The sequence below is a fragment of the Cobetia sp. 14N.309.X.WAT.E.A4 genome (genome assembly GCF_030397495.1).
Classification (GTDB): domain Bacteria; phylum Pseudomonadota; class Gammaproteobacteria; order Pseudomonadales; family Halomonadaceae; genus Cobetia; species Cobetia marina.
On record NZ_JAPNXT010000007.1, the window covers coordinates 1 to 114,595 of the forward strand.

The 114,595-nt window shown below is 61.0% G+C and carries 106 protein-coding genes and 1 pseudogene (1 of these 107 cut by a window edge); 62 read left to right on the forward strand and 45 right to left on the reverse strand.

Features of this window, described 5'->3' with window-relative positions:
- The 6 genes from OW493_RS10730 to OW493_RS10755 form a co-directional block, all read left to right on the forward strand.
- Positions 1–998: type VI secretion system Vgr family protein (locus tag OW493_RS10730; RefSeq protein ID WP_289864114.1), on the forward strand; the 998-nt coding region annotated here is incomplete at its 5' end.
- A 10-nt stretch (positions 999–1,008) separates the two neighbouring features.
- On the forward strand, positions 1,009–1,929 hold the full coding sequence (locus OW493_RS10735; protein WP_289864116.1) for a DUF4123 domain-containing protein: 921 nt from the start codon (positions 1,009–1,011) through the stop codon (positions 1,927–1,929).
- Complete coding sequence (locus OW493_RS10740; RefSeq protein WP_289864117.1) at positions 1,926–4,673, forward strand: T6SS effector BTH_I2691 family protein; 2,748 nt, start codon at positions 1,926–1,928, stop codon at positions 4,671–4,673. The genes OW493_RS10735 and OW493_RS10740 overlap by 4 nt, the downstream gene beginning before the upstream one ends.
- A gap of 2 nt (positions 4,674–4,675) precedes the next feature.
- Positions 4,676–5,713, forward strand: a complete 1,038-nt coding sequence (locus OW493_RS10745; RefSeq protein WP_289864119.1) for a DUF6708 domain-containing protein — start codon at positions 4,676–4,678, stop codon at positions 5,711–5,713.
- A gap of 3 nt (positions 5,714–5,716) precedes the next feature.
- Positions 5,717–5,995: a PAAR domain-containing protein gene (locus OW493_RS10750; protein ID WP_077377206.1), complete on the forward strand. Its 279-nt coding sequence runs from the start codon at positions 5,717–5,719 to the stop codon at positions 5,993–5,995.
- Between the two features lie 297 nt (positions 5,996–6,292).
- Positions 6,293–6,925, forward strand: a complete 633-nt coding sequence (locus OW493_RS10755) for an antibiotic biosynthesis monooxygenase (RefSeq protein WP_289864122.1) — start codon at positions 6,293–6,295, stop codon at positions 6,923–6,925.
- Positions 6,926–7,031: 106 nt separating this feature from the next.
- On the opposite strand, the gene OW493_RS10760 is transcribed toward OW493_RS10755, so the two are convergent.
- A complete protein-coding gene (locus tag OW493_RS10760) occupies positions 7,032–7,796 on the reverse strand; it encodes an SDR family NAD(P)-dependent oxidoreductase (RefSeq protein ID WP_289864123.1) in 765 nt (254 codons plus the stop codon).
- Between the two features lie 493 nt (positions 7,797–8,289).
- Between OW493_RS10760 and OW493_RS10765 the strand changes: the two genes are divergently transcribed.
- The gene (locus OW493_RS10765) at positions 8,290–9,186 is read left to right on the forward strand and encodes a drug/metabolite transporter (RefSeq protein ID WP_289864125.1); all 897 of its coding nucleotides are present in this window, start codon (positions 8,290–8,292) and stop codon (positions 9,184–9,186) included.
- Between the two features lie 132 nt (positions 9,187–9,318).
- On the opposite strand, the gene OW493_RS10770 is transcribed toward OW493_RS10765, so the two are convergent.
- On the reverse strand, positions 9,319–10,800 hold the full coding sequence (locus tag OW493_RS10770) for a mannitol dehydrogenase family protein (protein WP_289864126.1): 1,482 nt from the start codon (positions 10,798–10,800) through the stop codon (positions 9,319–9,321).
- 147 nt (positions 10,801–10,947) lie between these two features.
- A complete protein-coding gene (locus tag OW493_RS10775; RefSeq protein ID WP_084208867.1) occupies positions 10,948–12,708 on the reverse strand; it encodes a hypothetical protein in 1,761 nt (586 codons plus the stop codon).
- Positions 12,709–13,463: 755 nt separating this feature from the next.
- Between OW493_RS10775 and OW493_RS10780 the strand changes: the two genes are divergently transcribed.
- Positions 13,464–13,832: an RcnB family protein gene (locus OW493_RS10780; protein ID WP_191236867.1), complete on the forward strand. Its 369-nt coding sequence runs from the start codon at positions 13,464–13,466 to the stop codon at positions 13,830–13,832.
- A gap of 95 nt (positions 13,833–13,927) precedes the next feature.
- Here OW493_RS10780 and OW493_RS10785 read toward each other — a convergent pair whose 3' ends face one another.
- Complete coding sequence (locus OW493_RS10785; protein ID WP_289864131.1) at positions 13,928–14,536, reverse strand: XRE family transcriptional regulator; 609 nt, start codon at positions 14,534–14,536, stop codon at positions 13,928–13,930.
- Between the two features lie 402 nt (positions 14,537–14,938).
- Between OW493_RS10785 and OW493_RS10790 the strand changes: the two genes are divergently transcribed.
- The 10 genes from OW493_RS10790 (at position 14,939) to OW493_RS10835 (ending at position 23,213) form a co-directional block, all read left to right on the forward strand.
- Positions 14,939–15,997 carry a C4-dicarboxylate ABC transporter substrate-binding protein gene (locus OW493_RS10790; RefSeq protein ID WP_191236868.1) on the forward strand — a complete coding sequence of 353 codons (1,059 nt, stop codon included), beginning with the start codon at positions 14,939–14,941 and terminating at the stop codon, positions 15,995–15,997.
- A 79-nt stretch (positions 15,998–16,076) separates the two neighbouring features.
- Complete coding sequence (locus tag OW493_RS10795; protein ID WP_084208863.1) at positions 16,077–16,592, forward strand: TRAP transporter small permease subunit; 516 nt, start codon at positions 16,077–16,079, stop codon at positions 16,590–16,592.
- On the forward strand, positions 16,589–17,917 hold the full coding sequence (locus OW493_RS10800; protein WP_084208862.1) for a TRAP transporter large permease subunit: 1,329 nt from the start codon (positions 16,589–16,591) through the stop codon (positions 17,915–17,917). Before OW493_RS10795 ends, OW493_RS10800 begins: the two co-directional genes overlap by 4 nt.
- Before the next feature lie 31 nt (positions 17,918–17,948).
- Positions 17,949–18,989, forward strand: coding sequence for an Ldh family oxidoreductase (locus OW493_RS10805; RefSeq protein ID WP_289864134.1), 1,041 nt, complete (start codon positions 17,949–17,951; stop codon positions 18,987–18,989).
- Positions 18,990–19,294: 305 nt separating this feature from the next.
- Positions 19,295–20,389, forward strand: a complete 1,095-nt coding sequence (locus tag OW493_RS10810) for an ADP-ribosylglycohydrolase family protein (protein WP_289864135.1) — start codon at positions 19,295–19,297, stop codon at positions 20,387–20,389.
- Positions 20,390–21,225: 836 nt separating this feature from the next.
- A complete protein-coding gene (locus OW493_RS10815; protein ID WP_191236871.1) occupies positions 21,226–21,570 on the forward strand; it encodes a hypothetical protein in 345 nt (114 codons plus the stop codon).
- Positions 21,571–21,637: 67 nt separating this feature from the next.
- Positions 21,638–21,976, forward strand: a complete 339-nt coding sequence (locus OW493_RS10820) for a hypothetical protein (protein WP_289864136.1) — start codon at positions 21,638–21,640, stop codon at positions 21,974–21,976.
- 67 nt (positions 21,977–22,043) lie between these two features.
- Positions 22,044–22,382: a hypothetical protein gene (locus tag OW493_RS10825; protein WP_289864138.1), complete on the forward strand. Its 339-nt coding sequence runs from the start codon at positions 22,044–22,046 to the stop codon at positions 22,380–22,382.
- Positions 22,383–22,449: 67 nt separating this feature from the next.
- Entirely contained in the window at positions 22,450–22,788 is a 339-nt protein-coding gene (locus OW493_RS10830) for a hypothetical protein (protein ID WP_077377126.1), read from the forward strand.
- 77 nt (positions 22,789–22,865) lie between these two features.
- The gene (locus OW493_RS10835) at positions 22,866–23,213 is read left to right on the forward strand and encodes a hypothetical protein (protein WP_077377123.1); all 348 of its coding nucleotides are present in this window, start codon (positions 22,866–22,868) and stop codon (positions 23,211–23,213) included.
- Between the two features lie 485 nt (positions 23,214–23,698).
- On the opposite strand, the gene OW493_RS10840 is transcribed toward OW493_RS10835, so the two are convergent.
- The 7 genes from OW493_RS10840 to OW493_RS10870 all read right to left on the reverse strand — a co-directional run bounded on the left by OW493_RS10840 (position 23,699) and on the right by OW493_RS10870 (position 31,084).
- Positions 23,699–24,112: a DUF6691 family protein gene (locus tag OW493_RS10840; protein ID WP_289864141.1), complete on the reverse strand. Its 414-nt coding sequence runs from the start codon at positions 24,110–24,112 to the stop codon at positions 23,699–23,701.
- Complete coding sequence (locus OW493_RS10845; RefSeq protein ID WP_289864142.1) at positions 24,109–24,567, reverse strand: YeeE/YedE family protein; 459 nt, start codon at positions 24,565–24,567, stop codon at positions 24,109–24,111. The genes OW493_RS10840 and OW493_RS10845 overlap by 4 nt, the downstream gene beginning before the upstream one ends.
- Before the next feature lie 221 nt (positions 24,568–24,788).
- A complete protein-coding gene (locus tag OW493_RS10850) occupies positions 24,789–24,917 on the reverse strand; it encodes a putative transporter small subunit (RefSeq protein WP_218015038.1) in 129 nt (42 codons plus the stop codon).
- Positions 24,918–25,000: 83 nt separating this feature from the next.
- Complete coding sequence (locus tag OW493_RS10855; RefSeq protein ID WP_084209745.1) at positions 25,001–26,644, reverse strand: sodium:solute symporter family protein; 1,644 nt, start codon at positions 26,642–26,644, stop codon at positions 25,001–25,003.
- Between the two features lie 963 nt (positions 26,645–27,607).
- A complete protein-coding gene (locus tag OW493_RS10860; protein WP_043332154.1) occupies positions 27,608–27,919 on the reverse strand; it encodes a putative quinol monooxygenase in 312 nt (103 codons plus the stop codon).
- Positions 27,920–28,124: 205 nt separating this feature from the next.
- Positions 28,125–29,615 (reverse strand): CoA-acylating methylmalonate-semialdehyde dehydrogenase, encoded by a 1,491-nt coding sequence (locus OW493_RS10865; RefSeq protein ID WP_289864143.1) that lies wholly within the window; start codon positions 29,613–29,615, stop codon positions 28,125–28,127.
- A 119-nt stretch (positions 29,616–29,734) separates the two neighbouring features.
- Complete coding sequence (locus OW493_RS10870; RefSeq protein ID WP_077377099.1) at positions 29,735–31,084, reverse strand: aspartate aminotransferase family protein; 1,350 nt, start codon at positions 31,082–31,084, stop codon at positions 29,735–29,737.
- A gap of 150 nt (positions 31,085–31,234) precedes the next feature.
- Here OW493_RS10870 and OW493_RS10875 point away from each other — a divergent pair, with 150 nt between their 5' ends.
- Positions 31,235–32,221: a LysR family transcriptional regulator gene (locus OW493_RS10875; protein ID WP_077377096.1), complete on the forward strand. Its 987-nt coding sequence runs from the start codon at positions 31,235–31,237 to the stop codon at positions 32,219–32,221.
- 75 nt (positions 32,222–32,296) lie between these two features.
- On the opposite strand, the gene OW493_RS10880 is transcribed toward OW493_RS10875, so the two are convergent.
- Together OW493_RS10880 and OW493_RS10885 are read right to left on the reverse strand one after the other, a co-directional pair.
- On the reverse strand, positions 32,297–33,007 hold the full coding sequence (locus OW493_RS10880) for an XRE family transcriptional regulator (RefSeq protein ID WP_279875709.1): 711 nt from the start codon (positions 33,005–33,007) through the stop codon (positions 32,297–32,299).
- Between the two features lie 329 nt (positions 33,008–33,336).
- Positions 33,337–34,482 carry an aminomethyltransferase family protein gene (locus OW493_RS10885; RefSeq protein WP_176503742.1) on the reverse strand — a complete coding sequence of 382 codons (1,146 nt, stop codon included), beginning with the start codon at positions 34,480–34,482 and terminating at the stop codon, positions 33,337–33,339.
- A 686-nt stretch (positions 34,483–35,168) separates the two neighbouring features.
- Between OW493_RS10885 and glnT the strand changes: the two genes are divergently transcribed.
- From glnT to amt, 8 genes are all read left to right on the forward strand, one after another.
- Positions 35,169–36,503 carry a type III glutamate--ammonia ligase gene (glnT, locus tag OW493_RS10890; RefSeq protein WP_289864144.1) on the forward strand — a complete coding sequence of 445 codons (1,335 nt, stop codon included), beginning with the start codon at positions 35,169–35,171 and terminating at the stop codon, positions 36,501–36,503.
- Between the two features lie 118 nt (positions 36,504–36,621).
- Positions 36,622–37,539: a glutamine amidotransferase family protein gene (locus OW493_RS10895; RefSeq protein ID WP_289864145.1), complete on the forward strand. Its 918-nt coding sequence runs from the start codon at positions 36,622–36,624 to the stop codon at positions 37,537–37,539.
- On the forward strand, positions 37,539–38,225 hold the full coding sequence (locus OW493_RS10900) for a protein glxC (protein ID WP_289864146.1): 687 nt from the start codon (positions 37,539–37,541) through the stop codon (positions 38,223–38,225). The genes OW493_RS10895 and OW493_RS10900 overlap by 1 nt, the downstream gene beginning before the upstream one ends.
- 14 nt (positions 38,226–38,239) lie before the next feature.
- Complete coding sequence (locus OW493_RS10905; protein ID WP_077377081.1) at positions 38,240–39,580, forward strand: FMN-binding glutamate synthase family protein; 1,341 nt, start codon at positions 38,240–38,242, stop codon at positions 39,578–39,580.
- A gap of 669 nt (positions 39,581–40,249) precedes the next feature.
- Positions 40,250–40,936, forward strand: a complete 687-nt coding sequence (locus OW493_RS10910; RefSeq protein ID WP_289864148.1) for a dimethylamine monooxygenase subunit DmmA family protein — start codon at positions 40,250–40,252, stop codon at positions 40,934–40,936.
- Positions 40,921–41,865, forward strand: a complete 945-nt coding sequence (locus OW493_RS10915; RefSeq protein WP_289864150.1) for a PDR/VanB family oxidoreductase — start codon at positions 40,921–40,923, stop codon at positions 41,863–41,865. The genes OW493_RS10910 and OW493_RS10915 overlap by 16 nt, the downstream gene beginning before the upstream one ends.
- A gap of 39 nt (positions 41,866–41,904) precedes the next feature.
- Positions 41,905–42,960 carry a DUF3445 domain-containing protein gene (locus OW493_RS10920; RefSeq protein ID WP_191236886.1) on the forward strand — a complete coding sequence of 352 codons (1,056 nt, stop codon included), beginning with the start codon at positions 41,905–41,907 and terminating at the stop codon, positions 42,958–42,960.
- A gap of 145 nt (positions 42,961–43,105) precedes the next feature.
- The gene (amt, locus tag OW493_RS10925; protein ID WP_169477139.1) at positions 43,106–44,452 is read left to right on the forward strand and encodes an ammonium transporter; all 1,347 of its coding nucleotides are present in this window, start codon (positions 43,106–43,108) and stop codon (positions 44,450–44,452) included.
- Positions 44,453–44,658: 206 nt separating this feature from the next.
- On the opposite strand, the gene OW493_RS10930 is transcribed toward amt, so the two are convergent.
- The 7 genes from OW493_RS10930 to purU form a co-directional block, all read right to left on the reverse strand.
- A complete protein-coding gene (locus OW493_RS10930) occupies positions 44,659–45,501 on the reverse strand; it encodes an IclR family transcriptional regulator (protein ID WP_084208839.1) in 843 nt (280 codons plus the stop codon).
- 141 nt (positions 45,502–45,642) lie between these two features.
- Positions 45,643–46,344, reverse strand: coding sequence for a hypothetical protein (locus OW493_RS10935; RefSeq protein WP_289864154.1), 702 nt, complete (start codon positions 46,342–46,344; stop codon positions 45,643–45,645).
- A 1-nt stretch (position 46,345) separates the two neighbouring features.
- Positions 46,346–49,354 carry a 2Fe-2S iron-sulfur cluster-binding protein gene (locus tag OW493_RS10940; protein ID WP_289864157.1) on the reverse strand — a complete coding sequence of 1,003 codons (3,009 nt, stop codon included), beginning with the start codon at positions 49,352–49,354 and terminating at the stop codon, positions 46,346–46,348.
- The gene (locus OW493_RS10945; RefSeq protein WP_054555966.1) at positions 49,351–49,662 is read right to left on the reverse strand and encodes a sarcosine oxidase subunit delta; all 312 of its coding nucleotides are present in this window, start codon (positions 49,660–49,662) and stop codon (positions 49,351–49,353) included. The genes OW493_RS10940 and OW493_RS10945 overlap by 4 nt, the downstream gene beginning before the upstream one ends.
- 96 nt (positions 49,663–49,758) lie before the next feature.
- Positions 49,759–51,000: an FAD-dependent oxidoreductase gene (locus OW493_RS10950; RefSeq protein ID WP_192838123.1), complete on the reverse strand. Its 1,242-nt coding sequence runs from the start codon at positions 50,998–51,000 to the stop codon at positions 49,759–49,761.
- Between the two features lie 38 nt (positions 51,001–51,038).
- Positions 51,039–51,986, reverse strand: a complete 948-nt coding sequence (gene folD / locus OW493_RS10955) for a bifunctional methylenetetrahydrofolate dehydrogenase/methenyltetrahydrofolate cyclohydrolase FolD (RefSeq protein ID WP_191236890.1) — start codon at positions 51,984–51,986, stop codon at positions 51,039–51,041.
- A gap of 107 nt (positions 51,987–52,093) precedes the next feature.
- Positions 52,094–52,972: a formyltetrahydrofolate deformylase gene (gene purU / locus OW493_RS10960; protein ID WP_077377058.1), complete on the reverse strand. Its 879-nt coding sequence runs from the start codon at positions 52,970–52,972 to the stop codon at positions 52,094–52,096.
- A gap of 451 nt (positions 52,973–53,423) precedes the next feature.
- Here purU and OW493_RS10965 point away from each other — a divergent pair, with 451 nt between their 5' ends.
- Positions 53,424–53,762: a hypothetical protein gene (locus tag OW493_RS10965; RefSeq protein WP_289864165.1), complete on the forward strand. Its 339-nt coding sequence runs from the start codon at positions 53,424–53,426 to the stop codon at positions 53,760–53,762.
- 383 nt (positions 53,763–54,145) lie between these two features.
- A complete protein-coding gene (locus OW493_RS10970; RefSeq protein ID WP_136937961.1) occupies positions 54,146–54,430 on the forward strand; it encodes a hypothetical protein in 285 nt (94 codons plus the stop codon).
- Between the two features lie 177 nt (positions 54,431–54,607).
- On the opposite strand, the gene OW493_RS10975 is transcribed toward OW493_RS10970, so the two are convergent.
- Positions 54,608–55,495, reverse strand: coding sequence for a LysR family transcriptional regulator (locus OW493_RS10975; protein WP_136937960.1), 888 nt, complete (start codon positions 55,493–55,495; stop codon positions 54,608–54,610).
- 122 nt (positions 55,496–55,617) lie between these two features.
- Between OW493_RS10975 and OW493_RS10980 the strand changes: the two genes are divergently transcribed.
- The 7 genes and pseudogenes from OW493_RS10980 to OW493_RS17225 all read left to right on the forward strand — a co-directional run.
- Positions 55,618–55,908, forward strand: a complete 291-nt coding sequence (locus OW493_RS10980; RefSeq protein ID WP_024952318.1) for a putative quinol monooxygenase — start codon at positions 55,618–55,620, stop codon at positions 55,906–55,908.
- An 83-nt stretch (positions 55,909–55,991) separates the two neighbouring features.
- Positions 55,992–56,720 (forward strand): glycine betaine ABC transporter substrate-binding protein, encoded by a 729-nt coding sequence (locus OW493_RS10985; RefSeq protein ID WP_136937959.1) that lies wholly within the window; start codon positions 55,992–55,994, stop codon positions 56,718–56,720.
- Between the two features lie 138 nt (positions 56,721–56,858).
- Positions 56,859–58,043: an L-dopachrome tautomerase-related protein gene (locus OW493_RS10990; protein WP_169477138.1), complete on the forward strand. Its 1,185-nt coding sequence runs from the start codon at positions 56,859–56,861 to the stop codon at positions 58,041–58,043.
- Between the two features lie 385 nt (positions 58,044–58,428).
- Positions 58,429–59,442 (forward strand): zinc-binding alcohol dehydrogenase family protein, encoded by a 1,014-nt coding sequence (locus tag OW493_RS10995; RefSeq protein ID WP_289864171.1) that lies wholly within the window; start codon positions 58,429–58,431, stop codon positions 59,440–59,442.
- 465 nt (positions 59,443–59,907) lie between these two features.
- Positions 59,908–60,411: an RcnB family protein gene (locus OW493_RS11000; protein WP_289864173.1), complete on the forward strand. Its 504-nt coding sequence runs from the start codon at positions 59,908–59,910 to the stop codon at positions 60,409–60,411.
- A gap of 231 nt (positions 60,412–60,642) precedes the next feature.
- On the forward strand, positions 60,643–60,801 hold the full coding sequence (locus tag OW493_RS11005; protein WP_289864175.1) for a hypothetical protein: 159 nt from the start codon (positions 60,643–60,645) through the stop codon (positions 60,799–60,801).
- A 93-nt stretch (positions 60,802–60,894) separates the two neighbouring features.
- Positions 60,895–61,056: pseudogene (locus OW493_RS17225) on the forward strand (RcnB family protein); the annotation flags it as partial.
- A 138-nt stretch (positions 61,057–61,194) separates the two neighbouring features.
- On the opposite strand, the gene OW493_RS11010 reads toward OW493_RS17225, so the two are convergent.
- The 6 genes from OW493_RS11010 to OW493_RS11035 all read right to left on the reverse strand — a co-directional run bounded on the left by OW493_RS11010 (position 61,195) and on the right by OW493_RS11035 (position 67,381).
- The gene (locus OW493_RS11010) at positions 61,195–62,598 is read right to left on the reverse strand and encodes an amidase (protein ID WP_289864176.1); all 1,404 of its coding nucleotides are present in this window, start codon (positions 62,596–62,598) and stop codon (positions 61,195–61,197) included.
- Positions 62,595–63,278 carry a DUF2848 domain-containing protein gene (locus tag OW493_RS11015; protein ID WP_077377034.1) on the reverse strand — a complete coding sequence of 228 codons (684 nt, stop codon included), beginning with the start codon at positions 63,276–63,278 and terminating at the stop codon, positions 62,595–62,597. Before OW493_RS11015 ends, OW493_RS11010 begins: the two co-directional genes overlap by 4 nt.
- A gap of 113 nt (positions 63,279–63,391) precedes the next feature.
- Positions 63,392–64,672 carry a TRAP transporter large permease gene (locus tag OW493_RS11020; protein WP_077377031.1) on the reverse strand — a complete coding sequence of 427 codons (1,281 nt, stop codon included), beginning with the start codon at positions 64,670–64,672 and terminating at the stop codon, positions 63,392–63,394.
- The gene (locus OW493_RS11025; protein ID WP_054555982.1) at positions 64,672–65,277 is read right to left on the reverse strand and encodes a TRAP transporter small permease; all 606 of its coding nucleotides are present in this window, start codon (positions 65,275–65,277) and stop codon (positions 64,672–64,674) included. Before OW493_RS11025 ends, OW493_RS11020 begins: the two co-directional genes overlap by 1 nt.
- Positions 65,278–65,441: 164 nt before the next feature.
- A complete protein-coding gene (locus OW493_RS11030; protein ID WP_289864182.1) occupies positions 65,442–66,488 on the reverse strand; it encodes a TRAP transporter substrate-binding protein in 1,047 nt (348 codons plus the stop codon).
- A gap of 92 nt (positions 66,489–66,580) precedes the next feature.
- Complete coding sequence (locus OW493_RS11035) at positions 66,581–67,381, reverse strand: putative hydro-lyase (RefSeq protein WP_289864184.1); 801 nt, start codon at positions 67,379–67,381, stop codon at positions 66,581–66,583.
- Positions 67,382–67,749: 368 nt separating this feature from the next.
- Here OW493_RS11035 and OW493_RS11040 point away from each other — a divergent pair, with 368 nt between their 5' ends.
- Positions 67,750–68,262 carry a hypothetical protein gene (locus OW493_RS11040; RefSeq protein WP_289864186.1) on the forward strand — a complete coding sequence of 171 codons (513 nt, stop codon included), beginning with the start codon at positions 67,750–67,752 and terminating at the stop codon, positions 68,260–68,262.
- 181 nt (positions 68,263–68,443) lie between these two features.
- Here the strand turns inward: OW493_RS11040 and OW493_RS11045 are convergent, their stop codons facing one another.
- Positions 68,444–69,346 (reverse strand): LysR family transcriptional regulator, encoded by a 903-nt coding sequence (locus OW493_RS11045; protein WP_289864188.1) that lies wholly within the window; start codon positions 69,344–69,346, stop codon positions 68,444–68,446.
- Between the two features lie 438 nt (positions 69,347–69,784).
- Between OW493_RS11045 and OW493_RS11050 the strand changes: the two genes are divergently transcribed.
- From OW493_RS11050 to OW493_RS11075, 6 genes are all read left to right on the forward strand, one after another.
- On the forward strand, positions 69,785–70,753 hold the full coding sequence (locus tag OW493_RS11050) for a LysR family transcriptional regulator (RefSeq protein WP_289864190.1): 969 nt from the start codon (positions 69,785–69,787) through the stop codon (positions 70,751–70,753).
- Positions 70,754–70,878: 125 nt separating this feature from the next.
- Positions 70,879–71,754 (forward strand): MBL fold metallo-hydrolase, encoded by an 876-nt coding sequence (locus OW493_RS11055; protein WP_289864191.1) that lies wholly within the window; start codon positions 70,879–70,881, stop codon positions 71,752–71,754.
- Positions 71,755–72,130: 376 nt separating this feature from the next.
- Positions 72,131–73,159, forward strand: coding sequence for a TRAP transporter substrate-binding protein DctP (gene dctP / locus OW493_RS11060; RefSeq protein ID WP_289864192.1), 1,029 nt, complete (start codon positions 72,131–72,133; stop codon positions 73,157–73,159).
- 200 nt (positions 73,160–73,359) lie between these two features.
- Complete coding sequence (locus tag OW493_RS11065) at positions 73,360–73,935, forward strand: TRAP transporter small permease (RefSeq protein ID WP_289864194.1); 576 nt, start codon at positions 73,360–73,362, stop codon at positions 73,933–73,935.
- Positions 73,932–75,209, forward strand: a complete 1,278-nt coding sequence (locus OW493_RS11070) for a TRAP transporter large permease (RefSeq protein WP_077377007.1) — start codon at positions 73,932–73,934, stop codon at positions 75,207–75,209. Before OW493_RS11065 ends, OW493_RS11070 begins: the two co-directional genes overlap by 4 nt.
- A gap of 6 nt (positions 75,210–75,215) precedes the next feature.
- Complete coding sequence (locus tag OW493_RS11075) at positions 75,216–75,977, forward strand: M15 family metallopeptidase (protein WP_191236900.1); 762 nt, start codon at positions 75,216–75,218, stop codon at positions 75,975–75,977.
- 113 nt (positions 75,978–76,090) lie between these two features.
- Here the strand turns inward: OW493_RS11075 and OW493_RS11080 are convergent, their stop codons facing one another.
- Both OW493_RS11080 and OW493_RS11085 read right to left on the reverse strand, forming a co-directional pair.
- Positions 76,091–77,368, reverse strand: coding sequence for a Zn-dependent hydrolase (locus tag OW493_RS11080; protein WP_289864195.1), 1,278 nt, complete (start codon positions 77,366–77,368; stop codon positions 76,091–76,093).
- Positions 77,369–77,417: 49 nt separating this feature from the next.
- Positions 77,418–78,239, reverse strand: a complete 822-nt coding sequence (locus OW493_RS11085; protein ID WP_077377000.1) for an FCD domain-containing protein — start codon at positions 78,237–78,239, stop codon at positions 77,418–77,420.
- Between the two features lie 230 nt (positions 78,240–78,469).
- On the opposite strand from OW493_RS11085, the gene OW493_RS11090 reads away from it, so the two are divergent.
- Positions 78,470–79,891 (forward strand): FAD-dependent oxidoreductase, encoded by a 1,422-nt coding sequence (locus OW493_RS11090; RefSeq protein ID WP_289864196.1) that lies wholly within the window; start codon positions 78,470–78,472, stop codon positions 79,889–79,891.
- A 122-nt stretch (positions 79,892–80,013) separates the two neighbouring features.
- Here the strand turns inward: OW493_RS11090 and OW493_RS11095 are convergent, their stop codons facing one another.
- On the reverse strand, positions 80,014–81,186 hold the full coding sequence (locus OW493_RS11095; protein ID WP_077376993.1) for an alpha-hydroxy acid oxidase: 1,173 nt from the start codon (positions 81,184–81,186) through the stop codon (positions 80,014–80,016).
- Positions 81,187–81,434: 248 nt separating this feature from the next.
- Between OW493_RS11095 and bla the strand changes: the two genes are divergently transcribed.
- From bla to OW493_RS11125, 6 genes are all read left to right on the forward strand, one after another.
- Positions 81,435–82,484, forward strand: coding sequence for a class A beta-lactamase (gene bla, locus OW493_RS11100; RefSeq protein WP_289864197.1), 1,050 nt, complete (start codon positions 81,435–81,437; stop codon positions 82,482–82,484).
- A 254-nt stretch (positions 82,485–82,738) separates the two neighbouring features.
- A complete protein-coding gene (locus tag OW493_RS11105; protein ID WP_175090268.1) occupies positions 82,739–83,845 on the forward strand; it encodes an NADH:flavin oxidoreductase/NADH oxidase in 1,107 nt (368 codons plus the stop codon).
- Between the two features lie 303 nt (positions 83,846–84,148).
- Entirely contained in the window at positions 84,149–85,105 is a 957-nt protein-coding gene (locus OW493_RS11110) for an NAD(P)-dependent oxidoreductase (RefSeq protein WP_289864198.1), read from the forward strand.
- A gap of 141 nt (positions 85,106–85,246) precedes the next feature.
- Positions 85,247–85,996 carry a class II aldolase/adducin family protein gene (locus tag OW493_RS11115; protein WP_205632697.1) on the forward strand — a complete coding sequence of 250 codons (750 nt, stop codon included), beginning with the start codon at positions 85,247–85,249 and terminating at the stop codon, positions 85,994–85,996.
- A 93-nt stretch (positions 85,997–86,089) separates the two neighbouring features.
- Positions 86,090–86,764, forward strand: a complete 675-nt coding sequence (locus tag OW493_RS11120) for a TetR family transcriptional regulator C-terminal domain-containing protein (protein WP_289864199.1) — start codon at positions 86,090–86,092, stop codon at positions 86,762–86,764.
- 2 nt (positions 86,765–86,766) lie between these two features.
- A complete protein-coding gene (locus OW493_RS11125) occupies positions 86,767–87,951 on the forward strand; it encodes a pyridoxal phosphate-dependent aminotransferase (RefSeq protein ID WP_289864200.1) in 1,185 nt (394 codons plus the stop codon).
- A gap of 108 nt (positions 87,952–88,059) precedes the next feature.
- Here the strand turns inward: OW493_RS11125 and OW493_RS11130 are convergent, their stop codons facing one another.
- Both OW493_RS11130 and OW493_RS11135 read right to left on the reverse strand, forming a co-directional pair.
- A complete protein-coding gene (locus OW493_RS11130; protein WP_077376973.1) occupies positions 88,060–88,278 on the reverse strand; it encodes a TIGR02450 family Trp-rich protein in 219 nt (72 codons plus the stop codon).
- A gap of 88 nt (positions 88,279–88,366) precedes the next feature.
- The gene (locus OW493_RS11135) at positions 88,367–89,284 is read right to left on the reverse strand and encodes a helix-turn-helix transcriptional regulator (RefSeq protein WP_176503712.1); all 918 of its coding nucleotides are present in this window, start codon (positions 89,282–89,284) and stop codon (positions 88,367–88,369) included.
- Between the two features lie 156 nt (positions 89,285–89,440).
- On the opposite strand from OW493_RS11135, the gene OW493_RS11140 reads away from it, so the two are divergent.
- Entirely contained in the window at positions 89,441–90,685 is a 1,245-nt protein-coding gene (locus OW493_RS11140; RefSeq protein WP_289864201.1) for an MFS transporter, read from the forward strand.
- A gap of 140 nt (positions 90,686–90,825) precedes the next feature.
- Entirely contained in the window at positions 90,826–92,790 is a 1,965-nt protein-coding gene (locus tag OW493_RS11145; RefSeq protein WP_289864202.1) for a bifunctional 2',3'-cyclic-nucleotide 2'-phosphodiesterase/3'-nucleotidase, read from the forward strand.
- Between the two features lie 165 nt (positions 92,791–92,955).
- On the opposite strand, the gene OW493_RS11150 is transcribed toward OW493_RS11145, so the two are convergent.
- The gene (locus tag OW493_RS11150; RefSeq protein WP_084208808.1) at positions 92,956–93,261 is read right to left on the reverse strand and encodes a hypothetical protein; all 306 of its coding nucleotides are present in this window, start codon (positions 93,259–93,261) and stop codon (positions 92,956–92,958) included.
- Positions 93,262–93,438: 177 nt separating this feature from the next.
- On the opposite strand from OW493_RS11150, the gene OW493_RS11155 reads away from it, so the two are divergent.
- On the forward strand, positions 93,439–94,281 hold the full coding sequence (locus OW493_RS11155) for an alpha/beta hydrolase (protein ID WP_289864203.1): 843 nt from the start codon (positions 93,439–93,441) through the stop codon (positions 94,279–94,281).
- Between the two features lie 93 nt (positions 94,282–94,374).
- On the opposite strand, the gene OW493_RS11160 is transcribed toward OW493_RS11155, so the two are convergent.
- Entirely contained in the window at positions 94,375–94,938 is a 564-nt protein-coding gene (locus OW493_RS11160; RefSeq protein ID WP_289864204.1) for a GNAT family N-acetyltransferase, read from the reverse strand.
- A gap of 392 nt (positions 94,939–95,330) precedes the next feature.
- On the opposite strand from OW493_RS11160, the gene OW493_RS11165 reads away from it, so the two are divergent.
- The 4 genes from OW493_RS11165 to OW493_RS11180 are packed head-to-tail and all read left to right on the forward strand — an operon-like array spanning position 95,331 to position 100,262.
- The gene (locus tag OW493_RS11165; protein ID WP_289864205.1) at positions 95,331–96,911 is read left to right on the forward strand and encodes an ABC transporter substrate-binding protein; all 1,581 of its coding nucleotides are present in this window, start codon (positions 95,331–95,333) and stop codon (positions 96,909–96,911) included.
- On the forward strand, positions 96,908–97,834 hold the full coding sequence (locus tag OW493_RS11170) for an ABC transporter permease (RefSeq protein ID WP_289864206.1): 927 nt from the start codon (positions 96,908–96,910) through the stop codon (positions 97,832–97,834). Before OW493_RS11165 ends, OW493_RS11170 begins: the two co-directional genes overlap by 4 nt.
- A complete protein-coding gene (locus OW493_RS11175) occupies positions 97,831–98,748 on the forward strand; it encodes an ABC transporter permease subunit (RefSeq protein ID WP_289864207.1) in 918 nt (305 codons plus the stop codon). The genes OW493_RS11170 and OW493_RS11175 overlap by 4 nt, the downstream gene beginning before the upstream one ends.
- Positions 98,745–100,262, forward strand: a complete 1,518-nt coding sequence (locus OW493_RS11180; RefSeq protein ID WP_289864208.1) for an ATP-binding cassette domain-containing protein — start codon at positions 98,745–98,747, stop codon at positions 100,260–100,262. Before OW493_RS11175 ends, OW493_RS11180 begins: the two co-directional genes overlap by 4 nt.
- A gap of 163 nt (positions 100,263–100,425) precedes the next feature.
- Here OW493_RS11180 and OW493_RS11185 read toward each other — a convergent pair whose 3' ends face one another.
- Both OW493_RS11185 and rhtA read right to left on the reverse strand, forming a co-directional pair.
- Positions 100,426–100,965, reverse strand: coding sequence for a TspO/MBR family protein (locus tag OW493_RS11185; protein WP_254696469.1), 540 nt, complete (start codon positions 100,963–100,965; stop codon positions 100,426–100,428).
- Between the two features lie 89 nt (positions 100,966–101,054).
- Positions 101,055–101,948, reverse strand: coding sequence for a threonine/homoserine exporter RhtA (rhtA, locus tag OW493_RS11190; protein WP_289864209.1), 894 nt, complete (start codon positions 101,946–101,948; stop codon positions 101,055–101,057).
- Positions 101,949–102,092: 144 nt separating this feature from the next.
- On the opposite strand from rhtA, the gene OW493_RS11195 reads away from it, so the two are divergent.
- The gene (locus tag OW493_RS11195; protein WP_077376906.1) at positions 102,093–102,665 is read left to right on the forward strand and encodes an XRE family transcriptional regulator; all 573 of its coding nucleotides are present in this window, start codon (positions 102,093–102,095) and stop codon (positions 102,663–102,665) included.
- A 534-nt stretch (positions 102,666–103,199) separates the two neighbouring features.
- On the opposite strand, the gene OW493_RS17230 is transcribed toward OW493_RS11195, so the two are convergent.
- The 4 genes from OW493_RS17230 to OW493_RS11215 all read right to left on the reverse strand — a co-directional run bounded on the left by OW493_RS17230 (position 103,200) and on the right by OW493_RS11215 (position 106,278).
- Positions 103,200–103,766 (reverse strand): Clp protease N-terminal domain-containing protein, encoded by a 567-nt coding sequence (locus tag OW493_RS17230; RefSeq protein WP_354670158.1) that lies wholly within the window; start codon positions 103,764–103,766, stop codon positions 103,200–103,202.
- Positions 103,767–104,089: 323 nt separating this feature from the next.
- Positions 104,090–104,539, reverse strand: coding sequence for a DUF3455 domain-containing protein (locus OW493_RS11205; protein WP_289864212.1), 450 nt, complete (start codon positions 104,537–104,539; stop codon positions 104,090–104,092).
- Between the two features lie 446 nt (positions 104,540–104,985).
- Complete coding sequence (locus OW493_RS11210) at positions 104,986–105,525, reverse strand: redoxin domain-containing protein (RefSeq protein ID WP_077376894.1); 540 nt, start codon at positions 105,523–105,525, stop codon at positions 104,986–104,988.
- A gap of 183 nt (positions 105,526–105,708) precedes the next feature.
- Positions 105,709–106,278 carry a manganese efflux pump MntP family protein gene (locus tag OW493_RS11215; protein ID WP_077376891.1) on the reverse strand — a complete coding sequence of 190 codons (570 nt, stop codon included), beginning with the start codon at positions 106,276–106,278 and terminating at the stop codon, positions 105,709–105,711.
- Between the two features lie 371 nt (positions 106,279–106,649).
- Here OW493_RS11215 and yghU point away from each other — a divergent pair, with 371 nt between their 5' ends.
- The gene (gene yghU, locus OW493_RS11220; RefSeq protein ID WP_289864213.1) at positions 106,650–107,513 is read left to right on the forward strand and encodes a glutathione-dependent disulfide-bond oxidoreductase; all 864 of its coding nucleotides are present in this window, start codon (positions 106,650–106,652) and stop codon (positions 107,511–107,513) included.
- A gap of 50 nt (positions 107,514–107,563) precedes the next feature.
- On the opposite strand, the gene OW493_RS11225 is transcribed toward yghU, so the two are convergent.
- Complete coding sequence (locus OW493_RS11225) at positions 107,564–108,064, reverse strand: hypothetical protein (RefSeq protein ID WP_289864215.1); 501 nt, start codon at positions 108,062–108,064, stop codon at positions 107,564–107,566.
- Positions 108,065–108,138: 74 nt separating this feature from the next.
- On the reverse strand, positions 108,139–108,660 hold the full coding sequence (locus OW493_RS11230) for a TetR/AcrR family transcriptional regulator (RefSeq protein WP_289864216.1): 522 nt from the start codon (positions 108,658–108,660) through the stop codon (positions 108,139–108,141).
- A 385-nt stretch (positions 108,661–109,045) separates the two neighbouring features.
- Here OW493_RS11230 and OW493_RS11235 point away from each other — a divergent pair, with 385 nt between their 5' ends.
- From OW493_RS11235 to OW493_RS11245, 3 genes are all read left to right on the forward strand, one after another.
- Positions 109,046–111,241, forward strand: coding sequence for a TonB-dependent siderophore receptor (locus tag OW493_RS11235; protein ID WP_289864218.1), 2,196 nt, complete (start codon positions 109,046–109,048; stop codon positions 111,239–111,241).
- 226 nt (positions 111,242–111,467) lie between these two features.
- Positions 111,468–112,370 carry a LysR family transcriptional regulator gene (locus OW493_RS11240; protein ID WP_077376882.1) on the forward strand — a complete coding sequence of 301 codons (903 nt, stop codon included), beginning with the start codon at positions 111,468–111,470 and terminating at the stop codon, positions 112,368–112,370.
- 221 nt (positions 112,371–112,591) lie between these two features.
- Entirely contained in the window at positions 112,592–113,242 is a 651-nt protein-coding gene (locus OW493_RS11245) for an HD domain-containing phosphohydrolase (protein ID WP_289864221.1), read from the forward strand.
- Between the two features lie 92 nt (positions 113,243–113,334).
- Here OW493_RS11245 and OW493_RS11250 read toward each other — a convergent pair whose 3' ends face one another.
- Complete coding sequence (locus OW493_RS11250) at positions 113,335–114,204, reverse strand: DUF1989 domain-containing protein (RefSeq protein WP_289864223.1); 870 nt, start codon at positions 114,202–114,204, stop codon at positions 113,335–113,337.
- A 96-nt stretch (positions 114,205–114,300) separates the two neighbouring features.
- Positions 114,301–114,595: the end of a sodium/proline symporter PutP gene (gene putP, locus OW493_RS11255; protein WP_289864225.1), read on the reverse strand. The gene runs 1,190 nt beyond the window's last position; only the last 295 of its 1,485 coding nucleotides appear in the window; its start codon lies off the right edge, out of view — the gene reads right to left on this strand; its stop codon occupies positions 114,301–114,303.

Genomic DNA, 114,595 nt, shown 5'->3' on the forward strand with positions numbered 1-114,595 from the left:
ACCGCGGCAACAAGTACAACGAGCTGGTCTTCGATGATGCGACGGATCAGGAGCGCGTGCGCCTGAACTCGGAGCACGAGAAATCCCAGCTCAATCTGGGCTATCTGATCCATCAGCAGGGCAACACGCGTGGCAGCTTCCGTGGCACCGGTTTCGAGCTGCGCTCGGACGCTTACGGCGCCATCCGTGCGCATAAGGGGCTGCTGCTGACCAGCTGGGGGCAGATCGCCGCCAGTGGCGAACAGCTCGATCTCACCCCCGCTCAGCAGCAGTTGGCCAGCGCCTATCAGCTCTCCAATACGCTCAGCGAGAGTGCTACCAGCCATGAGGCGGAAGCACTCGCGACCCTCGATAACCTCAAGCTGGCCAGTGAAGATGCCCAGGGCCGCTATGGCGCGGAAGACAGTGGCAGTGATTTTGATGGCAGCTCCGCCTCAAGTGCCGCTGCGGGGGGCCGTGGTGAGGCTGCTCGTCTCGATGCCCCCTGGCTGCATGTCAGCTCACCGGCAGGCATCGCGCTGAGCACGCCGGAATCCACCCATCTGGCACAGGGCAAGTCACTCAGCATCACCAGCGGCGAAGACATCAATCTGGCCACCGGCCGCAGCCTGATCGCCTCGCTCTCCGAAAAGTTCTCGCTGTTCGTGCAACGTGCCGGCATCAAGCTGTTTGCTGCACGTGGCAAGGTGGAAATGCAGGCGCAGAGTGATGCGATGGAACTGACCTCCGAGAAGGACATGACCATCACCTCCACCGAAGGCACCGTCACCATCCAGGCCAAGAACGAGATTCTGCTCACCAGCGGCGGCGGCTATATCCGCCTGAGTGGCGGCAATATCGAAGTACACGGGCCGGGCAAGGTCGATGTCAAAGGTGCGCAACATAGTTTTGGCGGGCCTGCGAGTCTGGAGGGCACCATGCCTGAGTTACCCGAAGGTGGCTGCGAGACACAGATGACAGGGGCCGATGACTACAACGCCGGCGCTGTCGCGTTATGAGGAAGTTGTCATGACGCAAGTGATGAGAGACGGCACTCTCGCCGAACCTGCGACCGAGACGGTCAGCGAGCCGTTGGCAGATTTGCTGACCCGGCAGCGATTCGCCTTGCTCAATCCGCTGACGGTGGAAGAGGTGGACTGGAGCGATCTGCCATCTCAGCCATTGGAGAATCCCGCTGCCAAGATACGCTCGCATCTGATGCCGCGCCTGGTTCGGCTCCATGAACTCAACAAGGCACAACGCCTCGCGCTGATAGCGCGCATCGAGCGTTATCAAAAGCGCGGTAGTGCGTTCTTCTGTGCGCTTCTCGAGACCCAAGCCTCGGCTGAACGTGTGGCGGGGCATCTTCAAGAGCAGCTTGTCCAGCGTCGTAAAGGAGACTCCCGGCGCTGGTGGCTGCGCTTCTATGACCCACTCGTGTTTCGCCACCTGTGCTGGCAATGGCAAGACGAGCACCTGGATCGCCTTCTAGGGCCAATCTCTGCATGGTGCTGGCAGGGCGAGGGCGGTCAATGGCAGCGACGGCGCTATCAAGCAGAGACGCCTCCACGGTTCAGTTATCTGTTCCTGGAGCCGCAGCACTGGGCAAAGATTGACCGTATCACCCTGTTGAATGCCTGCCTGATGAATCTGCAAGTCTTCGCGCCACAGCAACCTCAGACGCCCGGATTGTGGCGCTGGGTCGATGAGCTGATCGTCCGCGCCAGAAACATTCCGCTGGCCAGTGATCGAGACTGCCAGCGCTACGTGGAACAGGCTGTCTGCCACCATCCCGATATTCACGCCCATCCAGAACTGCGCGCCCGTCTTGACCGCATTCGTGAGCAAGGCGGCAGCTACATCACAGCCTGCAAAGATCTCGACGCTGCCACGTTGGAACGTCTGGCAGCCGACATGAATTCCCGCATTACCTGCAAGGAGGCCCCATGAGCGCCGACGACACGACATCCATCGCCAATTGTTCATTCTGCCGTGGAGAAGGCCTGCCCATCTTGCCAGTGCGCTACGCCATCGCACGCACTGACAGCAAGATCCCTGCGCCACGCGCACCAGTCGTCAATGGCCCCTTTGGTGAAGGAGTGACAGATGTCGCGACGTTGCCCGATGGGCAGGACTACACGCTACGCTTGATGCGTGCTGGCTTCCTTTACGTTTACAACGAAGCGGCGGGGACATGGTCGGGTTATGTGGTCACAGAGAAGGGATATCTCTATGCCTACGTCAAAGAGATAGAGCATTCATTGCTGGTGGCAATGGATCCTGCAAATCCGACACAAGGTGTCAGCAATAAGCTCAAGACTCCGTCTAGTAAAGTGGAATTTTCTTGTGCTGCCAATAACTCCGCACATCAATATCCAGGGCGCTGTATTACCATACCGGATGCTGCCAACGCCGATAATATCTATCTTGCTTTTTCTGATACTGCCTGGACAAACCGGGTCTGGCATGAACATGCAACCAATGAAGTGGTAGAGGGTACTACGGTAAAACGCCGTGACCAGATGCGAAAATTATCGCTTGCGGAATGGCGCAGCGGACAAGCCAGTCATGCTTCTTCCATTAGTACAATATCCCAATATGTTGCTGAGGCATCGATTGAGGAACTAACAAATAAACAAGAACAAGACTCAACTGACGAGACTGGTCTTGAATTCAGCTTGGATCCGGTAAACGGAATGGCTGATGACGTCGATAATTTAGTGAGCTGGGCCGACAGTAAGTCTGTAGATGATGTATCTGCTGTGATGATTGCTTTAGATGACCCTGTAGGAATCACCTCAGATGTCGCAATGTTGTTGAATAATAAATTAAAAGAATTTATTAATAATCCCTCTTGGCAGTGGCCGCTGACTACTGCGGCGCAAATCAATGATATTGAAAAAGCAGTTAGAGAGCAAGCTGCAGGCCAATACATAAAGAAAATCACAGATGATAATGTAAGTAAACATTTGAATATGCTTGAAGCCCGCGCTCCTAATTACTGGAGTTATTTGGGTGAGGATGCAAAGTTACAATATATTGAAGATAAGAAAAACGAGGCCCAAGTTGAAATAACAGATGAAAAGCTTATGGAGGTAAGTAGTGAAGCATGGAATGATTATAGTAAGATGATTGGTAATGTCACCACAAAAAACGGTAATAATATATATAAGAATAAAAAATGGGAGGAAGAAGTTTATAAGGTAAAGTTAGATAAACACAACAATGATGTTATGGATCCACTTGCTGATGCATATTTAAACTGGGTTGCTTCAAGTTCTTTTCTGGAAAAGTTGAATTCAAGTCATGATGACTCAAGTATAGAGTGTGGAGTAGCTTTCTCTACTACTGTCATGAAATGTCTACTTGATACCCAGCAGTATTCAAAAATACATGATAAATTTACGTATTTACTAAGCCAAAAGGAGATAACCAGTGATAATTGGCTGCTTAGAGCTTTAGTTTTAAATAATAAGGATTTGAAAGAAATAGTACATAGTGCGCTTAAAGAAGGTATGGATGCTGAAGATACAGTAAGTCTTCCATGGTCAGGGCTTATATCAGCTTATCAAGCATTAATGGAGAGTAATCCAGGCTATAAAGATTCATTAGGTTATCTTTTGGCTATGGTCGCTTCTCCTTATGTGAAGGCGCTGAGGAATGTTAGTGATAAAAAAAGACTTCCTAGTTTCGCAGTATTAGGAATGTTAGCTGAACGGCAAATAGTTAAGGTTACTGTCAACGGTACATTGAAAGATTTATTGCCTGCTATTAGAAATGGTATGGAACAGGCTAACCCTCAATTCAAAAATGTAAATCCCGATATTTTTGATAGATATATTGAAGTGGCAACAAGGCAATCAAAGAGAGCTAGTGTTGCAAAGGGAAAGGGGTTATTTGAGCATACAGTAATATATGATCATTTGATGCTGGTTGAAAATGTTTCCGATGCAACTACTAGCAAGTCATTGCTAAAGCTAGCAGATAATGCTATTTATACTCAGTCACAAATAAGTAAAATGAGTGCCTCGCAACTTAGTGGCACCCTTTGGTCAAAATTAAGTGATCGTAGTAATAGTTTAGGTGTCGTTTCGCTTATTATCGGTTCTTTAACATTTCTTGCTCAAAACAAGACACTAAAAGATTCTGCAAGTGATAAAGAATCCTATCTATTGAACGCTAAATTGGGTGCAATAGCATCAGGTACTCTCGGTGGTGCTGCGGATATTCTTCATAGTAGCATGCAAAAGAAAGCGATAACACTAAACAGAATGCAACAGTGGAGTGCTAGTTCGTTTAATAAGGTGCTTAGTTTCTTTGGGAAGCTATTTGGCTGGACGGCCGCTATAGTATTTAGTGCTTTGGATTTCATTTCTGCCATTGATGCATATAAACAAGGTAAATATTGGACTACTGCAGCCTTTTTGTTATCAGGCGTGCTGGGAATGTCATCCTATGTTTTGGTGGTCAGTACGTCAACAGCAACTTCAACATTATTAGGTGTTACATTAACTCTAACTGGTTGGGGGTTGATTCTAGCTGCGGGTGCTATTTTTATAAATATACTTATTTCAATGTTTTCAACAAATAAATTGCAGGATTGGCTGGGCGATAGTTATTTTGGTGATAATGCCGACGGGTTTAATAGTCTAGAGTCACAAAATTCAGTATTAAATACTATTTTCTCGGAGTAAATATGGATTTCAAAGGTTTGACTGAAGGTAAATTGCTAAAATATCCTGTTAATAGAAAACTAACTGAGGATGAAAAACTTAAACAATTAAATCCTAAGTGTAAAATGCAATGTCTGCCGAAAGATCTTTTTTCGGTTGTCAAAATGAATAATAGATATTTGGAAGTAGTGGATCGTTGGTATTCTCATAAAGGACATTCGTTAATATATGCTTTCGGGATGTTGGTTCTATTTTTTTTTACATCAATTGCATTGTTATTAGCTACTATTAATAAAGAAGAATCTGGGGCATGGATCGTTCTTATGGGTATGTTGGTGATTCTATCGCCGCTCGGTTATATTGGATATAAATACTTAAGGTTGGAATCTTTTCAAAAAACGTACTATCCAGTCAGGTTTGACCGAGTGGAGCATAAAGTGTATGCAATTTTACCTAGAGGTAAATTCGTAAGCGAAAACTGGGATGACTTGTTTATTTATATCGAGGCTAACAACATACCCTTTTCTAGCGAAGATTATTATGAAATAAAAGCACATGTGTTGGGTGAAGATAAAGAGACTGTTCTAGAAACATTCTCTTTAGGTTATCCCGCCTGGGGTGATGAAAATGATGCATATGCAATTTGGGAGTTTATCAGGAAATACATGGAGGAGCCTGCAGGGTATAAGGAGAATTCGAAACTTATAGATATATGCATGCCGATAGATAATAAAAGAGAGGGTTTTTTATTTTGTATCTTCAGAGCAATGCTTTTGACATCCATTAACCCTGTGCTGCAATTTATAACTTCTCCTTTCATGGCAGTTCTGGCTTGGTGTCGTCTCTTCGCGGTGTATACAAGTAAAACACCCGAATGGCCCTCATATGTTAAAGAGAAATACGAAAATGTGAGTTTAGATAAGTTTAGTAGAGGTTATGAAAATAATGTCCAATTGAGTTTTTTTGAGGGTACTTGGCCTATCATATGTTTTGTTGTAGGCAGCATTATATCAAGCGCCTTGATTTATATTGGGTGCTATAGTTTAGTGGGGTTGTTATAAGCTATGTTCAGTTCCGGTGATGGCGTTATCGTGCTCGGTGATAGCACGACTCATGGCGGTAAGGTGGTGTCTGCCCAGTCCAACTATCTGCTGGAGGGCAAGCCGGTGGCAGTGGTGGGGGACATGGTGACGTGCCCCAAGGATGGCCACAGCACCTGCAGCATCATCGAGGGGCATCCCACTATCAGCTTGAATGGCAAGCCGGTAGCGTTTCATGGCTGCCATACGGCATGTGGGGCGGCGCTGATTTCTGCCGCGAGTGGCAAGCACGGCTTGGGGTGAGGGCGTGAGCTTGCCCATGTGGTATCCGTATTCGATGATCCCGTAGCCTTGGCTGCGGGATTTTTCGTTCTGGATCTGCATAAGTGCCGCGGTCTCATGTTTCAGGCGGCGCATTGCTGTGGCGGGGGCTGCATTCACGTTCAAGGTTTCATTGAAAGTCTTTCTCTGCGCCGCGGGTTTTTCAGCCAGGCAGCGAAAGATAGTGTCAGTCACTTCCCGAGACAGACCTGCTGCCACGTGACGCAGCGGGTCTTGCCGTTGGGCCGATGACAACCACTGACTATAAGGGGCATCTCCATGCTCACCTTGATCGTGAAATTTGACGTCAAGCCCGAACAACTCGATACCTTCAAGCAGGCCTTGGCTGACAACAAGCTGGGCTCAGCGGCTGAACCGGGGATGCTGGAAATGCGTTTCTTCGCGGCCAAGGATTCTCCCACCACCATTTTCGCCTATGAGCGCTGGGCAAGCACCGAAGCGCATCAGGCACATGTGAACCAGCCCTACGCGCAAGCCCTGCTGAAACTGGCTGACACGGCGTTGGCATCGCCATTCGAGGTGATGCCCTTGAATGATACTGACCCGGCGCCATTGCATGAGGCGCACCCCAGGCACGTGCAGCCGGAAGATGAGGTATTCAGTATCTTCTTCATCTTCAAGATCAAGGAAGAATATCGCGCTCGGTTGCTGCAACAATTCACCACGCATGTGGCAAAGACGCGCAGTGAGGAGCCGGGCAATCTCGTGTTTGATCTGTATACCATCGAAGGCCAGGACGACACGCTGGTGATATACGAGCATTGGCGTACGGAACCAGACCTGTGGGACATTCATTTCCAGCAGCCCTATGCCATCGAGACAGGCAAGCTGTTGGAGCAGGCCATGGTTGGTGATATGCAGCAGTACCTGAACATCGTCAGCGAGTTCTGAGCTGACTGGCAGGACCTGCGCTCTCTACATCTCCATCTTGAAGACAAGGCGCAGCCATCTCAGGCTGCGCCTTGTCTGTTTTAGTAGTTTCCAGTCGACATGAGCGTCAGCGTGCCATCCAGCCGCCATCGACCGTCAGAACGGTGCCATGCACATAGTTCGAAGCAGATGATGCGAGGAATACTACCGGGCCCTTGAAGTCGTCTGGTGATCCCCAGCGCCCGGCGGGGATGCGCGCGAGGATATCGCGGGAGCGCTGTGCATCCTGTCGCAGGGCTTCGGTATTGTCGGTAGCGATATAGCCCGGTGCGATGGCGTTGACGTTGACGCCATGAGCGGCCCACTCATTGGCGAAAGCCTTGGTGAGCTGAGCGATGCCGCCTTTGCTGGCCGCGTAGCCCGGCACGGTGATGCCGCCCTGGAAGGAGAGCAGTGAGGCGGTGAAGATGATCTTGCCGCTGCCGCGCGCGACCATCTGTTTGCCGATCTCGCGGGTCAGGATGAACGGGGCGGAGAGGTTGGTATCAATGACGCGATCCCATTGCGCGTCCGTGTGCTCGGTGGCCGGGGCGCGCTCGATGGTGCCGGCGTTGTTGATCAGGATATCCACCCGAGTCGAACTCAACTGCGCAGCCAGCTGCTGGATGGCGCTGCGGTCGGAAACGTCGCATGCGATGCCCTGGAAGGTGCGCCCCAGGGCGCGGATACGTTCACCTACATCACCACCATCGGCGGTCATGCTGGCACTGATGGCAATGATATCGGTGCCGGCCTCGGCGAGGGCGATCGCCATGGCGGCCCCGATACCGCGACTGGCACCGGTCACCACGGCGGTCTGATGACTGAGGTCGAAGGGTTTGACGTCATGCATGTCGCGGCTCCCATATCAGTAAAGTCTCACGCAAGCCTACTGCAGAAAGAGGGCGACCACGAATGCCCGCGGGGGAGCGCTTGCTAGGCGAGCCAGAAAGCCGTGAGGCCAAGCTATGCCCGATCAGTGCGAGCCTTGCGAATGTGATAGCGTCTTGGCAAATCCAACTCCTCGGCGGCCCGATGCCCCCAGTACGCCGCAGCTGAAGCCTGGTAACGCACTCTGGCTGGTGACCTTGCCTGATGATGGCTCGCGCTGGTGTCTTCCGCGATCACCTGTCCGCTGCCTGGGGACGAGCTGTGCTGACGGCATTCCGTCAGAAAGCGCCTCATCCTTGCCGTCACGTGGGAGCCAGTCTCTGCGAGCTGATGGCGTTTTTCTCGTACAAGGAAGAAGACATGCGTAATCATAATCGCCGCCTGGCTAGCCGCTCACGTCACAGTGTTCAGGCGATGACCCTTGCCTGGGGAATCCTGAACGCAATGCGTGTCTCATGAGCTCATTGGCTTTGGGACTCATCCTGATCTCGGTCTGTCTGCATGCCGGCTGGAATCTGCTGGGCAAGGGCCGAGCGCCGTCGCTGGCTTTCTTCATGCTGGCCATGGGCAGTGGGGCGTTGATCTTTGCACCGTTGCTGGCACTGGGGCCGGCGTTCAACGAGCTGCCGGATGAGTTCTGGGGTTGGCTGGTGGCCACGGGGCTGTGTCAGGCGCTCTACATGGGCGGGCTCGCCTGGGCGTATGCGCGCGGCGAGGTCAGTGTGCTATATCCCATCGCGCGTGCCTTGCCCGTAGTGCTGGTGCCGCTGGTCTCCTTGAGCCTGCTGGATAGCCAGGCGCTGACAGTGTCGGATTTCACCGGCATGGGGCTGATCGTGCTCGGTGCGCTCATGTTGCCCTTGAGCAATCCGCAGGGCTTGCGAGCGAGAACCTATCTGACCCCCGCGCTGGGGTTCGCGTTGCTGGCAGCGCTGGGGACCACTGGCTATTCGCTGATCGACAAGCAGGCGCTCGACATCATGCTGAGTGTCGGCTATTCGCCGACGTCTGCAGGCGCTGTCTTTCTGGTGTTGCAGGCCATGATGACGGTCGCCTGGGGCGCACCTCTGGTGATGCTGTTACCGACTGAGCGTCGTCGCCTGCCGATGCTGTGGCAGGGCGAGCGGGGCAGCATGTTGCTGACCGGCGTGATGGTGATGGCGACCTATGGGCTGGTATTGATCGCCATGACGCTGACGGAAGAGGTCAGCCTTGTGGTCGCCATGCGTCAGTTGTCGATCCCGCTTGGGGTGGTGCTCGGCGTGGTCTGGTTGCGCGAGCGTTCGGCCATGGTCAAGTGGGTCGGCATCGGCGTCATGCTGGCAGGGTTGTGGACCGTCGCGCTGGTGTGAGGAAAGGCGTGGCATGAGGCACAAAAAAAGCGAGACAGGCGGTGGCCTGTCTCGCTTTTTGTCTTTCTGCTGACGCCTGTGGGGGATGGCAGTCTTGCCTTCCCCCACAGGCCTGTTCACTTCGCGTGAAGCTTACTTGGCGTCTGCCACCAGCATTTCCAGCGTGGCGCGGGCACCGTTGTCGTGCAGGCTCTTCAGGGCCTTGAGGTAGGCATCGCGGAAGCGCGGCTGATCGACCAGATCACCGAACAGTTCACGGTTGTCCAGGAAGGCGGTCGGCTCTTCGCGCTGACGGCTGGCGCGTTCCATCAGCTCGTCCTTCAGCGGGTCGACCACGTCGATGGTCTCGCCTTGCTCGTCGACGCCTTCGGCATAACGTGCCCAGCTGGCCACGACAGCCGCGGTACGACGCAGTTCACCGTCGTTTTTGAGCTGTGCGTGGGCCACCGGGATCAGGAACTTCGGAATGCGGTCGGAGGTCTCGGCGCACAGGCGCGCGAGGGTGTCTTTCACTTCCGGGTTGGCGAAACGCTCGATCAGCGTCTGGCAGTGGGCATCGAGATCGATACCCGGCAGCTGGGCCAGCGTCGGGCGAGCTTCCTCGTTCATGTAGCCGAGCAGGAAGTCGACGATCAGCGGGTCGTTGCAGGCTTCGTGGGCGTAGCGATAGCCGGCCAGATAGCCGAAGTAGCACAGTGCCTGGTGACCGGCGTTGAGCAGACGCAGCTTCATCAGCTCATAGGGCTCGACGTCTTCCACCGGCTGCACGCCGGCATCTTCAAAGGCCGGGCGGCCATTGGCGAAGTGGTCTTCCAGCACCCACTGGGTGAAGGGCTCGCAGACCACCGGCCAGGCGTCTTCCACGCCGAAGCGTGAGGACAGCTCTTCGATGTCATCCGGGGTGGTCACCGGCGTGATGCGGTCGACCATGGAGTTGGGGAAGGGCACTTCGGCTTCGATCCAGGCGGCCAGTTCGGCATCGCGTGCACGCGCGTAGGCGGTGAACATCTTGTGGGCGACGTTGCCGTTGCCTTCGATGTTGTCACAGGACATCACGGTGAACGGGGCGACGCCGCGCTCGCGACGACGTGCCAGGGCTTCGGTGATCAGGCCAAAGCTGGTCTTGGCCTCACCCGGGTTGGCCAGGTCGTGCTGGACGTCGGCGTTCTCGAGATTGAATTCGCCGCTGACCGGGTGGAAGTTGTAGCCACCTTCGGTGACGGTCAGCGAGACGATGCGGATCGCCGGGTCGGCCATCAGCTCGATCACGGCATCCGGGGAGTCCGGTGCAAAGCGATAATCGATGATGGAGCCCACCACGCGCGGCTCGTAGTTGCCGTCCGGGTGCTTGAGCACGACGGTGTAGAGGTGGTCCTGAGAGGACAGGGCTTCCTGCATGCGGCGATCGCCCGGCATCACGCCGACACCGACGATGCCCCAGTCCAGTGCCTTGCCCTGGTTCATCAGCTCGTCGAGGTACATGGCCTGGTGTGCACGATGGAAGCCGCCCACGCCGAAGTGGACGATGCCGGCGCTGACCGCAGCACGATCGTAGTTCGGGGTGGCAACCTTGGCGTCCAGCTGAGTCAGACTGGCATTGGAGAGACGAGTCATGGGGGGAGGTCTCCTGCCGCATATCGCGGTCGGGTCAAGATGGGTAAAGAAAGGGTAGGTCGTAACGGCCAGCGGCGAAGGTTGCCCTCGTGAGTCAGGCTACCTTCGCCGCGGACCAGGCAGGGGACTTGCGTGTCCCCTGCCGACTCAGCCAGCGGTGGCCGCTTGCTTCGGGGACTGCTTGTTGAACAGCGCCTTGCTGCGCTGCAGTTCCCAGTACGCGAAGATGAAGTAGATGATCGTCGACCAGATGGTCACGTCATAGAACAGCTCGCGGTTCGCTTCGTAGCTTGCCAGGTCCGGGCTGCCGAACAGCACGCGCAGCGCCAGCACCAGAGGAATGACGAGACCGATCACCATCCAGATGGCTCGGATGACCTTGGTCAGACCTGATGTGTCCTTGACCGGGGCATGATTGGTCGTGTCGGCCTGCTTGGCGTGGAAGGCATCGACTCGCTCCTGGAAGTGCTTTTCGGTGGCTTCCGCTTCCGGATAGGACTCAGCGGCGCCGGCGGACTTGGCCATCAGGGTGTAGAGAATGATGGAGACGAACCAGGTCGGCAGGAACAGATAATAGAACGGGATCACGTCGACCATCTCGAGACCGAAGCCGAAGATCAGAGACAGCGCCCAGGTCGCCAGCGCCGGCGTGTTGTGCTTCACCCCCTTGTAGCGCGCCCAGTAACGGCTGAAGCCGAGTTTCGGGAACAGGTGATGCTCAGCGAAGATGATCCCGCCGACCGGCACCAGTACCAGACCGGCGTAGGTCAGCAGCGGCAGCATGCTGCGATAGACGAACGGGAAGCAGCTGAGTACCGCAACGCAGATACCCACGGCCAGCGTCGCCTTGTTGCGCGACAGGTTCGGCATGGCCGACTGTGCGGCAAGGCCCGCGCGATACAGGTTGGCGTTGGCGGTGGTCCAGCCAGCGACGACCACGATCACGAAGCCGGCGGCGCCAAGGGCGTGCAGTGCCACTTCACCCGGCTCCAGCACATCGATGCTGATACCCGCGACGGCAGCGGTAGCGGCGCCCATCAGGCCGGCGGAGATCCAGGCGACGTAGTGGCCGAACATCATGCCGGTGCTGGTCGCAAGGCCGGAGCGCATGCGCTTGGCATAACGCAGCAGCGCCATGTCGATCAGACCGAAGTGGGAGAAGGTGTTGGCCGCCCAGGAGAAGCCGATGACTTCCCAGATACCGATGCCTGCCTCGCCCTGGGAATTGATCCCGGTGAAGACGGTACTGCCAGCGACATCAATGAAACTCGAGAAACTGTCCAGGCTGGTGTTGCCGGTGACGGACTCGGCCAGTTCCGGCAGCAGCACCAGGCCGCCGACGGTGAACATCAGCATCAGCCAGGGAGCGCAGATGCTGGCAAATTCCGTCAGGGCATTGAAGCCATAGACGGCAACCAGTACTACGATGGCGGCAACGGCCAGCGCCAGCAGGATGAACTCGAAGCTGGTGGGGTAGGCCTGGGTCTGGGCGGGTATGTCGAACAACAGCCTGACCGCCGTGGCGGAAACGGTGATCATGGCCGCCGAGATGGCGGTGAATATGATCACGTTGGCCCAGTTGTACAGCCGAGACATCGAATCACCGGCGATGCGGTGGAGATAGGTGAAGAGGCTGAGGCGAGTCTCGATGGCGATCGGTGTGGTGATCAACCAGAAACTGAGTACCGCCAGACCATTACCGATCAGCAGGCCCAGCAGGATATCCCAGATACCGGCACCGAGTGCCACGAAGGTGGCACCGATGACGAACTCGGTCGCGGCAACGTGCTCGGCGGCATAGAGACCGGCAAAGTGCGGCCACCGGTGCAGTTTGTGACGTGGTACCGGCAGTAGCTCGTCGTCCATATGGGCGATCTGCCGATCCAAATCTGGCGCAGTACTGGCCATGATTGGCTCCTGTTTTTTTACGGCTTGTCTTGCTGCTCCTACCCGAGGTGTCACGCAGCCGCCTTGGCGTTCCTATCGGCGATGACAGGGGTAGATCGTCTTTTATCGATCAAATGACTCAGGTGTGGTGCAAATGATCGATGAATGGTCATCAAAACGCAAAGCCCGCGTGCTTGAACTTTGGGCTATGTCCTCGGGTGATCTCGGAGATTATGGTCTCGATGAGGCTGAAGGCCGCATGAAACGTGGGGTTACGGGGAAATGTCGGCGTTCAATGACACGATTCAGCAAAGTGGATTTTTCCGTTCTTACGCTCTGTCCGGCGATGGAAACCTGGTGTCCTGGCGAAACCTGCCTATAGAGAAGGTGATGAAAGACCGAGTCGAGCATGGTTTGGGTGAACCAATGTGGTGCATGACTCGCTACCGATTTCCTGACAGGTACTCGCGCACTGAGGAGGCAATGGGGGAGGCAATGGAGGAGCGAGCGAAGTGCGCAAGGCAGGCATGGCGGTACCGTGACCGCTCAACGAGAGAGATGGTGCAAGGCAGCAGGGTGTTGGGTAGAAGCGACATCAACTTCGGCGCCAGGCGACGGAATATGCACGAAATAACGACAAAGATCGCGAAAATTGAGACATCTTGCGGCCTCCTCGGGATGTCGATAAGGTTATGCAACACTGTTTCCTAATCAGGAAATGCCCTTATTGACACCCGGCGCCGACAGGGCGGCGGGGCATTGCGAGGAGGCCAGCCATGCGAACACGCACACTGACCATTCTGATGATGATCGTTTCCCTGATGGGCGCTCCCCTGGCGCAGGCCGGGCCGCATGACCGTGGCCATGGTCATGGTCATCACGACAAGCACCATCACAAGAAGCACTACAAGAAACACCACAAGCATCAAGAACGCCGCCACGAGGCGCGCCGTGATCATCATTGGCGTCGTGGCGACCACCTGCCGCGTCACTATTATTCCGATCAGCGTTATTGGGTAAAGGACTGGCATCACCGTCACCTGTCCAAGCCGCCGCGCGGACATCGGTGGTTGAACATCGATGGGCGTTATGTGCTGGCAGCTGTGGCGGGTGGCGCGATCACTGCGATCATCCTCAATCGCTGATCACTTGGATCGTTGTTCTCGGCTGCTCAAGCCAGCTTCAAGAAAAGGGCCTCTCATGAGGCCCTTTTTGCATGCGCCGTTTGCCGGCAGTGGCTTCAGGCGTAGGCGCTGCATACCCAGGTCATGGTCGCCGGGGTGTCGCCGTTGTAGGTGATGGCGTGTCCGAGGGTGCTGTCGAAGGCCAGGCTATCGCCGACCTTGAGATGGATGGGGTCGTAAAGCTCGGTCCAGACGGTCACCTCGCCGCTGGTCACGATGATCTGTTCCTGGCCGGAATGTTTTTGCAGGCCGCCGAACTCCTCGAGACTGCGATTGAGCACGGTGGTTTCCAATACCATGTATTCCTTGGACGCCACGTTGTTGCAAAGCGGTCGATAGCGGTAGTTGGGCGTCTCGATGACTTCTCCCTCCTGCGCTCGCGTCAAGGCGAGCCAACCCCGAAATGACGTGTCCTCCGTGTGATAGAACAGCTCGCTGACATCCACGTTCAGGCCCTTGGCGAGATTCACGATCGCCTCGAAGGTCGGTGAGATGCGTCCATTCTCGATTCTCGACACGCTGGCCGCCGAGATGCCCGACGCGCTGGCCACGGCCGCGATGGTCAGCCCCTTCTCCTTGCGTAGTGCCTTGAGATTGTCACCAATGGCGCCTGCCTTGCGTTCTCGGTGCTTCAGGGCGATCGGCGTTTCCTGGTGAGATGTCATGTCAGCGTGCTCCATCGTGATCGTCTGCAATTGTCGGGTCCCTGAGCGTTGTCAGTGCGCAGCGCCTGTCGGCTGAAAAGCGCTTGCCACCGCGTGCCGAGTCATGGGGAAGCGGCGTGCTCGTAGGTCTTGATAGGGTTCATTTAGAGCTTCCTCGTGCAAAATGTCGAGCCAATATTCACATTTGACGCAATGTTGCGTATATGCAACTCTGGTTCCTGAAGTGAAATTGCTGGTGGTGGATCTGCTCGCCTTCGTGGACGTCATGTCGCGCCCGGTGGAGGTCTTCCAGCGCGAGAATGTGTGATCGCGGGCATCGTGAGATGGGGGATGCCCGTACTGCGGTGCAAGACGCTCAGAGACGGAATCACCTTCGACTGGAACAATACGAGGAAAACAAGAATGCATAGCCTCACGAAAAATGTGCTCGGCATGGGCATCGCAGCCGGTCTGCTGGTCACCTCGACCACCCAGGCCGCTGATATCGAGTGGAAGATGGCAACCCCCTGGGGGGGCGGCCCCTGGCTTGAGCGAGATGCCAAGACGTTTGCCGATTATGCCAATGAGCTGACCAATGGTGACGTGAGCATTCAGGTGTTCCCGGGCGGTACGCTGGGTGGCGCGCTGCGCGTGACCAATACCGTGAAGTCCGGTGTCGCGCAGGTCAGCCACAATTACATCAACTATGACTACGGGACTGACCCGACGGCGGCGCTGTTGGCTGGGCACTCCAGTGGCCTGACGCCGGAAGAGTTCATGTTGTGGATGTACGAGGGTGGCGGTGTCGAGCTCTATGAAGCGTTCCGTCGTGAAGTCTTCGGAGTCGTGGCCTTCCCGTGCTCCACCCTGGGCACCGAGATATTCCTGCACTCAAGCAAGAAGGTACAGACGCTGGAAGACTTCCAGGGACTGAGACTGAGAACATCCGGTGCTTGGGCGGAAATCGCCTCGCGCCTGGGGGCCTCTACCGTGGTGATGGCGGGCAGTGACATCTACACGGCGCTGGATCGTGGCGTCATCGATGCCGCGGAGTGGGGCAGCCCGGAGCTCAACAAGCCGACCGGCTTCCAGGACGTGGCGCAGTACGTCATCCTGCCCGGCGTCCACCAGTCCGGTGGCATCCTCGAGTGCGAAGTGAATGTCGATGCATGGGATGGCCTGAGCGAAGCCCAGCAGAGTCAGTTGCGTCTTGCCGGCAAGTTGAGCGTGTTCGAATCCTGGCTCGACAGCTCCTATGCCGACCTCAAGGCCTTCAAGGAGCTGGAAGAGGGGCCCAATGAGATCGTGCAGCTGGATCAATCCTTCATCGATGCCATCTACGAAGAGACACGTGCCTGGGAAGATGAGAAGGCGGGTGAGAACGAGTGGTTCGCGCGCGTGCTCGAGTCACAACGCGCCTTCAAGGACAGCATGACCACCTGGCAGGATTACCGTCTGCCGATCGGGGAAATGGGGCGCTGACCCCCGCAGGAACTGACGTTTCCGGCACAGGCAAGGCCCTTGCCTGTGCTTCCCCCTGACTGTCATTCGGTAGGTTGTCATGAAAATAGTCGATGCCATTGAGCGTCAAACCCGTTGGGCGGGGTATCTGGGGGCTGTCCTGATACTGCCGCTGGTGCTTGCGCTGGTCTATGAGGTCTTCAGTCGCTATGTGCTGGGAAGGCCCACCCTGTGGGCGTTCGAGGTCAGCTACATGGTGATGGGCGCCATCTTCATGTTTGGCATGGCGAATGCACTTCGCGTGGGCCAGCACGTCAGTGTGGATGTGTTGAGTCAGAACTTTTCGCCACGTCTGAAAGCCGGGGTGCATCTGGCCTGTTATGGCGTATTGCTCCCCGTACTGGGCTGGCTGGTCTGGGAGCTTTCGTTCTATGCGATCGAGGCCTTCTCCAGCAATGAGCGCTCTGGTCGCTCGGCCTGGAATCCGGTGATCTGGCCAGTCTTCGGGGTGTGGTGGCTGGGCTTTGTCTATCTGACGCTGCAGGTGATCGCGGAGATGTTCAAACTCTGGAGCACGTTGCTGGGTCATGATCATGGCGCGGAGGTGTCCTCATGAGCGATTTCCTTGCCCTGATCATGTTCCCGGCCCTCATCGCGCTGATCGTGCTCGGCTTCCCGATCGCCTTCTCGATGATCGTCGTCGCGACGGTCTTCGGCGTCGCCCAGTTCGGTGATGCCGCTGCCTATCAGTTGTTGACCAAGATCGAAGACACGGCGTCCAACTCCATTCTGGCGGCCGTGCCGCTGTTCATCTTCATGGGCGCGATGCTCGAGAATTCCGGCATCGCCGAGCGGCTGTTCGGTGCCATCCATCTGTGGACGCGCCGGTTGCCGGGTGGCCTGGGGGTCGGCGCGGTCATCATGGGGACCATCTTCGCGGCTGCCAGCGGCGTGGTGGGTGCGACCGAGGCAGTGATCGGTATGCTGGCAGTGCCGGTCATGCTCAAGCATCAGTATGACAAGTCACTCATCTCCGGCACCATCTGCGCCAGTGGCTCATTGGGCACGGCAATTCCGCCTTCCATCACCGTCGTCATTCTCGGGCCTGTCGCGGGTGTCTCCGTCGGGTCACTGTTCAGTGGTCTGTTGATTCCGGGGCTTCTGATGGCGCTGTTGTTCCTCGTCTACATCGTCGTGGTCTGTGCGCTGAAGCCTGCGCTTGCGCCGCGACTCAAAGAAGATGAGCAACATCCGGGCTGGGGCAAGCTGCTCACCATCACCCTGAGTGCGTTGCTGCCGACCATGAGTCTGATCATGGTGGTGTTGGGCACGATTCTGATGGGCATCGCCACGCCGACGGAAGCGGCAGCCTGTGGTGCGCTAGGCTCCGTCTTGCTGGCGCTGGGCTATCGCAACCTCACGCTGTCCATCCTGTGGAATGCCGCGATACGCACGCTCAACATCACCGCCATGATTCTGCTCATCGTGCTGGGTGGCAACATGTTCGCCGGTGTCTTCTTCGCCTCCGGTGGCATGGCGACCGTTCAGTCGCTGCTGCTGGATACCGGCATGAGCCCGTGGTTCATTCTCGGTGCCATCCTGCTGATCGCCTTCCTGGCCGGTTTCGTGCTCGACATGATTTCGGTGGTGCTGATCGTCATCCCCGTGGCCATGCCGGTCATCGGTCTGCTCGGGTTTGATGAGATCTGGTTCTGCGTGGCCTTCCTCATCGTGATGCAGACGAGCTATCTGACCCCGCCGCTTGCCCCCTCCATCTTCTATCTACGCGCCATCACGCCTGCCGAAGTGACGCTCAAGCACATGTACAAGGGGGTCGTGCCTTTCATCGTCCTGCAGCTGGTGGTACTGGCGTTGATTCTCACATTCCCGGGGCTTGCGCTGTGGTTGCCTGATGCCATCAGCGGGCCGTCCTGGAAATGATGGTCGCCTTATTGAAAAGGAACGCGTACGCATGAGTGATGCAAAGCACGAAGATACTGAAATGGACATCAATCTCGATCGAGAGGCGCTCACCTCGCTATGCCACAAGGTGCTGACACGCCATGGCTTCAGCGAGTCGAATGTCGAGGCCATGAGTGATGCGCTGGTCGCAGCCGAGATGGATGGCTGTCGCTCCCATGGGCTCTATCGCCTGATGGGGTTCGTGGCCACGCTGAACAATGGAGGAGTGGTGCCGGACGCCGTGCCGGTGGTCGAGGATACGGCGCCCTCCATCGTCAAGGTGGATGCCAAGGGTGGCTTCTCGTCGCTGGCCTTCCAGCAGGGCGTGCCTGAGCTGCTCAGCAAGGCGAGAGCCAATGGGATTGCCATTCTGGCCATCAACCATTGCGTGCATGGCACGGCATTGTGGGTCGAGATCGAGCGCCTGACCCGTGAAGGGCTGGTAGCCATCGCCTGCAACCCGACCCAGTCGTACATGGCGCCGTATGGAGGCAGCCAGCCCCTGCTGGGCACCAACCCCATTGCCTTCGGCTGGCCGCGCGGGGATGGCAATCCCTACGTGTTCGACTTCGCGACCAGCGCCATCGCACGTGGCGATATCGAGCTGCATCGTCGTCAGGGGGATGAGATTCCGCTGGGCTGGGGGGTTGATCGAGAGGGCGCGCTGTCACAGGACCCTGCCGAGGTGCTGGATCATGGCGCGATGCTGCCGTTCGGTGAGCACAAGGGCTCTGCGCTGGCGATCATGATCGAGTTGATCGCAGGGCCGCTGATCGGTGACATGCTCAGTATCGAATCCAGCGAGCATGATCAAGGCAAGGGCAGCCTGCCGTATCATGGGGAGATGATCATCGCGATGGACCCGGCGCGTCTCACGGGGGGCAGCCCCCAGCAGCACATGCTGCGCTCTGAACGGCTGTTCGACCTGGTCAAGCAGCAGGGCGCGCGTCTTTCCTCCGAGCGTCGCTATCAGGCTCGCCAGAAGCATCTGGAGGAGGGCGTCACACTCTCCCGGGCGCTGTATGACGACATTCTCGAGCTTGCCTCCTGAGAAGTTGCCTGCGCCGAGCAGCCGAGTCATCGCTGACAGGCGCGCGGCAGGACGTCATGAGGGCATGAGGTCATGACTGCAGCAAGAAGAACGGCCGCCCCTGGGCGGCCGTTCTTCTATATGAGGTGTCCATCGTCGTCGCTGTCATCCTCAGTGCTCACCGATACTGGGCGCCCATCCAGTTCTGCCTGATTATGTGCACCACCGGATGTGGGCGTTTTTCCGCAAAGGTGCCGTTGCTGCTAGCGTAAGCCGTGTTGAGGGTCGTTGATGCCATCTTGATGGCCATTGAAGGGGAAAGGGACATGACGCTTGAGACGACATCGCGGTTTCGGGGTTGCTTGTTGGGTGGTGCGGTGGGAGATGCGCTGGGGGCGGCAGTGGAGTTCCTGTCGCACGAGGAGATCCAGGCGCGCTTCGGAAGTGAAGGAATACGCGATTACGCACCGGCCTATGGCGGGCTGGGGCGGATTACCGATGATACGCAGATGACACTGTTTACCGCCGAGGGTCTGTTGCGTAGCCACGTGCGCGGCTGTCTGAGAGGCATCACGACGCAAGGTAGCCTGGTCAACAGTGCCTATGAACGTTGGCTGTACACCCAAGGGGAACGCACGCAAAAGGCAACGGAACAGGAATGGCTGGACAGTGGCTGGTTGATCAAGCAGCCGGCACTGCATTCGCGCCGCGCCCCGGGCATGACGTGTCTGTCCGCGCTCAAACAGGTGCGCACCTACAGTGACACCGCGCAGAACGACAGCAAGGGCTGTGGGGGTGTGATGCGCGTGGCCCCCGTCGGCTTGTTCGCGCATGTGATGGGGGCCTCCTATGAGATGTGCTTCGCACTCGGGGAAGAGGTCTGCGCGCTGACCCATGGCCACGTGACCGGTCAGCTGACGGGCGGGGTGCTGGCGGTGATGACCCAATGCCTGGTGGCGGGTGACTCGATGGCACAGGCACTTGCGCACGCCATGCGCATTCTCGAGCGCAAATCAGGCTGCGAAGAGACCATGCAGGCCCTGAAGCAAGCCTGCGAGCTTGCCGAGTCCGACACTGCGCCGCAGGTGGCTGTCGTGATGCTGGGGTTGGGATGGATCGCGGAAGAGGCCCTGGCGATGTCCGTGTATTGCGCACTCACCGCGCGGGATTTCCGCTCCGCGATCCAGATCGCGGTCAATCATGATGGGGATTCGGATTCCACGGGGGCCATCACGGGCAACCTGCTCGGGGCGCAATGGGGAGAAGAGGCGATACCCGCTGATTGGCTGGAGCCGCTTGAACTGCGAGAGGTCATCGGCGAGGTGGCCCAGGACCTGCACGATTGCGCTCGCTGGGAGCTCTATACCGACGGGGGTGGCAAGGACGAGCGGTGGGTCTGGGAGAAATACCCGGGCTATTGATACGCGCAACGCTAGCTGACTGAACGCGGGGCAATCCTTGGATTGCCCCGCGTTTTCGTGTCTGACGATGCCTTTTTGGCGGCTGTCACGAAACGTCGGTAGCGCAAAGGTGAGGGCATGCCTCAAGTGGGCGATCCGAGGACAACATCAGAGGGTTTCGTAAGCGATTGATAACGCTGCGGTTATTACCAAAGTCGTAGACTGCTGCCTGACCAGACGTTCAATACAGGCTTTTATTGGTTCGCTAGTGGAATCAATGCTGTTCCAGTGGGGGGATATGTGCCGATGCGGGATTCGTCCACAATGCGCTCACTCCACATTGCACGAAACGGCAGTCTGGATCTGGTCGATGGCAGGCACCTGTCAAGACGCCTGCGACTTTTTTGAAGATGGCATGCATCCAACCCGTTTGCTCAAGCGTAATACTCATCAAGCACAACGGTGAGGGTTTCAGCAGGGTAAGAGGACAAGTTGCTGATGAATGCCTTTCTGATGATTGCGACCAAAGTTTAAACGTCATACGGCAGTGTCCTGGACAGTGCCAAGCATCTGATCCGCTCTCGATCATGGGATGTCCGCACCTTCAAGGTTATACAGAAGTGATGCAGAAGAGGGTTGAAGGTTGTACCTCTTGAGGTTCACCAACAATCCTCAGGAGCAGGGCAATGCCCAGGCAACGCAATCTGGTTCTTTGATGGAAACAGTGAGCTGCCAGCAGCACGGCTAGTGTGATAGCGCAATAATCATTAGTCTGTTAACAAGCTAGACGGATGCAGCCAAGACTGCATACGACATCACAAGGGCAATATTGCCCAGGACATAGAAAGGAAAACCCAATGAAAACTCTGAATCTCAAGACTCTGATCGCCGCCGCCGCTCTTGCCACCGTCAGCACCGCCACCTTCGCGGCTGATGACAGCCCGGCCGCCCAGCGTGTTCAGCAGTCCGTCAGCCAGGACGTCGTCGTCGGCACCGCCCAGCAGGCCCCGACGACTCAGGCCACCTTCGCGGAAACCGGCAAGAGCGTTGCGGCAGGTCGTGTCGAGACCGCGCTGACCCAGTCGTCCATTGAAGGGCACGGCAGCGCTACCGCCAGCCGTGAACAGGCCTTCGACAATGACGCTGGCAAGAGTGTCGCCGCGACCCGCGTTCAGCACGCCCTGAGCGACAGCAACGTCTGATTGACCATCATCCCTGACCTGCATTTCCAGGTCTGATCATCACTTCATCTTCATCGAGGAAATCATCATGAACACCATCAAGACCCTGATCGCCGCCGCCGCTCTCGCCACCGTCAGCACCGCCACCTTCGCGGCGGATGACAGCCCGGCCGCCCAGCGTGTCCAGCATTCCGTCAGCCAGGACGTCGTCGTCGGCACCGCCCAGCAGGCCCCGACGGCTCAGGCCACCTTCGCGGAGACCGGCAAGAGCGTCGCGGCAGGTCGTGTCGAGACCGCCCTGACCCAGTCCTCCATTGAAGGGCACGGCAGCGCTACCGCCAGCCGTGAACAGGCCTTCGACAATGACGCTGGCAAGAGTGTCGCCGCTACCCGCGTTCAGCACGCCCTGAGCGACAGCAACGTCTGATTGACCGTCATCCCTGACCTGCATTTCCAGGTCTGATCATCACTTCATCTTCATCGAGGAAATCATCATGAACACTCTCAAGACCCTGATCGCCGCTGCCGCTCTCGCCACCGTCAGCACCGCCACCTTCGCGGCTGATGACAGCCCGGCCGCCCAGCGTGTCCAGCAGTCCGTCAGCCAGGACGTCGTCGTCGGCATCGCCCAGCAGGCCCCGACGGCTCAGGCCACCTTCGCGGAAACCGGCAAGAGCGTCGCGGCAGGTCGTGTCGAGTCTGCTCTGACCCAGTCCTCCATTGAAGGGCAAGGCAGCGCTACCGCCAGCCGTGAACAGGCCTTCGACAATGACGCTGGCAAGAGTGTCGCCGCTACCCGCGTTCAGCACGCCCTGAGCGACAGCAACGTCTGATTGACCGTCATCCCTGACCTGCATTTCCAGGTCTGATCATCACTTCATCTTCATCGAGGAAATCATCATGAACACTCTCAAGACCCTGATCGCCGCCGCCGCTCTCGCCACCGTGAGCACCGCCACCTTCGCGGCTGATGACAGCCCGGCTGCCCAGCGTGTCCAGCACAACGTCAGTGAAAGTGTAATCCACGGTGCCGCTCAGCAGGCACCGACAGGCCAGGCGACCTTCGCGGAAACCGGCATGAGCACTTCGGCAGGCCGTTTCCAGATTGCCTCCGGTGACGACGAGATCCGTGGCCATGACCGCTCCATCCACCTGCAGGAATTCGATGTCGCCAATGATTCAGGCGATAGCGTTGCCGGCACCCGTGTTCGTCACGCCGTGAGCGACGTCAACGTCTGAGACGCCCGATGTCTGCGTCAGGCGCTTGCAGGCCAGGTGTCTGCACTGACATGACCTTTTTCAATAGGAGAACCCCCATGCAATCTCTCAAGTCTCTATTCGCCATTGCCGCATTGTCCGTTGCCGCCACTGGCGTGGCCTCTGCCAATGACAGCGAAGCCGATGCCCGCGTACGTGCCACCCTCAGTGATCGCGTGATCATGGGTCAGGCACAGCCGGTCACTCAGCAAGCCACACTGCACCATGATGATGTCGTGAAAACCGGCATGAGTGTCGCTGCCAGCCGCGTCCAGACATCCATCAGCAACGCCGGCATCCAGGGCACCACCCGTGCACTGGCAAGCGATTCGGCGGATTACGTCAACGATGCCGGCAAGAGTGTCTCTGCCACACGCGTCGAACATGCCTTGAACGAGAGCGCGTAACCGCTCGCGGCAACGCAATAGTCCCCGACTCTGCAAGACAGCCAAGGACGCCGATATGCCATCGACCTACCTCTGTCAGTTGCTGAATGGACCCACTGACCATCACGTTGTCTCCTGATGGTCAGTGCTCCAGAGAACAACTCGTGAGAGAGAAGAACGCTTGAGCAAGTGTTTTGACCCGAACGCAAGACCGCACTCGTCGTCAATGGCAGAACCCTTGCTCAAACGCTTTCCTGTCCTGAATGTCCTGTCCCGACATTCCCTGCCCGCCATTGGCGGGCTTTTTTTTGGCTTTTCGACGCTTCATGTGGATGTGACTTCATCCAGCACACGAACCACGGGGCTGTTGATCAGCGAGATCATCGCAATGAGGTCCCGTGAGAGAAAGGGCGCCGTGTGGTCGTGGTGACTCGCCTTGCATGAGAAACGCCCGCCATTCGGCGGGCGTTTCTCATGCAAGGATTTTCGCTTGCGTGGCGCTCGGATCAGTGAGCGCGAGTCAGGCGCGTGGCCAGCCACCAGCCCAGTAGCATCGTCAGTAGAAAACCCGCCAAAGGCAGACTCATGGCGCTGCTGGAGACGATGGCAGGCCCGGGGCAGTATCCGCTCAGGCCCCAGCCGGTACCGAACAGGGCCGTGCCGAGCAGCAGGCGACCATCGATATCGCGGCGTGTCGGCAGTTGGAATCGCTCACCCAACAGGGGAGTGCTGCGTCGCCAGGCGAGGCGATAACCGATGAAGGTGGTGATGACCGCCCCGCCAAGCACGAAGATCAGCGTGGGGTCCCAGTCTCCGGCCACGTCGAGAAAGCCGACGACACGCGCGGGGTCGGTCATGCCGCTGAGTGTCAGGCCGAGGCTGAAGACCAGCCCGGTAATGAAGCCGGTGACAGCTTTCATGGTGACTCTCCCAGCAGATGTCGGGTCACGAAGACCGTCAGCATGGCGATGGCCACGAACACCCCCGTGGCCTCCAGCGAGCGCGGGGAGAGACGCGCGATGCCGCAGACGCCGTGGCCACTGGTGCAGCCGCCGCCGATGCCTGTTCCCAGGCCCACCAGCAGGCCGGCGAACATCATGCTCAGCACCCCGCTGGCGGGATCGCCGATCAGCGCATCCGTGCCCTCGGCCACATTGCCCCAGTCAAGATTGAACAGCACAAGGAGCAGCGGGCCGCTGATCAACCCGAGCACGAAGGCGATACGCCAGCGGCGGTCCGGGCCTGATTCCAGCAGCGCGCCCTGCGTGATGCCACTGATACCGGCGATACGTCCCAGAAAGGCCATCAGCATCACTGCCGAAAGACCGATCAGAACGCCGCCGGCGAGTCCTTTCATGCTGCTCATCATGTCCATGTGGTTCGTCCTCGTGTCGCGGTCATCCTGCGTTGCGACGATGATATGCTCGTGCTTGGCAAGCGCCAACCGTCATCGCCCACCGACTGCTGAGTCTGCTGGTCATGACATCTGCCCATCGGGTGGCCTGAGTGGATCAGTTTGACCCGACAGCCACGGAAAGGCCCGCCTCGAGCATCTCGGGGCGGGCCTTTCCGTGGCTGTTCTACGTGTGGGCAAGGTCAGACCAGCTCGCGGTGCTCCTTGCGAGCGCGACGGCTGTCACGTACCACGGCGCCGCAGATCACGGCGAGTACGCCAAGGGTCAGCAATGGCCAGATGAGGACATAGGTGGCAAACAGGAATGTCATGGGCGTGTGTCTCCTGAAATGTGCAGTAGGAAAGTCCCCGGCGACGCCAAGGGCCGCCGGGGCTCTTGTGGCAAGCATCCCGATCAGGTCAGGGACTCGTCGTAATGGCCGACCTTGTCGGTGATGGTGGTGAAGTCAAAGCGCGGCTGGCGGCTGGCGAGACTCATGATCACACAGACCAGGGTGCTGGTGCCGTAGGCCGTGAGCGAGGCCAGCAGCACGGTGTAGTCACGCAGTTCGCCGGTCGCGAAGATGACCATGGCCAGCATGGCCAGCACGCCGGCGACCAGTCCGGCGATGCGACCGAGGAAGCCGAAGACCATCAGGCCGATGATGACGCCGCCACCGATGCTGGCGAGCAGCTCGAAGATCAGCCCACTGATACCCTCCAGCGGCACCCACTCGAAGCGCGCCATGCAGAACACCACCATGGCGACCAGGACGGAACTGGTGAAGGCCAGGTTGGTGATGCGATCCCAGAAGCAGCTGGCGATCACCGGGAAGACGATGGCGCCCCAGAGTGCGCCGACGAAGACCAGCATCACCAGAATATCCAGGGAGAAGCTGGCGAAGACGATCCCCAGCACGGTGGCGATGATCATCGTCAGACGCCCGACCAGCAACATGCGTCGAGGGTCGGCCTTGCCGCGGGCGATGTTCTTGCCGTAGACGTCCGCCATCATGATCGCCGAGAGTGCCGAGAGATCGGAGTCAGCGGTGGAGGACAGCGAGCCGATCACCAGGATGAAGAACAGGGCGATGAAGAAGGGCGGCAGGTACTCCGACACCATCTGCGGAATCAGGTTGTTCATGTCGCCATTGAGCGGCTCGACCCCGAGGGTCAGCGCCATCAGACCGATCATCCCCAGACCGATCACGATGGCACCGTAGCCGACGGTAGCCGTGATGAAGGTCGGCTTGATGTGATCTTCATTGACCGCGAACAGGCGCTGGGAAATCGTCTGATTGCCGATGGCATACGCCAGCACGGCCACGAAGAAGGGCGCCCCCTGATTGAGGATGGCATCCGTCGAGAAGAAGTCGGCCTGTTGCGGCGTGACATGCTTGAGCCCTTCCACCAGCTCCGAAGGGCCACCCATGGCAAAGAACACGGCCGGAATGATGACGATGGCGATGGCCATCAGTGCCACCAGCTGGGCGAAATCCGTCAATACCGAGGCGCGGAAGCCCGACCAGAGCGTATAGCAGAGCACCCCGACCCCCGCCAGGATGACGCCTGTCTGGAAGGACAGCGGCGACAGCACCGAGACAAGCGCACCGGCGGCCGTGAAGTTGACCATCAGGCTGATGATGCTGCCCAGCACGTTGGAGAAGGCCAGAATCAGCTGGCTGCTCGAACCGTGGCGTGCATGGATCAGCTCGCCCAGCGTATGGGCGTTGGGGGCCAGCTTGCGGAAGCGGCGGCCGAAGGGATAGATGAACAGGATCATCAGCGCGCCCCAGAATCCATAGTGGATCGGGCCTGACACGCCATAGGTATAGCCGGAGGTGGCAGCGGCATAGAAGGAGGCGGCCCAGATCCAGGTGGCGGTCATGCTGGCGGCGCCCATGCCGAAGCCGACACGGTGGTTGGACACCATGAACTCGTCAGCATCTTCCTTTTTCTTGCGAATGGTGAGAGTGATCAGGTAGGTACCGCCATAGAAGGCGATCAGCAGGAGAAGAACGGTAATGGTCGAGAATTGATAGAGAGAGTCGTTGTTCAAGTACGGAGCCTCCAATGGATGACAGAACACCTGTTGACCTGAGCAGCGAGCTGTTCAGGAGTGCGGTGATGAGAGTCATGAAAGGAAGGTTCTGAGCCGTCTTGCCTTGAGATGGTTGTCGTGTCCAAGGCGTCTTCGTCTGGTGAACAGGCAGACCCTGTCACACTTGCGAGCTACGAGGTGTCAGCACTTTCCAGGGAAGAAAGTGCGGGGTGGCGGGCGTCGTGGCATGCACTTGCCCTCATCAGCGTAATGCTGCGTCATGGATTCCCTCTCTTATCGATAATGTCGAGGTTTCGACAGTCTTTCGAAAATACTGGTGATCCAGTGGGTCGCGAGTCCTGGTGCTTTCGGTGAGCGTTAAGATTGAGTTAATGAAGGCTGCATACCTTAGTGTCTGGTTTGCGACATGTCCACCCTTGACAGATTCCAGCAGATCGCTATCAAGTATTATCTAAACTCCAGGTCCATAAAGATGGCGTCATGCCCAGAGATATCTGGCGGTTTATTGAATCTTCGTTCAATATAAATCAAGTGTAATTCTTGGTGTTTCAGGACGTCAAAGTCTGTCATTTAATGTCATTTAACTGTGTGAATTCCTCTTCTTTTTCTCGTGTTGCCTCTCGGATCATTGAAGGATTTTCTCTGCCTCATCGTGGGGTTTCATGTTGCTGGACCTTCGATAATTTCACGCAAGTGACTGTTTTAAAAGTTGTTTGTCTATTATTGCTCAGCGTTCGACCAGTTCTCATGAATACCGTGGTGACGAGGAGGACGCGAGAGGAGTACGAAGAGAGGGCGAGAAGAGTGAGAGGAGAGGGCGAGAGGAAAACAAGGAAAAAAGGGAAGGCTGTCTCGACGGTTGTACGCCACCTTGCTGGCCGATGAGTCAAAAAAACCGCCCCCTGAACGGGAGCGGCAAGATGATGTTCTCAGTGCAGAGCACGTCACTGAGGGGCGTCTTCAGCCCGCCGGGCTCAGGATGCGGATATCGCCATCGGCGATCCAGTCACCGGCGTTGTCGCGGAAGCGCTGCATATGTTCGGTCTCACGGTGGGCCTGCAGCGCATCGTGGGATTCCCAGGCTTCTACCACGGTGATGGTGTCGGGGCGTGGGTCGTTGTCCTTGTCGGCGGCGCGCTCGGAGTCCAGGCACGGGTGGTAGGCGTGGCAGCCATCTTCCTCGCGCACGGTGGGCGCGACGGCGCAGAGTTCATTGAAGACATCCTGAACGTGACCTTCCTTGGCGGTAACGGTGGCGATTACCCAGATCATCCTGGCTCCTTGTGACGGTGTTGACCGCAGTTGTGGCAGGGATTCTCGTGATGAGATGTCCTGACTATGTGGAGTCGTTTCTGGCCACTGCAAGGGGCGGCGGCTGACTGCCGGCATGATCTCGCGTGATGCGCACACCAAAGCGCCGGACAGCAGGGCTGTCCGGCGCAGTTGTCACCAGGCAATGATCCGTGATCGTGAGGGATCAGGACGGGAAGGCGAACTGGGCGCCTTCACGCAGACCGGCGGAAGGCCAGCGCTGGGTGATGGTCTTGCGGCGAGTATAGAAGCGCACCGCGTCCGGGCCGTAGGCGGACAGATCGCCGAACAGCGAGCGCTTCCAGCCACCGAAGCTGTGATAGGCGACCGGCACCGGCAGCGGCACGTTGATGCCGACCATGCCGACCTGGATGTGATCACTGAAGTAGCGGGCGGCTTCGCCATCTCGGGTATAGATGCAGGTGCCGTTGCCGTATTCGTGATCATTGATCAGCTGCATGGCGGCTTCCATCGAATCGGCGCGCACGACCAGCAGCACCGGGCCGAAGATCTCTTCCTGATAGCAGGTCATCTCCGGGGTGACGCCATCGATCAGGGTGCCGCCGACGAAGAAGCCGTTCTCGCCGCCTTCGACCTGCGGATTGCGGCCATCGACCACCACCGTCGCGCCTTGCTGCTCGGCGCTGTCGATGTAGCCCACCACCTTGTCGCGATGCGCCGCGGTGATCAGCGGGCCGAAATCATTGCCCTTGTCGCTGTAGATACCGACCTTGAGGCCTTCCATCTGCTGCTTCATCTGCGCGATCAGCTTGTCGGCGGCGTCATCGCCCACGGCCACCGCGACGGACAGCGCCATGCAGCGCTCACCCGAGGAGCCGAAGGCGGCGCCATTCAGTGAGTTGGCCACGTATTCCATGTCGGCGTCCGGCATCACGATGGCGTGGTTCTTGGCGCCACCGAGGGCCTGACAGCGCTTGCCGTTGGCGGCGGCGCGGCTGTAGATGTACTCGGCGATCGGCGTGGAGCCCACGAAGCTGACCGCCTGGATGCGCGGGTCATCCAGCAGCGTATCGACGGCTTCCTTGTCGCCATTGACGACATTCATGACGCCGGCCGGCAGGCCAGCCTCCATCAGCAGCTCGGCGATGAACAGCGTGGAGGTCGGGTCGCGCTCGGAGGGCTTGAGGACGAAGGTGTTGCCGCAGGCGATCGCCATCGGGTACATCCACAGCGGCACCATGGCCGGGAAGTTGAACGGCGTGATGCCGGCAACGACGCCCAGTGGCTGGAATTCGCTCCAGGAGTCGATGCCCGGGCCGGTATTGCGGCTGTGCTCACCCTTGAGCAGTTCCGGGGCGCTGCAGGCATATTCGACATTCTCGATGCCGCGCTGGAGTTCCCCCAGCGCATCGTGACAGATCTTGCCGTGTTCCTGGCCGATCAGGCGAGCGATCTCGTCGGAGTGCTCTTCCAGCAGCTGCTTGAAGCGGAACATCACTCGGGCGCGCTTGATCGGCGGCGTGTTGCGCCATTCCGGGAAGGCGGCGGCGGCGGCCGCGATGGCTTCCTCGACGGTCGCCTTGCTGGCCAGGCGCACCTGACCGCCGACCTCACCGGTGGAGGGATTGAAGATGTCCTGGGTACGGCCTTCGCTGTGATCGAGGTTGCCGTTGATGAGGTGACCGAGCGTTTTCATTGTTGTGGGCTCCATGAAATGACTTGCAAGAAAAAGGGCAGTGATGGGGCTGGCGTCGATCGCCAGTCCGAACGTGATTGTCAGTCCTGAACGTGATTGTCAGTCTTAAGCGTCGATCATCAGTCCTGTGCGGCGAAGGCATCGCCCAGGGCATTGATCAGACGATCCAGTTCATCGTGCTCGGTGATGAACGGCAGACCCAGCTGGATGGTGTCGCCGCCGTAACGCACATAGAAGCCGGCCTTCCAGCAATGCATGGCGATCTCGTAGGGACGCCGCGCCGGCTCGCCGGGATAGGCCTCGACCTGCAGAGCACCGGCCAGGCCGTAGTTGCGGATGTCACTGATATAGCGAGTGCCCTTGAGCTCGTGCAGCTTCTTCTCGAAGACCGGGCTCAGTTCACGGACACGGGGGATGAGCTGGTCATTCTCGAGCACGTCGAGGGCCGCCAGCGCCGCGGCACACGCCACCGGGTGACCGGAGTAGGTGTAGCCGTGGGGAATCTCCATCATGTAATCGGCGCCGCCGTTGTCCATGAAGGTCTGGTAGATATCGCCCTTGACGACCACGGCACCCATCGGCACCGCGCCATTGGTAAGCTGCTTGGCGACATTGAGGATGTCCGGTGTGACACCGAATTCCTCGGCGCCGCTCATGGCGCCCATGCGCCCGAAGCCGGTGATGACCTCATCGAAGATCAACAGGATATCGTGCTGGTCACACAGCTCGCGCAGTCGCTTGAGATAGCCCACAGGTGGCGGCAGCACGCCGGCGGAGCCTGCCATCGGCTCGACGATGACGGCCGCGATGTTGGAGGCATCATGCAGCGCGATCAGCTCCAGCAGCTCATCGGCGCGCTCGGCACCGGTCTGGGGCATGCCGGGGGTGAAGACATTTTCCTTGAGCAGGGTATGCGGCAGATGGTCGGCATCGACCCCCTGGCCATAGAGCGTGCGGTTGGCGCCGATGCCGCCGACGCTGAAGCCCCCGAAGTTGACGCCGTGATAACCCTTGCTGCGACCGATCAGCTTGGTCTTGGTCGGCTTGCCTTTCTTGCGCCAGTAGGCGCGCGCGATCTTCAGTGAGGTATCGGCGCTTTCGGAACCCGATCCGGTGAAGAAGACGTGATCCAGCCCCTCGGGCATCAGTCCCGTGATGCGATGTGCCAGCTCGAAGGCCTTGGGGTGGCCGTACTGGAAGGATGGCGCGTAATCCAGCTCGCGCAGCTGTGCGCTGACCGCTTCGGCGATCTCCGGGCGGCAATGGCCGGCACCGCAGGTCCAGAGACCCGACAGGCCATCGAAGATCTGGCGTCCCCGGGAATCCGTGAAGTAGGCACCCTGCGCCTTGGTGATGATGCGTGGGTCCTGCTTGAACTGCCGATTGGCCGTGTAGGGCATCCAGTAGGCGTCAAGTTGTTCCTTGCTCAATCCTGCCTGGGCGGAAGGGGATGTGTCGAAGGCGGTCATGATGTCTCCCGAAGAGTGCTGTTGTTGTTGGATCTCGGCTCCTGTCTGGCTAGATTAGAAAGCCCTTTTGATAAGATAAATGCCGTTGTCTTTATCTTCAGGAAAGCATTTACTTAACTTTCCATGTCGTGGAACTCAGGAGGGCAGACCATGCGCAAGGACGGCATGAGAGGACAGCTTGGCGATGCCGATCTGCGCTTGCTGCGCATCTTTCGCAAGGTGGTGGAATGCGGCGGCTTCTCGGCGGCCGAGATCGAGCTCAACATCAGTCGCTCCGCCATCAGCATGGCGATGAGTGACCTGGAGACGCGGCTTGGCCTCAAGCTCTGCCAGCGGGGTCGCAGTGGTTTCGCGCTCACCAATGAGGGAAGAGACGTCCATGAAGCCGCGATGCAGATGCTGGCAGCGGCGGAAGGCTTTCGCACGCGCATCAACGGACTGCACGCCTGGCTCAAGGGCGAGCTGAACATCGGCATCACCGACAACCTGGTCACCATGCCGGAGATGCACATCACTCACGCCCTGAGCGCGCTCAAGAAGCACGGTCCGGAAGTGAAGATCAACATCCGCATGATCCCGCCCAATGAGATCGAGCGCGCCGTACTGGATGGGCGATTGCATACCGGGGTGATCCCGACGCTCAAGACGCTGCCAGGACTCGAGTATCGCTCGCTCTACGAGGAAACCTCCTGCCTTTACTGCGCGCGGGGCCATGTGCTGTTTCGCGAACCCCGGGAAGGCGACACTCGCGCGCGCGGACGCCCGGTGGGGCAGGAGGAAATACGCCAGCATGATGCCGTGCTGCCTGCCTACGCGCAGACGCCCACGATCAAGGCGCTGCATGAGCCACTCAGGGCATCCGCCTCGGCGACCGACCGCGAGGGCATCGCCTTTCTGGTGCTCTCCGGGCGTTATCTCGGCTATCTGCCCACCCACTATGCCGAGCGCTGGGTGCGCGATGGCCAGATGCAGGCGCTCAGCCCGGTGGCCAACTCCTATGTCACCTATTACAGCGCCATCACGCGCAAGAGCCGCGCGCCCAATCTGGTGCTGGAGCGTTATCTGACCGAGCTGGACGCCCTGCGCCAGGCGACACCGACACGGAAAGCGCCATCTACCCAGGAGGGCCGGTCATGAATCAGCACCAGAGGAAGTGGGCCATCCAGGGGCGGGGAGACTGTCGGGATCATCAGGCGCGGTGAAGCGGATGACCTATTCGTTGTCGTCGTAGTGAATGATCGACAGCAGCTGAATCGGGACCTCGTTCAACTTCTCGGGGCCATGCGGAACGCCGGCATCGAAGGCCAGGCTGTCGCCGGGGCCCATCTCATAGAACTTGTCACCGTGGCGATAGGTGAGATGTCCTGACAGCAGATAGATGAATTCATGTCCGGCATGGCAGAAGTTGGGGAAGACTTCGCTGGCATCATCCATGGTGATCAGGAAGGGTTCGTAGCGCTTCTTGGGGCCCTGCTTGTAGCTCAACAGTTGATAGGCATGGCCGACTTCCGTGCCGGTGCGTACCACCTGCATGCCTTGCCCGGCCTTGATGTGCTGGGCACCACGCCCATTGACATCGTAATCGCTGAACAGCTTCGAGATCGGCAGACTCAAGGCATTGCACAGCTTGTTGAGGGTATCGAGACTGGTGGACACCTGGGCGTTCTCCACCTTGCTGATCATGCCCTGGCTGACACCGGCGATACGCGAGACGTCGGAAATCTTGTAGCCCTGCGAGACACGCTGCTGCTTGAGCGCGCGCGCGATGTGCTGCTCAAGTCCGAGACGCGTCTCGTCAGCTGCCGCCGTGATGGTGTCTTTCCTCTCTGACTGCGCAGCGGGGTCGGTCGCTGGTTCACGGGGCAGAGTGTCGGAGCTGTCCTGTTCCGACTTCTCGGAGGGAGCGGGGGATTTTCGCGGCATGATGACTCCTGTAGCGGAGAGGGTGGCAATGGGAAGGGGATGGCCGGCGAGGACACTGCATGTCCTTGTGAGGCATGCGGCGCATCGGCTCGCGGGCGGGGTATGGCGTGACATTACCAACTTTGCCGTCAACCCTCATCCTTGATGTCTGCCAAGGGGGCGGGAGTACCTTTCGAGAGTCCTTCTCAATCACCTGGACTGGGTGTGAGGCAAGAGGCCTCCTCGACGTCACGTCGAGGAGGCCTCTTGCGTCTTGCGTTCGCAATGCGTCCTGCCACTTCACCCGGTTATCACTGCAGGTCTTGCAGTGCCCGACATGGTGCGTGTGCTCAGCCGCGAGCCAGTCGCTTGGCCTTTTCCGGGTCATCGAAGGGCAGGGAATGACTGATGGCCGAGAGGCTGGTCTCTCCGTCAGTGCCGGTCTTGAGGGTCAGCGGGGTGCCATGCTCGGCATAGCCGGGTTCGAGACGTGCCAGCGCCATGGAGCGATCGCTCAGGCGCGAGTACATGCCTTGGGTGATGACACCGACACACTTGCCGTCGGCGTAGATCTTGTCACCGATCTGGGCGACGTCTTTCGAGTCCAGCAGCACGCCATAGACCTTGACGCGCTCCTTGCCCTGCAGCGCGAAGTGTTCGCTGGCGCCACGGAATTCGGTCTTGCCCGGGGAGACGGTGAAGTCCAGGCCCAGCTCCCACAGGGTGTCGCCCACCGGCTGGTCGGGGTACGGGTAGGTTTCGGAATTGTCCGCCGGGTAGAACAGCAGGTGGCTCTCGACCCGCAGCCAGTCAAGGGTGCCAAAGCTGCACGGCTTGATGCCCATGTCGGTGCCATCTTCGAGAATCTGTTCCCACAGAGAGGGAGCGTCCTTGGCCTTGCAGAAGATCTCGTAGCCCCGCTCGCCTGTGTAGCCGGTGCGCGAGATCATCACGTGGTAGCCGAACAGCTGGGTCTGCAGATGGTGGAAGTAACGCAGCTCACGGATGCCCGGCACATGACGCTCCAGAAAATCCACCGCGACCGGCCCCTGCAGTGACATGTCATGCATGTCGTCATCGAAGGTCAGGCTGACGGCGCGCCCCAGGGCACTCTTGGCCAGCATTTCATTCGCGGTGCCCGTGCCGTGCACCACGAGGTAGGAGTTCGGCGCCAGACAATAGACGATGCAGTCGTCGACGAACTTGCCGGCCTCATTCAAGACGCTGGCGTACACCGATTTGCCTGGATACAGCTTGGACATGTCCCGCGTGGTGACGTAATCCAGCACGGCCTGGGCGTGCGGGCCATTGCAGTGGATCTTCTTGAGCCCCGAGACATCCATCAGACCGGCGCGGGTGCGGATGGTCTCGTGGTCATCGGCCGTGTCCGAGACGGCGTAATTCCAGGCAGTGCCCATGCCATTCCAGTCTTCAAGCTCCGCGCCCAGCTTGCGGTGTTGTTCGGCCAATGCCGAGATGCGCCATGAATTCGCCATGCGTCCCTTTCTCCTGTGAGTCGTGCTGCCTAGCGTAAGTGGGTGGTGCCGTAGTCCTGCTGGTGCTGGCGGAGATGGCGCGCAAGACGCGCATCCGCCGCAGGAAGTGTTGTTGTTCTTTCGCCTCTTCAGGCGCCTCTTCAGGCGCTTCACAAGGGCTTGTGCCTGCTGCTTGCCTTGCCTGATCGCATGAGCATCGATTCTTGAAAGGAAAGAAACATTCCTCATGGTTAAGCAAGGGGCTTGCCAATTCCGTCAAAGGCCATGGCCACGGCAACCCTGGAGCGAGTCAGGCGGCGATTGGCAGCACGAATTCGGGCGTGAATATCAGCGCTTTGCATCATGCTGGTGCGAAGAGGGGGCTTTGGGCACCGAAATGATGCCTATTTCGAGAAACCGGCAGGATTTCACTCAGAATCACCTGACGTTTCCTGTGGGGTAAAACGCCTATGGAAAATAAATTTCCATACAAAACAGTAGGTTGATGAAAAGCTCTGGGCGACAGCTGACGAAATGGCATGCTGCATGCTTTTCTTTGAAGGAAATAAAGTTGACCAGCAGGAATCACAAAAACTCGTTTCATCCGCTATCTTGGCGTGGCGTGTCACCACAAGGGGTCAGGTTTCCCGGGGTGGCAGACAGTGTCGAGGGAGATGGAACCCGGTCCGCTCTCAGAGGAAACCCAGATGTCACCCGAAAAGGCGCAACAGTTCATCAAGGATCACGATATTCGCTACTTGCTGGCGCAGTTCGTGGATATTCATGGCGCTGCCAAGACCAAGTCCGTGCCGGCCAATTGCCTGATGGATGTGGTCGAGAAGGGCGCCGGCTTTGCCGGCTTCGCCGTCAGTGGTCTCGGCATGTCGCCGGAGGGGCCGGACTTCATGGCGCGTGGCGATCTGGACTCGCTGTGCCTGGTGCCGTGGCAGCCGGGCTATGCGCGCATGGCCTGTGATGGGTACGTCAATGGGCAACCGTTCGATAACGACAGCCGTGTGGTACTGCTCAAGCAGCTGGAGCGCATGAAGGAGAAGGGCTGGACACTCAATAGCGGGCTGGAGCCGGAATTCTCACTGTTCCGCCGGGGGGAAGCGGGTGAGCTGTTGCCGGTGGATGAGAGCGATACCCTCGCCAAGCCCTGCTACGACTACAAGGGCCTGTCGCGTTCGCGTGAATTCCTCGAGCGTCTGGTCGAATCGTTGCAGGCGGTGGACTTCGACGTCTATCAGATCGATCACGAGGACGCCAATGGCCAGTTCGAGATCAACTACACCTACAGCGATGCGCTGACCTCGGCAGACCGCTTCACCTTCGTGCGCATGGCTGCCGGCGAGATCGCCAATGATCTGGGCATGGTGTGCTCCTTCATGCCCAAGCCGCTGGCGGACCGCCCGGGCAACGGCATGCACTTCCACCTGTCCGTGTGTGATGACACCGGGCGCAATCTGTTCGGCGATGACACCGATTCCCAGGGCATGGGCCTGTCGCCGCTGGCGTATCACTTCCTCGGCGGTCTGCTGGCGCATGCCCCGGCGCTGTGTGCCTTTGCCGCGCCGACCGTCAATTCCTACAAGCGTCTGGTCGGCGGCGGCAGCACCAGCGGCGCGACCTGGGCGCCGGTCTTCATCGCCTACGGTGACAACAACCGCTCGGCCATGGTGCGTGTGCCCTACGGTCGCCTCGAGTTCCGCCTGCCGGACGCCGGCTGCAACCCCTATCTCGTGCACGCCGCCATCATCGCCGCGGGGCTGGATGGCGTGGCACGCAAGCTGGACCCGGGCACGCCCCACAACATCAATCTCTACTCGCTGACCCCGAGCGAATGCGCCGAGAAGGGCATCGAGACGCTGCCGCAGAATCTCTCGCTGGCCATTGATGCGCTCGAGGCGGACAGCATTCTGCGCGAGAGCCTGGGCGAGGGGATCTGCGCCGAGTTCATGCGCCTCAAGCGCGAGGAATGGCGGGACTACAACGCCCAGGTCAGTGAGTGGGAAGTCAAACGCTACGCCGAATTCTTCTGATCTCATCCGGCGGCGCTCGCGGATCTCGCGGGTCATGTCAGACGAGTGTCGCCACTGTCACCACCACGCTCAAGACACCAGGCAGGAGGACGCCTCCTGCCCGTGAGAGGACATCACCATGTGTGGAATCGTAGGGCTTTATCTCAAGAACCCGGCGCTGGAGTCGCGCCTGGGGGAGCTGTTCGAGCCGATGTTGATCGCGATGACGGATCGCGGCCCGGATAGCGCCGGCTTCGCCATCTATGGCGACGAATTTGACGCTGGCATCAAGCTGACGCTGCAGAGCGATGGTGTCGATGAGGATTGGGGGGCGATCGCCAAGGGCCTGGGCGAGCAGGTCGGCACGGTGGCGGACTGGTTCAGCAATGCCAGTGTCGCGGTATTCAAGATCGCCGGGGAAGAGAGTGCCGTGCGCAGCTGGCTTGCCGACAGCGCCCCGCAGATACGCGTATTGAGCGTGGGGCAGAGCATCGAGATCCTCAAGGCGGTGGGCCTGCCGGCGCATATCGCCAGCCTCTATGGCCTCAAGGGCATGCAGGGCAGCCACATCATCGGCCATACCCGCATGGCGACCGAAAGCGCCGTGACCCTGCAGGGCAGCCACCCGTTCTCCACCGGGCGTGATCTGTGCCTGGTCCACAATGGCTCGCTGTCCAACCACAACTGGCTGCGCACCAAGCTCAAGCGTGAGGGCATCAGCTTCGAGACCGACAACGATTCCGAAGTCGCCGCTGGCTACCTGACCTGGCGTCTGGAGCAGGGCGACAGTCTGGAAGCCGCGATCACCGGCGCCCTAAAGGACCTTGATGGCTTCTTCACCTTCACCATCGGCACCCGTGATGGCTTCGCCGTGGTGCGTGACCCGATCGCCTGCAAGCCTGCCGTGATCGCCGAGACCGATGATTACGTGGCCATGGCCTCGGAATACCGCGCCCTGGCCAGTTTGCCGGGCATCAAGGATGCCCGCGTGTGGGAGCCGGAACCCGGCCGCCTGTATCTGTGGGAAAAAGACACCGCCCGTTCGGAGGCCGCGTAATGATGAAGACTCACGATCTGGCCGTTGATGGGCTGCGCGAATTGAACCAGGCCCTGCACGATGCCGACACCCTGAAAGACGCGCGTGAGTGGCGAGTAGTCAACTCCGACGGCGCTCACAACATCGCCTGCGGTATCAATGACGCTATCAGTGTCGATATCGATGGCCACGCGGGCTACTACTGCGCGGGCATGAATCAGAAGGCCAGCATCACCATCCACGGCAACACCGGGGTCGGGGTGGCGGAAAACATGATGTCCGGCTGCGTGCGGGTCAAGGGCGATGCCTCCCAGTCCGCGGGCGCGACCGCCCACGGCGGCCTGCTGATCATCGAAGGCAACGCCTCGGCGCGCTGCGGCATCTCGATGAAGGGCGTGGATATCGTCGTCAAGGGCAACATCGGGGCCATGAGTGCCTTCATGGGACAGGCGGGACGCATGGTGGTCTGCGGCGACGCCGGTGAAGGCCTCGGCGATTCGCTCTATGAAGCGCGACTCTACGTGAAGGGCACGGTCGCATCGCTGGGCGCGGACTGCATCGCCAAGGACATGCGTGCCGAGCACCTGGAAGAACTGGCGGAGCTGCTGGCGAGTGCCGGAATCGAAGAAGACCCGGCCAGCTTCACGCGTTATGGATCTGCGCGTCAGCTCTATCACTTCAAGGTCGACAACGCCTCAGCCTACTGATCAGGATGCCCAACATGACCGACGAGACTCAAACACAGCCCTACAACCCGGCATTGCGCGAATCCGCGACCTTCGGCCGCGATGTCATCCATGAGATCCAGCGCGCGGCGGAGACGGGAATCTACGATATCCGTGGCTGGGGCGCCAAGCGCAAGGTGCCGCATTTCGATGACCTGCTGTTCCTCGGCGCCAGCATGTCGCGATATCCGCTGGAAGGCTATCGCGAGAAGTGCGAGACCGAAGTCGTGCTCGGCACGCGCCATGCCAAGAAGCCGGTGGTCATCAGCACACCGGTGACCATCGCCGGCATGAGCTTCGGGGCCCTGTCCGCCCAGGCCAAGGAAGCGCTGGGGCGTGGTGCCTCGGAAATCGGCACCTCCACCACCACCGGCGATGGCGGCATGACCCCGGAAGAGCGCGGCCAGTCCTCGCGCCTCGTCTATCAGTACCTGCCATCACGTTATGGCATGAACCCGGATGACCTGCGCAAGGCCGATGCCATCGAAGTCGTGCTCGGCCAGGGCGCCAAGCCCGGCGGTGGCGGCATGCTGCTGGGGCAGAAGATTTCCGAGCGGGTCGCGGGCATGCGCACTCTGCCGCAGGGCATCGATCAGCGCAGCGCCTGTCGCCACCCGGACTGGACTGGCCCGGATGACCTGGCGATCAAGATTGCCGAGCTGCGCGAGATCACCGACTGGCAGGTGCCGATCTACGTCAAGATCGGCGCGACCCGCACCTACTACGACGTCAAGCTGGCGGTGAAGGCGGGCGCGGACGTCATCGTGCTGGATGGCATGCAGGGCGGCACCGCCGCCACCCAGGATGTCTTCATCGAGCACGTTGGCATCCCGACCATGGCCGCCATCCCCCAGGCCACTCAGGCACTGCAGGAGATGGGCCTGCATCGTGAAGTGCAGCTGATCGTCTCCGGCGGGATTCGCAACGGTGCCGATGTCGCCAAGGCGATCGCGCTGGGTGCCGACGCCGTGGCGATCGGTACCGCCGCCTTGATCGCGCTGGGCGACAACCATCCGCGCTACGCCGAGGAGTATCAGAAGCTGGGGTCCGCCGCCGGTTTCTATGACGACTTCCAGGATGGCAAGTGTCCGGCCGGTATCTCCACCCAGGACCCGGAGCTGAGCCAGCGACTGGACCCGGTCGCGGCCGGCAAGCGCCTGGCCAACTACCTGCGCGTGCTGACGTTGGAAGCTCAGACATTGGCACGCGCCTGTGGCAAGTCACACCTGCATCATCTGGAGCCGGAAGATCTGGTCGCCCTGAATGTGGAAGCGGCCGCCATGGCACGTGTTCCGTTGGCGGGCACCAACTGGGTGCCGGGACAGGGCGGTTACTGATGGCTCGATCTTCATTATGCATGAGCGTGATTGGGCATAGCTGGCATTGCGCATGATTGTGATGGTAAAGGTGCGGAGTCTTTTGTCAGCAAACTCGCCGGAGTGTTGTCCGGGAAAGTTGCTACGATGCAGGAAGTTTTCTCCGGTTGATGTAGAAATATGACCTGACGATATCGAGTCATCAAAGCGCCTCACCGTTCGGTGAGGCGCTTTCTTTGGTGTTGAGTAAAGTCAAGTAATCCGACCAGTATCATGCAGAAAAAGCGCGTCAGAATACTGATAGTGGAGAAGCTTAGGGTGCCGTATAGATTGAAGGTTCGCGATTCTAACTGGATAGATTTTTCAATTCTTTCAGTAGTTTGAAGATATTCCATGATAAGGATATCTGGCGTAGCGATTGGCTTATGGGGGTGAGATAGATTCAGGGCAATAATGGTGAATTGAAGCCGTTTTTTATGAGTCAAGGGTCCTGTTTTGGTGCGTAAACATCTCTATTAATTGTTCATATGTGAAGTGGGGTTTTCAGGTAATTATGCTGGGTGTGTGGAGCAATGATTTTGCCATCAATGGCACGAAATATGCTCATGAAATGGAGTGGTAGTCGGGTGCACGTCATCGTCAAGACGGCGGCATTACAACAAAGACAATTTCTCAGAGCAGGGTCGTGTCATGAAAAGCCCGCAATCATCCTCTGTCACTGCCGGGATTCGAAGTCGGCAACACTATCCACGCATCGAGGCGCTGCCCGATGCCCAACGCTATCTGGTGGCGTGCCAGTCTCCCGAGAGCCTGCCAGGCACTGGAGAGGCGGCGGGCAACGCCCGTCAGCAACTGCAGATGCATTGTCAGCTGATCAGTACGCTGCTGGGGCAGCTCGGCAGTCGCGAGGTGGGAGGCGCCGTGCAATCCGCTCCGGCAACAGAGGCGTTGCCCACGGGGCCCGCCGACAGCGCCCGCCTGCATCGCTGGTACGACGTCGATGATCGCCCCCTGGCCTGCGATGCGCTGGCGGGTGCCATCGGCGAGGTAGGCGCGGCGGGGTGTCTGGTCATCATCGGCAGTGAGCATTTCGTGTGGCAGGTCGCCAATCTGGCTCAGCAGCAGGGGCTGCTGCTGGATGACATGGTGATGCTGCCGGTGGCTGCCCTGGGGCGGCATGTGTTCTGCGTGCACTGCCAGCAGGTCAGTGAGCACGTCATCCACTCGCCGTCAGCCTGCGATGGCTGTGGTTTGATGCTGGAAGTGCGTGATCATTTTTCCAAGCGTCTCGGCGCCTACATGGGCGTGCGAATCGATGCGGAAGCGCCGGGAGAGATTCCCCCACAGGAGGAGGTGGCACCATGTCTCGCTTCATGAAGGCGCGGGTCGCCGCGGTCGATCAGCTCAGCAGCAGCGTGCGCCGTCTCACTCTGGTGCCTGCCGATGAGACTTCACCCTTCACGCCGTTCTCGCCGGGCAGCCATGTGGTGCTCGGCATTCCGGGAGAAGGGCGGGTGTGTCGCAACGCCTATTCATTGATCAGCTCGCCGGATGATCCCTCGCATTACTGCATCGCGGTGCGTCGTCAGCCGGTCTCGCGTGGGGGCTCCGAAGCCATTCATTCCCGCGTGCAGGTCGGCGACGAGCTGGAGCTCAGCCCGCCGGCCAACCTCTTTCTGCCGCACTGGCAGGCACGCCACCACCTTATGTTGGCAGGCGGCATCGGCATCACGCCGTTTCTCTCCTACCTGCCGGAGCTGGAGAGTCGTGGCGCCAGCTGGGAGCTGCACCTGCGCAGCCAGGACCTAGACGTCGCCCGCTTCCCGGAGGCCGCGCCCTATCTGGCGAGTGGCAACATCACCCAGCATCGTCTCGAACGCCCGAATCTGAAGGCCTTGCTGGCGCGTCAGCCCGCCGGCACGCACGTTTATCTCTGCGGCCCGCAGGCCATGATTGATGCCGTGAAGGAAGCAGCACGCGAGCTGCACTGGAGTCTCGCGCGCATCCACCACGAGGTCTTTGCCGCCCCGGAACCGGGGACTCCCTTCACGGCCGTGGCGCGCGGCAGCGGCGTGGAAGTGGCGGTCGGTGCTCAGGAATCGATGCTGGAAGCACTGGAGCGCAGCGGTGTCGAGGTGAAGAGCCTGTGTCGCGGCGGGGTCTGCGGACAGTGTCGGGTCGAGATGCTGGAGGGGGAGGCGGAACACCGTGACGCCTTCCTCGATGAACAGGAGCGGGCCAGTCAGCGCTGCGTGATGCCCTGCGTTTCCCGGGCACGCAGCCAGCGGCTGGTGTTGGATCTCTGAAACCGTCTTTCGCGAGATGGACCCCCAAGGAGCAGGAACATGCAATTTTCCCCGCGAGATGACCAGGCGTTCCATGGTCAGTTCACCTTCAAGAATTCCGACTACGCCATCCAGCGTTTTCCCTTCCCGTTCCCGGAAGATGAGTACCGTTACTCGGTCAATATCGAGCCACATGTCTTGCCGGGCAAGCCGGGTTCCATCACCGAGCACATGCTGGATATCGATGAGCATTATCTGAGCGAGATCGCCGAGCGTGAGCGGGTGCTGGCCAAAGACCCCAGACGCTGCCTGGTGATGCCACACATGCAGCCGGCAGCCTGGGACTTCCTCGAATTCGTGATGACGCACTACGCCCGGGACTATCCGCAGGCTTTCAGTCTCGAGCGCGACGGCGATGACTGCGTGTGGCGCAACCATCTGCTGGGGCTGGAACAGAGCTTCCGCATGGGCGATGACACCAGCCTGCCACTGCCGCCACTGGACTATATCGGCCGTCAGATGCAGGGCGATATCGCGTTGCTGGACCAGCGCGACGGTGACCTCTTCATGGACGCCGGCATGATCACCTGTCCGGCGGACTGGTCACTGGCCTTCGATGCTGGCATGAGCTTCAAGCAGTGGCATGGCCCGGTGCCGCTGGCGCATGAGATGGGCGTGTTCGATCGCGCGCTCAAATATCTGTGCGCCATTCAGGTCGGGGGGCCGGTGCGACGCCTCAACTGGACCATGACCATCCATCCGCGCATGGACAGCTCCCCGGAGACCTATGCCGAGTGGGGCAGTGATCGCACCACCATCACCGCCGAAAACGCCGGTCGTGATGTGCATCTGCGCGTCGAGCTGCAGACGCTGGTGCGCATGCCGCGCAGTCATGCGCTGTTCTTCGGTATCCGCACCTATCTGATCAGCCTCGAGGACCTGTGTACCAACCCGGTCTGGCAGTCGCGCTTGTTGAAGGTGCTCAAGACCCTGCCGGCGGAGCTGATCGACTACAAGGGGCTGACGCGCTATCTGCCCAGCGTGCTCGAGTGGCTGGAAGCCCGCGAGGCAAGCGTTGCGGCCAAGGCCGAAGCGACGGCGCAGGCAGCGGTCTAGGCCACGTTGCGGGCAAGCCGCTCTGGCTAAGAGCTCTTGATAAAGAGCTCTCGGCAAACAGCCCTCGGCACCGAGGGCGTGATAGGGCATGGATCGCAAGCCGCTGACGAAAGCGCTTGCGAATAACAACAAAGGGGAAACGCTGGTGAATATCGATGTGCTCCAACTCAGCTACGCGCTGGATACGTTCTACTTCCTGATGTGTACCGCGCTGGTCATGTTCATGGCCTGCGGCTTCGCGATGCTGGAATCCGGGCTGGTGCGCTCCAAGAATACCGTCGAGATCCTGACCAAGAATGCGCTGCTCTATGGCATCGCCTGTCTAGTGTTCCTGGTGGTGGGCTACAACGTGATGTATCCCGGTGACAATGCCATCAGCAGCGTAATTCCGGGGCTGTCGTTCATGCTCGGCGCTGACAATACCCTCAGCGACATCAGTGCTGGCGAAGGGGCGGCCTATTACTCCAGCATGGCGGACTTCATCTTCCAGGCGGTGTTTGCCGCCGCGACCATGTCCATCGTCTCGGGGGCCGTGGCGGAACGCATGCGTCTGTGGCCGTTTCTGATCTTCGCGGTGGTGATGGTCGCGGTCATCTATCCGGTGGAAGGCTACTGGAAGTGGGGCGGCGGTTTCCTGGATGCGATGGGGTATCAGGACTTCGCAGGCTCGGTGGTCGTGCACATGGCGGGCGCGGCGGCGGCATTGGCGGCAGTGCTGCTGGTCGGTCCGCGCAAGGGGCGCTACGGCGTGGACGGCAAGGTGCGTGCCATTCCGGGCGCCAACCTGCCGATCGCCATGTTGGGCATGTTCATCCTGTGGATGGGCTGGTTCGGTTTCAATGGCGGCTCGATGCTCAAGATCGCCAGTCTCGATGATGCCAACAGCGTGGCGCGTATCTTCGTCAACACCAATGCCGCGGCCTCGGCAGGGATGGTGGCCGCGGCGCTGCTGTCACGCGCCATGTTCGGCAAGACTGACATGACCATGGTGATGAACGGTGCCCTGGCCGGTCTGGTCTCGATCACCGCCGAGCCGTTGCTGCCGTCTGCCGGCCTTGCGGTGCTGGTCGGTGCGGTAGGCGGCATCATCGTGGTGCTGTCGGTGGTGGGACTGGACCGTCTCAAGATCGATGACCCGGTCGGTGCCATCTCCGTACACGGCTCCGCCGGCCTGTGGGGCATCATGGCAGTGCTGTTCTCCAATCCGGATGCGGCCTTCGGTACCCAGATACTGGGCACGCTGATCATCTTCGCCTGGATGTTCGGCGCAAGCTTGGTGGCGCTGCTGGTGATCAAGAAGGTCTGTGGTGGCCTGCGTGTCAGCGAGGAAGAGGAACTGGAAGGCATGGACATGCACGAATGTGGCATGGGGGCCTACCCGGAATTCGTCAACATGTCCTCCCCGTCACAGGGAGAAGGCACTGCGTCCGGGCATGCCGGCAAGGCGAGCGCTGCAGTCCCAGCTGCGGTGCTCAAGGGGGCGGCGCGTTGAGTCTGCCCCCCAAGTACTGGATTCCCCGAGTGAGGTGAGTCCTGTCAGCGTGTGATACGAGAAGGCCCGCCAATTGGCGGGCCTTCTCGTGTTCCAGGGTGAGCGTAAGGGGAAAGGGTGGGCAAGGGACAGGGAAAGGAGGGGGAAACAAGCGGGATGGTGGACGTCCCGGGATGAACAAGCAGCGACCAGACGGAAACTGCCTGTCAGCGGCGGTGCAGTCCCCCCAGCTCATGATTGATATGGCGGGCGCAGTCCATCAGCGCGCCGCGCAACAGCAGACGTCGGCGCTCGTCGGCCATCATCGCATCGGGGCCCGAGATATTGATGGCGCCCACCAGATGGCCGGTGTGGTCATACAGTCCCGTGGCGATGGCGGTGGCGTAGTCGGAGCGGCTCTCCACCCACCCCTGGCGGCGAGCCTCCTCGATGGCATCCTTCAAGGCCGGCAGGTTCTGGGGCGCCGGCGGTGGGTAGTCATCCAGACGGATCTGACGATAGAGCTGCTGCAGTTCATCCTCGCCCAGCACCGTGAGCAGGATGCGCCCCATGGCGCTGACATGACACGGCAGACGGGAGCCGATGGGGATGTTGACCGACATGCGCTGTGCGGCGAAGGCGCGGTAGAGATAGATGGCATCCGTGCCCTCACGCACGCTCAGGTGACATGACATGGTAGTTTGGTCGCGCAGGGTGTCCAGGTGGGGTGCCACTACCTCGACCAGGTCACGACTGGCCAGATAGCTGAAGCCCAGCGAGATGACCTGTGGCCCCAGTTCATAGGTGTTGCGAGCGATCTTCTTGAGATAGCCCATGTCGGTGAGGGTGATGACGATACGATAGATGGCCGAATTGGTGGTGCCCAGTTCCTCGGCGAAGTCATTGGTGGTCAGCACCTTGCGCCTGCTGCTGAACATCTCGAGGATTCTCAGCCCGCGAAACAGTGCCGGCACGGTGTAATCATTCTCGCGAGCAGGCGCGGTCGAGAGCGATGGGTCATCGGTCACGACATCCTGCCCGGAAGGGAGCGAGGCGTGGGAATCGGGCATACCTGGTTCCTTTTGCTGCGTATGGCGAGCCGTAGGTGAAACGCAGTCTCCCCGTCGCTGCCTGGAACTCAGACGACGACGGGGAGCGGGTGACAACGTGAGAGGCATGCGCGAGCGGATGCCAAGGTTGCGTCGCAATCGCTAGCCGTGATGATGGGCCAGCAGGGCAGCGGCTGTCACGGTCTGCCCCGAGTATTCGCGCATGGCATCGAGCATGACGCCCCACAGATAGTGGCTGGAGGCGATGTCGAACAGCAGGTGGAAGCAAGGGCACTGATGGCTTCCCACGTTGACGATGATCGCGTTGGTGCGTGCCACTGACGTCTGCGCGACGCTCCCGGGCGGGAAGGCCTCACTGCGCAAGTCCACCCCGCACAGCTTGGCCATCAGCGTCGGTACGCTGCTGCCACTCAGGCTGAACCAGGCGTGGGAATCCCGCCGTGGGAGGGAATGCACGCGCCTGCCCCGGGCCAGTGCGTCATCCGCCTGCGCGATGAGCGGCAGCTCGGCCACGCCCGCATCGGGGGTGATGGCCGGCGTCAGTTGCAGAAACTCGCCCACTGACAGCCTGACCAGCCAGCTGCCATCCGTCTGGAGCCTTGCCGTATTGGGCGTATCCGGCACCGTGAAGCCCAGCGAGGCCAGCCAGTCGGCGGCCTCGCGGCCGCGAACGCCTGCGCGTCCCAGGGCGCTCATGTCGGCGAGCGCACAGTGGCTGAGAACGGTTACCGTCACCGAATCACTTGATGCGTCGGTTGTCGACGCGCCGGTGAGGCTTGCCGGCAGTGCACAGCGCGCCAACGCCGTGGCGCCATCCAGATGGTCCGTCATTGATGTCGTCATTTCACAGCTCCTGGCGGGCAGACTTGGGATCAAAGAAGGGCAGTGCCACGACCTCGGCCTGGACCAGTACGTCGCCCTGGGTGCGGATGGTGATCTTGCTGCCGGGCGTACTGCTGTCGATTCCAGCGTAGGCCAGGCCGATGATGGCACCCAGCGTCGCGCTGTATTCACACGAGGTCACGTTGCCGGTGATGTCGCCACCGGGCTTGGCGGCGTCGGCGCTCTGTTCCCCGCCGCTGAGCACCAGCTGACCTTCCAGCGGTTGCGGGCTGTCCTTGGGCAGCATGAAGCCGACCAGCTTGCGGGTCTGGGGCTGGGCGGCAAGAATCTCAATCGCACGACGGCCGACACAGAAGGGCTTCTTGTGGCTGACTGCCCACTCAAGGCCGATCTCGCCGGGATGGCTCATGCCATCGGTATCCTGCCCGATGATGATGTGACCTTTCTCGAGACGCAGCAGACGCTGGGCCTCGACGCCGAAGGGGCGGATGTCGGCCTGCTCGCCTGCCAGCATCAGCAGGTCCCACAGCGCTTCGCCGAAACGGCTCGGCACGTGGATCTCGTAGCCCAGTTCACCGACGAAGCCGACCCGCAGCAGGCGGGCGGGAATCCTGCCCTGCGTGCCCAGCAGCTCGGTCTCGAGATGGCCGGTGCGCAGCTCCAGATAGGGGAAGGCCTGGGGGCTCAGGTCGATGTCGCGGCACACCTTGCTCAGCACCTCGCGGGCCTTGGGCCCGGCCAGATTGACGGCGCAGTAAGCGGCGGTGACGTTGGTGATATCGACATCGAGTCGCCACTGGGCATTCCACTTCAGCATCTGCTGGTAGACCCGGTCCACGCCGCTGGTGGTGGCGGTGACATAGAAGTGTTCCTCACCGAGGCGGCACGAGACGCCATCGTCGATGATCACGCCTTGCTCGTTGGCCATGGTGGCGTAGCGCGTGCGACCCACCGGCTGCTTGAGGAAGGCGAAGGTGTAGAGGCGGTTGAGCAGCTCGGCGGCATCCGGCCCGCGCAGCTCGATGCCACCGAGGGTCGAGACATCTATCAGGCCCACGCCGTTGCGCACGGCCAGCGCCTCGGTCTGCATGGCGTCATTGCGCTGCTCGGGGCGGCCATAGAAGGCCGGGCGCGCCCAGTGGCCGGCCGGCATCATGCTGGCACCGAGAGCCAGATGGCGCTGATGCATCGGCGTCTGGCGGTAGGGGTCGAAGCTGCGACCGGCCAGCAGCGGCAGCGGTTCGGCCACGAAGGGCGGGCGCGCGGTGGTCACGCCGGTCTCGCTGACGGTGCGCTGGGTGGCTTCGGCGACCAGACGCGCGGCCGGCAGTGCCGAATGACGGCCCTGGGACGGGCCCATGCCCAGCGTCGAGAAGCGCTTGACCAGCTGGATGTCGCGATAGCCATGGCGGGTGGCATTGAGGATGTCGCGGATCTGCAGGTCTTCATCCAGATCGACGAACTCCTTGCCCTTGGGGTGCGCGAACAGCGGCCAGCCATGCTGACGGAAGGGGCGTGACGGCGTGACGGCCGCAGGCTCATTCGCCTCAAGCGTGGCATCCACGATCTTGCCTGCCGCGGCAAGCCCGTTCAGGGCGGCGCTCGCGGCACGCTGACCATCGGCGATCACGTCCTTGAGGTGATAGAGGCCATTGGCGGAGCCTGCCATGTGTAAATGTTTCGGCAGGCCGCTGAGGCTGAAACGCGCATCGTCATCCAGATAGGAGAGCTTGGCGCCCGCCTGACAGGCCAGCTGGTAGACCGGCATGTAGCCCGCCGTCATGCAGACCAGATCACAGGGGATCACCTCTCCCTCGGTGGCCAGTTCGCCGCGCGCGATGATCTTGCGTACCTCGACGCCCGTGACGTGATGCAGCGACTTCTCCGCCAGCGCCTCGAAGATGGCGTGCTCGAGCTTCAAGGCGATGCCGCAGTGGCGCACCGCATCGGCAAGGCTTGCCTCATCGGGCTGGGCGCGCATGTCGAGCAGGGCGACGATGTTGACGCCGTGCTCCATCAGGTCCAGTGCCGCCAGATAGCCATCATCGCTGCCGGTGATCACCACCCCTTGCTTGCCCGGCAACACGCCATAGTGCTGCATCAGGCGCTGGGCGGCACTGGCGAGCATGATGCCCGGCAGGTCGTTGTTGCGAAATACCACCGGCTGATCGAAGGCGCCGCTGGCGAGAATGCATTCCTTGGCGCGCACCTTGTAGAGGCGCTTGCCGCGGATCACCGGCAGGTAGTTGTCGGTGAACCAGGCATTGCAGGTCGCCTCGGTCATCACGTCGATGCGCGGATGCGCCGTGACGGCCTCGCTCAGCGTCTGCAGTGTCTGGTTGGCCTCATGGCCTTCGGCGTCGAAGCGCGCATAGGTCAAGGCGCCGCCGAGCAGACGGCCCTGTTCGACCAGCAGCACGTTGGCGCCACCCTCGGCAGCCCCAAGCGCGGCCGTCATGCCGGCCGGGCCGGCGCCTACCACCACCACGTCGTGGAACAGATAGGCCTTGTCGTGATAGTGGTCGCGCACGTCCAGATTCAGGGTCCCGAGCCCGGCCTTGCGGCGAATCAGCGGCTCCCAGTACTTCCAGACGCCCTTGGGCTTGTAGAAGGCGCGGTAATAGAAGCCCACCGGCATGAATTTCGAGAACTTGCCCAGCCGCATGTCGCGGTCATTGTCCAGGCTGCCATTCACGTTCTGAGCAGTGACCTCGAGCCCCGGGCTGATCTGGCGCTCATCGCCCAGCACGTTGGGCTCATCCGGCAATTGCACCAGGGTGTTGGCATCCTGGCCGGCGAAGGTCAGAGCGCCGCGCGGGCGGTGATACTTGAAGGAGCGCGACAGTAGCCAGCGGCCATTGGCGGCCAGGGCGCTGGCGATGGTGTCGCCGGCAAAGCCCTGGTAGCTCACACCATCGAAGCTGAAGGTCACCGGCGTGTCACGGTCGATCAGTCGGCCCATCGGGGCTGGCAGACGTGCGCCTCGGGTCATGGGGACTCTGGCGTTCATGCGCGTTCTCCCGAGCTATCCGTGGTGTGCAGTGGAAACTCCACGCGCTGGGTGAAGCGCTCGGAGGGATCGAAGGTGCGCAGGATCTCGTCGGTCACGGTGTGACGCTCGGCGAGAAACCAGTAGCTGGAGGCGGCGTGCATCCACCATTCTGTGACGACACCGGCGGTGTTGTCGCTGAAGAAGACGTAGTCGGCCCACTCGCGATCACTGCAGGTATCGGGGTCTGGCATGTCGGCAAGCTCGCCGCCATACACGAATTCGCTGATATTTCGGGGCCCATTGAGTGGGCAGGGCATGATCTTCATCGCGGAAATCCTTGACCGTTGTTCTTGTACATCCAGCGTGGGGTGCGCATTCCCGGGCAGTCGTCGAGCCCTGATGGGGTGAGCCGTCGCGAGGCATCAGTGGCTGGCGGCAGTCGCGCCCATCTCGTTGACCTGGCGGAAGCGCGCGAAGCGTTCCAGCGCGAAGGGGGCGATCAGGTCCGGGGTCTTGCCGCCGGAGGCGACCAGCTCGGCCATGGTCTTGCCGCAGATCGGCGTCGCCTTGAAGCCCCAGGTGCCCCAGCCGGCATCCAGGTAGTAATTCTCGACGGGGCTCTCGCCCATGATCGGGCTGTAGTCCGGGGTCATGTCGGTCGTGCCCGCCCATTGGCGCATCAGGCGGGCCTGGGACAGGAAGGGGAACATCTCCAGCGCCGCGGCGATCAGGCTTTCCTTGAGGTCCAGCGTCGAGCGGGTGTTGTAGAGCGGGTAGGGGTCGGAGCCACCGCCGAACACCACCTCGCCACGGCTGGTCTGCTGCACGTAGCAGTGCAGGGCCGAGGAGCTGACGAGCGGGTCGAGGAACGGCTTGAATGGCTGGGTGACCATCGCCTGCAGCGGGTAGCTGATGATGGGCATGGTGAAGCCGGCCTTTCTGGCGAGTACCGAGCTGTGCCCGGCCACCGCCTGCACCACGCAGCCGCACTGCACGGTGCCGCGATTGGTCTTCACGGCGCGAATCTTGCCGCCTTCGACCACGAGGTCCTGCACCTCGGTGAGCTGGTGGATCTCGACGCCGCGCTTGGCGGCCTCCTTGGCGTAACCCCAGGCGACCGCATCATGCCGCGCGGTGGCGCCATCGATGTGCCACAGGCCCGCCATGACCGGCAGGTGGCCGGGGTCAAGATTCAGGGTCGGTACCAGCTCGCGGATCTGCTGGCGATCCAGCATCTCGGTGCGCCCGCCGAAGTGGGTGTTGACCTCGGCGCGCTGGCGGAAGGCGCGCACGGTGGAATCGGTGTGCGCGAGGGTCAGCTGGCCGCGTTCCGAGTACATGATGTTGTAGTCGAACTCGTTGGACAGTCCCTGGAACATGCGCACCGATTCGCTGTAGAAGCGCACGCCTTCCGGCGTCAGATAGTTGGAGCGAATCACCGCGGTGTTGCGCGCGGTGTTGCCACTGCCCAGGTAGGCCTTTTCCAGCACGGCGATATTGGTGATGCCGTGATACTTGGCCAGATAGTAGGCGGTGGCCAGGCCGTGCCCGCCGCCGCCGATGATGACCACGTCGTAGCGGGACTTCAGCTCCGTGGGCGGTGGGAGGTCGACTTCGGCCGGATACTCGGAGGACAGGCCGTACTTGAGCAGGGAAAAGGGCATCATTCACTCCCGGTACGCGCAGGCGTACCTCTAGTGGTTCAGGCCGACTGGCGACGCGCGGCAGTCAGGGTGTTGGCGAGCAGGCAGGCGATGGTCATCGGGCCGACGCCCCCCGGGACAGGCGTGATGGCGCCGGCGATCTTGCTGACCGCAGCGAAGTCCACGTCCCCGACCAGGCGGGTGCGCGCCTTGCCGGTAGGGCTTTCCTCGGCGGACTGCGCGATGCGATTGATGCCCACATCGATGACCACGGCGCCGGGCTTGATCCAGTCAGCGCCGATCATGTTCGGGCGCCCGACCGCGGCCACCACGATATCGGCCTGGCGGCAGAGTTCGGCGGGATTCTGGCTGCGTGAGTGCAGCTGGGTAACGCTGCAGTTGGCGGCCAGCAGCAGGCTGGCCATCGGCTTGCCGACGATGTTGGAGCGCCCGATGATCACCGCATGCAGGCCAGAAAGATCACCACCGCGCTCGGCAAAGGTGTCACGCAGCAGGCGCATGCAGCCGGTGGGGGTGCAGGGCGCCAGGGCATCGGCCCCCTGCACCAGTGCGCCGACGTTCATGCGATGGAAGCCGTCGACGTCCTTGGCAGGGTCGATGGCCTCCAGCACCGCGTCTTCCTGGATATGCGACGGCAGCGGCAGCTGGACGAGGATGCCGTGCACATCAGCGTCGGCATTGAGTCTGGCGACCAGCGCCAGCAGCTCGGCCTCGCGGGTCTCGCTGGGCAGGATGTGCTCGAAGGACTGCATGCCACACTCGACGGTACGCTTGAGCTTGTTGCGCACGTAGACCTGACTTGCCGGGTCTTCGCCGACCAGCACGACGGCAAGCCCCGGTATCACGCCTTGCTGCGCGAGGCTTGCGACCTCTGCCGTGACTTCCTCCAGCAGTCGCGTCGAGGCGGCCTTGCCATCGATCACGGCGGCGGTGGGCTGTGCGAGTGTCTCGTCCGCGATCGCGGTGGGTGTCGCTTGGCTATTCATGACTGCGCTTCCTCCCTTGGGTGACGGCCGATGATTCACACGTGGTCTGTCTTGAAGACTTGCTTTAAGACTTGTTTGACGCCTTGTTTGAAGACTTATTTGACGCCTTACTTGAAAATCACGGTGCGATCATTGGCGAGGAAGACGCGGTGTTCGATGTGATAGCGCACGGCATTGGTCAGCGCCTGGGTCTCGGTATTGCGGCCGGCGGCGACCAGGTCATCCGGGGCGAAGTTGTGCTCGACTCGCTGTACGGCCTGATCGATGATCGGCCCTTCGTCGAGGTCTGCCGTGACGTAGTGGGCGGTGGCGCCGATCAGCTTGACCCCGCGGGCGTGTGCCTGGTGGTAGGGCTTGGCGCCCTTGAAGCCGGGCAGGAAGGAGTGGTGGATGTTGATGGCGCGCCCGGCCAGCTTCTGGCACAGCTCATCGGAGAGAATCTGCATGTAGCGCGCCAGTACCACCAGCTGAGTGCCGGTTTCCTCGACGATGTCCATCAAGGCCGCTTCCTGGCGCGCCTTGGTGTCCTTGGTGATCGGCAGGTAGACGAAGCGGATGCCTTCGCGCTCGACCATCGGGCGCAGGTCCAGGTGGTTGGAGACAACCGCGGTGATCTGCATGTCCAGCTCACCCTTGCGATAGTGGTAGAGCAGATCATCCAGGCAATGGTCGAACTTGGAGACCATGATCAGCACCGGCATCTTGTCCTTGCCACCGTGGATCTGCCACTGCATCTCGAAGGGCGCCGCCACATCTTCAAAGGCCTGACGCATACGCTCGATATCGCCTTCGATGCCCGTGTTGAAACGGAAGCGTGCGCGCAGGAAGAACTGCCCCTTGTCCTCATCATCGTACTGCGCCAGCTCACTGATGTAGCACTCGTGAGTGGTCAGGAAGGTGGTGATGGCCGCCACGATGCCGGACGTCGCCGGGCAGCTGATGGTGAGGATGAAGTGATCGTCTGAGGTGCAGGTCGCGTGAGGCATTCTGGGCTCCGATGTCGGCAGAAAGGCATTGTTGTTGTGATATGAAGAATCTCATTCGCTGACGTGGTTTGGATTCGGTTTTTTCCTGTCAGTGACTTAATTTTCTTCTCAAGTAAATAACAATGTTTTTCTGGCGCTGGGTCAAGCCTGATCGACACGTCGACCGGTGTTAGCGTCCATGAAATGAAGACAATGATTCACTGATGAATTTTTACCGCTTTGGGGATCGAGGAGCAGGCTAAAGCCATGAGGCGGGAGAGGGTGGGGCAGGTGCCTGATGAGACACGCTCGTCTCGAGTTGGCTACAGCCTGCGAGCAACGTGAAAGGAATCGTCATATCCCGGTTGGGCAATTGCTGGCTGCAATATCAACACGTTAGTGTGCACTCATTGTATGCCTTGAGGTGTGACCTCTTGAGCCGGTATTCCTGCAAGACAATGAGGTAGACACGATGCGCACATTGACGATCGCGGCACTGATGGTGGCCAGCATGGCCGGTTCCAGCGTAGCGATGGCCGGCAACCCGGTCGATGATGGCCACGCTGCCAAGTCCCAGTACACCCAGCACAAGGACAGCGTCAGGACCTCTGCTCAATCCCACAAGGCGGCCGCTTCCGGGCAGGTGGCTGACAAGTCCTCTCACGTTGCCAGCAAGGCCCACGATGCCAAGTCCAAGGTGAGCGACAAGGCGAGCGATGCCGGGTTCAAGGCGAGCAACAAGGCGAGCGATACCAATTCCCGCTATCAGAAGAAGAACTATGCTGACGTGCTCAAGAACGAGCGCCACTGATGGCATGACGCTTTTGCTCGCCACGGCTTGAGTCGGGCAGTTGCCCGCTGTTGACAAGACCCCCTGAAGCCTCCGGTTGCAGGGGGTCTTTGCATGCCGGGCACGCTCCTTGAGATCCGCGCCTGACTGGCGCGGCAGGCGATGTGCCTCTGGTGTGCGTCATCAGACGCTGACGTCGCGTGTTTCATACGCTCGCCTCGACAAGATGCAAGCATTCGTCAAGCGAGCCTGACTGGCTTGCGAACATAAATATCAAGGAGTTAGTGTGCCACCACCCTGTCTCCCTGGACCCTGGTCTTCAGGTCAGGAAGGGGACAATTCGCGAGTAGAGAGGAGTAGGTACGATGCGCAGGATGACGATTGCAGCACTCATGGTAATGGGCATGGCTGGCTCCTCAGTGGCAATGGCAAATTCCTACACTGATGCGGCGAAGGACAGTGCCAAGTCCCAGTACACCACAGCCAAGGACAACGCCAGTTCCAAGGTGACTTCCCGGACTGACAGTGCCTCTTCCAAGGCCAGCTCTGCCAAGACCAAGGCAAGTGACAAGGCCAGCTCTGCCAAGACCAAGACAAGTGACAAGGTCAGCTCTGCCAAGACCAAGGCAAGTGACAAGGTCAGCTCTGCCAAGTCCACCAAGTCCAGCTACGAAGACAAGTTCAAGTGATCTGATCCCCTGGGTTCGGGGGAGTCATGTGACACCCAGCCCCCGTCAGCCTCAGGCTGGCGGGGGCTTTTTCGTGGGGGATCCCCAAGGCCGCGCAGGAGTCGTCTCTCGCCGGGAAGTGCGTTCTGCCCGGCACGTCATGAGGAGAATGGGCGAGCCGAGACGGACATTGGCAGATCAGTGGTCCGAAAAGGTCTCGACCAGATGCTGGGCGAAGGCCTGCACGCGGCGTGGCTGAGCGCGGGCGGGCGGGAACAGCAGCTGAAGCGGTGAGGGCGGAGCAGCCTGCTCCGGCAGCAGCTCCACGAGGCGACCCTCGCGCAAGTCGTCCGCCACGTCGACTTCCGATTTCAGGGCGATACCAAACCCTTCCAGACACCATTGGCGCACCAGTTCCCCATCATTGGCGATGCGATTGCCGCTGACGGTGACGATCTGCGGCACCTTGTGGTTGCCGAAGTGCCATTCATTGTCGAGGCTCTTGCCAAAGCGCATCACCAGACAGTTGTGGTGCTTGAGATCGGCCGGCGTCAGTGGTGCGGGGTGCTGCGCCAGATAGGCGGGAGAGGCACACAGCAGGCGGCGTTTCTGGCCCAGATGACGCACGCGCAGCGTGCTGTCCATGATGGTGCCGAAACGCAGCGCAAGATCGATCCCCTGACTGACGATATCGATGTAACTGTCCGACAGCAGCAGCTCTATCTCGATGGTGGGGTGCTGACGCTGAAATTCGGTGATGGCGCGTGACAGGGCGTTGCGACCCAGATCGCTCGGTGCGCTGATGCGAATTCGACCGGTGAGTGTCTGGGCACCCAGGCGGATGCGGGTCTCAAGCTCCGAGACACTGTCGAGCAGACCACGGGCTTCTTCCATCAGCGTGCGGCCCTCTTCGGTCAGGCTGATGGCACGTGTGGTGCGGTTGAGCAGCACCACCCCGTAGTGCGCCTCCAGTGAAGCCAGACGCTCCGATACCGTCGTCGGCGACAGTCCCGTCTCGCGCCCCGCGGCGGTCAGGCTGCCTTTCTCGACGATGGTCAGAAACAGCGCGATGTTGTCCAGTAGCATTGTGCGGTTTTTCCGAATTATCTTTGCGAAAAGGGGATGTTTATACGGACAAGGCTTGTGACTAGGATGATCACATCGCTTGAGCAACTCAAGCCTTCCTGACACATCACGGAGTTCCTGCCATGTCCCAGTTGACCATCATCGCCAATATCCACGCCAAGCCGGACCAGATCGAGAAGGTCAAGGCGGCGCTTCTCAAGCTGGTGCCGATCACCCGCGCTGAAGAAGGCTGCCTCACTTACACCCTGCATCAGAACAACGAGAACCCGGCACATTTCACCTTTCACGAGAACTGGGTCTCGCGTGAGCTGTGGCAGCAGCATATGCAGGCACCGCATCTGGAAGAGTACGTGGCAGCGACAGAAGGCGCGGTCACTGAGTTCACCTTGCAAGAGATGACGGCTTTCGCCTGAGGTGTGGATCCTGGCTTTTCATGGCGGCAACGCCTGACTTGCTCGCTTTCTCCCTCTGCAACGTCCACCCACTCGAGGCTGCCATGACAGACCCTATCCGCATCGGCCATATCGCGCTGTCCTTTCACGAAGCCAGTGCCTGGGAAGTGGCCCGTATTCTCGAAAGTCACGGTCATGACGTCACCTTCACCAGTGCGCCGCACGAAGCGGCCTTCGCGATGCTGGGGCGAGGGGAGATCGACATTCTGGCCTCTGCCTGGCTGCCGTCGAGCCATGAGGCCTATCTGGCACCTATGCTGCACGACGTCGACAAGATCACCGTCCTGTATGAACCCTATTGCATCTGGGGGGTGCCGGATCATGTGCCGGAAAGTGCCGTGGCAAGCGTCACGGACCTGCTGCGGGAACCGGCGCTGAGCAAGATGGAACCCTTGATCCAGGGCATCAATCCCGGTGCCGGCATCAGCCGCTTCTCGGCCGAGATCATCAAGCAGTACGGCCTGGGCGCAGCCGGGTATGTCTTCCGCACCGGTAGCGAAGCGGAGTGCTTTGATCGCTACGAAGCCGCCGTCGTCGAGGGGCGTTGGGTCGTGGTGCCGCTGTGGCATCCGCAGTTCCTGCATCATCGCTACCGGATTCGCGCCCTCAAGGAGCCCAAGGGGCTTCTGGGTACCCGGGATGACGCCACCCTGGTGGTGCGCAAGGACGCACGTCTGCGTATTGGCGCCGCGGCGCTCAAGGATCTCTCCCAGCTCTACATCGGCAATCCGCGTCTCAGTGAACTGGAAGATGAACTGCGCCGTCGCGCCTGATTCGTCACGCCTGATTCGTCACGTCTGAATCTCTATAACCCCCGGGCGATGACCACGTCATCGTCCAGTCTCTCTATCTCATTTTCATTGACCCTGCCGGCCCAGCGCACAGCGCCAACCGGCGGGCAAGGAGTCCCCATGCGTTTTTCTCGCCTCAAGACTGCCATTCTCATCGCCTCACTGGGCGTTGCCACTGTCGCCAGCGCCGCGCAGGCGGCCGCTGACAGCACGGCTGTGAACCCCCTGAATGCGAAAGTCGCCTCCCTGCGCGACGGCACGCTGACCACCGTCGCCGAATATTCGGACACCCGCCCCGGTAACATCACCTTCACGCCGGATGGCCGCCTGATCATGTCCCAGCAGCCACTCGATGCTCCGGCACTGCGCGTGGTCGAGATCACCCAGGACGGCAAGCGTGTGCCATTCCCGAACCTGGACTGGGCCGATGGCCCGGAAAAGGGCGAGGTCGGCATCGCCTCGATCATCGGCGTGCACTCCGACCGTCAGGGCGTGGTGTGGATGCTCGACATGGGCAGTCAGGACAGTGCGCCCAAGCTGGTGGGCTGGGATACCCGCAGTGATTCGCTCAAGAAGGTGATCCCGCTTGGGGGAGACAGCGTGCTGCCGATCTCCTTCCTGCAGGATTTCGTCATCGATGAAAGGCGCGGCAAGATCTATATCGCGGACATGACCTTCACTGCCCCCGCCTCCCACATGAAACCGGCCTTCGTGGTGGTGGATATCGCCAGTGGCAAGACGCGCCGTGTGCTGCAGAGCGATGAAAGGCTGATGCCGGTGGCGCATGACATGGTCATCAATGGGCGTCTGATGGCGGCCAAGGGCGATGGTGATGGCGAGGGAGAGCAGAGTGGCGGGCCGAAGCCCTGGTACCTGGGCTTGAACGCCATCGCCTTCGATCCGGCAGATGACGTCGTCTATTTCGGTGGCGTGAACGGCAGTGAGATCTATCGCCTGCCAGCGGCTGAGCTGGCCGATGACACTGCCACGCAGGCGGAACTGGCTCGCGCCATCACGCCTTACGCCGCCAAGCGCCCCAATGATGGCTTCATCTTCGATGCCAAGCGCGGCGGCATCATCGCCGGTGACGCGGAGCACAATGCACTGACCTTCTCATCGCCGGAGGGCATGTCGGTGATCGCCCAGGATGACGAGCGTCTGCGCTGGCCGGATGGCTTCGCCTTCGCGCCCGATGGCAGCCTCTACCTCACCACCAATCAGCTGAATGCTCACCCGGCGCTCAATCAGGGTGTCGATGGCAGCGACAAGCATTACTACCTGCTCAAGCTGACACCCGCCAACTGACAGGCTCTGCTTGCGGCAGGCGAAGGGCTTGTCTGGCCAGTCCTTCGCCCTGTCTTGCCTGTCAGCGTATTTCCCCAACGCAGGACGTGTCTGATGACCGTCCTGCGTTGTCGTCTCTCGCCTCTCGCCTCTCGCCTCTGTAGCCGACGACCCGCTGGCGTCTCCCTGGAGGCAACCCGCAAACTCGTTGCTCATTATCCGCTTTATCCGGATTAACTTTGCGGATATGGGTCGTTTTTACGCTCTGTCCATGGAGTTAGCATGGTGTCATCGCTTCACGGCAGGGTCGCTCAGTCAGAAGTGGTATCAGACGCAAGATGCATCTGATACCTGACACCCGAGATTGCCCTTGCCGCCACTGACATGATGTTCTGGAGAGACTCTGATGAAAGCCATTGGTTACTACGCTGCCGGTTCCATCGATCGTGATGATGCCCTGGTCGATATCGAATTGGAGACACCGGTCGCCACCGGTCACGACCTGCTAGTCAAGGTTGCCGCTGTCTCGGTCAACCCGGTGGACTACAAGATCCGCGAAAGCCGCGAGCCGGCCGCAGGCGAAGCTGCCGTCATCGGCTGGGACGCCGTAGGGGAAGTCGTCGCCGTCGGTGACAAGGTCACTTCCTTCGCCCCGGGCGACAAGGTCTGGTATGCCGGTGATCTCACCCGCGCCGGCACCAACAGCGAATTCCACCTGGTGGATGAGCGCATCGTCGGCCATGCGCCCAAATCCGTGGCGGCCCATGAGGCGGCTGCGCTGCCGCTGACCACGCTGACCGGCTTCGAGATGCTGTTCGATCGTCTGCGTGTCACCGAGCCGGTGCCGGGCGCTGCACGTGCCATCCTGATCATCGGCGGGGCCGGTGGCGTGGGCTCCATCACCATCCAGCTGCTGCGTGAGCTGACCGACCTGACCATCATCGCCACGGCGTCACGTCCCCAGACCCGCGAGTGGGTGAAGTCACTGGGCGCGCATCACGTCATCGACCACAGCCAGCCGCTGCCGGCCCAGATCGAGGCGCTGGGCATCGGTGCACCGGCCTTCGTGTTCTCGACCAACTTCTCCGAGCACTACGCGCCGCAGGTCGCCGAATTGATCGCTCCGCAGGGCCGTTTCGGCATGATCGATGATCCGCAGACCCTCGATGTGGTGCCGTTCAAGGGCAAGGCCGTGTCCATCCACTGGGAGCTGATGTTCACTCGCTCACTGTTCACTACCGCTGATATCGCGCGTCAGGGCGAGATCCTCACCAAGGTGGCGGGTCTGCTGGACACTGGCAAGATCACCTCCACGGCAACGGAGACCTTCGGCACCATCAATGCCGAAAATCTCAAGCGCGCACATGCCTTGCTGGAAAGCGGCAAGGCCAGGGGCAAGATCGTGCTTGAAGGCTTCTGATCGAACCCACTGCTGAGGCGGTGAAGTGAAAGGCGTGCGGCCGGGCAACCGGTCGCACGCCTGTGTCCGGGAGAGGGGCTGCCAATATCCTGGTCAGCGACGAGCGCCGGGCATCGCTGGCGCATGAAGGCGCGCAGGCCATCGTACACGGCAACCCTTGGCTCCCTGACCGCCTCACGGGGTGAGTCGAGACAGTGGCGGCAGTACGTTGCCGAGATCCCGGGGATCACCTCTCATCTGGGTCAGATGGGCGATATCTGGCGTCAAGTGCTTGTCAGGCATATAAAAGATCGTTCCGATGAGAGTTATCCGACCGCACATTGCGCTGCTGACGCGTTATGCTGAGAGGGGAGAACAGGGGGCCTGACACATCGCTTCCCGGGACCACTCATGGTTGTCTGAGCCGGGCTCAGGGCGCCAGAGGCATACAGCCTGACGAGGAGACAAGACATGAACAGGTGGTCATTGACGGGGCTGACTCTGGCGTTGGCGTTGTTGGGTGCCTCGGTGGTGCAGGCCGAGGCCGCGGATGACGGCAAGAGTCATGAAGAGCAGCTTAAGAAGAAGCACGAAGCGCTAGAAGGGCAGGCCAAGGCTGAACGCGTTCAGGCCGAGCAGATGCATGAGCTGAAGCAGATTCAGAAACAACGCCAGGCTGCAGAAGCGCAGGCGGACAAGGCGGTTGCGGACAAGGCTGTCCCGACCAAGGCCGTTGCGGACAAGGCCGCCCCGGAGACTCCTCCGGCAGGAAAGTCCGATGCGAAGGCAGCGTCACCTGGGCCTCTGCTCAGACGTGGCGGTCAGTTGCCCGATGCCTTGGCGTCTGACAAGGCGCTCTGGGTGGAGGACTGGCAGCGACATCAGCTACCCGAACCTAGCGCAGGTCAGCGCTGGCTCCAGCTTCGCAGCGGATTCGTCCTGACGGATATTCAGAGCGGCACCATTGAAGAGATACTGCTTGGGCCGTGAACCGCACTTCTGACATGGCACCCGTAACAGGATCTCGTCGTGTTGCGTGGTAACTCTGTCGGTAAGTCGCGACATCTGTGGGTATCTTGGCGACAACTTCGGTCACATTGTCGGGAAACGTGAAGAAATCTGCGCAGACTTGCAGAGTGCAGCGTAAGTCATCAGAATTAGGGAACAGTGTTTTCTAATTCCCGGTGTTGAACGTGCCCGGGCGTGACGAGGAGATCGAAGATGCGCAACCGCACCCTGACAGTCTGCAGCATGGTGATTGCCCTGATGAGCGCCTCCGTCGCGCAGGCGGCTCCTGATGATCGTGATGATCGTGGGCAAGGCCAGTATCAGCAGCAACGCAAGCACTCTCAAGGCAATCAGCAAGGTCAGAAGCACTAGGCCAAGCAGCAACATGCAGCGCAAGGACACGGTAAGGCCCGTGCGGGGCATCATTCCGCTGGGCCCCAGCACTGGAAGCGGGGCGACCACGTCTCGCGCGATTATTACGGCAACAAGCGTTACTGGGTAAGTGACTGGAAGGCACACCACCTATCCCGGCCGCCGGAAGGGCATCGCTGGTTGAATGTGGATGGCCGCTACGTTCTGACGGCCGTCGCGACCGGTGTGATCACGGCGATCATTCTCAATCAGTGATGCCGCCTGGACTGACAGTCCACTGACCACGCCATGGCATCGCACAATGAAAACCGTGTCATCAGAACCGTGTCATGGAAAAGGGGCCTCCAGATGGAGGCCCCTTTTTTCGTCTTGCGGTCAGCCGGGACAGCATCATCAGGCCAGCAGTGTCTCCAGCGCCTGGGCGACGCGCAGCAGCGCCACATCCTGGCCCTGGGGGCGTGACAGCATCAGGCCCAGCGGTTCCTCGTTCTGTGGTGCCGGCGCGGGAATCGAGATCGAGCTGGCATCCAGATAGTTGAAGACGCTGGTGTTGCGCAGCGCACGCTTGTTGAGCTGGGCAAATAGCGCGCCATCCTGCTCCAGCAGGTCACGACGCGGGGCACGCATGGCCACGGTCGGCATCAGCACCGCATCGACATCCTGCACCTGCTGGGCGAAGCGTTGCTGGATGGCGGTGCGCGGCCACAGGCGCGCCAGATACTCGCTGGCCGTGATGTCACGCCCGCCATTCAGGCGTTCGGCGATCAGCGGATCATACTGATCTTCATGGGCAGCCAGCAGTTCGTGATGCACGGCGGCCGCTTCCGGAATGACCAGCCCGCCGCGCTGATTGATGGCGTAAGCGGCCTCGATGGCCTCGACCGGCGCACGCTGGAGGCGAACACCCAGCCCCTCGAGTCGTTCCAGCAGGGCGGCGAAGTCGGCGGCTACATCGGCGTCCACTTCACTGACCAGCTCGCTCTCCGGCACCAGCAGCGTCAGCGGGCGAGTGAGGGGCGTCTGGTCAGCGACCTCACCGCTCAGGACTTCCCACAGCGTGCGACAGCAGGCGACGCTGGGCGCGATGGGGCCGATACAGTCCAGGCTCGGTGACAGCGGAAAGGCGCCATCTCCCGGCACGCTGGCCTGTGACGGCTTGAAGCCCGTCAGCCCACAGAAGGCCGCCGGAATCCGCAGCGAGCCGCCGGTATCGCTGCCCAGGGTCGCCGCGGCCAGCCCGAAGGCGACGGAGGCCGCACCGCCGGAGGTCGAACCGCCGGTGATGCGCTCGCCATCGAAGGGGTTGGGCGGCGTGCCGACGTGCGGGTTGAGGCCAAGGCCAGAAAACGCGAACTCGCTCATGCTGGTGCGACCGGCGTGCAGAATGCCGGCGGCTTTCAGGCGGCTCAGCGCCACAGCGTCCTGGTCGGCTGGGTGACTCTCTGCCAGTGCGCGCGAGCCTGCCAGCGTCGTCATGCCGGCCTCATCGAACAGATCCTTGATCGAGACAGGGACCCCTCCCAGCGGCAACGACGTCGCAGCCGCCTTGAGTTGCTGCTGGGCCGCTGCCTGCGCGCTCATGCCAGCATCATCGCGGCTGATGATGCTGTGGCTGGCGGTCTCACCCAGGGCCTGGTGGCGCTCGGCAAGCACCGTGGCAGTCTGCTCGGGACCGAAACTGCCTGCCTGATAGGCGGCCAGCAGCTGCGTCAACGTACGCTGGCGGGGCGAGCGCGCCCAGAATTCACGGGCGTTGTCCATCTTCACGCGCTCAGCGCTCATGCCTTCATCACTCATGCCACCACCTCAAGTTCTTCCACCTCGTAACGGTGCTCGATGCGACGACCCGTCTGCGGGTCGATCAGGCGCATGGTAAAGCTCGGGCTGGGGCGGATGCCACCGATCGCCGGCACGGTACCGCACAGCAGCACGCTGTTGGGGGCCAGGCTGCCATCCTTGGCGATGGCGGCGGGCAGGCGCTCCATCAGAGTGGCGACCGGCAGCAGCTCGGCGAGGGTGCCCTGCTGGTAGCGCACGGTCTTGCCGGCGTCCTCGATCTCGCTCTCGATCTCGAGGCTGTCCCAGTGATCGATGACCTCACTGAGCTTCCAGGCGTGGCGGGCAATCGGCTTGGCGCACAGCTGCTTGGATTCGGCGACGCCGACGGCTTCGAGCTTGCGGTCGGTGTGATCCGAGGCAATCGTCACCCAAAGGGTGCCCTCGGCGTCGCTGACCAGACAGGTCTCGACCTCACCGGAGCCTTCGCCGCCGAGCATCGCGACCTGAGAGGCCTGGGTCAGGGTCTCGCGGCTCACGCGGTAGAACAGCGGAGTCTGGGAGGGCGGTGCCACACCCAGCAGCTTGAGCTCGTCGATATGGTGCTGCACGCCCGCCTGGTCGCGTCCGGCCCAGCCGGCAATCGCGACGCGCTGGATATCAAGGGTGAATTCGCCGTTGTCATGGGTAAAGGTCAGCATGGTTTATCGCTCCGTTATCGGGGTTGTCGTTGTTCTTTGAAAAATTCTTGAATGAACGGTGGGGCGCCAATGACACCTGCCGGCTTGCCAGCAGGTGCCAGACTAGAGCAGGTTTACAGTGCCGAAGGCAGCCACAGCGCGATCTGCGGGAAGGCCACCAGCAGCGCTGCCATCACCAGCATCGCGCCCAGATACGGCAGGGTGCCGATGATGACGTCGGCGAAGGCTTCGCCACGCCGTGAGGCCTGCACGATGTAGAGATTCAAGCCGACTGGCGGGGTGATCAGCGCCAGCTCGACGAACAGGATCATCACGATGCCGAACCACACCTTGTCGTAACCGGCCGCGACGATCAGCGGGGTGACGATGGGAATGGTGATGACCATCAGCGACAGGGTCTCGATGAAGAAGCCGAGCACGATGAACAGCGCGATCACCGCCATCAGCAGCGCGAAGGGACCCAGGTCATAGGCTTCGAGCAGGCCGGTGACCTGCTGGACCATGCCGGAGGAGGCCAGCGCGAAGTTGAGGAAGGAGGCCGCCATGATGATGAACAGGATCATCGAGGTGGTCTTGACGGTGCCGTCCAGCGCGCGGCTGATCATCGACAGGTTCAGCGAGCGGTTGATGGCGGCGAGGCCCAGTGAGGCCAGCACGCCGATGGCGGCGGCTTCGGTGGGCGTCGCCCAGCCCAGATAGATGGAGCCGACGATGACGATGAACAGCACCAGCAGCGGCAGCAGGAACGACAGGCTCTTGAGGCGGGTGCTCCAGCTCGCGCTCTTGCGCGGGCCGCCCAGCGATGGCTTCCAGACACACAGCAGCAGCGAGGCCAGCATGAACAGCGCTGCCAGGCCGAGGCCCGGTACCAGACCGGCCATGAACAGCTTCGGGATAGAGGTCTCGGTCAGGAAGCCATAGACGATCAGGTTGATCGACGGCGGGATCAGGATGCCGAGGGTGCCGCCCGCGGCGATGCTGCCGCAGAACAGCTTGGGGTCGTAGCCGAGCTTCTTGCCCTGGGGGAGCGCCACGGTCGAGACCGTCGCCGCTGTGGCTACCGAGGAGCCGGAGGTCGCCGAGAACAGCGCCGAGGTGGTGATGTTGGCGTGCAGCAGGCCGCCCGGCAGCCACGACAGCCAGTGGTCCATGGCGCGGTAGGCCTTCTCGGCAATGCCGGCGCGCACGATGATCTCGCCCATCAGCACGAAGAGCGGAATCGCGATCAGCAGGAAGGAGTCCGCGGCAGACCACAGGTTCTGGCCCAGTGCCTTGGTCAGCGGGAAGAAGGAATAGAACTGGTCGATCCCGAAGGCGAGCAGAAAGAGAGTGACCGCAACCGGAATGCCGGCCAGCAGCAGGGTGAGGATACCTACCGAAAGAAAGCCCAACATCAGCGTGTCTCCTTGGTCGTGGAGGCCGCCTGGGCCAGAGCCCCTTCGCTTTCTCCGTGATCGGGGCCGGCCAGTGTTTCCAGCGTGGTGGTATCACGCAGACAGGCGGCAACGAGAACGCGCAGTCCCAGCACGCTGGTGGTGATCGCGAACCAGGCATAACCGGACAGCCACAGCAGCTGCGGAATCCACAGCGGTGTCGCCAGCGGGGTGTTGGCGGTGGAACCGTTGCTCAATGACTTGCCGAGCACCGGCCAGGCATTGATCAGAATCACCCAGGCCACCAGGTTCAGCGCCAGCATCGCGAGGATATCCAGGGTGTGGCGCGAGAAGGCCGGCAGCTTGCCGTGCACGACATCGATACGGATGTGGGCGCGCTCCATCAGGGTGTGGGACAGACCCCACGCCGAGAGCATCGCCAGCACATAGCCGGCATATTCGTGCACGCCGGGCAGCGGATGATTGAACAGTTGGCGCATGAGGATTTCCGCGCCGATGAAGACCACGACGGCCAGCAGCAACAGGCCCATCAGGCGTGCGGCATGGCGCGATATCGCGCGTGTCAGGGACACGAGGACATCGAGTGCGTGAAGGAAGGAGTTCATGAGTCGGGTCCTGCTGGGGCGGTGAACGACGCTGATCCGTGCCAATCAGGCGAGGTGCGGGCGTTCAGCGCCGTGTCTCTGGGGAGCATGTCTGCCGTATCCGGGCAGGGCGGGGCTATCGGCCCCTGCTCGCGAACAGCCCTTCGCGAGCAGGGGCCGGTGGATCACTCCGCGGTGGCGGTCAGGCCGACGACCTTGCCGACACTCTCGTTCCAGGCCGTGCGCGTCTCGGCATCGACACGTGCCGCCCAGGCAGGCAGAACGGTGTCCTCGAGTGCGGCACGTGCGCGTTTGGCATCGTCATCGCTGAAGTCGACCAGCGTCATATCGGCGCTCTTGCCCAGCGGGCAATCGCCTTCGCCGGTCAGACAGGCCACGCCTCGCGCGGTCTCGCCACGCGCGTTTTCCCACACCGGCGCGGTGAACTCGCTGTCCACCTGTTGCTGGATCAGCGTCTGGCTATCAGCGCTCAGGCTCTGCCACTTGTCCTGATTGATGGCGGTGATCACGTAATCCCAGCCACCCAGCGGCAGCGGCATCAGGTGGCTGGAGACTTCGTGCCAGCCGGCGCTGTAGCCGGAGAGCGAACCGGTGACGGCGCAGTCGATCACGCCACGTTCCAGGGAGCCCGGCACCTCGTTGAAGGCGATGTTGAGGCTCTGCGCGCCCAGCGCCTCGATGAACTCACCGGTGGAGCGGCCGCTGGCACGTACCTTCTTGTCCTTCAGACCATCGAGCCCTTCGATCGGGGTATTGCAGAACAGCACCTGGGCTGGATACGGCACGATCGCCAGCACATGGCTGTTGAAGCGCTTGTTCATGGCGGATTCGGCCAGTGGGCGGAAGGCTTCGGCCACCTTCTGGGCATCCTCGGCCGTCGGGGCCATCATCGGCAGATCCAGACCTTCGAGTTCCGGCGCGTCCGACACGGTGTAATCCGCGACGGTCATGCCGACATCGAAGACGCCATCGCCCAGGTAGCGATAGACGTCGGAGCCGGGGATGCCCATCTGGTCGAAGGTGGTCACCTGGGTGCTGAGTTCACCGCTGCTGGCAGCTGGCAGCGTCTCGCTCCAGAAGGGCTTCTCGAACTGACGGTTGAGCTCCAGACTGCTCCAGCTGCCTACCACGTTGAGGGTGTCGGCAGCATTGGCGCTACCGGCAGCGGCGAGAGCGAGACCAAGGGCGGAGAGGGCAAAACGTGTCTTCATGGGAGTCACCATTGTTGTTGTGCATCTGGTGTTATCGAAAGAATCTGACGGTCTTGTCTGTTGCGGAGCAGGTCCGTGGCTCCCACAAGCGGTCATCCGTATTTGAAGCGATGATTGGGGATATCGGTGATCAGCATGTGGCCCGGGCTGTGTGCGATGGCCAACGGCAGGCGCGCATTCTCCAGTGCCAGTTGCGGCGTGACGCCACAGGCCCAGAACACCGGCAGGTCGCCTGTCTCAAGCGTAGGTGCATCGCCGAAATCAGGGGTGTTGATATCGGAAATGCCGATCAAGGCGGGGTCACCCAGATGGACGGGCGCGCCGTGGACGCGGGGCATGTCGGTGGTGATCTGGATCGCGCGAATGGCATGCGCCGCCGACATCGGGCGCAGGGACACCACCAGGTTGCCGTGGAAACGACCGGCACTGATCAGCGGAATGTTGGTGCGATACATCGGCACGTTGCGCTTCAGGCGCGCATGGCGAACCTCGACGCCTTCGTTGAGCAGCGCCTCTTCAAACGAGAACGAGCAGCCGATGGAAAACGCCACGAAATCGTCCTGCCACAGGGCGGCGATATCCGTGCGCGTTTCTTCAAGCTTGCCGTGACGGTAGATGTGATAGGCGGGCAGGTCGTGGCGCAGGTCGATGTTCTCACCGAGCCCTGTCGGGGCGGGAGAACCGACGGCCGTGACATCCAGCAACGGGCAGGCCTTGGGATTGGCCTGGCAGAACTGCAGGAATTCGCCGGCAGCCTCGGCTGGCAGGATGATCAGGTTCGTCTGGGCAAAGCCTGCAGCGATACCGCTGGTGTGGCTGGCCCAATGACCGCTACGGATCTGCTCGCGCGCCTCGCGGGGGGACGACGCGGCACTGAGAAGTGTCTGGGGCATCGTGGGGGCTTCTTGTGAAGTTGTTGTTGTCTGTCTTCACCATAAGAAGCACGCCCAGATAAATCCAATCGATTTTTATCGAGTCAAGCCATCGGAAATTCCTTTCATGTGAGCAGTGACTAACTTTACTCGTAAAGTATGGAGTTGAAGGAAACCAAATACCCTAATCATCAGATATTCCGAATGGAATGTGAGCAAGTTAACAAATATTCTCGGCGATGAGTATTTTCTTAAATCAGGCAAATTATAAAAATAGTGTTGACGCCATGATGATTAAAAAGTATCTTCCGCGCTCAATAATAATACCAGCATTTATCTTCATATCCTGAGTGCTGGATAGGGATGTTTCAATACGCAAGGGGAATGCAATGAAAGTCAAATATATCGTCGGTGCAATGATCAGTGTGATCAGCTTGTCAGGCTGCGCTACTATTGTGGGTGAAAGGGATGAGTCCATCACATTGAACAGCTCTCCCAGTAATGCTGATATCCTTATCACTGATGAGAAAGGTCAGAAGATTCTATCGGCAACGACACCTTCGACTGTCCAGTTGAAGAAGGCGGATGGTTCCTATTTCGGTGGCAAGACCTACACCGTCGAAATTTCAAAGGCTGGTTATGACTCACGTACCATTACTATCGAGTCATCGGCTAATGGCTGGTATATCGCTGGAAACCTCCTCTTTGGTGGACTGATAGGCTATCTGATCGTAGACCCATTGACCGGCGCAATGTACAACCTCTCACCAAACGACATCAACGCTTCTCTTGATGAGAATGTTGCAAGAGCGGAAGATGGTGGGAAGGTGCTCAATGTCGTGTTGTTGGAAGATATACCGTCCAGGTTGCGAGATGAATTGGTCCTTATCGGACAAGCGTGATTCAAGAAGCCCCGCATTGCGGGGCTTTTTCTTTTGTGTAGTAGTGGTTCGCTTACCGTGCATGAACCCCCCGAGGAAGATTTTCAGAGTAACTTCCGTAACGCCTCGAAGGTGATAATGGTTACGTTGGTAGCGCACCAGAGTGGCTTTTGAATGACTCAAGCCCACTGCAATCGGGATATTACCCTTGATGGTTATGCGCCTCCTGATCCTGGCGGGCGATCTCGATGGCCAGTTCACACACGCCTTCGGCGAGGGCGCTTTCCATATGGGTCGGCCAGGAGGCGGTGAAGGTCAGCTCGGGCAGCTCGCAGGGCAGGCTGAGCAGGGTGCCCTGGCGGATTTCCTCGGCGACGATGCGCGGCGGGATGGCGCCGACGCCCAGGCCATCCAGCGTCATGCGCACGATGGTCCACAAGGAGCTTGAGCAATGCAGCTTCACGTCATCGAGTCCCATCTGATGCAGCATGGAGCCAAGTTCATGGTGCGGCCGGCTGTTGCGGGCAAACGAGATCAGCGGTAGAGCATTCAGGCGTCGCAAGGAGAAGTTGTCTTCGGTGAAGCCAAGAGACGGGCTGGTCACGAAGCCCATCGTGTAGTTGCACAGAAAGCGGTTGAGCACGTTCTCCGCCGTGACCGGCCCCATCAGGAAGGCGAGATCGATATCGCCGGCGGTGAGCATGGCGGCAAGCCCCGGGGAGCTGTCGACTTCGAGTTCCAGGGTGAGATCCGGGTAACGGCGCGCCAGTTCGGCCAGAAAGCCGGGCAGCCAGCTGTGCGCCACGGTCTCCACGACGCCCAGTCGCAACACGCCCTGGAAGGGCGTGCTCAACGCCATCATGGACAGCGCTTTCTGGCGCGCTTCCAGCAGCGCCTCGGCGTGACGATAGAATTCGCGCCCCTTGAGAGTGGGCTGTACCGGTCGGCGAGTGCGCTCCAGCAGGCGGGTTTCCAGGGTGGTTTCCAGCTTGTTGATACGTTCGGAAATCGACGGCTGGGTCAGATGCAGATGCTGGGCAGCCAGTCGGAACGACCCCAGGCGGGTGATCCACACGAAGGCTTCCACTTCCTTGAAATCGAACATGGCCAGATCCTGTCGTGATTGATGCCGCAAGCTTGGGGCTCACATTACCATTCGTTGAGAAATTGCGTTCTCGATGGCGTGCATTCCGGTACGATGTGGAGCATCGAGAAATGTGTATTTTCAAGAAAGGAAATGATGATGCAGTCTAGCGTGCGAGTCGTCAGCCTTGTGATGCTGAGTGCCCTTGTCATGGCGGGGTGCAGTTATACGCCGGCGCGGATCGATGCCGAGCCTATCATCGAAATCGGTGATGGACATCATGATCACAAGCGCGGAGGCGGCGACTTCTGTCCGCCGGGGCAGGCCAAGAAAGGCAACTGCTGATCACGTCGAACCACAAGGAGCCGCTCATGCGGCTCCTTTTTCGTTGTCGCTCGCTTCCTGATATGGGCCTCTGGAGTCGCTTGATCTGCAAGGATATCCTGAGTGATCCGAGTCTTGCCTCTTCCTCCACTGCTGCTGGCGGGGACTGTCTCCATGCTCAATCCCAAGGCGCTGACGGCGCTGAATGAAATCATCCGTCGCGGCTCACTGCGCCGTGCGGCACGGCACCTGAATCTCGACCCTTCCGCGGTCAGCCGCCAGATCAAGCAGCTGGAAGAAGAGGTGGGTGTCGCGCTGTGCGAGCGCAGCGAGACGGGCATGCGTGCGACCCAGGCCGGGGTGTTGCTGCTGGATCATTTCCATCGTCAGCAGGCGGCGGAGGCCGCAGCGCTCTCGCAGCTGAGTGCCCTGCAGGGGCTGCGTAGCGGTGAGGTGCGAATCGCGGTGGGCGAGGGTTTCATCGCCGATCTGATCTCGCTGCCCTTGCAGAGCTTCATGGCACGTCATCCCGGCATCGAGGTGGTGGTACGCATGGCCGGCGTGAATGAGGCGACCGAGCTGTTACGCGACTTCGAGGTGGATATCGCGCTTCTCTACGCCCCGCCGGTAGACCCGATTCTCTGCTGTCATGTGGAGACCTGCCAGCCGTTGGACCTGATCGTGCCGGCGGCACATCCGCTGCTCGAGATCGGCAAGCCATTGACGCTCGCACAGGTGGCGGATTGGCCACTGGCATTGATTGACGAGTGCACCGGCATGCGCCAGATGGTGAATCAGGCGGCGCAGCAGGAGCGGGTCTCGCTGCGTGCGCAATTGCGCACCAATTCCGTCTCGGTGCTCAAGAACTTCGTGCGCTCGGGAATTGGTGTCACCTTCATGCCCGAGCTCAGCGTGGTGGAGGAATTGCGGCGTGGCGATATCTGCCTGTTGCCGATGCAGCATCCGGCCCTGGCACAGACCCGCGCGCAGATGTGTACGCGGCGCGGGCGTGAGATGACGGTGGCCGTCGAGGCCTGCCTTACCCACCTGCAGCAGGGATTGCGGTTCTTCACCGCAGACGCGCCGCGTCTGCTCGGCAAGTGACACCCGCTGGACAGCGCCGCGAGTGGGTCAATCCTCGGCGCATCCAGTCTTGACGGCTTCTCGTATCAGAGTCTGGGCATAGTGATATCTCACGACAACAACACCTGATGCGAGGATTTTCTCCGATGCTGAGCCCCCTCAAGACACTACTGGCGCTGGCAGCGCTTCCTTTCAGTCTGCAGGCCCAGGCCTATGAGATAGAACCTCTCGGAGAGGGGCTCTATCGCTTCATCGATGATCGCCATCGCTCCGTGTTCATGATCACCGATCAGGGCGCGCTGGTGACGGACCCGATGAATCACGCCGCGGCGAGCTGGTTGAGCAACGAGATCAAGCAGCGCTTCGATACTCCGGTTCGCTATGTGGTGTATAGCCACAACCACAGTGATCACATCTATGGCGGCGAGGTCTTCGACACCCCGGATACCACCTTCATCGCGCACCGGCTGGCAGCTCAGGATATCGCCAACACCCGGGCGAAGGCCGTACCGCCGGATCTCGTCTTCGAGGATGAAATGACCCTGCGACTGGGCGGCAAGGAAGTCCAGCTGCGGTATCACGGCCCGAATGACGGGCGGGGGTCGATCAGCATGTACTTCAAGGACCACACCACGATGTTCGTGGTCGACTGGATCGTCATCGGACGCATGCCGTGGCAGAAGCTCTGGAGCTATGACATCCAGGGCATGATCAACTCGACGCGTGAAGTGCTGGAATATGACTTCGATACCTTCGTTGGCGGGCATGCCGAGATCGGTGATCACGCCGATGTCGAACGCTACCTGACCTATCTGGAGTCACTGTATTCTCAGGTGACGGAGGGCATTCTCGCCGGCAAGTCACTGGAGCAGATCCAGCAGGAGGTCGATCTCTCCGAGTACAGGGATCTGGCTCAGTATGAGGAGTGGGTCGGTCTCAATATCGAGGGCGTACATGAACGCCTGATGGAAGAGTCCGGCATGGGCTGGCGCAGTGATCTCAAGGGTGAGCATACCCACTGACGATGTAGCGCCTCGTTCAGCCCTGCTTCGCTCAACACTGCCTCGTTCAGCACTGCCTCGCCGTGTCATTGAAATGGCCCCGAAAACTCCGGTTTTCGGGGCCATTCTGGTCTTTGGGTACGTCAGGTCTTGGGGTACGTCGGGTCTTTGGATATGTCAGGTCTGTGGGAACGCCAAGCCAGAGATGGGCTTGTCAGGTCCAATGGGTGTGGACGAAAAAACAACACTCGCACGATTGATTAGTCTACAGCGACAACGCTACTTTCGACGTGTGAGGGTAACGCCCATCACCTGGCCGGCCACAGTGCCATACCCCCGGGACGGCGTTTCTCCCGTTGCATACCACCGATATTTACAAAAACAAAAGGGAATCCACATGTCCTTGTCCAAGACATCTCTGCTGCGCAAGACGTTTACCGGTTCCACTCTGGCGCTCAGCCTGCTGGCGGCCAGCGTGCAGGCCCAGACCATCAATCTCAGCTACAACGGCGCACCGGATGCCGACAAGAATGCCGTGCACGTCTTTGCCAGCAACCTGAAGACGCTGGTGGAAGAGAAGACCGATGGTGAGCTGGAGCTCAAGCTCTACCCCAACAGCATGTTGGGAGAGGAGCAGGAACGCATGGAGCAGGTCATCAGCGCACCGAGCCTGAACATCGCCTCCTTCGCGGGCATGGCCCCCATCGTGCCGGAAGTCTATGTCAGCGCCACGCCGTTCATGTTCGACGGCTTTGATGAGGCGCGTCGTTTCTTCGATGAAGGTCAGTACTGGCAGCAGGTGCAGCAACTGTTCAGTGAGCGCACCAATGGCGCCGAAATTCTGGCCGTCGTGGAGGAAGGGGGCTTTCTGGCCTTTACCAATGACAAGCGTCCGATCACCAGCCCGGATGACTTCGAGGGGCTTCGCTTCCGCGCGATGGACCCGAGTCAGGTAGCGCTCTACGAGGCCTTCGGCGCCTCGGGCACGCCGATTCCGTGGACGGAAGTCTACATGGCGCTGCGCACCGGGGTGGCGGATGGTCAGATGAACCCGCCGATGTACATCCTGCTGGGCAGTCTGCAGGAAGTGCAGAAGTACCTGACGCTGGCCAACATCCAATACTCGGATCAATTCCTGGTCGCCAATGGTCAGCTGCTCGAGAGCCTGTCTGATGAAGAGCGCACCGCACTGCTCGAGTCAGTCAAGGAAGCCAATGCCCAGGCCCGTCAGGACAACCAGAGCCAGGTCGAGTCACGCATCGCCTTGCTTGAAGAGCAGGGCATGCAAGTGATCCGCCCGAGCGAGGCAGACCTCGAGGCATTTCGCAGCAAGGGCCAGCCGGCCTACCTCAAGTGGCTCAAGAGTCAGGACATCGCACCAGAGCTGATCGATACCGCGATGAAGGATGCCGGTCTCTCTTCATGAGGGGCATGTGAGGCGCGCGGTTTCCACAGCGCTCAAGTGCCCAGGCGTGACTCGACGTCAACGCCTCTCGACGTCAGCGCCTCTCGACGTGAGAGAGCCCTGGGCCTGATGAGCTGATGGTGCAGTTCCCCCGATGCCCGGGGAATGTCGTCCGGGCATCGGGGCTCTGATTCTCCCTCCTTTCTGGTGGATTGCGGTAAATGACTTCCATGACTCCTTCACGACTGTCTTCCTTCAGGGAAGGCCTGCTGCATGCCTGTGGCCGCGTGACGCTGGCGCTCGCGGCGATGCTGCTGGCTTCCACGGTGCTGATCATGCTCTACGGCGTGGTGATGCGCTATGTACTGGGCGGCGCGCCCATCTGGGTCGATGAGCTGACCCGCTATCTCATCATCGCCAGTGTCATGCTGGCGATCGGCGTCGTCTGGGCAGAAGGGGCACACATGCGCGTGGCGCTGCTGGAACGGCGTCTGCCTCCGCGCCTGGCCAGGGGGCTGATCCATTACCAATGGTGGCTGACGCTCGTATTGATGGCCGGCGCGACCTGGATGACCTGGCACTACGCCATGTCGGCGAGCATGTTCCGCACCATGGGGCTGGGCATCAGCCGCAGCGTGCCGATGCTGTCGATGCCGATCGGTTTCGCGTTGATCACGGCCCAGGTGCTGTTGCATGGCCCACGGTCGCTGAGATCCCAGACCCTGGAGATCGCACCGGACGAGGAGGCCGCCGACCTTCCGGCGCATGATGACAGGACAGGAGGGCCGCGCACATGATCTGGGCAATGCTGGCCATCTTCGTGGTGCACGTCCTGCTGGGCCTGCCGCTGTTTCTCTCCCTGCTCGCCACCGCCGTGACCGGCTTTCTGTTCATCGATATCTCGATGCTGGAACGTCTCGGACCACAGCAGTTCTTCGGTGGCATCAATGCCTTCTCGCTGATGGCGATTCCGCTGTTCATCCTTGCCGGCAACCTGATGAACATCAGTGGCCTGACCGAACGCCTGATGCGCCTGGCGCGGCTGATGGTCGGGCATCTGCGCGGTGGCATGGGCCACGTGAACGTCGTCTCCAGCGTCTTCTTCGCCGGCGTCAATGGCTCGGCGGTCGCCGATACCTCCGCGCTCGGCTCGTTGCTGGTGCCCGCCATGCGCAAGGAAGGCTATTCGACGTCCTTCGCCGCAGGCCTGACCGCAGGCAGCTCGTTGATCGGGCCGATCATTCCGCCCAGCATCTTCATGATCCTCTACGCCTCGCTGACCAATACCTCCGTGGGCAGCCTGTTCCTGGCCGGGGTCGTGCCCGGACTGGTATTGGCGGTGGCGTTCATGGCGATGAATGCTTGGTATGCCCGTCGCCATGGCCTGCAGGCGCGCGGTCAGGCACCGGCACGCAGTGAAGTGATCTCGGCAATCATCGGCGCGCTGCCGGCACTGGTAGCACCGGTGATCATCGTCTCCGGTATCGTGCTGGGCATCGTGACCCCGACGGAATCCGGCGCCTTGATCGTCGCTTACGTTCTGCTCTGCGGGTTGTGTCAGGGGCCGCTCAAGCTTGTCGAGGTATGGGGTGCCATCAAGGATACGGCGCGTCTGACCAGTGCCATCTTCGTGATCATGGCGGTGTCGTCCATCGTCAGCTGGCTGCTGTCCTATGCCCAGGTGCCCAATCAGTTCGTGGCCTTGCTGACGCCCTACATCGACAGCCCGATCCTGATCCTGTTGCTGCTCAGTGCCATCACCTTCGTCACCGGCATGTTCATGGAAGAGGTCTCGGCGCTGATGCTGTTGACACCGATCTTCGTGCCCGTGGCCATGGCCGCCGGCATCGACCCTGTGCATCTGGGTGTCATCATCACGCTCAATATCACCATCGCGCTGATCACGCCGCCGATGGGGGCCTGCGTCTTCGTGGCCGCCGCGGTCAGCAAGCTCGAGATCACCTCACTGTTTCGCACCATCTGGCCCTTCGTGCTGGTGGCGGTCGCGGTACTGCTGATGCTGATCGTCTTCCCGCCCTTAACTCTGTGGTTGCCGACCCTGTCTGGATAACACCTCATGACGTCATCACTGACTTTTACGCCTCCTGCCATCCCGAGTCATGACGAGCCGGATTGGTCGCAGGTGACCTGCATCCCCGTTAAGGGCTGTGACAGTCCTCTGGTGCCGACCAGCCTCGGGCCGTCATGCCTGAAGGTCTATCCCGCCTACGCACGCCTCGGCATTCCCGGGGCGGTCAATGAATGTCTGGTGCGGCGTGCGGTGTATCAGCGTCTGCTGCAGGCCGCACGCGCCTTGCCGGAAGGGCTGTCGCTGGTGGTGATGGATGGCTGGCGACCCTGGCGGGTACAGCAGTATCTGTTCGAGACGCTGTATCAGTCGCTCAAGACGCATGACCCCTCGCTTTGCGAGGCCCAGCTGCTGGCGCGTACGCGGGAATTCGTCTCCTTGCCCAGCCGTGATCCCGACGCGCCGAGCCCGCACCTCACCGGCGGTGCCGTGGATGTCACGATCTGCGATGCCGATGGCTTGCTGCTCGAGATGGGGACGCTGTTCGATGAGGCGACACCTGAGTCCCACGCGGACTATTTCGAACGTCATCCGCCTGGCGCAGACACGCCCCAGGCTGCGGCACGCGATAACCGGCGGCTGCTCTATCACGTCATGACCCAGGCCGGTTTCACCAACCTGCCCAGCGAATGGTGGCACTTCGACTTCGGGGATCAGCTCTGGGCCTGGTACCGGGGCGAGCCCGAGGCACTCTTCGGTCCGGCGGAGATGGACAGTATCGAGAGTCTCTGGAAGCGGTCTCTGCAATAGCGGCGCCTGGCGGGTCGCACGGATTGGCCATGCACAGCGCCAGACACAAGACGCCCCGCTCGATGACCTCTCGAGCGGGGCGTCTTGTCATCCTGTGGGAGGGGAATTTCGCCTCAGCTGACGATCTCGGCCTGATCGAGCATGGCGTGGAAGAGCACGTTGCAGCCGGCGTGCAGGTCCTTGGGGGCGGCATTCTCGATCTCGTTGTGGCTGATGCCGCCTTCGCAGGGGACGAAGATCATGCCGGCGGGAGCGATACGGCCCATGAAGATGGCGTCGTGACCGGCCCCGCTGACAATGTCGAGATGTGAGTAGCCGAGCTGGCTGGCGGCATTGCGCACCGCGTTCACGCAGTTGTCGGCGAAGTGCTCGGGGACGAAGTCGGCGGTAGGGGTGAGCTCGAAGGCCAGGCGGTGACGTTGGCTGACGGCTTCGACGACTTCCTTGAGTTCGGCGACCATCGCGGTGAGGGAGTCGGGCTCCAGCGAGCGCAGGTCGATGGTCATGTTGACCTGACCCGGGATGACGTTGCGAGAGCCCGGATGGACCTGCATCACACCCACGGTGCCGCGGCCATGCGGTGCGTGATCGATGGCGATGCGGTTGACGGCGACGGTGATCTCGGCCGCCCCGAGCATGGCGTCCTGGCGCAGCGACATGGGCGTGGGGCCCGCATGGGCTTCCTGGCCGGTCAGCGACAGATCGAACCAGCGCTGGCCCAGCGCGCCCATCACCACGCCGATGGTAGTCTCTTCATCTTCCAGGATCGGGCCCTGCTCGATATGGCTCTCGAAGAAGGCGCGCACGTTCTCGCGGGGGATCTCATCGCTGCCCCGATAGCCGATGGCATCCAGCGCTTCGCCGGCGGTCACGCCATCCGTGTCCTTCTGAGCCAGCATCTCGTGCAATGACAGTTGGCCGGTATGCACGCCGGACCCCATCATGCAGGGCGCAAAGCGACAGCCTTCCTCGTTCGTCCAGACCACCACCTCCACCGGGCAGCGGGTCTTGATGTCGTGCTGGTTGAGGCTGCGCAGCACTTCCAGTCCCGCCATCACCCCGAAGCAGCCATCGAACTTGCCGCCCGTGGGCTGGGTATCGATGTGGCTGCCGGTCATCACCGCCGGGGCGTCCGGATCGGTGCCGGCGCGGCGCGCGAAGATGTTGCCGATGGCATCGATACGGATCGTGCAGCCTTCGGCCTTGCACCATTGAATGAAGAGATCGCGCGCCTGGCGGTCCAGTTCGGTCAGCGCCTGACGGTTGACGCCGCCCTTGGGCGTGGCGCCCAGCTCGGCCAGGGTCATCAGGGATTGCCACAGGCGATCACTGTCGGTGCGCAGCTCGCTCAGGGTGCTGACGGGGGAGGTATCCATCTGGGCAGTGGTCATCGATTTCCTTCCTCTCGTGAATATTGTTCTTGTGATGTGTCGTGCGGTGTCAGGCTCTGCTGTCGGCCATCAGCTGCGCCGGAGTGACGAGCAGCTGGTCGGCCATTTCCACCTCGAGGGCCGTCATATGGTGCTCGGCATCCTGCATGTGCTCCGTCATGAGCTGACGGACCTGTTCGTGATCCTGCTGGCGGAACGCCGTGATCAGGCCGGTGTGGTAATGCTGATTGGCGGCATCGAACTGCTTGCGCTCCGGGAGATAGGCCTTCTTGATGACGACAAGCTCGTGCAGCATGTCGTTGAGGAACTGGCACATGAAGCTGAGCAGCGGGTTGGGACAGGCGCGCGCCAGTACCTGATGGAACTCGATTTCCAGAAAACGCTGGCGACGCTGGTCCTCGTCCTGTGGCTGATGGCAACTGCAGTCACTGACATTGTGCTCGAGCGCGACCAGATCCTCTTCGCTGAGCAGGCCCACCACCGATACCGCCATCTCGACTTCCAGCAGCCGGCGCAGCTGATAGACCTGGGCGCCATTGAGCGTCTTGAAGTGCAGGAAGCTTCTCAGCATGCGACTGGCGGGCTCCATGCTCGGCGCATTCAGCACGGCGCCGCCATTGGGGCCCGTCTTCAGCGTGATCAAGCCTTCGACTTCCAGAATCTTGAGGGCTTCACGCAGCGTGCCCTTGGCGCAGCCGTATTGCGCCATCAGCGCCTTCTCGTTGGGTAGCCGGTCACCTTCACGCAACCCGTCACGCACGATGCTGCGCCTCAGATCATCGCTGATCAGCTCGGCCAGTTTCTGGCGTTTGGGAGCGCCAGAGCCATTGCTGGTGCGTGACGTGATCAGTGGTGGAGGCGATGTCGGCATGCGATGTCCTGAGCGGAGGCGAGTCATTCATATTTATTCGTATAAATAAGCTTTAGTCGCGGACTCGAGCGCTGTCAAACCCGCAATGTGAACGTGAGCGTCGCGAATTCGATCAAGGACATGACGCGTCGCGTCAAAGGCTGCGCATTGGCGAAGTTCCGGGTGGCAGTCTTGAAAAGCGCCTGGTCTGACATAAGGTTTCTCTATTCGACCCCGCGAAAGGAGGCCCTATGGAAACGCATGACTCTCAGCGAACGCGTGACGCCGATATCGTCATCGTCGGTGGCGGTGCCGGCGGACTGGAGCTGGCGGTTCGCCTCGCCAAGGCAGGCCACAAGGACGTGTTGCTGATCGATCGCGACACCAGTCACGTGTGGAAGCCGCGCCTGCATGAGATCGCGGCGGGCCTCGGACGGCGCCAGGTCGATGAGTTGGGGTATGCCGGTCTGGCGGAGCAGTGGGGATTTCGCTTCGAGTGCGGCACCCTCGAAGGCGTGGACCCTGAACAACGCCAGATCACCCTTGCGGCGATACCGGGCAGGGAAGATGACGCGACCGCCGAGGTGCCGGTCCGCGTCAGAGGTTATCGCCAGCTGGTACTGGCCCTGGGAGGGGTGACGCCTGACATGGGCGTCGAGGGCGTGCTGGAGCATGCCTGTCTGCTTGACTCGCCGGAAGACGCCGAACGTATTGCCGAGCGCTTCTCGCGTGGCTTGCTGGCCAATCATGTGGCGATGGAAACAGCACCGACAGGGGATTCAGGCGCGTCAGCCACCCAGGACGTCGCTCAGGATGGTGCCAAGGATGGTGCTCAAGAGTCTCCGGGGCGGCCGTATCAGGTGGTGATCGTCGGCTCCGGTGCCACCGGTGTCGAGCTCGCCGCCTATCTGCATGAGGCACGTGGCAGACATGATGCGCCTGCGCCGAAGGACTCGCGGGTCGAGATCACGATCCTCGAGGCCACCGAGACCTTCATGCCCGGTGTCTCACAGGAACTGCGCGAGGCGATCCATCAGCGACTCGAGGCACAGGGCATCAATATCGAGCTGTCTCGTCAGGTCGCCAAGGTGTCACCCGGCAGCGTCGAGATCAGCGAAGGTGACGAGTCCGTGACTCGCGAGGCAGACCTGGTGGTCTGGGCGGCGGGGCGTGTGGGGCCTGCCATCGTCGAGGAGATCGAAGGTCTGGCCAGCAACAAGAAGCGTCAATGGAAGGTGACGCCCGGACTGCAATGCCTTGAGCAGGAAGCCATCTTCGCGCTGGGCGACTGTGCCTGCATCGATGAGGCACCCTTGCCACCCACGGCACAGGTGGCCAGCGAACAGGCCGAGTTCCTGGCGGAAGAACTGCCGCGTCGCCAGCAGGGCGAGGCGGCTCAGGTCTTCGAGTTCAAGGATCGCGGCACGCTGTTGTCACTGGCCAGGGCGGGCAGCGTCGGTGAGCTCGGTGGCAAGCTCAGCGCCAAGCTGAGCCATGCACAAGGCAACGATGGGCATGAGGATCTGCAGGTGAGAGGGCGCTTTGCACGCGCGGCCTACCAAGGACTGCAGCGTCAGCATCAGTTTTTGCTGCTGGGGCCGCTCAAGGGCTCAGCCGAGGTGGTCAGTGACGTTCTGCGCCATGCCATGGGGCCGCGACTCAAGGTGCATTGAGGCAAGCCCATGCAAGCCGGTGCGCTGGCCCGAGAGGGCAGCGTGCAAAGGAGGACAGGCCGACATGTGCCGTGGTGGATTCCATCGGCGCATGTCGGCCTGACATCAAAGGTTCGTGTTTCTCACGAGCTTCTGGTCTGTGAACTGGCCACCGGATAGGTGCCGGGCCTGAGGATACGCGTGTCCACGTCGTGGATATCCCGCAGTCCGCACAGGGCCAGCGTCGTGTCGAGCTCCTTGTGGATGATCTCCAGGGTCTTCGTCACGCCTTGCTCGCCCATGGCGCCGAGTCCATACAGGAAGGCGCGTCCCAGATAGACGCCCTTGGCGCCCATCGCCACCGCCTTGAGCACATCCTGGCCAGAGCGAATCCCGCCATCCATGTGGACCTCTGTCCTGTCGCCGACCGCCGCGAGAATGTCCGGCAGGGCGGAGATGGAGGAGGCCGCACCATCGAGCTGACGTCCACCGTGGTTGGAGACGATCACGGCGTCGGCGCCTGCCTGAACGGCCATCTCGGCATCCTCCGGCTCCATGATGCCCTTGATGATCAACTTGCCGCCCCAGCGATCCTTGATCCATTTGATGTCATCCCAGCTCAGGCTGGGGTCGAACTGACTGGCGGTCCATTTCGACAGGGAGCTGAGGTTGTCGGCGTCCTTCACGTGACCGGCGATGTTGCCGAAGCTGTGGCGCTTCGTCTTCAGCATGCCGGCGCACCAGCGCCACTTGGTCGCCAGGTTTAGCGCGGTGGCCACGGTGGGACGAGGAGGGACGCTCAGGCCGTTGATCAGGTCCTTGTGGCGCTGGCCGATGATCTGCAGGTCAGCGGTGAGCACCAGCGCGGAACATTCCGCCGCCTTGGCGCGATCGATCAGCCGCCCGATGTAATCCTTGTCGCGCATCACGTAGAGCTGGAACCAGAAGGGGCGTGTGCTGACGGATGCGACATCCTCGATGGAGCAGATGCTCATGGTCGAGAGCGTGAAGGGCACGCCGAAGTCACTCGCCGCGCGCGCGGCCAGCATCTCGCCATCGGCATGCTGCATGCCGGTGAGGCCAGTGGGCGCGATCGCCACCGGCATGGCCACATCCTCTCCCAGCATCTGCGTGCGCAGGGTGCGATTGTCCATGTCGACCATCACCCGTTGACGCAGTCCGATGGCGGCAAAATCAGCCTCGTTGGCGCGATAGGTGGTTTCCGTCCATGAGCCGGAGTCGGCATAGTCGTAGAACATCTTCGGCACACGGCGTTTCGCCAGGCGTTGCAGATCATTGATGCAGGTGATGGTCATGCAGAACTCCATCCAAGGAGAGAAGGCGGATCGTTCGAGGTCCAGGGACATCGCCAAGGGGATGCTGGGCTTACTGTCTCCGATGGATGGGGGGTTCACCATTGGCGATACGTCTATCTGTCGAGGACGCCTGTGCCATAGCATCATGGCAATGATGCAACCGACCTGCTGCACGACGTCTGCAGACGGACACGTTGACTGCGCGACCTGAGGTGTCAGGTCGCGCCCCCATGAAAGGTGATGGACCCATGAGATTTGCCTGTAGCGCCTCAGCCGATGGTCGGCGCCCGACAACGCCGCGCGATCCGGCCAGGTCCCATGGCGCGGCAAGGCCAAGAGTCCTGCGTCGTGGGCGTGACGCGATGCTGGCGTCCTGTCTGTCATGGCTGATGATCAGTCCGGCTCACGCAGCGTCCGTGGTCGCTTCCGAGGCGGAGCGTGAGGGACTTGTGGTCGCCAATCTGCAGGAAATAGAGCAGCGGGTCGGCGCGCGCCTTGGTGTGACGGTACTGGATACTGCCGATGGCAGACGTGTCAGCTGGCGGGGTGATGAGCGTTTCCCCATGAGCAGCACCTTCAAGGTGCTGGCATGCGGCAATCTGCTCTCGCGGGTGGATGCCCGTCAGGAGTCGCTGTCACGCAAGGTGGAGATTCGCCCGTCGGATCTCGTGACCTATTCCCCCGTCACCGAACGTCAGGTGGAGGGCGATGGCATGACACTGGCGGCGTTGTGCCGCGCCACCATCACCACCAGCGACAATACCGCCGGCAACCTGATTCTCGATGCCATCGGTGGGACTGTCGGGCTGACGAATTATCTGCGGACTCTGAAGGATGACGTCACACGTCTGGATCGTCGTGAAACGGCGCTCAATGAGGCCACTCCGGGAGATCCCCGTGATACCACCACTCCCGACGCGATGGCGTCCACCCTTCAGCGGCTGCTGCTGGGGGAGGCGCTGAGCGAGGCGTCGCGTCTCACGTTGCAGGGCTGGATGCTGGCCAATACCACGGGAAGTGACAAGCTGCGTGCCGCCTTGCCGGATGACTGGCAGATCGCTGACAAGACCGGGGGCGGGGGGCATGGCACCAACAATGACATCGCCATCATCTGGCCGCCGAATCACGCCCCGTTGATCGTGGCGGTCTATCTGACCGAGAGCGAGGCCGAGCGTACGGTGCGTGACGCCGCGATTGCCGATGTCGGGCGTCTGCTGGTCTCCGAGGTACTGGCCATCGAGGGGCTGGCCATCGAAGGACCGGCCACCGAGGGGGTGGACACGCACGCTGACAATTGATCGCGTGACGCGTGAGAGCACGTGCTGAAGTAGCGTGCCTGAAGTAGCGTGCCTGAGAAAGTCTGCGTGAAGCCTGGGCAACTCAGCGTTGCCGGCCCTGATGCCATCCTTTGCTTGTGACTCCTGCCTCTCGCCCGCATTGTGCCTGAACTGTATCCGCAATGGTTTGCCGGAGGAGATGGAACCCGCTCCCCCTGTCATGTCCGCTCATGAGCCTTGCCCAACCTGTTCCTGCACGTGTCTGGAGGATATCCATGTCCACACTGTTTTCCCCGCTGAAGCTCGGCCCGCTCACGCTGGACAATCGCATCATCATTGCACCGATGTGCCAGTACTCCGCCCAGGATGGCCGGATGCAAGCCTGGCATGACCAGCATCTTGGCAATCTGGCCCAGTCAGGTGCCGGCCTGCTGATCTTCGAGGCCAGTGCCGTCTCCCCCGAAGGGCGTATCACCCATGGCGATGTGGGGCTCTTTGACGAGGCAACGCGTGACGCGATGCAAGGTGTCGTCGAGCGTATCCGTCGTTATTCGCCGATGCCGTTGGCCGTGCAGATCGGTCACGCGGGCCGCAAGGCCTCATGCGAGAAGCCCTGGGAGGGCGGAACTGCCATTGCCCCGGGACAACCCAACGGCTGGCAGACTCTGGCACCCAGCGCGATTCCCTTCAGTGAAGGGGGGCCGCTTCCCGAGGCGATGAGCGCCGAGCAGATCGCCCAGACCATCGACGCCTTCGTGGAAGCGGCCCGGCGTGCCGTCGAGATCGGTCTCGACGGGATCGAGCTGCACGCGGCGCATGGTTATCTGCTGCATCAATTCCTGTCACCGTTGAGCAATCAGCGCGAGGACGACTATGGCGGTTCTTTGGAGAATCGCATGCGGCTGACGCTTGAGGTGTTCGACGCCGTTCGCGCCGCGATTCCTGACGAGGTTATGCTGGGCATCCGGATCAGCGCGACGGACTGGGTCGAGGGCGGCTGGGATCTCGCACAGAGCATCGAACTCGCCAAGGCGCTTGACCGCCGTGGCTGCCACTATCTGCATGTCTCAAGCGGCGGGCTCAGCGAGCAGCAGCAGATTCCGGTGGAACCCAACTATCAGGTGCCGCACGCCGAGGCCTTGAAGGCTCAGGTGGTCATGCCCGTCATCGCGGTGGGCTTGATCACCGAGCCACAGCAGGCGGAAGACCTGCTGGTGACAGAGCGTGCCGATGCCATCGCCCTGGCGCGCGGCATCCTCTATGACCCGCGCTGGCCCTGGCATGCGGCCGCCGCGCTGGGAGATACCGTCAAGGTCTCGCCCCAGTATCTGCGTTGCCAGCCGCATGGTCTGAAGTCATTGCTGGAGAATCAGCAGGACTGAAGTCCGTGAAAGGACATCGATGACTGACGCCCGCGTTCATGAGCCCTTGCTCGATGATCGCGGGCGTTCTTGTTTGCTCAATCCCCTTTGCTCAATCCCCCTGGCGGCGCGAAGCCTCGATTTGAGGGAGGAGAGTGGAGAGGCGTTTGCGCCTCTCCTTGTGGCTCAAGGCGGCGCTGCGCCAGCAGGGCGATGAAGGCACGGGGGAGTACAGGACGGCTGGCAGTAATTATACGAGTGTGCAATAGTGGCGGAAGATCCACCGCAATCCACTCGCTGCCAGTCGTGACACAAGGAGAGCCAATGCCAAGCCAAGCCCCTATTCTGGGTGTCTACCTGAGTGAATCCCTGGACCTGGACAGCCTCTACGGTGAGGCGCTGCGCCAGCTGGGCGAGGATGTCGTGCTGCAGAACCCGCAGGAGATCGAAGACCCCACGGAGGTCGCGTTCGCCATCTGCTGGCAGCCGGGAGAAGACGCCTTCACGCCGTACCCCAATCTCATGCTTGCCATGTCGATCGCGGCGGGGGTGGATGCTCTGCTCAGTCATCCGGGGCTGTCAGATGAGGTTCAGGTGGCACGGGTGCGAGACCCGCATCAGGCATTTCTGATGGCCGGGTTTGCCGCGCATGAAGTGCTGCATCAAGAGCGCGAGTTTGCCGTCATGGCAGACAATGCCACGCGCCGTGAGTGGCAGCCCTTGCCGATGCGTGCGCCCGAGAAGGCGCAGGTGGCGGTGCTGGGCCACGGCAGCATGGGGCGCGCGGTGGTCACTTCGCTGTCGGCACTGGGATTCACGGTGACGGTCGCCTGTCGCAGCGAACCCGTCGCACCAGTGCAAGGCGTGCGCTATCTGACGGGCGACAATGCGGTGATGGCCGCGGCTCAGGGGGCGGATTACCTGATCAACATCCTGCCGCTGACTCCGGTCACCGAGAATGTGCTGAATGCGACCCTGTTCGCCCAGCTGCGGCCGGGGGCATGGCTTGTACAGATCGGCCGCGGCGAGCACCTGGTGGAAGCCGATCTCGATGCGGCACTGGCGTCCGGTCAGCTGGCGGGCGCGACGCTGGACGTCTTCCGCGAGGAGCCATTGGTGCCCAATCATCGCTGGTGGCAGGACGCGCGCCTGCGCATCACGCCGCATGTCGCCAGTGACTCGCTCCCCGAGGTGGTCGCCGAGCAGGTGGTGGCCACGGCGCGCGAGTTGCGCGATGGCCTGCCGCTCACGTTGGGCGTGGATCGCCAGCGCGGCTATTGAGGCCCTGGTCTATTGAGGACCTTGGCTATTGTGGCCCTCGGCTATTGAGGACCGGAAGGTGGAGGCGTCAAGGCTTTTCAGGGCTCTGCGGAGCCTTTCTCGACCCCAGGCAGCGACATCTTGATCACAGGAGACAGCGACATGCAGGCATCAACCATGAGTGACGCGGAATGGCAGGCACGCCTTGATCTGGCAGCCTGCTATCGGTTGGCGGCGCACTACCGCATGACCGACCTGATCTATACCCACATCACGGCGCGAGTGCCGGGTGAGGAAGGGCACTTCCTGATCAATCCCTATGGTTGGCGCTGGGAGGAGATCACCGCATCCTCGCTGGTCAAGATCGACGTCAACGGCGAGAAGGTCGATGACAGCGCCGCGCGGGTCAATCCAGCCGGCTTCACCATTCACTCGGCGATTCATGCGGCAAGCCACTCTGCCAGCTGGATCATGCATACCCATACGCGCGCTGGCGTGGCGGTATCGAGCCTGGAAGAAGGACTGCTGCCGCTGAACCAGATCGCCCTGCAGTTCCATGGTCGCGTCTCCTACCACGACTATGAAGGCATCGCGCTGGATCTGGATGAGCGCGAACGCATCGTGGCAAGCCTTGGCGACAATCCGGCGCTGATCCTGCGCAATCATGGCCTGCTGACCACGGGTGCCTCTGCCGCCGAGATGTTCAACAACATGTTCTACCTCGAGCGCAGCTGCGAGATTCAGGTCGCGACCCTCTCCATGGGCCAGCCGGTGCGCCGTCTCTCGCCCGAGATCTGTGCGCATGTGGTCGGCCAGTACGACATGGCCATCCATGAGGATGGCGATCTGGCACTGGAATGGGATTCCCACCTGCGTCTGCTGGAGAGTCTTGGCAGTGACTATCGTCGATAAGCCTTCCCTCGATGCGTGGCCGCTGTCACCTGAGAGTGAGGCAAGTGAGGCAAGTGCGGCAATCCCGGCGTTGAGTGAAGGGGAGGGGCCCAGATGAGTCGCAAGGTGTTCCAGCGCCTTTCCCAGGATCAGCGTCGGCGCGACCTGCTGGAAGCCACGCTGAGCTGTGTCGCGCAGCATGGTCTGGCCGGCGCCAGCGTGCGCCGCGTGGCGGAGGCAGCCGGTGTCTCACCCGGGCTGATTCGCCACCATTTCGGTACCAAGGACGACATGGTGCGGGCCGCCTATGCCTACATGATGGGCCAGCTGACCTCCGATATCGCCGATGCCAGCCCGGTCAGTGATGAATCCTCGGCGTGTCGTCTGGCACGCTTCATCGCGGCGAGTCTCACGCAGCCCAATCTGGCCGCCCACAAGGTCTCCCTGTGGGCGACCTTCATCGGTCGGGTACGTCACGATGCCACCTACTCGGCGGTCCATCAGGAAACCTATCGCGAGTTTCTCGATCTGCTGCGATTACTGATCCAACCCGTTCTGAGCGCCAATGATCAGCCCGCTGATGACGCCATCTGTGAGGAGCAGGCGATCGCCCTCAATGGCTTGATCGATGGTCTGTGGCTGGAAGGCGGGCTGGAACATGGCCTCTATGCCGTCGAGCGCCTGCCCGCGATCGCGATACGGGCGGCAGAGGGCATCCTGCGCCTGCCCCAGGGCACCTTGCTTGAGCATGTCGAGATGACAACAACACCCCCACCTCACAGGAGTTGAGCATGCGCTACGCCACCATCACCGAACGATTGAGCGATCTGGGCGGTGACAAATGGGCCGTCCACAGTGCCGCTCGTCAGCGAATTCTGGCGGGAGAGCCGATCATCGAGCTGACCATCGGGGAACCTGACATCGCCACGCATCCGGCTCTGGTCGAGCGCTGTGTCGAGGCGCTGCGCGCCGGGCGTACCCGCTACTCCGATGGCCGTGGTGAACCGGGGCTGGTCGCGGCATTGGCCGAGCGCTACTCAGCGCGCATGCCCGAGATCAGCGCAGACAACGTGCTGTGTTTCCCCGGCACTCAGACGGCGCTGTTCGCGGTGATGCTGGCGCTGGTGGAAGAAGGATGCGGCGTACTGACCGGCGACCCCTACTACGCCACCTATGAGGGTGTGATCCGCGGCGCCGGCGGTGACCTGCAGCCGGTACCGCTGCGCATGGAGCATGGCTTCGTGTTGCAGCCGGAAGATCTGGCCGCGGCCATCACGCCGCAGAGCCGTGTGTTGCTGCTCAATACCCCGCACAACCCCACCGGGGCGGTGATGGACCGGGCGACCCTCGAGCACATCGGCGCGCTATGTCGCGAGCATGATCTGTGGATCGTCTGCGATGAGGTCTATGAAGCGCTGATCTTCACGGGCGAATTCGTCTCGCCGCTGGAAATCGAGGCACTGCGTGAGCGCACCGTGGTGGTGTCCTCCATCTCCAAGAGCCATGCCGCTACCGGCTTTCGCAGTGGCTGGGCCATCGGCTCAGCGGAATTCTGTCGTCGGCTGTTGCCGGTCTCGGAAACCATGCTGTTCGGCAACCAGCCCTTCATCGCCGACATGACCGAGGCCGCGCTGCGCGGAGATTTCGATACCTCCGAGCGTCTGCGCGAGTCGCTTGGACGCCGCGCGCGCCTGGTGCATGAAGCGCTGGCGGCCATTCCGCAGCTGTCCTCCAGTCTGCCACAGGGGGGCATGTTCCTGATGGTCGATGTCTCCCGCACCGGCCTTGACGGCGAACAATTCGCCTGGCGACTGCTGGAACAGCAGCAGGTGGCGGTAATGCCCGGCAGCGTCTTCGGTGATTGCGGTACGCCGCTGGTACGTGTCGCCCTGACCGTGCCGGACGACAGCCTGCTGAAAGCGGTACAGCGTATGGCGCTGCTGTGTGATCAGCTGGAAGGGGAAGTCATCGTCTGAGGCGCGACTTCGGCCATGCACAGTCTTTCGCTCAATTTCGTGCAGGTTCACGTACAAACGCCGCTCATGAGCGGCGTTTGTACGTTCAGCGATGCTCATTTCAGGAAATCATTTCCAGCCCATCTGCCAGACATCGTCCTGCTTCAGCTCACGCCAGCCCAGCACGTGATCGCGATGTGTCAGCACCGCCTGCAACACGACCTCGACCACATGCTCATCCTGATCATCACGAATCACGCGGGTGACGATGAAATGTCGCTCACGATTCCTGGGGGTCACGGCGGTCCATTTGCTCTGCAACAGCTTTTCGGGGTTGATGCGGTTCATGCAATGTCTCGTCGGTAAAAAGGAAAAGGGAAAATGAGGAACAGGGGAGGGTATCTGAACTGGGGTAACGTGAGGATGAATCTGACCCTCAAGTCACTTCTTGAGGCCGCTCACTGCCCGAGCGGCGTTGCTCGCGCTCCTGCAGGTAGCGGGCAGGCGTGGTGCCGAGCAGCTTCTTGAACATGCTGATGAAGGCGTTGACGGACTGATAACCGACGTCTTCCGAGACGCGCTGCACGCTCATGCCTTCGGCCAGCAGGCGGATCGCCACCACCAGGTGGAGTTGCTGGCGCCAGCGGCTGAAGCTCAGGCCGGTGTCGCGCTGGATCAGGCGGGCGAGGGTGCGTTCGCTCATCGCCAGTTCGCTCGCCCACTCGGCCAGGGTGCGCCGATCATCCGGTGTCTTGATCAAGGCATCGCTGATGCGGGTCAGCCGCGGGTCTTCGGGCAAGGGCAGATGCAGACGTTCGCTGGGCATGCAGGCCAGTTCTTCCAGCAGGACATCGACCAGCCGCGCTGTCGGCCCCTGTTCAGGATATGGCTGGGGCAGCTCCGCCAGACGCAGCACCAGCTCGCGTAGCAGGGGCGAGATCGACAGCGTACAGCTGTGGCTCGGCATCTCGAGCGCTCCGGGCTCGATGAACAGGTGGCACACGCGGCCGCCACGGGTCAGGTGGTTGCTGTGGGGCAGGTTGCCGGGAATCCAGACGCCGCTGTGCGGTGGCACCATCCACAGCCCTTCCGGCACGCGGCTGGTCACGACGCCATGCAGGGCGATGACCAGCTGTCCCTTGCGATGCTGGTGGATCGGGACTTCCATCACCTGCTGACCGGTATCCACATGCAGGGCGCTGGCCGGAATCTCGTAGATGTCCGGGTCATGTTCGCAGACGCTGCTGGAGAAGGGCACGGAGGAGTGACCGCTGGCGACTCCCGACGATGAGGTTGCGTCTCGCGTGGCAAGGGAAATCGGCGTCGCGGAGGTCCTAGAGGAGGTGGCTGACATGTCGGCTCGCAGATTGTCTGATTTCAGGTATCTGATGTCATGATGGCTCAATTCTGCAGCGATATTGGCGATTACGCTATCGTTAATCTGCGCGGGAATTCACCTTTGATGTGTCGTCCCGCTATCTGTCCGTTCCAAGTTCGCTGCGAGCGTCTCATGACTGAACTCTGCCACTCTTCTCCTGTTCGGCGATTGAGCCATCCTGCCGTGTTGATCGCCGGCATCCTGATGATTGCCATGAATCTGCGTGCGCCCTTTACCAGTATCGCGCCGTTGCTTGAGCGTCTGCAGGCGGCGCTGGGCTTCAATGCCACAGCGGCAGGGTTGCTGATGATTCTGCCGCTGTTGGCGTTCGTCGTGGCGTCCCCCTGGGTACCCCGTCTCGCACGGCATGTGGGGCTTGAGCGCAGTGTCTTCCTCGCCTTGCTGGCGATCGCCGCCGGCATCGTGCTGCGGGTGCAGGGCAACACGCTGGCGCTCTATGTGGGGATCGCCTTGATCGGGGCGGGCATCGCGGTGGGCAATGTGCTGTTGCCCAGTCTGGTCAAACGCAGCTTTCCCCGACACATCGCGCTGCTGACCTCCTGCTATGTGCTGACCATGGGCATCATGGCCGCCATCGCCTCGGCGGTGATGGTGCCGCTGGCGCAGGATAGTGCGGATGGCTGGCAGTTCGCGATGCTCATCGTGGTCATCCTGCCAGTGGTGACGATGGTGGTGTGGTGGCCACAGTTGTCGCATCGCTCCCTACCGACGGCGGCGAAGGAAGCCGAGAAGGTAGCCGAGAAGGGTGCCGCGCGGCCGGTGCGTCAGGCAGCCGTGTGGCACTCGCCACTGGCCTGGCAGGTGACGCTGTTCATGGGGATCAATTCGCTGCTGTTCTATACCGTCAACAGCTGGCTGCCGAGCATGCTGGCGGACAACGGCTTTTCCCCCGAAAAGGCGGGATCGTTGCACGGCCTGCTGCAGTTGGCTTCGGCCTTGCCGGGATTGATTCTGGTGCCTCTGATGCCGCGCCTGAAGGATCAACGTCTGATCGCCTTCGCGACGCCCTGCATGTCGCTGGCAGGGTTCATCGGGCTGTGGCTGATGCCGGGGTGGGCGCTGGTGTGGGTGCTGTTGCTGGGCGCGAGTTCCGGGGCCAGCTTCATTCTCGCCCTGTCGTTCATGGGGCTCAGAGCGCGCGATGCCATGCAATCGGCGTCGCTGTCGAGCATGGCGCAGACGCTGGGCTATCTGCTCGCGGCCATGGGGCCGCCGTTGATCGGGGCGCTCTACGATCGGCAGGGTGACTGGCAGCTGGCATTGATGGTGTGTGCCTCCCTCAGCGTGCTGATGGCGGGGATCGGCTGGCTGGCGGGCAGGGACCGCCAGTTGCCTGAGGCGTCGGCATCTGAATAATGGAGCGATGCCCTGAAGGGCCACAGGAACATCCCCCCATGACAAGGAAGTGAGAGATGGCGAATGCATCATCCGGAAGAAAAGGTCAGCCGGCCTCTGGTACCAAAGAGGCTGCGGGGAACACCCGGCGTCCGCGTGCAATGCGTCGCCTGCGGGCAGCCATCCTCGGTCTGGCCAGCATTGGGGGTGTCGTGATGATCGCTCAGCCAGCCAATGCCGCGACGCTGTCACTGCGGGTGATCGAGACCACCGACATCCACGCCAACGTGATGGATTACGACTATTACAAGGATCGTCCCAGCGTGCGCATCGGCCTGGTGAGGGCGGCGAGCCTGATCCAGCAGGCGCGTTCCGAGGTGGCCAACAGCGTGCTGCTGGACAACGGGGACCTCATTCAGGGCAGCCCGATGGGCGATTACATGGCGGCGGAAGGTCTCGAGGAGGGTGATGTCTTCCCGGCCTACAAGGTCATGAATCAGCTGGATTACGATGTCGGCAACATCGGCAATCATGAGTTCAATTACGGGCTCGAGTATCTCGAACGGGCGCTGTCCGGCGCGCAGTTCCCCTATGTGAACGCCAACCTGCTGGATGCCACGACCGGCGAGCCGTACTTCACGCCTTATCAGATCACCCCCCATGCCTTCACCGACAGTGAGGGCAACGCTCAGACGTTGAAGATCGGCTATATCGGCTTTGCGCCGCCGCAGGTGATGACCTGGGATCGCAAGCACCTCAAGGGGCGCCTTGTGGCTGAGGGCATCACCGAGAGCGCCAGGCGCTGGGTACCCGAGATGCGCCGGGCGGGCGCGGATGTGGTGATCGCCATCCCGCACTCCGGCATCTCGACTGACCCTTACCGGGTGATGGCCGAGAATTCGGTGTATTACCTTTCGCAGGTGGAAGGCATCGATGGCATCGCCTTCGGGCATGCCCATGCGGTCTTCCCCAGCGAGGAATTTGCCGAGGTGCCGGGGGCCGATATCGCCAAGGGCACCCTCAATGGGGTGCCGGCGATGATGCCAGGGCACTGGGGCAGCCATGTGGGCGTGATGGATCTTGAACTGAGCAATGACTCGGGCCAGTGGCGGGTGGTAAGTGGCCAGACAGAGGCACGCCCGATTCAGGTGGGTGGCGAGGCGCAGGTGGGGGAAGATGCCGAACTGGCGGCGTTGGTCGAGCATGAGCACGACGCCACGCGGGAGTACGTCAACCGCAGCATCGGTCGCGCCAGTGCGGCGATGAAGAGCTATCTGGCGCTGGTGCAGGACGACCCGACGATCCAGATCGTCAATCGTGCCCAGGCTGATTACGTCAAACGCTTCGTCGAAGGCGACCCGGACCTGGAAGGTTTGCCGATTCTCTCGGCAGCCGCGCCGTTCAAGGTCGGTGGCCGTCACAATGACCCGACCCAGTTCACCGAGATGGAGGCCGGCGAGCTGAGCTTCCGCAATGCCGCCGACCTCTATCTCTATCCGAATACGCTGGTGGCGCTCAAGGTCACCGGCAAGGAAGTGCGGGAATGGCTCGAGTGCAGTGCCGGGCAGTTCCATCGCATTGACCCGAATCTCGCCACGCCCCAGCCCCTGATCAACTGGGAAGGTTTCCGCAGCTACAACTTCGATGTGATCGACGGCGTCGAGTATCAGGTGGATGTCACGCAGCCGGCGCGTTATGACGGCAATTGCGCGCTGATCGACGCCGATGCCCACCGTATCCAGGGCCTCACTTACCAGGGCGAGCCGGTCAAGGACGACGATGTCTTCCTGCTCGCGACCAACAACTATCGCGCCTACGGCGAGGACTTCCCCGGCACCGGAGAGTCGCATGTCGCTTTCGCGTCACCGGATGAAAATCGCAGCATTCTGGCCCAGTACATCTCGCGCCAGACGCAGCAGCAGGGCGCGGTGGACCCTGCGGCGGATCACAACTGGCGGCTGGCCGCGATCGACACCGATACCCCGCTGGACATTCGCTTCACCACCGCCCCCGGTGAGGATGCGCAGCAGTTCATCGATGCCCAGGCGGTCTATCCGATGACGCTGGTGGATCAGGACGAGATGGGCTTTGCCCGCTATCGCGTCGGGCTGGACCGGATGAAATAGCCAAGGCAGCGCATTGTCGAGCACGTCGTTACTGGCCTGGGTTCAGGTGGGGAAAAACGCCAGTCAGCAATTGCTGACTGGCGTTTTTTTGTCACCAGGCGCTACCCGTTATCTGTCTCATTATTCACTTTTGCATCAGGTTCTTTTGCGCAGTCCCATTGCGGGTCAGCGCCAGGGCGCGTGCAAGGCGATGCTCAGCAGCACACGTTTGCCGCGCTCGATGCGGCTGACGCTGTGTTCGTGAAGGTCGGGGCGAAACAGCACCACGCGGTCCGCGAGGCGAAATAGGCTGCCATCGGTCTCGAAGACACCGCCCTGACGGGGTTTCTTGAGCACGATATTGAGCTTGTAGTAGCTGCCGCTACCCATCGGGTCGTTATGGCGCATCACGCTGTGGCCCTCGGGGTAGGTCACCAGATTGATGGTCAGGCGGCGAAGATCGAGCAGACTACGGTTGATGACACGGGCCATTGGGCTTTCCCTTTGAAGATTGCGGCTATTGAAACGTATTTTGAGTGATTGATCAAAAAAGAGGTTGAGTGATTGCTCAAAAATACGTACGGTGGCTCCACGTTCACGGCGCACAAGGTTCGGCAATCGAGATCGCCGAGGCCGTGATTGAGAATCGAGCAAGCAAGGAGGTCAGCAATGAGCCACGACAACGTGACAATGGAAGCTCTGGAAACCCGTTATGCGATGATCGAAGGTCACCGCATTGCCTACAAGGAAATGGGGGAAGGTCAGCCGCTGTTGTTGATTCACGGCATTCCGACCAACAAGCTGATGTGGCGCGATGTGATGCCGGAATTGGCCAGACATTACCGGGTCATCGCCCCGGACATGCTCAACTATGGCGAGTCGGACATGCCGGTGGATGCTGATGTTTCCATCAATGCCCAGACATGCATCTTCATCAAGCTGATGGATTCACTGGGTGTGGCGAGTGCGGATGTGGTCTCGCATGATATCGGTGGGGGTATCGGTCAGCTGATGGCGGTCAACCACCCCGAGCGCGTTCGTCGCCAGGTGCTGATCGACAGCGTATGCTTCGATTCCTGGCCGATTCCGGAGTTCAAGCAGCTGCTGGAGCCGGGCGTCGAGGAAGCCACCAGCGTCGAGGAATTTATCAGTACCATGCGCGGCTTCATGCCCAGTGGTGTGCATGATCCGGCGGTGGCGACCGAAGAGATGGTCGAGCGCTACGTGTCCCAGTGGAACAGCGAGCAAGGCAAGGCAGCCTTCTTCCGCAACATGCGCCGCCTCAACAAGGAATACACCCAGGCCATCGCCGGTGAGCTCAAGAATATCGAGATCGACACCCTGGTACTGTGGGGCGACAAGGACAACTTCCAGAAGCCGGATTACGCCCCGATGCTCACAGATGCCATCCCGGGTGCCGAGCTGATCTGGGTGAAGGACGCCGGTCACTGGGTCACTGACGAGAAGCCCGAAGAAACCGTGCGCTATATCTTGGATTTCCTGGCGCGCTGAGAGATGGCCAGCCCCGATGCCCAAGCGGGGTGTCGGGCGCCATGCCAGAGAGCAAACAAAACCGCCCGGTCATGAGACCGGGCGGTTTTGTTGTCATTGCAGAGACGCTGCCGAGCTTTCTGCTATGGCGTCATGGCGAAGAGGGGGCGAAGACATCTCACTGGATGTCATGGCCCTGGCCCCCGTCTTGACCTTGCGCTGCATGGCGATGATGCCTCCCGCGCGCGTCGGGGTGAAGGGCTCCTCGAGTCTCACGAATCCATGGCGTTCATACAGGGCGATGGCCGGGCTGTCGGAGAAGGCCCGAAGCCGCAGGAGGGTGTCGTGGGGCTGACGCTTGCTGAGGCAATCGATCAACCAGCTCAGACAGGTGGAGCCGATACCGCGTCGCTGCCACTGGGCCACCAGCTGCAGGTCACGCAGATACACCATGTCGTTCAGCGACTTGAGGCTGATGAAGCCGATCCATTCGCCATTGAGGCGCACGGCGAAGTTCTTGTTGTCCTGCCATTTTTCCTCGAATTGCTCTGCATCCCAATGGAAACCATGACGCTTGTAGGTCGCGAGCATGTTGCCACAACTCAGCCGGTGCGCCGCTGCATTCAGGTAGCGGTTGGCAGGTGTGTCGTAGATGGGGGAAATGCTGAGATCATCCATGATCCTTCCGATTCTTTTGAGAGTTATGTCAGGGAGTAGCATCCGTCACGTTGCAATTTCTGCAGGCCGACCGTCCAGTCAGTTAGTGAGTGCTAATTCAAGCGCACTATCTTCAGGTTTTCAGGACAGCCTGACAAGTGAATGCCTGTCCAGTACCAGATGCCGCTCGGGATTGCCAACGCTGGTTCGTTATACTATAACATTGCGCTTTTCCCGCGCTGTCTGACGGCAGCGAACATGTCTTTTTGACAGGATGCGCAATGACGATGGTCCACCCTCTGAGCAGGCTCAGGCCTCCTGACACTGAACGGCGATGGTACAAGTCGCTTTTCCGCTCTCTGACAGCTCCCGTGTCGGCTGATCTTTCCAGGTCTGCAAGGCATTCCCGGCCCGTGGCTGAGCAGATCACGTGCTGGCTGGGAATGACGCTCATGGTGCTCGGTCTTGGCATGCCTCAGGCCGTCAAGGCATCCGCTCAGTCTTCGGGCGATGAGCAGGCGACGTCGCGTCGTCTGGAGATCGTCGCGCCCTTTGACATCAAGGGAGCGGACCCGCTGCTCAGCGGTATCCTTTTCCAGCGCATGCAGGTCGTCGAGACATTGGTCGAGGTGGATGCCACGGGAGAGCTACAGCCGGGGTTGGCGACCGTTTGGAAGGTCTCGGATGATGGCCTGGAGTGGCGCTTCACGCTGCGCTCCGGCGTGCAGTTCCATGATGGCAGCCGTCTGGATGCCGAAGTCGCGCGTCAGGTACTCGAGATCGCCCGTGCCAAGCCGGGTCTGTTGAAGTCGGTGCCGGTCGAGCGGATCGTCGCGGAAGATCAAAGGACCCTGTTGATCAAACTCAGCGAGCCCTTCGCGGCATTGCCCGCCTATCTGGCCGATTATCGCCAGCAGATACTGGCACCGGCGTCCTTCGATGAGACGGGCACCGCCCAGCAGGTCATCGGCACCGGCCCCTATCACATGCTGCGCATGACGCCGCCGCTGAGCCTGGAAGTCACCGCCTTCGAGGACTATTGGGGCGAGCAGCCCGAGGTGCGTCAGGCGCGCTATCAGGCGGTCAGTCGCGCCGAGGGCAGGGCATTGATCGCCGAGAGCGGAGATGCCGACTTCACCTATGGGCTGGACCCCGCCAGTCGTCAGCGTCTCTCTAAGTCGCCGCGCGTGACCCTGGCGGCGGCCGCGACGCCGCGCACGATGCTGTTGAAGGTCAACGCCAATCATCCGGCCTTCCAGGACCCGGATGTGCGGCGTGCCTTGAGCCTGGCGATCGATCGCACCGCCATCGCGCAGGTCGTGCTGCGCTATCCGCGCGGGGCCAGCCAGCTGTTCCCGCCGATGGTGGAAGGCTGGCATGACCCCGCGCTGCCCGAGCTCCATCAGGATGTCTTTGAGGCGCGTGCATTGCTGGACGCCGCTGGCTGGACCGTCGGCGAGGATGGCGTTCGTCAAAAGGACGGTCAGCGCCTCGCGATCACCTTGATCACCTTCTCGGACCGTCCGGAGCTGCCACTGGTGGCCACGGTGCTGGAGCGTCAGTTCCACGCCATCGGCATCCAGACGCGCCTCGATATCACCAATTTCTCGGCGATTCCGGCCGGTCATCATGACGGCAGCCTCGACATGGCGCTGTTCGCGCGCAATCTGGCCATGGTGCCGGACCCCATCGGCAACGTGCTGAGCGATTACGCGGGAACGCCTGAAGCCCCCGGTGGCGACTGGGGCGCGATGGGCTGGTTCGATGCGGACTTCACCGCAGAGCTTGAGCGCATGGCACGCGAGGGCTACGGCCCCACGCCCGAAGGTGAGGACCCGCGAGCGCAGGCCAGTGGCGTGATCCAGCAGGCATTACCCGTGATCCCCATCGCTTGGTACTACCAGAACCTGGCGATCTCCCATCGACTGCAACGCGCTCAGGTAGACCCCTGGGAGCGTAGTTTCGGCCTTTCAGAATTGCGGTGGGCACCATGAATCTCCCTTCACGTCTGTTGCAGCTATTGATGGTGGTGCTGATGGTCGGCGGCGCCAGCTATCTGATGATGCAGAGTCTGCCCGGCGATGCCGCCTGGCGTATCGCGGCCGGTCGCTATGGCTATGACGCGCTGGATGCGGCCGCTGCGGCCTCGGTGCGCACCGAGCTGGGCCTCGAGGCACAAGGCGGCTTGCACTTCCTCTACTGGCTGGGCGATATCCTGCGCCTGGAGCTGGGCACCTCACTGATTTCCGGGGAATCGGTGTGGGTAGAGATTCGTCATCAGCTGGGCAATTCCCTGTCGCTCGCCGGCGCGGCGCTGGGCATCTCGCTGTTGATCGGCCCGCCGCTGGGGCTGCTGGCCGGTCTGCGTGCCGGTGGCTGGCTGGACCGAAGCCTGCTGGCCGTCTGCAGTCTGCTGCGCGCCACGCCGCAGTTCTTGCTGGCGCTGGTGCTGATCCTGCTGATCTCGGTGGAGATGGGCCTGCTGCCGGCCGCCGGTCACGGTGAGCCGCAGCACTTCATCCTGCCGGCGATGACGCTGGCGCTCGGGCTGGCAGCGGTATCGGCACGTCTGGCACGCGATGCCATGGCCGCCGTCACCCAGACGGCCTTCCATGATTTCGCGCGCTGGAAGGGCCTCAGCAATGCGCAGACCTTCTGGCGTCACGGCCTGCGCCATGTGGCCTTGCCGCTGGTGACCTACCTGGGGCTGCAGTTCGTGACCCTGGTGGAAGGGGTGGTGGTGATCGAGAGCATCTTCGGCTGGCCGGGCATCGGCCATGCGCTGGTGCACGCCATCTTCTCGCGCGATGTGCCGATGGTGCAGGGCACCGCCCTGGTGCTGGGCGTCGGTTTTGTCGTGACCAATCTGCTGGTCGATCTGCTGGGTCGCCAACTGGACCCACGGGGTGTGAAATGAATCAGGTGATGGAAGGGCTTGCGCCGCAGCGCGTGGACGCCGTGCGTCGTCCACGTCTTGACTGGCCATTGCGTCGGGTGATCGGGGCCGCAATGGTCGCGAGTCTCGTGCTGCTGGCTCTGCTGGGCAATCTGGTGATACCGGGGGACCCGCTGGAACAGCATCTCTATCGTGCGCTGCAGGGCGCGGACGCCGTCGGTGTCTCTGATGCCGGTGAGGTGATCACCAGCGCCCCGCTGGGCTATGACCATCTGGGGCGCTCCCTGTATCACCGCCTGGTGGCGGCGCTCGGGCTGTCGCTGTCCATCGCTGCGGGGGCGGTGATTCTGGCGGCGTTTTCAGGCATCTCGCTGGGCCTGCTGGCCGCGGGACGCGGTGGCTGGGCCGAGCGCCTGTTGAGCCTGGTGGCAGATAGCCTGCTGGCATTGCCGGGGCTGCTGCTGGTGCTGATGGTCAGCGTCATCCTGCCGTCGACGCCGCTGGCATTGTGGTTGGGCCTGTCGCTGGTGCTGTGGGTGGAATTCTTCCGCCTGGCACGTGCCACCGGTCGCAGCGTGCTGGCGAGTCCCGGCGTCGAGGCCAGCCGTCTGCTGGGCTTCGGGGCCTGGTACCGTTTTCGTCATCACCTGTGGCCGGAAATGGCCCCCGTGATGATGACGGCGTTGGCCTTCGGCATGGCCAACGCCCTGATGGCGATTGCCGCGCTGGGCTTCGTGCACGTCGGCATTCCGGAGCCCACGCCGGAGCTGGGCACCATGATGGTCGAGCTGTTGCCGTACTGGCGTGAAGCGCCTTTCGCGCTGCTCACGCCGGTGCTGGTCACCTTCCTGCTGTTGCTGGGACTGTTGCTGATGTCCGGCAGCAAGGCCAGAACGTCAACCGCCGCTGAGACCCTTGAAGGAGCGCGCCCATGAATGTCGCGACAATGACCACGCCTGCCTCTCACGCGCGGCACGGGGTAACGGCGGATGATGTGGTGCTGAGCGCCGAGGACGTGAGCGTGCGGGTCCGCGGCGTGCAGACGGCACTGCTGGCGCCTGTCTCGCTTGCGCTCAATCCGGGAGAGCCGCTGGTGGTGATCGGCGAGACAGGCTCCGGCAAGAGCCTGCTGGCTCAGGCCCTGCTGGGCACGCTGCCTCCGGAGCTTGTGGCCTCCGGCAGCCTGTGGCTCGACGGCGAGCAATATCCTCTGCACACGCCAGAGAATCGTCGCCCGCTATGGGGTCGCCGCCTGGCAGTACTGCCACAGGAGCCCTGGCTGGCGCTGGACCCGCTGATGAAGGTGATTCATCAGGTCGGTGAGGCATATCGTCTGGTCGCGAGGCGTTCGGCGCAGGCCTCTCATGCGGCCGCGCGCAGTGATCTGGAGCAGTTGGGTGTCGCTGCCGCCGGCGAGCAGCTGCCGGGCAAGCTGTCCGGTGGCATGGCGCAACGTGTGGCCTTCGCGGCCGCCCGCGCCGGCGGCGCGCCGCTGTTGATCGCCGACGAGCCGACCAAGGGGCTGGACGCCGCCCGCGTCAGCGAGATCGGCGAGCTGCTGCTCAAGTCACTGGCCGAGACACCGCGTGCCGGCTTGATGGTCATCACCCATGACATGGCGCTGGCGCACCAGATCGGCGGCCGCCTGATGGTGGTACGCAAGGGCGAAGTGATCGAGCAGGGCGCGACGCGTGACGTGCTGGCCGCGCCGACACATGCCTATACCCAGCGCCTGGTGAATGCCGCGCCGCAGGCCTGGCCGGAGGCCGCCTTCAAGCCGGCAGCGGACAGTGCAAGCCGTGATGGCAAGGCGGCAGGCGATACCATCCTCCGTGCCGAGAATCTGACCATCGCGCGCGGGGGCACCGCGCTGCTGCGTGACGTGGAGCTCAGCGTGAAGGGCGGTGAGATCATCGGCATCCAGGGCGCGTCAGGTTGCGGCAAGTCATCGCTGGGGGATGCGCTGCTCGGCCTGCTGGCTCCGTATTCAGGGAAAGTGGTGCGCAGCGCCGAGATGCTTGAGTATCAGAAGCTCTATCAGGACCCCGTGGCGACCTTCCCGCCACGCCGGACACTGGGCCGCCTGCTGAAGGATCTCAGCGCACGCCATCGTCTCGATGACAGCCAGTTGCCGCAGCTGATGGCGCAACTGAGCTTGGCGCCGGAATTGCTCTCGCGTCTGCCGGGACAGGTCTCGGGTGGCGAGCTGCAGCGTTTCGCGCTGTTGCGTCTGATGCTGATCAAGCCGCGCTTCGTGTTCGCCGATGAGCCGACCTCACGCCTCGACCCGCTGGTCCAGCAGGAGGTGATCGCCTGCATGGTGAAGATGGTGCGCGAGCAGGGCACGGCGCTGGTGCTGGTCAGTCATGATGCGGCGCTGCTGCGCAAGGTCGCGGATCGCGTGCTGGTGGTGGAGGAAGGTCGCTTGAAGGCGCGTCAGCAGCTCTGATCACTCATCAGAGCCCATGGCGGCAGGGTCGCGACAGCAAGAGGACGATTCAAAAGACAGTGCTTCATACGCCAACGCCCGGCCAAGACTCCTGCAGAGTGTCGGCCGGGCGTTGGCGTATCCGGTGTGTTCGTCAGGGCGAGAGGCTCACGGTGCGCAGCGCTCAGCTCCCCAGCAAGGCGGGGTTGGCTTGCCAGACGGACCAGGTCAGCGCACTGGCCAGCGTCACCCATGCCAGATAGGGCAGCATCAACAGCCCGGCGAAGCGATTGATGCGCCAGAAGGTGAACAGGGTGACGGCGATCAGCGTCCACAGCACCAGCACATCGATGAAGGCCGCCTGACCGAGATGCCAGGCAAAGAACAGCCAGCTCCACAGGGCATTGACGATCAGTTGCACCACGAAGAGTCCGAGCGCCAGACGATGGCGCGAGCGGAAACCGTTGCTGGCATGCAGACCGTCGCGCGCGACCCGCCAGGCGGCGAGTGCCATCATCACGAAGAGCGCCGTCCAGACCGGTCCGAAGGCGCCTGCCGGAGGTGCCCAGGCGGGCTGAGTGAGGCTTGCGTAGAAGGCCTTGGCATCTACCGAAGCCAGTGCACCGATGGCGGCAGTGAGAAAGCTCAGCCCGAACCAGATTCCCATCTGCACGGTGGCGCGCAGGGCGGTGGGGGGTGAGGACGGTGAACGCTGCAAGGTCATCGGCTGCCTCCTGCTTTCATGGGACGTGATGAAGGAAAGAACGATATACCACGCTGGGCCATGAGAAACGACCATGACTCACACGTTGTTCAGTCCGGTATCGGGGCGTCGAAGACGTCCGTGCGGCGACCGGTCAGCGTCGTGCCAACCGAGGCGGTGATCACCAGTCCAATGGCAAGCCATTGAAGTAGGCCCAGTGTCTGGCCGAGGAACAGTAGCCCGGACAGCGCCGCCACGGCCGGCTCCAGACTCATCAGGGTGCCGAAGGTATGAGTGGGCAGGCGCGGTAGAGCGATCATCTCGAGCGTATAGGGCAGGGCGGTCGAGAGCACGGCGACGGCCAAGGCCAGCGGCAATATCTCGAGTGAGAACATGGCGCTGCCCGCCTCCATCACGCCGATGGGTGCGACCACCACCGCCGCGATCGTGATGCCCAACGCAGCACTCTGAGTACCGTTGCCTGCCCCGGCCTTCTGGCCGAACAGGATGTAGAGCGCCCAGCACACGCCGGCACCGAGGGCGAAGGCGGCACCGACGGGGTCGATCGGCGCAGCGGTGTCCTCGCCCAGCAACAACAGCAGTACCAGTCCGATGATGGCCAGCGCGACCCAGCCCAGGTCGAGCCAACGACGCGAGCTCAACAATGCCACGGCCAGCGGGCCGGTGAATTCCAGTGCCACGGCGATACCCAGCGGCACCGTCTTGAGGGCCTGGTAGAACAGCAGGTTCATCACGCCCAGCGCCACGCCATAGAGGGTGATGGACTTCCAGGCCTTGCGTGTCACTGCCTTGCGCCATGGGCGCAGAATGGCCAGCAGCAGAACGGAGGCGATGATCAGACGAATCGCCGTCGCGCCAGCGGCACCGATCATCGGGAACAGGGAAGTGGCCAGCGAAGCACCGCTCTGGATCGAGCACATGGCGACCAGCAATATGGCGACAGGCCACAGACGAGAAGAGGAGGCTGCGACAGCAACGGACATGGGAGTCTCCTTGAGTGATCCAGTGGGTGATGGGCATGGTCAGTCAGCCACACATGCGGCATGATTCGTGGGCAGTGAGGTAGCAAGGGAGGAGGCGGCCGGGCGTTATGCCCCCACTTCCTCGTCGTCGGCAAGATTGTACGGATGCGCATTATATTGCACAACGAAAATCAGAGACCTGATGTACTGGTTCACGTCGCGGCCAACGTCCGCCGCCTGCGGCTGGCGGCCGAGCTGAGCCAGCAGGCACTCGCGGATCAGGCCGAGATCAGTCGGCGGATGCTGGTGAACATCGAGAAGGGTGACGTCAATGTGAGCCTCGGCACGCTCGACAAGCTCGCCGAGGCGCTCGGGGTGCTCTTCTACGCGCTGGTGCAGCCCCCGGAAAGCGAGGATTCGGCACGTATCAATGAGGTGGCCTGGGTCGGGAAGGCACCAGAGAGCCGAGCCGTACTGCTGGCCAGCAAGCCGGCCACACAGGAAGTCGAGTTATGGAGCTGGACTCTGGCCCCCGGTGAGCGTTACGACTCCGCCCCGGATGATGCCGGCTGGCACGAGATGCTGGTGGTCACCCAGGGAGAGCTGACATTGACGCTGGAACGCGAGGACATCGTCATTCGCGCCGGCGATTTTCATGTCTATCCCAGTGACCAGGCTTATGCCTACCGCAACACCGGCACTGACATGCTGCGCTTCATTCGCAATGTGATGCATTGATTGCTGCCGGGCCATGGCCTCTCAAGCTTGCAGTGTTCGACCCGAACTCAATCCAGCCTGGCCTGTCCCATTGTCATGATGTTTCGTTTCGAGGAGCAACGGATGGCGAAGGTACGTATCACGCAACAGGGCACGATCCATTGTTTTCCGGCAGGCTTGAAGGATGAGGATGGCAAGCTGGTGAATGCCGAGATTTCCGCCGTGGCCTATGACGGTGAGCGATTGTTGATGGCGAGTGACAAGCCGATTCCGGGCGAGGGGCGTTCAGCCGTCTTCTCATTGCCGCTGGATTCCAGCGGGCCGGATGATAGCCAGCTTGAGTATCTGACCACCCCGCTGATTCGTCAGGCGGTCAAGTATGAAGACTTCGCGCTGACCACCGATGGGCGTCACATGTTGGCGACTACCGGGTTTGATCGCATCGACAGCGAGAGCCATGCCCTCAATGCCTACAACCACCTGTTGATCTGGCCGCTGGGCGAACCCGACAAGGTACAGGTGGTCGACCCGGACCCGCGTGACGGGGTCGAGGGCTCACTGGAGTTTCGTCAGAAGCTTGAAACGGCCATTGGCCAGCCGTACTACAAGATTGAAGGGCTGGCGGTCGTCCCGAGTGACAGGGGCGATGGGTTGATCCTGTTCGGGGTGCGGGAACAAGGCAATTCGCATGATGATTTCGCGTATGTGCGTCGGGTCATCGGGGCGCGCTATGCGATGACCGACAGCGACAACATCGAGTTCATCGAGGACCTTCACGATGTCTATGCCTTCGACCCGGCCGAGTATGACGGCGTGGATCACGAGTGCGGTCTTTCTAGCCTGGAATATGACCCCTATCACGCACGCCTCTATCTGGTGACCAGCTTCGAGACCGAGCAGGGCAATGAGGAGGTGATCGGGGGATATCTGTGGGTGCTGTCGCTGGCGGACTTCCACGCCGGGAAACCTCCGACGCTGGTGACGCATGAGGATGGCCGTGTGCTGGAGTTCGAGCACAAGGCAGAAGGGCTTGCGGTACTGGATCGCGAACGGCTCTTCGTGGTCTATGACAATGATCGCAACCACGAGCTGGGCAGTGTGGATGAACGCGACGAGCGCCATTCCTGTGAAGCGCCCTATACGATGCTGGCGCTGGTCTGACGGCAGCTCGCCGACTCAGAAGCTTTCTCACTGCCTGGGAGAATCAGACTCACGGCTTTTGCACTTGAATGGCAGACTGTCTGTCTTCGCCATGACGTCGTGATCGCCAGACGGGACTGATCAAAAAATCCAGCCGAAATCATCCATCCTCTGTCGGGATTGATAACGACAAAGCCCCGACATGCTTCTGCATGTCGGGGCTTTTCATGATCTCACCTTCTCTGTGTCAATGCGCTCTGTCACACGACATCGAGTGGTGAATCTTCTTTATCTCTGGCTCAAGATCACATGGCCTTGTAGAACAGATAATCGGCCTGGTACATCACGATTTCGACCTTGTCCTTGTGGGCGTCATCACAGGCCATCTCAGGAGCGGCACCGCCCTGGGTATTGAGGCGCTGCACATAGGTGACGCCCTGCATATGCCCTTCACCTTCGGCCGGATTGGCCTCGACCAGCTGCAGCGGAATATTGCCCTTGCCGTTGGGCTCAACCGCCAGCTGTGTGCCGGTGATCTTGGAGCCATCCATGGATTCCCAGGTGGCGGGCGGACCATAGTATTTGCCGACCTGCTTGCCATCAGCATCATTCAGCGCGGCATCCGGACCCTTGAAGACCCAGCCCATGGTGCCATCATCCTTTGCTTCACAGGCCCATTTGATCTTGCCGACGCCAACGGTTTCCATGGCGACGTCATTGCCTTTCGGCACCGTGACGCTTTCGGGAACTTCCATGGCTTGAGCCAGCGGGCTCAATGCGAGGGCAGCGAAAATACCAGAGATACAGGCGATTGTTTTCATCTTGACGACTCCGTAGACAGATAAGGTTCAGCTAGCGGTTGCAGGTGTGTCGTTGTCTCCCTTGCACTGCTCATAACGCTGGCCTTTCCCGTCTGGATGTCACGGGATCAAGATTTTTCGTGCTTTCTATTCGAGGTGCGTTTCTGGCTTGTCAGGCGGAGTGAGGCAAGGACAGATTGAGGTAAGAGCGGGATGATCAAAGAAGGGAGGGGGAAGGAGAGAGTGGTGAAAGGAAGACGAAAGGAAGCCGAAAGGAAGCCGAAAGAAAGAGGAAAGAGTGATGAACGATACAGGGCAAGTTTGAAGGCCCTGATACAAAGCCGCCCCGCAGCACCAAGGCTGCGGGGCGTCTTTCCTGCGCGACCTGAACCCTGAAAGGTTCAGCCGTAATCGCGGGTGCCGCGAATCGGGTAGTGGTTGTCCGGCTTGCGGATGAACTCGATACCCCCGATGAGCGTGTCCAGGTCAGGACGTACGAAGGGCGCATTGGCGACTTCTTCGATCTGGACCTTGCCTTCGCCATTGACGATGAAGAAGGCCGGCTCCGGGAAATCGTGATCGGTTTCCTTCTCGCTGCGTGGCGTGGAGATGAACAGCCCCAGCGTTTCCATCTGCTCTACCGTCAGGCCACCGGCAATCGGGAAATTGAGATCCAGAGATTCGAGGTGCTCGTTCAGCTGCTGCTGGCTGTCGGCAGAGACGGCGACGAGATCCACGCCTTGTGCGCTGAAGCGCTCACGATATTCCGTCAGCTTGTTGAGGAACTTGGTGCAGATCGGGCAATGCTTGCCGCGATAGACGACCACCAGTTGCCAATCATGCTCCCCCTGGGGCTTGCCGAGCGTCAGGGTTTCGCCATCGTGGCGCTGGACCTGGATGGCCGGAAATTCACTACCTGGATGAAGCTTGCGTGTATACATGCAATCTGGCTCCCCTGTTGGATATCAAGATGTGCGATACGCCACATGTCCCCCTTGAATGACGCCATTGTCAGGGTTTTCAAGGGGCCCTTGGCGGAACGCGAAGATGCATCCATCGCCAGGGGCAGGGACTGGTCGGGCCAGAGCCCCCTTGCTGGGGGCTCTGGCCTGCTGGGGAAAGCCTTAGCCAAGATAGCCGGTGTGTTCCAGCAGGATGGTCGTGCCGATGCCGATCAACACCAGTCCACCGATGATTTCCGCGCGCTTGCCGACCATCTTGCCCAATACGCCCCCGAGCATCACACCGGTGGTGGCCATCACGAAGGTGGCGGTGCCGATCGCCAGCGCAGTGGTGATGATATTCACGCCAGCAAAGGCAAGCCCGGCACCGACGGCCATGGCATCGATGCTGGTGGAAAGGCCAGTCAGCATCAGGCGGGGCAACGATTGCGGCGTGCTGCAATCCTCATCTTCCTCGTCCTTGGAGAGCCCCTCATGAATCATGTGGAGACCGAGCAGCAACAGCAGAGCGAAGGCGATCCAGTGGTCCCACTGTTCGACGTAGACGGCCAATGAGCGACCGATCAACCACCCGATCATGGGGGTGATGGCTTCGATGACGCCAAAGATGAGGCCGATGCGCAGGGCATCTTTCAGGGACGGCCGTCGAATGGCCGCACCCTTGCACAAGGCAGCAGCGAAGGCGTCGCAGGACATGGAAAAGGCGAGCAGGAATGTCGATAGCAAAGGCATGTGTCAGGAAGTTCCAGGCCGGTTACGAGTCAATAACAGCGAGACACCACCGGCCGGAAGCGTCTGACTGTCATTGGTCTCGCCGAACCTTGTCCTGACCGATCATGGGCATGATCTGGATAGGTGGGTCCTCGGTGCCACGGCAATGCCTGCCGACCATGTTGACAACCGAGACTCTCGTTGGGTAACGAGAGCGGGCTACTCCCCAAAAACTGGTGGCATGTTAGCAACAAACTTTCGTCGTTTCATCCCCTTGTGTCACAAGCGTCTGACCGTCATAACTGGGCTACCGAGTCAGAGCGCCACAACACCGACGTTTCTGACGCCATCGAAGTCTTGAAGCTTCAACAGGATGCCAAGGAGTCAAGGGTATGAGCGACAGCTATCAGCCACCCAAGGTCTGGACATGGGAAAGTGAAAGTGGCGGCAAGTTTGCCAGCACCAATCGGCCTATTGCCGGACCGACGCATGACCAGGAGCTGCCGGTCGGGGAGCATCCCTTCCAGCTCTACTCCATGGCGACACCGAACGGTGTGAAGGCCACCATCATGTTCGAGGAGCTGCTGGCGCTCGGACATTCCGGTGCGGAATATGATGCCTGGCCGATCCGCATCGGTGATGGCGATCAGTTCGGCAGTGACTTCGTCGCGATCAATCCCAATTCGAAGATTCCCGCGCTGATGGATAGAAGTGGCGACACGCCTGTGCGTGTCTTCGAGTCCGGTTCCATCCTGCTGCATCTTGCGGACAAGTTCGGCGCGCTCATCCCCAAGGAGCCGGCCAAGCGGGTCGAGGTCATGAACTGGCTGTTCTGGCAGATGGGCTCCGCGCCGTATCTGGGTGGAGGCTTTGGCCACTTCTATGCCTACGCCCCGGAGAAGATGGAGTATCCGATCAACCGTTTCGCGATGGAGACCAAGCGTCAATTGGACGTGCTGGATCGTCAGCTGGCTGACAATGGCTACATCGCGGGTGATGAATACAGCATCGCGGACATCGCCATCTATGCCTGGTATGGCGCGCTTGCCGAGGGCAAGCTCTATGACGCTGCCGAGTTCCTTTCCGTGCAGGACTACCCCCATGTGCAGCGCTGGGCCAAGTCGATTGCCGAGCGTCCTGCGGTCAAGCGGGGTCGCATGGTCAATCGTTTCTGGGGGGAGCCGCATGAGCAGCTGATCGAACGCCATTCGGCGAGTGACTTCGACACCAATACCGAAGACAAGCGCGCCGACTGACCCTCAAGACCCAATGTCTAATGTCTTGTGAAGTTGCCGCTGTCTGGCAATCAAAAAGGGCTACCCATCGGGTAGCCCTTTTGCATTCTGGCCATCGAAACTGACTCAGTCCTGGCAAACCTTGAGCACGACCTTGCCCACATGACCTTTCTGCTGGAAGACGGCCTGGGCAGCGACTCTGCCTTGGCAGCGCTGGTGATGGCGATCACATGAGCACCACGTGCCTTGGCGAGCTGAACGGCTGCAGAGCCGACGCCCCCTGAGGCGCCGGTGATCAACACGCGTTCCCCCTTGGCAAGCTGCGTGCGTGTCAGCAGGTTCTCGGCGGTGGAGTAGGAACATGGGAATGAGGCCAGTTCCAAATCGCTCAGTGCGCTCTTGATGGGGTGTGCATGGCGTGCTGCCACCTTGGTGTATTCGGCGAAGCCGCCATCGCCCTTGGAGTACCACGCCAGGCGTGTGTTGATGTCGGTATTGTTGGCGCCAGCAGCCCCGACGCGCACCAGTACGTCGCGCGGGCCGGGAACCGGCCGGGGGATGTCGTCGCGCACTTCCAGCACCTCCGGGCCGCCGTGGCCGGTCAGTTAGATACCGTGCATGGTGTCATGGCGTGTGGATACAGCGCTCATTTGCGAGGTTCTCCCAGGAGGGTGAGGGTGGTGGAAAGTGCCGCTTCGATCGCTGTGTCGCCCAGTACCAGCCAGGCCGACGATGCCCCTTCATGAATCAGGAACAATTCGTTGGCGAGATCTTCCCGGCGACTGCGCGTGCCAAGCCAATGGAGGGTTTCCCGCTTGTGACGGGTGACGGCATCACTGACGTCACGGTTGTCAGGGAAGGCCGCCAACGCATTGATCGACATGCAGCCATTGGGGGCTTCGTGCTTCATCCAGTGGCCCAGTCGTCGGTAAAGATGGCTGAGCGCAGCGGCGCCATCGCTGGGCACCTCGTCCTCAAGAAAGGCGAGGTAGCGCTCATGGCGATGCTGCAAGGCCCCAATCACCATGCTTTCCTTGGAAGGAAAATGTCGGTAGAGGGTGCGTAGGCTCACGCCAGAGGCAGCCTTGAGCTCTGACACACTGGGTTCTGCGAAGCCACGCTGGCTGAAGAGGGCTTCCAGGCGAGCGGCGATGTCGTGCTGAATCATGGAAGGACCATCGTCGAAGATTTCAGGGAGAGCGTTTATTCTACCTCTACAGGGTAGAGCGCTCATTCTCCCTGTGTCAATGTCCTGCAGCATTGTCCCGCTCGTCACCCCCTTTGATGGCTCGGCGACCCACGAGTGCTCCTCAATGAGGAGCGTCATCTTGCCCCTTGAGCGCAAGAGACTGCTTTCATCACGACCAATGGCGATGATTTCGGCCACCTGCTGGCTGGATTCTCGAGATAACGTTGCGACACTTTATGGTAAAGATTATCATTCGCGCTCAATTTGCTGGCGCAGGGGGCGTCAGTCATGGCCATGCTCTGTCGAATACAGGGCGAGATGTTGATTCAGCAGGACGCTGGCACATCACATAGAAGGGTTCCAGGTGCCAAGTCATTCTCGCAACCACGTCGTCAACAAGAATACCGTCAGCAAGAGCACCGTCAGCAAGAGCACCGTCAGCAAGAGCAAGGGGCCATTTTCCTGTCTGGTCTTCAGCCTCATGGCATTGCCGAGTACCACACTGGCGGCAGGTGAGTCGGCGCAGGACGCCTCGGCAGTCGCAAGCTCGGTGATGGTGGTCACCGGCCAGCGGGAATCGGAAGTGGCGCCGGGCAGTTACCGTGCAGAGGCCTCAAGCCTTGCCAACAAGCAGTCGGTGGAGTTTCTCGAGCAGGCCCGCACCATCAATGTGGTGACCCGGCAGGTCATGCACGACTTCAATCTCGATGACCTGGAAGAGTCGCTGCAGCCGGTGGCTGGCATTCAGCTGGGCAATACGCTGGGGGGCACCGAGGATGGCTTCGTCAAGCGAGGCTTCGGCAGCAACAGCGATGGCTCGATGCTGATCGATGGCATCCGTCAGCCGCGCCGTACCTACACCACGGCGACGGTGGACCGCGTCGAAGTCCTCAAGGGGCCGTCATCGCTCTTCCAGGGCCAGCAGAACCCCGGCGGCGTGATCAACATGGTCACCAAGCGTCCGCAGTACGAGACGCACACCGAGATCAGCGGTGAAGTCAGCTCCTTCGGCGGTGGCAATACCACCCTGGACACCACCGGTCCCATCGAGGATACCGGCCTGGCCTATCGCTTCATCCTCTCGCATGAGGATGAAGACTCCTGGCGCGAGTACGGCAATGACCGCCGCACCACCATCGCCCCGTCCTTGCGTTGGGAGGGCGAGCACAGCAGCGCCCAGATCAGCTACGAGTATCAGGACTACGAGCTGGATATCGATCGTGGCACCGTCTTCTACAACGGCAGCGCCGCCAACGTCACGCGTGGCACGCGTTTCGATGAATCCTGGAACCGCGTCTATGGCCATGACGAGTCCGTCAATGCCTGGTGGAAGCAGGAAGTCACCGACAACTGGGACATGAAGCTGACCTATGGCTGGACGCGTCGTCAGTACAGCGATGCGCGCGCCAACGTCACGAATGTCAGCGATAGCGGTGATGTGACCGTGCGCGCCGAAGAGAACCAGGGCTATGAACGCAGCGAGCACTACACGGCGCTGGACGCCATGGGTGATGTCGAGATAGCCGGGCAGCGTCACCAGCTGGTCATCGGTGCCGATTATGAGACCACCCGCGACTATCTCGACGAGCGCTATTTCGGCGACTCCGTCACGGTCTCCACCGTCACCGACGTGAATCACGGCCAGCTGGCCCAGGTGACCTCCGACGACATCAACACCTCGCGCAGCAATCGTCTCGACGAGAGCCAGGCCATCGGGGTCTATGTCAGCGACCGCTGGTATCTGAGTGACAAGTGGATTCTGGGCCTTGGCGGGCGCTACACCTGGTTTGATCAGCAGAGCGGGCAGGGCGAGGATTTCGTATCTGACCCCGATTACAGCGACGATCTGTTCCTGCCCTCCGCGAACCTGCTGTATCGCATCGACGATGCCAGCTCCGCGTACCTCAGCTACAGCGAATCCTTTGTGCCCAACGGCAGCGACAGCGACAGTGGCGAGAGCCTCGACCCTGAGCTCGGCAAGGGCTATGAGATCGGTTACAAGCGTCAGTGGAATCCGCGTCTGGCGACGTCTGTGGCGCTCTATCAGATCCGCAAGGAAAACGTGGCGGTGACGGACAACGGCACCACGCGCACCATCGGTGAAGCCGGCTCGCAAGGCCTGGAGTTCAGCCTCGAAGGCGCCCTGACGGATCGTACTTCCTTGCTGTTCAGCTATGCCTACACCGATACCGAAGTGCTGGAGGATACCGAAGGCACCGAGGGCAATCGTCTGCCGAATGCGGCGCTCAACGCGGCCAGCCTCTATCTGGCACATGATCTGGCGATTGATCCATCCTACGGCGAGTGGCGTGTCGGCGGTGGCGTGCGCTACGTCGGTGAGCGTGAAGGTGACGACGACAATAGCTTCTCGATGGGGGCCTACACCGTGGCGGATGCCTTCGTCGGCTGGCGTCATGACTTCTTCGGTCCGGACACCGAATTCAAGCTCAATGCGAAGAATCTGTTCGATACCGCCTATTACTACGGCAGTGGCGGTGACACGCGCGTACTGGTGGGCGATCCGATGGAAATTACCCTGTCGGCCAGCGTGGGCTGGTAACACCGCTGATTGCTCTTTATGAGCTGATTGCTCTTTATGAAGAGGGGACGACAGGCAACTGTCGTGGACCAGGGGCGCTCCAATGCGCCCCTGATGCGTTGCGACGACTCGACATCGGGGCCTGACGTATCGGGTCCTGCCGCTGATTCAATCGGATTGGCTGATAGACTGACGTCTCGAGGGTCTCTGCCTTCATTCGATGTCACTACTGTCCGGAGAGCTTCACATGCTCGACTCGCTTCCCCTTGCCGATATCCGTGCCTTTGTCATGACAGCGGATCACGGCAGTTTCACCCGGGCCGCCGAGACGTTGGGCGTATCGCGTTCACAGGTGTCCAAGCAGGTCACCGCGCTGGAGAAGCTGCTGGGCGTGACTTTGATGCAGCGTTCCACTCGCTCGTTGCGGCTCACCGAGAGTGGTCATCTTCTCCACGCGCAATGTCGTAGTGCGCTGGGCGACATGGCGCAGATCGTGACGCTGGTGCGTGAAGAGCGTAACGCCATGCGCGGTCGGATTCGGCTCAACAGTGTCGGGGGCCCAATCGGCGAGCGTCTGCTGGGGCCAGCCGTTCACGCCTTCATGCAGGCCTGGCCGGAGGTCGAGATCGAACTGGATTTCAGCAGTCATCGCGTGAATCTGATTCGCGATGACTTCGATATCGCCCTGCGCATGGGTGCACTCGAGGATGCCGATTTCATTGCCCGTCCGCTGGCGACTCTGTCCTATGTGGTCGTGGCGAGTCCTGACTATCTTTCGCGGCATGGCTCACCGCAAACTCCCGGTGGCCTGCAGGCTCACCGCTGCCTGGTGGGCTCGGTCGCGCGCTGGAGCTTTCGCGCCCGACATGACCCGAAAAGCGAGACACAGGTGGATATCAGTGCCCAGTTGCAGTGTCGCAACGGGCATGTGCTGGTCAGTGGTGCCCTGGCCGGCAACGGCATCATTCGCGTGCCCAGACTCTACTGTGATGACGCCATCGCAAGCGGTGAGCTCAAGGAAATCCTGCAGGATTGGCAGCCGGCGGATGTGCCGTTGTCATTGATCTACCATCGTGAGCGCCATCGTCCGCTGCGTACCATGCGTCTGATCGAACATCTGGTCACCTGGTTTGATGAGCGCAATGCCTGATTGTGTGCTTCATTACCACGTGAGTCATACTGAGTTGATTAGGAGGACGATGCTCCCGTGAATGTCGGCCTTCAGTGGGAAACCGCTGGGGATTCACGCATTGCGTGCGCGATGTGCTGGCGGCAAGTCACGGAGTTTCCAGGTGGGATCAATCTGACAGGGAGTCGCTCATGAACCTGATCGCTGCATTGGCCAGTGCGTTGTCAGTCTGAATGCGCCACTTGCCGAATTACCTTTATCAACCGCCCTACGGTGTAGCGACGCTCGCGCCGGAGGCGCTTGACCTGTTGGAACGGCTGTACCGACATGATGCTGACACCCTGGCGCATTCCTGGCGGGTGGCAGGGCTTTCGGCCTCGCTCTATGCCAGGCTGCTCGACCCGCAGGCGCGCAGTCTTTCCTTGCAGGCACTGCACCATGCGGCGCTGCTGCATGATATCGGCAAGCTCTCTATCCCTCGCGAGTTACTGCAGGCGCCACGAGCGCTGATACCAGAGGAGCGCTGCCTGATGCAGTGCCATGCGAGTGAAGGTGGCCTGCTGCTCGACACGCTAGGGGAACCGCTGCGTACGCTGAGTATCGAGATTGCGGTAGGGCATCACGAATGCTGGGATGGCTCTGGCTACCCTGGCCAGATCATGACGAAGGCACTGCCCTTGCATTGCCGAGTGGTCGCGCTCATGGATGTCTTTGATGCATTGGCGTCTCCTCGGGCCTACAAGGCGGGATGGCCGCTGGACAGATTGATCGCCTTGTTCGTTGCCCAGGCCGGGCGTCAGTTCGACCCGCAGTTGACCGGTCGCCTCTCACCCCTCTGGAAGGAACTGCTCGCGGTGCATCATCAGTTGCTTGATCAGACACGAAGTGATTGAGCGTGGTGATGTCTCTCCGGGACATTCAAAGGCCCCTGTCGATGTTCATGACAGGGGCCTTTGAAGTTAAGTGCCATGCGAGCAATGCGTCATCAACAGCAGCGCTCACGCTTGATGGCGGCCCAGTCAGTAGTTGGATTGCGGCGGCCATGATTGCCGGCATAGGCCGCGACCTTGGGCGACTCCCAGCCTGCGAGAACGTCGCCTTCCAGCTGGTAGATCTCGACACCCAGCGGGTTGCAGGTCTCCAGCGGGTCACGCGCATCAGGGCCCCACAGGTCCACAGACAGATCGCCACCCGGGCAGCAGGACATCGCGCACAGCAGGTCCGTCTCGGCAAAGAACTCCAGGTAATCGCCCTTGCGAGCCGGGCAGGCCTTCATGAAGTACTTGTCTTCGTTGTTGAGGCCGGTGCACTGGAAGATGTTGAGCACATCGTGGATATCGAATTCGGTCAGGCCCCAGGGCGCCACCGCGCGGACCAGATTGGAATGGCAGTGGTGATCGAAGTCCTCGCCGGTCAGCAGGCGATTGACGTAGGGATCGCAGCGCGTGCCCAGCAGGTCATGCACGCGACCGCCTTCTGCATCGACGCCATAGTCGGCGAGGGTGTCATCGATGATGGTCGCCATCGGGCGCAGGTAGGGCAATGTGGACCACAGGCGATCATAGGTGCTGACATGCGCGCGCTGCAGCTGGCGGGTGCGAGACGCCCACATGCGCTCACGCGGGTTGTGCAGGTTCCACATGTTGAAATCGCCGACCTGTGAACCCTCGGTGATCTTGATGCGCAGCACGTGGCCCGCCGGCACTTCCCACGCCAGGCCATCGCGCAGCGGCACGGTATGGGTCGCGACCAGGGTGCGCTCAGCCTTGCCTTCGGTGAGGCTGTCGTAGAAGTCGCGATCGACGTCCAGAATCGAACCTTTGGTCGCTTGATAGGCGGCAGAAACATTACTCATGGCAAGACTCCTCGTGAAACGAAACAGGGTCGGTATGGCGATGGTTGCGATCCCCTGGAAGACCGCAGTGGTCAGGTATGTCACTCATGAACTCGCTCATGTTGCCTCGCGTCGCCAGTGCTTCATCAGACGGTCGAAGCAGGCGCTGGCAGCGGATTCTGCGTGCATGCGGCTGACGATGACGACGGCGATCAGGGCGAACAGGAAGCCGGGCACGACTTCGAACATGTCGAATATCTCCAGCGGGCCGCCGCTCAGCGGCTTCCAGATCGCGACGGTAAGGGCACCGACCAGCAGGCCGGCGATGGCGCCGTTGCGGGTCATGCCACGCCAGAACAGTGACAGCAGGATGACGGGACCAAAGGCGGCGCCGAAGCCACCCCAGGCGTAG

Bases quoted from the DNA above. Each gene is read 5' to 3' on its own strand.
- purU (WP_077377058.1), bottom strand. From the start codon at position 52,972: ATGCCTCACGCGACCTGCACCTCAGACGATCACTTCATCCTCACCATC.
- OW493_RS11250 (WP_289864223.1), bottom strand. From the start codon at position 114,204: ATGAGTAATGTTTCTGCCGCCTATCAAGCGACCAAAGGTTCGATTCTG.
- OW493_RS11090 (WP_289864196.1), top strand. From the start codon at position 78,470: ATGGAAACGCATGACTCTCAGCGAACGCGTGACGCCGATATCGTCATC.
- OW493_RS10930 (WP_084208839.1), bottom strand. From the start codon at position 45,501: ATGCCCGATTCCCACGCCTCGCTCCCTTCCGGGCAGGATGTCGTGACC.
- OW493_RS10950 (WP_192838123.1), bottom strand. From the start codon at position 51,000: ATGCCCTTTTCCCTGCTCAAGTACGGCCTGTCCTCCGAGTATCCGGCC.
- OW493_RS10990 (WP_169477138.1), top strand. From the start codon at position 56,859: ATGCGTTTTTCTCGCCTCAAGACTGCCATTCTCATCGCCTCACTGGGC.
- OW493_RS10850 (WP_218015038.1), bottom strand. From the start codon at position 24,917: ATGACATTCCTGTTTGCCACCTATGTCCTCATCTGGCCATTGCTGACC.
- OW493_RS11150 (WP_084208808.1), bottom strand. From the start codon at position 93,261: ATGGCCCGTGTCATCAACCGTAGTCTGCTCGATCTTCGCCGCCTGACC.
- OW493_RS10770 (WP_289864126.1), bottom strand. From the start codon at position 10,800: ATGACTCGTCTCTCCAATGCCAGTCTGACTCAGCTGGACGCCAAGGTT.
- OW493_RS11070 (WP_077377007.1), top strand. From the start codon at position 73,932: ATGATCTGGGCAATGCTGGCCATCTTCGTGGTGCACGTCCTGCTGGGC.
- OW493_RS10865 (WP_289864143.1), bottom strand. From the start codon at position 29,615: ATGAAAACGCTCGGTCACCTCATCAACGGCAACCTCGATCACAGCGAA.
- OW493_RS11005 (WP_289864175.1), top strand. From the start codon at position 60,643: ATGCGCAACCGCACCCTGACAGTCTGCAGCATGGTGATTGCCCTGATG.
- OW493_RS11010 (WP_289864176.1), bottom strand. From the start codon at position 62,598: ATGAGTGATGAAGGCATGAGCGCTGAGCGCGTGAAGATGGACAACGCC.
- OW493_RS10940 (WP_289864157.1), bottom strand. From the start codon at position 49,354: ATGAACGCCAGAGTCCCCATGACCCGAGGCGCACGTCTGCCAGCCCCG.
- OW493_RS11040 (WP_289864186.1), top strand. From the start codon at position 67,750: ATGAAAGTCAAATATATCGTCGGTGCAATGATCAGTGTGATCAGCTTG.
- OW493_RS11035 (WP_289864184.1), bottom strand. From the start codon at position 67,381: ATGCCCCAGACACTTCTCAGTGCCGCGTCGTCCCCCCGCGAGGCGCGC.
- OW493_RS11020 (WP_077377031.1), bottom strand. From the start codon at position 64,672: ATGTTGGGCTTTCTTTCGGTAGGTATCCTCACCCTGCTGCTGGCCGGC.
- OW493_RS11095 (WP_077376993.1), bottom strand. From the start codon at position 81,186: ATGACCATCACCTGCATCAATGATCTGCAACGCCTGGCGAAACGCCGT.
- OW493_RS11170 (WP_289864206.1), top strand. From the start codon at position 96,908: ATGAATCTCCCTTCACGTCTGTTGCAGCTATTGATGGTGGTGCTGATG.
- OW493_RS11110 (WP_289864198.1), top strand. From the start codon at position 84,149: ATGCCAAGCCAAGCCCCTATTCTGGGTGTCTACCTGAGTGAATCCCTG.
- OW493_RS10905 (WP_077377081.1), top strand. From the start codon at position 38,240: ATGACCGACGAGACTCAAACACAGCCCTACAACCCGGCATTGCGCGAA.
- OW493_RS10750 (WP_077377206.1), top strand. From the start codon at position 5,717: ATGTTCAGTTCCGGTGATGGCGTTATCGTGCTCGGTGATAGCACGACT.
- OW493_RS10895 (WP_289864145.1), top strand. From the start codon at position 36,622: ATGTGTGGAATCGTAGGGCTTTATCTCAAGAACCCGGCGCTGGAGTCG.
- OW493_RS11125 (WP_289864200.1), top strand. From the start codon at position 86,767: ATGCGCTACGCCACCATCACCGAACGATTGAGCGATCTGGGCGGTGAC.
- OW493_RS10790 (WP_191236868.1), top strand. From the start codon at position 14,939: ATGCATAGCCTCACGAAAAATGTGCTCGGCATGGGCATCGCAGCCGGT.
- OW493_RS10980 (WP_024952318.1), top strand. From the start codon at position 55,618: ATGTCCCAGTTGACCATCATCGCCAATATCCACGCCAAGCCGGACCAG.
- OW493_RS10825 (WP_289864138.1), top strand. From the start codon at position 22,044: ATGAACACTCTCAAGACCCTGATCGCCGCTGCCGCTCTCGCCACCGTC.
- OW493_RS11205 (WP_289864212.1), bottom strand. From the start codon at position 104,539: ATGGAAGTTCCCGAAAGCGTCACGGTGCCGAAAGGCAATGACGTCGCC.
- dctP (WP_289864192.1), top strand. From the start codon at position 72,131: ATGTCCTTGTCCAAGACATCTCTGCTGCGCAAGACGTTTACCGGTTCC.
- OW493_RS11185 (WP_254696469.1), bottom strand. From the start codon at position 100,965: ATGACCTTGCAGCGTTCACCGTCCTCACCCCCCACCGCCCTGCGCGCC.
- OW493_RS11065 (WP_289864194.1), top strand. From the start codon at position 73,360: ATGACTTCCATGACTCCTTCACGACTGTCTTCCTTCAGGGAAGGCCTG.
- OW493_RS11155 (WP_289864203.1), top strand. From the start codon at position 93,439: ATGAGCCACGACAACGTGACAATGGAAGCTCTGGAAACCCGTTATGCG.
- OW493_RS10775 (WP_084208867.1), bottom strand. From the start codon at position 12,708: ATGGCCAGTACTGCGCCAGATTTGGATCGGCAGATCGCCCATATGGAC.
- OW493_RS11075 (WP_191236900.1), top strand. From the start codon at position 75,216: ATGACGTCATCACTGACTTTTACGCCTCCTGCCATCCCGAGTCATGAC.
- OW493_RS11160 (WP_289864204.1), bottom strand. From the start codon at position 94,938: ATGGATGATCTCAGCATTTCCCCCATCTACGACACACCTGCCAACCGC.
- OW493_RS11180 (WP_289864208.1), top strand. From the start codon at position 98,745: ATGAATGTCGCGACAATGACCACGCCTGCCTCTCACGCGCGGCACGGG.
- OW493_RS10800 (WP_084208862.1), top strand. From the start codon at position 16,589: ATGAGCGATTTCCTTGCCCTGATCATGTTCCCGGCCCTCATCGCGCTG.
- OW493_RS10920 (WP_191236886.1), top strand. From the start codon at position 41,905: ATGCAATTTTCCCCGCGAGATGACCAGGCGTTCCATGGTCAGTTCACC.
- yghU (WP_289864213.1), top strand. From the start codon at position 106,650: ATGAGCGACAGCTATCAGCCACCCAAGGTCTGGACATGGGAAAGTGAA.
- OW493_RS11130 (WP_077376973.1), bottom strand. From the start codon at position 88,278: ATGAACCGCATCAACCCCGAAAAGCTGTTGCAGAGCAAATGGACCGCC.
- OW493_RS11215 (WP_077376891.1), bottom strand. From the start codon at position 106,278: ATGCCTTTGCTATCGACATTCCTGCTCGCCTTTTCCATGTCCTGCGAC.
- OW493_RS11230 (WP_289864216.1), bottom strand. From the start codon at position 108,660: ATGATTCAGCACGACATCGCCGCTCGCCTGGAAGCCCTCTTCAGCCAG.
- OW493_RS11030 (WP_289864182.1), bottom strand. From the start codon at position 66,488: ATGAAGACACGTTTTGCCCTCTCCGCCCTTGGTCTCGCTCTCGCCGCT.
- OW493_RS10740 (WP_289864117.1), top strand. From the start codon at position 1,926: ATGAGCGCCGACGACACGACATCCATCGCCAATTGTTCATTCTGCCGT.
- OW493_RS10760 (WP_289864123.1), bottom strand. From the start codon at position 7,796: ATGCATGACGTCAAACCCTTCGACCTCAGTCATCAGACCGCCGTGGTG.
- OW493_RS10835 (WP_077377123.1), top strand. From the start codon at position 22,866: ATGCAATCTCTCAAGTCTCTATTCGCCATTGCCGCATTGTCCGTTGCC.
- OW493_RS11120 (WP_289864199.1), top strand. From the start codon at position 86,090: ATGAGTCGCAAGGTGTTCCAGCGCCTTTCCCAGGATCAGCGTCGGCGC.
- OW493_RS10735 (WP_289864116.1), top strand. From the start codon at position 1,009: ATGACGCAAGTGATGAGAGACGGCACTCTCGCCGAACCTGCGACCGAG.
- OW493_RS10885 (WP_176503742.1), bottom strand. From the start codon at position 34,482: ATGGCGAATTCATGGCGCATCTCGGCATTGGCCGAACAACACCGCAAG.
- OW493_RS10780 (WP_191236867.1), top strand. From the start codon at position 13,464: ATGCGAACACGCACACTGACCATTCTGATGATGATCGTTTCCCTGATG.
- OW493_RS10795 (WP_084208863.1), top strand. From the start codon at position 16,077: ATGAAAATAGTCGATGCCATTGAGCGTCAAACCCGTTGGGCGGGGTAT.
- OW493_RS10965 (WP_289864165.1), top strand. From the start codon at position 53,424: ATGCGCACATTGACGATCGCGGCACTGATGGTGGCCAGCATGGCCGGT.
- OW493_RS10765 (WP_289864125.1), top strand. From the start codon at position 8,290: ATGAGCTCATTGGCTTTGGGACTCATCCTGATCTCGGTCTGTCTGCAT.
- OW493_RS10880 (WP_279875709.1), bottom strand. From the start codon at position 33,007: ATGCCGCGAAAATCCCCCGCTCCCTCCGAGAAGTCGGAACAGGACAGC.
- OW493_RS11055 (WP_289864191.1), top strand. From the start codon at position 70,879: ATGCTGAGCCCCCTCAAGACACTACTGGCGCTGGCAGCGCTTCCTTTC.
- OW493_RS11140 (WP_289864201.1), top strand. From the start codon at position 89,441: ATGACTGAACTCTGCCACTCTTCTCCTGTTCGGCGATTGAGCCATCCT.
- folD (WP_191236890.1), bottom strand. From the start codon at position 51,986: ATGAATAGCCAAGCGACACCCACCGCGATCGCGGACGAGACACTCGCA.
- bla (WP_289864197.1), top strand. From the start codon at position 81,435: ATGAGATTTGCCTGTAGCGCCTCAGCCGATGGTCGGCGCCCGACAACG.
- OW493_RS11115 (WP_205632697.1), top strand. From the start codon at position 85,247: ATGCAGGCATCAACCATGAGTGACGCGGAATGGCAGGCACGCCTTGAT.
- OW493_RS10805 (WP_289864134.1), top strand. From the start codon at position 17,949: ATGAGTGATGCAAAGCACGAAGATACTGAAATGGACATCAATCTCGAT.
- OW493_RS10970 (WP_136937961.1), top strand. From the start codon at position 54,146: ATGGCTGGCTCCTCAGTGGCAATGGCAAATTCCTACACTGATGCGGCG.
- OW493_RS10985 (WP_136937959.1), top strand. From the start codon at position 55,992: ATGACAGACCCTATCCGCATCGGCCATATCGCGCTGTCCTTTCACGAA.
- OW493_RS10915 (WP_289864150.1), top strand. From the start codon at position 40,921: ATGTCTCGCTTCATGAAGGCGCGGGTCGCCGCGGTCGATCAGCTCAGC.
- OW493_RS10840 (WP_289864141.1), bottom strand. From the start codon at position 24,112: ATGAAAGCTGTCACCGGCTTCATTACCGGGCTGGTCTTCAGCCTCGGC.
- OW493_RS11145 (WP_289864202.1), top strand. From the start codon at position 90,826: ATGCGTCGCCTGCGGGCAGCCATCCTCGGTCTGGCCAGCATTGGGGGT.
- OW493_RS11135 (WP_176503712.1), bottom strand. From the start codon at position 89,284: ATGTCAGCCACCTCCTCTAGGACCTCCGCGACGCCGATTTCCCTTGCC.
- OW493_RS10975 (WP_136937960.1), bottom strand. From the start codon at position 55,495: ATGCTACTGGACAACATCGCGCTGTTTCTGACCATCGTCGAGAAAGGC.
- OW493_RS11015 (WP_077377034.1), bottom strand. From the start codon at position 63,278: ATGCTGACCTTTACCCATGACAACGGCGAATTCACCCTTGATATCCAG.
- OW493_RS10755 (WP_289864122.1), top strand. From the start codon at position 6,293: ATGCTCACCTTGATCGTGAAATTTGACGTCAAGCCCGAACAACTCGAT.
- OW493_RS10785 (WP_289864131.1), bottom strand. From the start codon at position 14,536: ATGACATCTCACCAGGAAACGCCGATCGCCCTGAAGCACCGAGAACGC.
- OW493_RS10935 (WP_289864154.1), bottom strand. From the start codon at position 46,344: ATGACGACATCAATGACGGACCATCTGGATGGCGCCACGGCGTTGGCG.
- OW493_RS10945 (WP_054555966.1), bottom strand. From the start codon at position 49,662: ATGAAGATCATGCCCTGCCCACTCAATGGGCCCCGAAATATCAGCGAA.
- OW493_RS10910 (WP_289864148.1), top strand. From the start codon at position 40,250: ATGAAAAGCCCGCAATCATCCTCTGTCACTGCCGGGATTCGAAGTCGG.
- glnT (WP_289864144.1), top strand. From the start codon at position 35,169: ATGTCACCCGAAAAGGCGCAACAGTTCATCAAGGATCACGATATTCGC.
- OW493_RS10845 (WP_289864142.1), bottom strand. From the start codon at position 24,567: ATGGACATGATGAGCAGCATGAAAGGACTCGCCGGCGGCGTTCTGATC.
- OW493_RS10995 (WP_289864171.1), top strand. From the start codon at position 58,429: ATGAAAGCCATTGGTTACTACGCTGCCGGTTCCATCGATCGTGATGAT.
- OW493_RS10745 (WP_289864119.1), top strand. From the start codon at position 4,676: ATGGATTTCAAAGGTTTGACTGAAGGTAAATTGCTAAAATATCCTGTT.
- rhtA (WP_289864209.1), bottom strand. From the start codon at position 101,948: ATGTCCGTTGCTGTCGCAGCCTCCTCTTCTCGTCTGTGGCCTGTCGCC.
- OW493_RS10810 (WP_289864135.1), top strand. From the start codon at position 19,295: ATGACGCTTGAGACGACATCGCGGTTTCGGGGTTGCTTGTTGGGTGGT.
- OW493_RS10820 (WP_289864136.1), top strand. From the start codon at position 21,638: ATGAACACCATCAAGACCCTGATCGCCGCCGCCGCTCTCGCCACCGTC.
- OW493_RS11195 (WP_077376906.1), top strand. From the start codon at position 102,093: ATGCGCATTATATTGCACAACGAAAATCAGAGACCTGATGTACTGGTT.
- OW493_RS17230 (WP_354670158.1), bottom strand. From the start codon at position 103,766: ATGGCGCTCGTCGCGTTCATCCACACTGCCCAGCTCGTGGTTGCGATC.
- OW493_RS10870 (WP_077377099.1), bottom strand. From the start codon at position 31,084: ATGACCGCCTTCGACACATCCCCTTCCGCCCAGGCAGGATTGAGCAAG.
- OW493_RS11045 (WP_289864188.1), bottom strand. From the start codon at position 69,346: ATGTTCGATTTCAAGGAAGTGGAAGCCTTCGTGTGGATCACCCGCCTG.
- OW493_RS11240 (WP_077376882.1), top strand. From the start codon at position 111,468: ATGCTCGACTCGCTTCCCCTTGCCGATATCCGTGCCTTTGTCATGACA.
- OW493_RS11085 (WP_077377000.1), bottom strand. From the start codon at position 78,239: ATGCCGACATCGCCTCCACCACTGATCACGTCACGCACCAGCAATGGC.
- OW493_RS11025 (WP_054555982.1), bottom strand. From the start codon at position 65,277: ATGAACTCCTTCCTTCACGCACTCGATGTCCTCGTGTCCCTGACACGC.
- OW493_RS10900 (WP_289864146.1), top strand. From the start codon at position 37,539: ATGATGAAGACTCACGATCTGGCCGTTGATGGGCTGCGCGAATTGAAC.
- OW493_RS10875 (WP_077377096.1), top strand. From the start codon at position 31,235: ATGCGCAAGGACGGCATGAGAGGACAGCTTGGCGATGCCGATCTGCGC.
- OW493_RS11175 (WP_289864207.1), top strand. From the start codon at position 97,831: ATGAATCAGGTGATGGAAGGGCTTGCGCCGCAGCGCGTGGACGCCGTG.
- OW493_RS10830 (WP_077377126.1), top strand. From the start codon at position 22,450: ATGAACACTCTCAAGACCCTGATCGCCGCCGCCGCTCTCGCCACCGTG.
- OW493_RS11210 (WP_077376894.1), bottom strand. From the start codon at position 105,525: ATGTATACACGCAAGCTTCATCCAGGTAGTGAATTTCCGGCCATCCAG.
- OW493_RS10815 (WP_191236871.1), top strand. From the start codon at position 21,226: ATGAAAACTCTGAATCTCAAGACTCTGATCGCCGCCGCCGCTCTTGCC.
- OW493_RS11105 (WP_175090268.1), top strand. From the start codon at position 82,739: ATGTCCACACTGTTTTCCCCGCTGAAGCTCGGCCCGCTCACGCTGGAC.
- OW493_RS11080 (WP_289864195.1), bottom strand. From the start codon at position 77,368: ATGACCACTGCCCAGATGGATACCTCCCCCGTCAGCACCCTGAGCGAG.
- OW493_RS10860 (WP_043332154.1), bottom strand. From the start codon at position 27,919: ATGATCTGGGTAATCGCCACCGTTACCGCCAAGGAAGGTCACGTTCAG.